Annotated in this window: 109 protein-coding genes (1 of these 109 only partly in view); 54 read left to right on the plus strand and 55 right to left on the minus strand. The window is 48.1% G+C overall.

Annotated features, from left to right (window positions below; genetic code table 11):
- The 5 genes from H5715_RS15910 to bacA form a co-directional block, all read right to left on the minus strand.
- On the minus strand, positions 1-182 hold the 5' portion of the coding sequence (locus H5715_RS15910) for a hypothetical protein (RefSeq protein ID WP_075184788.1). The gene continues 34 nt to the left of window position 1, outside the view; only the first 182 of its 216 coding nucleotides appear in the window; it begins with the start codon at positions 180-182; the stop codon falls past the left edge of the window.
- A 79-nt stretch (positions 183-261) separates the two neighbouring features.
- Positions 262-2,190 (minus strand): flotillin family protein, encoded by a 1,929-nt coding sequence (locus tag H5715_RS15915; protein WP_075184787.1) that lies wholly within the window; start codon positions 2,188-2,190, stop codon positions 262-264.
- A gap of 27 nt (positions 2,191-2,217) precedes the next feature.
- Positions 2,218-2,895, minus strand: coding sequence for an OB-fold-containig protein (locus tag H5715_RS15920; RefSeq protein ID WP_083607943.1), 678 nt, complete (start codon positions 2,893-2,895; stop codon positions 2,218-2,220).
- Between the two features lie 382 nt (positions 2,896-3,277).
- Entirely contained in the window at positions 3,278-3,970 is a 693-nt protein-coding gene (locus H5715_RS15925) for a PspA/IM30 family protein (protein ID WP_075184786.1), read from the minus strand.
- A 12-nt stretch (positions 3,971-3,982) separates the two neighbouring features.
- The gene (gene bacA, locus H5715_RS15930) at positions 3,983-4,618 is read right to left on the minus strand and encodes a biofilm formation regulator BacA (RefSeq protein WP_075184785.1); all 636 of its coding nucleotides are present in this window, start codon (positions 4,616-4,618) and stop codon (positions 3,983-3,985) included.
- A gap of 534 nt (positions 4,619-5,152) precedes the next feature.
- On the opposite strand from bacA, the gene H5715_RS15935 reads away from it, so the two are divergent.
- Complete coding sequence (locus tag H5715_RS15935) at positions 5,153-6,085, plus strand: type 2 periplasmic-binding domain-containing protein (protein ID WP_075184784.1); 933 nt, start codon at positions 5,153-5,155, stop codon at positions 6,083-6,085.
- 136 nt (positions 6,086-6,221) lie between these two features.
- Here H5715_RS15935 and glmU read toward each other — a convergent pair whose 3' ends face one another.
- A complete protein-coding gene (gene glmU, locus H5715_RS15940; RefSeq protein WP_075184783.1) occupies positions 6,222-7,580 on the minus strand; it encodes a bifunctional UDP-N-acetylglucosamine diphosphorylase/glucosamine-1-phosphate N-acetyltransferase GlmU in 1,359 nt (452 codons plus the stop codon).
- Between the two features lie 206 nt (positions 7,581-7,786).
- Between glmU and H5715_RS15945 the strand changes: the two genes are divergently transcribed.
- The gene (locus H5715_RS15945; protein ID WP_075184782.1) at positions 7,787-9,127 is read left to right on the plus strand and encodes a TIR domain-containing protein; all 1,341 of its coding nucleotides are present in this window, start codon (positions 7,787-7,789) and stop codon (positions 9,125-9,127) included.
- On the plus strand, positions 9,127-9,957 hold the full coding sequence (locus tag H5715_RS15950; RefSeq protein WP_075184781.1) for a DUF4231 domain-containing protein: 831 nt from the start codon (positions 9,127-9,129) through the stop codon (positions 9,955-9,957). Before H5715_RS15945 ends, H5715_RS15950 begins: the two co-directional genes overlap by 1 nt.
- Before the next feature lie 48 nt (positions 9,958-10,005).
- On the opposite strand, the gene H5715_RS15955 is transcribed toward H5715_RS15950, so the two are convergent.
- From H5715_RS15955 to rpmH, 27 genes are all read right to left on the minus strand, one after another.
- On the minus strand, positions 10,006-12,438 hold the full coding sequence (locus tag H5715_RS15955) for a glycoside hydrolase family 9 protein (protein WP_075184780.1): 2,433 nt from the start codon (positions 12,436-12,438) through the stop codon (positions 10,006-10,008).
- An 81-nt stretch (positions 12,439-12,519) separates the two neighbouring features.
- Entirely contained in the window at positions 12,520-13,350 is an 831-nt protein-coding gene (locus H5715_RS15960) for an alpha/beta hydrolase (protein WP_075184779.1), read from the minus strand.
- Positions 13,351-13,703: 353 nt separating this feature from the next.
- Positions 13,704-14,126 carry a F0F1 ATP synthase subunit epsilon gene (locus H5715_RS15965; RefSeq protein WP_075184778.1) on the minus strand — a complete coding sequence of 141 codons (423 nt, stop codon included), beginning with the start codon at positions 14,124-14,126 and terminating at the stop codon, positions 13,704-13,706.
- 50 nt (positions 14,127-14,176) lie between these two features.
- Positions 14,177-15,589, minus strand: a complete 1,413-nt coding sequence (gene atpD, locus H5715_RS15970) for a F0F1 ATP synthase subunit beta (protein WP_075184777.1) — start codon at positions 15,587-15,589, stop codon at positions 14,177-14,179.
- Between the two features lie 87 nt (positions 15,590-15,676).
- Positions 15,677-16,537 (minus strand): F0F1 ATP synthase subunit gamma, encoded by an 861-nt coding sequence (gene atpG, locus H5715_RS15975; RefSeq protein ID WP_075184776.1) that lies wholly within the window; start codon positions 16,535-16,537, stop codon positions 15,677-15,679.
- A gap of 24 nt (positions 16,538-16,561) precedes the next feature.
- On the minus strand, positions 16,562-18,103 hold the full coding sequence (gene atpA / locus H5715_RS15980) for a F0F1 ATP synthase subunit alpha (RefSeq protein WP_075184775.1): 1,542 nt from the start codon (positions 18,101-18,103) through the stop codon (positions 16,562-16,564).
- A 37-nt stretch (positions 18,104-18,140) separates the two neighbouring features.
- The gene (locus tag H5715_RS15985) at positions 18,141-18,677 is read right to left on the minus strand and encodes a F0F1 ATP synthase subunit delta (protein WP_075184774.1); all 537 of its coding nucleotides are present in this window, start codon (positions 18,675-18,677) and stop codon (positions 18,141-18,143) included.
- Between the two features lie 12 nt (positions 18,678-18,689).
- Complete coding sequence (locus H5715_RS15990; RefSeq protein ID WP_075184773.1) at positions 18,690-19,160, minus strand: F0F1 ATP synthase subunit B; 471 nt, start codon at positions 19,158-19,160, stop codon at positions 18,690-18,692.
- Between the two features lie 43 nt (positions 19,161-19,203).
- On the minus strand, positions 19,204-19,452 hold the full coding sequence (gene atpE, locus H5715_RS15995) for a F0F1 ATP synthase subunit C (RefSeq protein ID WP_075184772.1): 249 nt from the start codon (positions 19,450-19,452) through the stop codon (positions 19,204-19,206).
- Positions 19,453-19,519: 67 nt separating this feature from the next.
- Entirely contained in the window at positions 19,520-20,476 is a 957-nt protein-coding gene (gene atpB / locus H5715_RS16000; protein WP_075184771.1) for a F0F1 ATP synthase subunit A, read from the minus strand.
- 77 nt (positions 20,477-20,553) lie between these two features.
- The gene (locus H5715_RS16005) at positions 20,554-20,934 is read right to left on the minus strand and encodes an ATP synthase subunit I (RefSeq protein WP_075184770.1); all 381 of its coding nucleotides are present in this window, start codon (positions 20,932-20,934) and stop codon (positions 20,554-20,556) included.
- A 489-nt stretch (positions 20,935-21,423) separates the two neighbouring features.
- Positions 21,424-22,023: a glutathione S-transferase family protein gene (locus H5715_RS16010; RefSeq protein ID WP_075184769.1), complete on the minus strand. Its 600-nt coding sequence runs from the start codon at positions 22,021-22,023 to the stop codon at positions 21,424-21,426.
- A 347-nt stretch (positions 22,024-22,370) separates the two neighbouring features.
- Entirely contained in the window at positions 22,371-22,874 is a 504-nt protein-coding gene (locus H5715_RS16015; protein ID WP_075184768.1) for a TlpA disulfide reductase family protein, read from the minus strand.
- Between the two features lie 14 nt (positions 22,875-22,888).
- The gene (locus H5715_RS16020; protein ID WP_075184767.1) at positions 22,889-23,815 is read right to left on the minus strand and encodes a ParB/RepB/Spo0J family partition protein; all 927 of its coding nucleotides are present in this window, start codon (positions 23,813-23,815) and stop codon (positions 22,889-22,891) included.
- A 104-nt stretch (positions 23,816-23,919) separates the two neighbouring features.
- A complete protein-coding gene (locus H5715_RS16025; RefSeq protein WP_075184766.1) occupies positions 23,920-24,714 on the minus strand; it encodes a ParA family protein in 795 nt (264 codons plus the stop codon).
- 24 nt (positions 24,715-24,738) lie between these two features.
- Positions 24,739-25,371 (minus strand): 16S rRNA (guanine(527)-N(7))-methyltransferase RsmG, encoded by a 633-nt coding sequence (rsmG, locus tag H5715_RS16030; protein ID WP_075184765.1) that lies wholly within the window; start codon positions 25,369-25,371, stop codon positions 24,739-24,741.
- A gap of 80 nt (positions 25,372-25,451) precedes the next feature.
- Complete coding sequence (locus H5715_RS16035; RefSeq protein WP_075184764.1) at positions 25,452-26,198, minus strand: LytR/AlgR family response regulator transcription factor; 747 nt, start codon at positions 26,196-26,198, stop codon at positions 25,452-25,454.
- A 155-nt stretch (positions 26,199-26,353) separates the two neighbouring features.
- Positions 26,354-27,415 (minus strand): sensor histidine kinase, encoded by a 1,062-nt coding sequence (locus tag H5715_RS16040; protein ID WP_075184763.1) that lies wholly within the window; start codon positions 27,413-27,415, stop codon positions 26,354-26,356.
- A gap of 12 nt (positions 27,416-27,427) precedes the next feature.
- Positions 27,428-28,186, minus strand: a complete 759-nt coding sequence (locus tag H5715_RS16045; protein ID WP_075184762.1) for a LiaF transmembrane domain-containing protein — start codon at positions 28,184-28,186, stop codon at positions 27,428-27,430.
- 183 nt (positions 28,187-28,369) lie between these two features.
- Positions 28,370-28,729: a DUF4389 domain-containing protein gene (locus tag H5715_RS16050; RefSeq protein ID WP_075184761.1), complete on the minus strand. Its 360-nt coding sequence runs from the start codon at positions 28,727-28,729 to the stop codon at positions 28,370-28,372.
- Positions 28,730-28,841: 112 nt separating this feature from the next.
- Entirely contained in the window at positions 28,842-30,356 is a 1,515-nt protein-coding gene (gene pap / locus H5715_RS16055) for a polyphosphate:AMP phosphotransferase (RefSeq protein ID WP_075184760.1), read from the minus strand.
- Positions 30,357-30,453: 97 nt separating this feature from the next.
- Complete coding sequence (mnmG, locus tag H5715_RS16060; RefSeq protein WP_075184759.1) at positions 30,454-32,349, minus strand: tRNA uridine-5-carboxymethylaminomethyl(34) synthesis enzyme MnmG; 1,896 nt, start codon at positions 32,347-32,349, stop codon at positions 30,454-30,456.
- Positions 32,350-33,014: 665 nt separating this feature from the next.
- A complete protein-coding gene (mnmE, locus tag H5715_RS16065; protein WP_075184758.1) occupies positions 33,015-34,373 on the minus strand; it encodes a tRNA uridine-5-carboxymethylaminomethyl(34) synthesis GTPase MnmE in 1,359 nt (452 codons plus the stop codon).
- 7 nt (positions 34,374-34,380) lie between these two features.
- Positions 34,381-36,084 (minus strand): membrane protein insertase YidC, encoded by a 1,704-nt coding sequence (gene yidC, locus H5715_RS16070; RefSeq protein ID WP_075184757.1) that lies wholly within the window; start codon positions 36,082-36,084, stop codon positions 34,381-34,383.
- Positions 36,085-36,102: 18 nt separating this feature from the next.
- Positions 36,103-36,402, minus strand: coding sequence for a membrane protein insertion efficiency factor YidD (gene yidD / locus H5715_RS16075; protein WP_075184756.1), 300 nt, complete (start codon positions 36,400-36,402; stop codon positions 36,103-36,105).
- Positions 36,348-36,746 (minus strand): ribonuclease P protein component, encoded by a 399-nt coding sequence (rnpA, locus tag H5715_RS16080; protein WP_246434582.1) that lies wholly within the window; start codon positions 36,744-36,746, stop codon positions 36,348-36,350. The genes yidD and rnpA overlap by 55 nt, the downstream gene beginning before the upstream one ends.
- Positions 36,747-36,770: 24 nt before the next feature.
- Positions 36,771-36,905 (minus strand): 50S ribosomal protein L34, encoded by a 135-nt coding sequence (gene rpmH, locus H5715_RS16085; protein WP_075184755.1) that lies wholly within the window; start codon positions 36,903-36,905, stop codon positions 36,771-36,773.
- Between the two features lie 676 nt (positions 36,906-37,581).
- Here rpmH and dnaA point away from each other — a divergent pair.
- The 6 genes from dnaA (at position 37,582) to H5715_RS16115 (ending at position 45,306) form a co-directional block, all read left to right on the plus strand.
- The gene (gene dnaA / locus H5715_RS16090; protein ID WP_075184803.1) at positions 37,582-39,108 is read left to right on the plus strand and encodes a chromosomal replication initiator protein DnaA; all 1,527 of its coding nucleotides are present in this window, start codon (positions 37,582-37,584) and stop codon (positions 39,106-39,108) included.
- 81 nt (positions 39,109-39,189) lie between these two features.
- Positions 39,190-40,293 carry a DNA polymerase III subunit beta gene (gene dnaN / locus H5715_RS16095; RefSeq protein WP_075184754.1) on the plus strand — a complete coding sequence of 368 codons (1,104 nt, stop codon included), beginning with the start codon at positions 39,190-39,192 and terminating at the stop codon, positions 40,291-40,293.
- Positions 40,294-40,332: 39 nt separating this feature from the next.
- The gene (gene recF, locus H5715_RS16100; protein WP_075184753.1) at positions 40,333-41,448 is read left to right on the plus strand and encodes a DNA replication/repair protein RecF; all 1,116 of its coding nucleotides are present in this window, start codon (positions 40,333-40,335) and stop codon (positions 41,446-41,448) included.
- Between the two features lie 27 nt (positions 41,449-41,475).
- A complete protein-coding gene (gyrB, locus tag H5715_RS16105) occupies positions 41,476-43,896 on the plus strand; it encodes a DNA topoisomerase (ATP-hydrolyzing) subunit B (protein ID WP_075184752.1) in 2,421 nt (806 codons plus the stop codon).
- A 242-nt stretch (positions 43,897-44,138) separates the two neighbouring features.
- Positions 44,139-44,945: a HupE/UreJ family protein gene (locus H5715_RS16110; protein ID WP_075184751.1), complete on the plus strand. Its 807-nt coding sequence runs from the start codon at positions 44,139-44,141 to the stop codon at positions 44,943-44,945.
- On the plus strand, positions 44,938-45,306 hold the full coding sequence (locus H5715_RS16115) for a DUF6488 family protein (RefSeq protein WP_075184750.1): 369 nt from the start codon (positions 44,938-44,940) through the stop codon (positions 45,304-45,306). The genes H5715_RS16110 and H5715_RS16115 overlap by 8 nt, the downstream gene beginning before the upstream one ends.
- Before the next feature lie 41 nt (positions 45,307-45,347).
- Here H5715_RS16115 and H5715_RS16120 read toward each other — a convergent pair whose 3' ends face one another.
- Entirely contained in the window at positions 45,348-46,409 is a 1,062-nt protein-coding gene (locus tag H5715_RS16120; RefSeq protein ID WP_075184749.1) for a GDSL-type esterase/lipase family protein, read from the minus strand.
- A complete protein-coding gene (locus H5715_RS16125) occupies positions 46,393-46,956 on the minus strand; it encodes a PhnA domain-containing protein (protein ID WP_075184802.1) in 564 nt (187 codons plus the stop codon). The genes H5715_RS16120 and H5715_RS16125 overlap by 17 nt, the downstream gene beginning before the upstream one ends.
- A gap of 99 nt (positions 46,957-47,055) precedes the next feature.
- On the opposite strand from H5715_RS16125, the gene rrtA reads away from it, so the two are divergent.
- From rrtA to H5715_RS16145, 4 genes are all read left to right on the plus strand, one after another.
- On the plus strand, positions 47,056-47,682 hold the full coding sequence (gene rrtA / locus H5715_RS16130; protein ID WP_075184748.1) for a rhombosortase: 627 nt from the start codon (positions 47,056-47,058) through the stop codon (positions 47,680-47,682).
- A 113-nt stretch (positions 47,683-47,795) separates the two neighbouring features.
- On the plus strand, positions 47,796-49,736 hold the full coding sequence (locus H5715_RS16135; protein ID WP_075184747.1) for an acetoacetate--CoA ligase: 1,941 nt from the start codon (positions 47,796-47,798) through the stop codon (positions 49,734-49,736).
- Between the two features lie 34 nt (positions 49,737-49,770).
- A complete protein-coding gene (locus tag H5715_RS16140; protein ID WP_075184746.1) occupies positions 49,771-50,175 on the plus strand; it encodes a hypothetical protein in 405 nt (134 codons plus the stop codon).
- Between the two features lie 10 nt (positions 50,176-50,185).
- Positions 50,186-50,818 (plus strand): MarC family protein, encoded by a 633-nt coding sequence (locus H5715_RS16145; protein WP_075184745.1) that lies wholly within the window; start codon positions 50,186-50,188, stop codon positions 50,816-50,818.
- 10 nt (positions 50,819-50,828) lie between these two features.
- Here the strand turns inward: H5715_RS16145 and H5715_RS16150 are convergent, their stop codons facing one another.
- From H5715_RS16150 to glyQ, 5 genes are all read right to left on the minus strand, one after another.
- Positions 50,829-51,182 (minus strand): hypothetical protein, encoded by a 354-nt coding sequence (locus tag H5715_RS16150; protein WP_075184744.1) that lies wholly within the window; start codon positions 51,180-51,182, stop codon positions 50,829-50,831.
- Complete coding sequence (locus tag H5715_RS16155) at positions 51,182-51,601, minus strand: DUF6524 family protein (RefSeq protein ID WP_075184743.1); 420 nt, start codon at positions 51,599-51,601, stop codon at positions 51,182-51,184. Before H5715_RS16155 ends, H5715_RS16150 begins: the two co-directional genes overlap by 1 nt.
- A gap of 12 nt (positions 51,602-51,613) precedes the next feature.
- Entirely contained in the window at positions 51,614-52,324 is a 711-nt protein-coding gene (locus H5715_RS16160) for a lysophospholipid acyltransferase family protein (RefSeq protein WP_246434584.1), read from the minus strand.
- A 233-nt stretch (positions 52,325-52,557) separates the two neighbouring features.
- Positions 52,558-54,627, minus strand: a complete 2,070-nt coding sequence (gene glyS, locus H5715_RS16165) for a glycine--tRNA ligase subunit beta (RefSeq protein WP_075184742.1) — start codon at positions 54,625-54,627, stop codon at positions 52,558-52,560.
- Positions 54,628-54,629: 2 nt separating this feature from the next.
- Positions 54,630-55,580, minus strand: coding sequence for a glycine--tRNA ligase subunit alpha (glyQ, locus tag H5715_RS16170; protein ID WP_075184741.1), 951 nt, complete (start codon positions 55,578-55,580; stop codon positions 54,630-54,632).
- A 145-nt stretch (positions 55,581-55,725) separates the two neighbouring features.
- On the opposite strand from glyQ, the gene H5715_RS16175 reads away from it, so the two are divergent.
- Together H5715_RS16175 and H5715_RS16180 are read left to right on the plus strand one after the other, a co-directional pair.
- Positions 55,726-56,619 carry a lysophospholipid acyltransferase family protein gene (locus tag H5715_RS16175; RefSeq protein WP_075184740.1) on the plus strand — a complete coding sequence of 298 codons (894 nt, stop codon included), beginning with the start codon at positions 55,726-55,728 and terminating at the stop codon, positions 56,617-56,619.
- Between the two features lie 564 nt (positions 56,620-57,183).
- Positions 57,184-57,996: an HAD-IIA family hydrolase gene (locus H5715_RS16180; protein WP_075184739.1), complete on the plus strand. Its 813-nt coding sequence runs from the start codon at positions 57,184-57,186 to the stop codon at positions 57,994-57,996.
- Positions 57,997-58,218: 222 nt separating this feature from the next.
- Here the strand turns inward: H5715_RS16180 and H5715_RS16185 are convergent, their stop codons facing one another.
- The 5 genes from H5715_RS16185 to def are packed head-to-tail and all read right to left on the minus strand — an operon-like array spanning position 58,219 to position 63,953.
- Positions 58,219-59,667 (minus strand): TrkH family potassium uptake protein, encoded by a 1,449-nt coding sequence (locus tag H5715_RS16185; RefSeq protein WP_075184738.1) that lies wholly within the window; start codon positions 59,665-59,667, stop codon positions 58,219-58,221.
- Entirely contained in the window at positions 59,667-61,130 is a 1,464-nt protein-coding gene (gene trkA, locus H5715_RS16190) for a Trk system potassium transporter TrkA (RefSeq protein ID WP_075184737.1), read from the minus strand. The genes H5715_RS16185 and trkA overlap by 1 nt, the downstream gene beginning before the upstream one ends.
- 39 nt (positions 61,131-61,169) lie before the next feature.
- Positions 61,170-62,516 (minus strand): 16S rRNA (cytosine(967)-C(5))-methyltransferase RsmB, encoded by a 1,347-nt coding sequence (gene rsmB / locus H5715_RS16195; protein ID WP_425506999.1) that lies wholly within the window; start codon positions 62,514-62,516, stop codon positions 61,170-61,172.
- Entirely contained in the window at positions 62,480-63,424 is a 945-nt protein-coding gene (fmt, locus tag H5715_RS16200; RefSeq protein WP_083607940.1) for a methionyl-tRNA formyltransferase, read from the minus strand. Before fmt ends, rsmB begins: the two co-directional genes overlap by 37 nt.
- A gap of 22 nt (positions 63,425-63,446) precedes the next feature.
- Complete coding sequence (gene def / locus H5715_RS16205) at positions 63,447-63,953, minus strand: peptide deformylase (protein ID WP_075184735.1); 507 nt, start codon at positions 63,951-63,953, stop codon at positions 63,447-63,449.
- A gap of 234 nt (positions 63,954-64,187) precedes the next feature.
- On the opposite strand from def, the gene H5715_RS16210 reads away from it, so the two are divergent.
- From H5715_RS16210 to H5715_RS16250, 9 genes are all read left to right on the plus strand, one after another.
- Positions 64,188-65,219 carry a LysM peptidoglycan-binding domain-containing protein gene (locus H5715_RS16210; protein WP_075184734.1) on the plus strand — a complete coding sequence of 344 codons (1,032 nt, stop codon included), beginning with the start codon at positions 64,188-64,190 and terminating at the stop codon, positions 65,217-65,219.
- A 197-nt stretch (positions 65,220-65,416) separates the two neighbouring features.
- Complete coding sequence (gene dprA / locus H5715_RS16215; RefSeq protein WP_075184733.1) at positions 65,417-66,598, plus strand: DNA-processing protein DprA; 1,182 nt, start codon at positions 65,417-65,419, stop codon at positions 66,596-66,598.
- 126 nt (positions 66,599-66,724) lie between these two features.
- A complete protein-coding gene (gene purE, locus H5715_RS16220) occupies positions 66,725-67,231 on the plus strand; it encodes a 5-(carboxyamino)imidazole ribonucleotide mutase (RefSeq protein ID WP_075184732.1) in 507 nt (168 codons plus the stop codon).
- 4 nt (positions 67,232-67,235) lie between these two features.
- Entirely contained in the window at positions 67,236-67,799 is a 564-nt protein-coding gene (gene tsaC, locus H5715_RS16225) for an L-threonylcarbamoyladenylate synthase type 1 TsaC (protein WP_075184731.1), read from the plus strand.
- An 18-nt stretch (positions 67,800-67,817) separates the two neighbouring features.
- Positions 67,818-68,729, plus strand: a complete 912-nt coding sequence (gene hemF / locus H5715_RS16230) for an oxygen-dependent coproporphyrinogen oxidase (RefSeq protein ID WP_075184730.1) — start codon at positions 67,818-67,820, stop codon at positions 68,727-68,729.
- Positions 68,726-69,565, plus strand: a complete 840-nt coding sequence (gene aroE / locus H5715_RS16235; protein WP_075184729.1) for a shikimate dehydrogenase — start codon at positions 68,726-68,728, stop codon at positions 69,563-69,565. The genes hemF and aroE overlap by 4 nt, the downstream gene beginning before the upstream one ends.
- Positions 69,566-69,574: 9 nt before the next feature.
- A complete protein-coding gene (locus tag H5715_RS16240) occupies positions 69,575-70,837 on the plus strand; it encodes a retropepsin-like aspartic protease family protein (protein WP_075184728.1) in 1,263 nt (420 codons plus the stop codon).
- 244 nt (positions 70,838-71,081) lie between these two features.
- On the plus strand, positions 71,082-71,444 hold the full coding sequence (locus tag H5715_RS16245; RefSeq protein ID WP_175574240.1) for a DUF4405 domain-containing protein: 363 nt from the start codon (positions 71,082-71,084) through the stop codon (positions 71,442-71,444).
- A 79-nt stretch (positions 71,445-71,523) separates the two neighbouring features.
- A complete protein-coding gene (locus H5715_RS16250) occupies positions 71,524-73,986 on the plus strand; it encodes a KAP family P-loop NTPase fold protein (RefSeq protein ID WP_075184726.1) in 2,463 nt (820 codons plus the stop codon).
- Positions 73,987-73,991: 5 nt separating this feature from the next.
- Here H5715_RS16250 and H5715_RS16255 read toward each other — a convergent pair whose 3' ends face one another.
- The 3 genes from H5715_RS16255 to H5715_RS16265 are packed head-to-tail and all read right to left on the minus strand — an operon-like array spanning position 73,992 to position 75,962.
- Positions 73,992-74,789, minus strand: coding sequence for an iron chelate uptake ABC transporter family permease subunit (locus H5715_RS16255; protein ID WP_075184725.1), 798 nt, complete (start codon positions 74,787-74,789; stop codon positions 73,992-73,994).
- On the minus strand, positions 74,782-75,534 hold the full coding sequence (gene znuC / locus H5715_RS16260) for a zinc ABC transporter ATP-binding protein ZnuC (RefSeq protein WP_075184724.1): 753 nt from the start codon (positions 75,532-75,534) through the stop codon (positions 74,782-74,784). The genes H5715_RS16255 and znuC overlap by 8 nt, the downstream gene beginning before the upstream one ends.
- Positions 75,531-75,962, minus strand: a complete 432-nt coding sequence (locus tag H5715_RS16265; RefSeq protein WP_075184723.1) for a Fur family transcriptional regulator — start codon at positions 75,960-75,962, stop codon at positions 75,531-75,533. The genes znuC and H5715_RS16265 overlap by 4 nt, the downstream gene beginning before the upstream one ends.
- Before the next feature lie 135 nt (positions 75,963-76,097).
- On the opposite strand from H5715_RS16265, the gene H5715_RS16270 reads away from it, so the two are divergent.
- Positions 76,098-77,039 carry a metal ABC transporter substrate-binding protein gene (locus H5715_RS16270; protein WP_139309729.1) on the plus strand — a complete coding sequence of 314 codons (942 nt, stop codon included), beginning with the start codon at positions 76,098-76,100 and terminating at the stop codon, positions 77,037-77,039.
- A 167-nt stretch (positions 77,040-77,206) separates the two neighbouring features.
- Here the strand turns inward: H5715_RS16270 and H5715_RS16275 are convergent, their stop codons facing one another.
- Positions 77,207-77,500, minus strand: a complete 294-nt coding sequence (locus H5715_RS16275; protein ID WP_185906558.1) for a histidine kinase — start codon at positions 77,498-77,500, stop codon at positions 77,207-77,209.
- Between the two features lie 649 nt (positions 77,501-78,149).
- Between H5715_RS16275 and H5715_RS16280 the strand changes: the two genes are divergently transcribed.
- A complete protein-coding gene (locus tag H5715_RS16280) occupies positions 78,150-78,353 on the plus strand; it encodes a hypothetical protein (RefSeq protein ID WP_075185001.1) in 204 nt (67 codons plus the stop codon).
- 161 nt (positions 78,354-78,514) lie between these two features.
- Here the strand turns inward: H5715_RS16280 and H5715_RS16285 are convergent, their stop codons facing one another.
- A complete protein-coding gene (locus H5715_RS16285) occupies positions 78,515-78,808 on the minus strand; it encodes a histidine kinase (RefSeq protein WP_185906559.1) in 294 nt (97 codons plus the stop codon).
- Positions 78,809-79,469: 661 nt separating this feature from the next.
- Here H5715_RS16285 and H5715_RS16290 point away from each other — a divergent pair.
- From H5715_RS16290 to H5715_RS16345, 12 genes are all read left to right on the plus strand, one after another.
- Complete coding sequence (locus H5715_RS16290) at positions 79,470-80,585, plus strand: OmpA family protein (protein WP_075186402.1); 1,116 nt, start codon at positions 79,470-79,472, stop codon at positions 80,583-80,585.
- A 103-nt stretch (positions 80,586-80,688) separates the two neighbouring features.
- Positions 80,689-83,418, plus strand: coding sequence for a DNA polymerase I (gene polA, locus H5715_RS16295; protein WP_075186401.1), 2,730 nt, complete (start codon positions 80,689-80,691; stop codon positions 83,416-83,418).
- A gap of 392 nt (positions 83,419-83,810) precedes the next feature.
- On the plus strand, positions 83,811-85,673 hold the full coding sequence (locus H5715_RS16300; RefSeq protein WP_075186400.1) for a DUF4382 domain-containing protein: 1,863 nt from the start codon (positions 83,811-83,813) through the stop codon (positions 85,671-85,673).
- An 8-nt stretch (positions 85,674-85,681) separates the two neighbouring features.
- Positions 85,682-86,002 (plus strand): hypothetical protein, encoded by a 321-nt coding sequence (locus H5715_RS16305; RefSeq protein WP_075186399.1) that lies wholly within the window; start codon positions 85,682-85,684, stop codon positions 86,000-86,002.
- On the plus strand, positions 85,995-86,462 hold the full coding sequence (locus tag H5715_RS16310) for a DUF3106 domain-containing protein (RefSeq protein ID WP_075186398.1): 468 nt from the start codon (positions 85,995-85,997) through the stop codon (positions 86,460-86,462). Before H5715_RS16305 ends, H5715_RS16310 begins: the two co-directional genes overlap by 8 nt.
- Positions 86,459-87,406, plus strand: a complete 948-nt coding sequence (locus H5715_RS16315; protein WP_075186397.1) for a hypothetical protein — start codon at positions 86,459-86,461, stop codon at positions 87,404-87,406. The genes H5715_RS16310 and H5715_RS16315 overlap by 4 nt, the downstream gene beginning before the upstream one ends.
- A gap of 1 nt (position 87,407) precedes the next feature.
- On the plus strand, positions 87,408-87,944 hold the full coding sequence (locus tag H5715_RS16320) for an RNA polymerase sigma factor (protein ID WP_075186396.1): 537 nt from the start codon (positions 87,408-87,410) through the stop codon (positions 87,942-87,944).
- Entirely contained in the window at positions 87,941-88,288 is a 348-nt protein-coding gene (locus H5715_RS16325) for a hypothetical protein (protein ID WP_075186395.1), read from the plus strand. The genes H5715_RS16320 and H5715_RS16325 overlap by 4 nt, the downstream gene beginning before the upstream one ends.
- Before the next feature lie 214 nt (positions 88,289-88,502).
- Positions 88,503-88,712 (plus strand): cold-shock protein, encoded by a 210-nt coding sequence (locus H5715_RS16330; RefSeq protein ID WP_045856465.1) that lies wholly within the window; start codon positions 88,503-88,505, stop codon positions 88,710-88,712.
- A gap of 169 nt (positions 88,713-88,881) precedes the next feature.
- Positions 88,882-89,304, plus strand: a complete 423-nt coding sequence (locus H5715_RS16335; protein ID WP_075186394.1) for a GFA family protein — start codon at positions 88,882-88,884, stop codon at positions 89,302-89,304.
- Complete coding sequence (locus H5715_RS16340) at positions 89,301-89,960, plus strand: glutathione S-transferase family protein (protein WP_075186393.1); 660 nt, start codon at positions 89,301-89,303, stop codon at positions 89,958-89,960. Before H5715_RS16335 ends, H5715_RS16340 begins: the two co-directional genes overlap by 4 nt.
- Positions 89,961-90,081: 121 nt before the next feature.
- Positions 90,082-92,118 (plus strand): beta-propeller domain-containing protein, encoded by a 2,037-nt coding sequence (locus tag H5715_RS16345; protein WP_075186392.1) that lies wholly within the window; start codon positions 90,082-90,084, stop codon positions 92,116-92,118.
- A 21-nt stretch (positions 92,119-92,139) separates the two neighbouring features.
- On the opposite strand, the gene H5715_RS16350 is transcribed toward H5715_RS16345, so the two are convergent.
- Positions 92,140-92,817: a hypothetical protein gene (locus tag H5715_RS16350; protein WP_075186391.1), complete on the minus strand. Its 678-nt coding sequence runs from the start codon at positions 92,815-92,817 to the stop codon at positions 92,140-92,142.
- A 144-nt stretch (positions 92,818-92,961) separates the two neighbouring features.
- Positions 92,962-94,242 (minus strand): MATE family efflux transporter, encoded by a 1,281-nt coding sequence (locus tag H5715_RS16355; protein WP_246434587.1) that lies wholly within the window; start codon positions 94,240-94,242, stop codon positions 92,962-92,964.
- 293 nt (positions 94,243-94,535) lie between these two features.
- Here H5715_RS16355 and coxB point away from each other — a divergent pair, with 293 nt between their 5' ends.
- The 4 genes from coxB to H5715_RS16375 are packed head-to-tail and all read left to right on the plus strand — an operon-like array spanning position 94,536 to position 98,862.
- Positions 94,536-95,669 (plus strand): cytochrome c oxidase subunit II, encoded by a 1,134-nt coding sequence (gene coxB / locus H5715_RS16360; RefSeq protein ID WP_075186389.1) that lies wholly within the window; start codon positions 94,536-94,538, stop codon positions 95,667-95,669.
- Between the two features lie 12 nt (positions 95,670-95,681).
- A complete protein-coding gene (gene ctaD / locus H5715_RS16365; protein ID WP_075186388.1) occupies positions 95,682-97,232 on the plus strand; it encodes a cytochrome c oxidase subunit I in 1,551 nt (516 codons plus the stop codon).
- 51 nt (positions 97,233-97,283) lie between these two features.
- Positions 97,284-97,913, plus strand: a complete 630-nt coding sequence (locus H5715_RS16370) for a cytochrome c oxidase assembly protein (RefSeq protein WP_075186419.1) — start codon at positions 97,284-97,286, stop codon at positions 97,911-97,913.
- Between the two features lie 16 nt (positions 97,914-97,929).
- Positions 97,930-98,862, plus strand: a complete 933-nt coding sequence (locus tag H5715_RS16375; protein WP_075186387.1) for a cytochrome c oxidase subunit 3 — start codon at positions 97,930-97,932, stop codon at positions 98,860-98,862.
- A 49-nt stretch (positions 98,863-98,911) separates the two neighbouring features.
- Here the strand turns inward: H5715_RS16375 and H5715_RS16380 are convergent, their stop codons facing one another.
- A complete protein-coding gene (locus tag H5715_RS16380) occupies positions 98,912-99,163 on the minus strand; it encodes a DUF2909 domain-containing protein (RefSeq protein ID WP_075186386.1) in 252 nt (83 codons plus the stop codon).
- Positions 99,164-99,191: 28 nt separating this feature from the next.
- Between H5715_RS16380 and H5715_RS16385 the strand changes: the two genes are divergently transcribed.
- The 10 genes from H5715_RS16385 (at position 99,192) to H5715_RS16430 (ending at position 110,367) form a co-directional block, all read left to right on the plus strand.
- Complete coding sequence (locus tag H5715_RS16385; RefSeq protein WP_075186385.1) at positions 99,192-99,923, plus strand: SURF1 family protein; 732 nt, start codon at positions 99,192-99,194, stop codon at positions 99,921-99,923.
- 19 nt (positions 99,924-99,942) lie between these two features.
- Positions 99,943-100,566: a hypothetical protein gene (locus tag H5715_RS16390; protein WP_075186384.1), complete on the plus strand. Its 624-nt coding sequence runs from the start codon at positions 99,943-99,945 to the stop codon at positions 100,564-100,566.
- A gap of 2 nt (positions 100,567-100,568) precedes the next feature.
- Positions 100,569-101,741, plus strand: a complete 1,173-nt coding sequence (locus H5715_RS16395; protein WP_075186383.1) for a COX15/CtaA family protein — start codon at positions 100,569-100,571, stop codon at positions 101,739-101,741.
- Between the two features lie 13 nt (positions 101,742-101,754).
- On the plus strand, positions 101,755-102,675 hold the full coding sequence (gene cyoE, locus H5715_RS16400; protein ID WP_075186382.1) for a heme o synthase: 921 nt from the start codon (positions 101,755-101,757) through the stop codon (positions 102,673-102,675).
- A complete protein-coding gene (locus tag H5715_RS16405) occupies positions 102,672-103,334 on the plus strand; it encodes an SCO family protein (RefSeq protein ID WP_075186381.1) in 663 nt (220 codons plus the stop codon). The genes cyoE and H5715_RS16405 overlap by 4 nt, the downstream gene beginning before the upstream one ends.
- Positions 103,335-103,872: 538 nt before the next feature.
- Complete coding sequence (locus H5715_RS16410; RefSeq protein WP_221892310.1) at positions 103,873-104,469, plus strand: pentapeptide repeat-containing protein; 597 nt, start codon at positions 103,873-103,875, stop codon at positions 104,467-104,469.
- 522 nt (positions 104,470-104,991) lie between these two features.
- The gene (locus H5715_RS16415) at positions 104,992-105,741 is read left to right on the plus strand and encodes a hypothetical protein (protein ID WP_075186379.1); all 750 of its coding nucleotides are present in this window, start codon (positions 104,992-104,994) and stop codon (positions 105,739-105,741) included.
- A gap of 1,086 nt (positions 105,742-106,827) precedes the next feature.
- Positions 106,828-107,715: a tetratricopeptide repeat protein gene (locus H5715_RS16420; RefSeq protein ID WP_075186377.1), complete on the plus strand. Its 888-nt coding sequence runs from the start codon at positions 106,828-106,830 to the stop codon at positions 107,713-107,715.
- Positions 107,716-108,380: 665 nt separating this feature from the next.
- Positions 108,381-108,764: a DUF2750 domain-containing protein gene (locus H5715_RS16425; protein WP_246434797.1), complete on the plus strand. Its 384-nt coding sequence runs from the start codon at positions 108,381-108,383 to the stop codon at positions 108,762-108,764.
- A gap of 730 nt (positions 108,765-109,494) precedes the next feature.
- Positions 109,495-110,367 carry a hypothetical protein gene (locus H5715_RS16430; protein ID WP_075186375.1) on the plus strand — a complete coding sequence of 291 codons (873 nt, stop codon included), beginning with the start codon at positions 109,495-109,497 and terminating at the stop codon, positions 110,365-110,367.
- Between the two features lie 275 nt (positions 110,368-110,642).
- Here H5715_RS16430 and H5715_RS16435 read toward each other — a convergent pair whose 3' ends face one another.
- Both H5715_RS16435 and H5715_RS16440 read right to left on the minus strand, forming a co-directional pair.
- Positions 110,643-111,809, minus strand: a complete 1,167-nt coding sequence (locus H5715_RS16435; RefSeq protein WP_075186374.1) for an outer membrane protein assembly factor BamB family protein — start codon at positions 111,807-111,809, stop codon at positions 110,643-110,645.
- 315 nt (positions 111,810-112,124) lie between these two features.
- Positions 112,125-113,195 carry a CNNM domain-containing protein gene (locus tag H5715_RS16440; protein ID WP_075186373.1) on the minus strand — a complete coding sequence of 357 codons (1,071 nt, stop codon included), beginning with the start codon at positions 113,193-113,195 and terminating at the stop codon, positions 112,125-112,127.
- A gap of 447 nt (positions 113,196-113,642) precedes the next feature.
- On the opposite strand from H5715_RS16440, the gene H5715_RS16445 reads away from it, so the two are divergent.
- On the plus strand, positions 113,643-114,245 hold the full coding sequence (locus H5715_RS16445) for a hypothetical protein (protein WP_139309815.1): 603 nt from the start codon (positions 113,643-113,645) through the stop codon (positions 114,243-114,245).
- 100 nt (positions 114,246-114,345) lie between these two features.
- A complete protein-coding gene (locus H5715_RS16450) occupies positions 114,346-115,068 on the plus strand; it encodes a hypothetical protein (protein ID WP_075186371.1) in 723 nt (240 codons plus the stop codon).
- Positions 115,069-115,343 lie beyond the last annotated feature (275 nt).

Genomic DNA, 115,343 nt, shown 5'->3' on the forward strand with positions numbered 1-115,343 from the left:
TCGGTTTCTTTTGTCGTGTTTAAGCTTTTGCCCAATAAGCCAACCAACGCACCAATACCGGCGCCTAGCAAAACGCTTCCTACGACATTATTATTTTTGCTTCCGTGCAGAGCACCAAGCCCTGCACCTATGGCGGAAGCAACGCCAACATCTTTATTTAAAAAGTGCTTGTGTTTGTCCACCCAGTTAGCCCTCTTCTTATTTTTATCGGAATTATCCGTAAACGAGCAACTTTGTCGCTCATTTACGGGCAGCGGTTATCTACTGCGGCGTTACATCGCGACTACCCGCCGCCTGTGCTCCAGCAGACATCGCCATGACTTTTTCTAGTAGAGTAGCAATGGTGGCGCTTTTACCTGCGAGTCCATCTACGGCTTTACCAATAGACAGAGATTTCGCAAAGTTATCAAAGAAGTGCTCTTCACCACCAACAATGTCGATATGCGCTTTACCCAGTGCAGTTGCCAGTACTTCTGCATTTTCCTTCGCAATTTCTTTACCGGCTTCAATAGCTGCCACAGCCTCGTTGAAGGCGGTTTCTAGCGTCATTCGGAACTCTTCGTGATCGCGCGCCTTATCGCTCATACTGCCCATCGCTTCGAATTTGTCCACCAAACCATCGGCCTCGGCCTTAAATTGCTGGCGGGTAACATCTGCTTTGGCAATCCCGGTTTCACGTACCGCTTTCGCTTTAGATTCACCAGTAAGGGCAATTACCAACGCTTCTGCCTCACCTTTAGAGCCAATAACTCGCGCCTCTGCTAAGCCTTCTTTTTCCAGAGCATCGGCCTTGGCCTCCTGAACTTTGGCTTCAGCAAGCCCAGAAGCCGCTTGCTCTGCCTGAGCACCTTCGGCCAATTTTTTCTTTGCATCCGCTGTTTTAGCTGCCGCTTCCAAATCAGCTTGGGCGAGTGTGGTAATTTCCATAGCTTTATGCTTAGCCGCTAATTCTTCCGCTTCCGCTTCTTTGACAATTTTAACCTTTTCTTCTTCGGCTGTAGCTTCAGCGGCTAGTACCTGTACCTGCTTAACCCTGTCAGCTTCTGAAACTTCTCGAACTTCCTTAATTTTCTCTTCTTCGATTGCCACCGTTTTGTCTACTGAAATTCGCTCGCGAATAACATTAGCAATTTCCTTTTTCTCAACCTCTATTGCCTTTTCTGCTTCAATTCGCTGTAGCTCTACTTCTCGCTCCCGAGATACGACCTCTAGATCCCTTGCACGGGTTACTTTCTCAACTTCAATCACCACCGCACGCTGACGGTTTTGTTCAGCCACTTCAATTTCACGCTGCTGATTTTCGGACTGAACTTTCAAATCCTGATCAACAAGAAGTGTCGCCATTTCAGCTTTCTTACGCTCTTCTTCCTGAACGCGTTTTGTTTCAGCGGTTTCTCGCGCTTGAATTGTCAAAATTTCACGTTGCTGACGAGCTTCTGCATCTTTTTGCTGTCGCTCAAGTTCCAGCATAGCTTCCACGGTGCTCACGTTTTTCTTTTTAATGGCCAACTCTTCATCGCGCTCAAAGATATTGGTTTTAATATTTTGAGTCGCGGTTAGCTCGGTAATTTTACGAATACCTTCAGCGTCCAGAATATTGGCAGGATCAAGCGCTAACTTTGGCGTTTGCTCTAAATAGTCAATCGCTACGTCTTCTAACGCATAGCCATTGAGATCATTACCTATCACCTCAATTATTTTGTCGCGAAACTGCTGTCGATCTTCAAATAATTTTACGAATTCTATTTGTTTACCTACTGTTTTTAGTGCTTCAGAGAACTTCGCATTAAACAACTCATGAACAGCATTTTTGTCAGACGCTCGGTCGGCACCAAGTGATTTTGCTACCTTTAGCACATCCTCAGGTGTCTCATTTACTCGCAAGTAGAACGCAACGGTAATATCTGCTCGCATATTGTCGGCACAGATCAAACCTTCTTTTCCTCGTCTGTCTACTTCCAGAGTGATCAGAGAAATTCTCATCAACTCTTTTTTATGGATAACAGGTAATATCCAAGATCCCGTAAAAAACACCTTTGGCTTTTCACTAAGATCATTTTTTATCAGCGCAACGCCTTGCTCTACCTTTATGTAGAAGGCTTTGAACAGGGCCATAATACCCAGTACTAAGATAAAAAATATACCTACACCAATAACAATCATGGTGAACAGTGGTAAATGGTCTGGCATGGTAAATCTCCTTATTGCTCTATTGTTTTATTCGCCTATAAAGTCATTTTCGGAAATGACTTTATAGATATTTTCTGTAGCAAGATATTCTAGTAGTACAACATGGTCACCACGGCTGAACGTTTCATCTTTATAAGATCGAATCTTAACAATTAGGCCCGCGCCACCATCTTCTACGGTTGCCTCACCAAAGCTTTGGTCTACGCGACCGGTACGTACAATGGCAATTTGTCCAACAATGGATTTTTCCACCTGCTGGTTGGCCGACTTAAAAATTGGGCGAAGTGGTTTAATCATCGCGGCAGTTAACATTGCCGCCAGATAGGTGCTACCTACGAGTACCGGAATACCCACAAGGAACTCGAGTATTACACCAGGGACCCATGGATATAAGAAATAGACCACGAAAAAGCTGATCATCCATCCCAATAACGCAATCATTGTCATTACGATGGTAAACGGCACACCATTGAGGCCCAATTTCAGTAACAATCCCGACATTACGTTGAGATTATTTAGCTCATCACCTAGATCGATATCATCGGATATATCAAAGTCCAAAAAATCTATATCGACTAGGCCCAAAACGGCGAGAACCCAGTAAAGCACGCAAAAGATCAGAAGAACTGTAAAAATCACTGTTGGAAAGGAAGAACAGATTGCATAGAAAGGATCCATCGCTTCAGTAAAAAATATTGCAAACATTACTTTCTCCGGATGTATAGATGACTAACCGTTATTATTATCAATAGTGGCTGCTCGCGGGACCAAGCTGATTAAAGACTATAGTCGCGCTAAGATATAGATACACCTACTACCAAACTTTAGCCAACAGAACATAAAATGCGGTACCCAATCCAACTTCCCATGGTGCTACGAAAATAGATCGCTGCTCTAGGCCACAGGGTACGACGCTCAATAAATTTCGCGTCCTCGCCATATATGTGGGGAAGTTTAAAGGCAACTTATTTCATTATATTGATCCTTGTGCTGTCTAATCGAATAAATGGTATTCTTGACAAACGTTTGCCGTCCCTGGTTAAAATAACAGCTATTTATTTTGAGATGCCTTGCTACCGGAGCATCTTTACCTTCTACTTTTTTTCTTCAACCTCTCCAGCACATCGGCTGCGCGGCTAACTGAAGGCGCAATCCCAGCTTTTTCCAGCTTTTTCTGCAGAGTATCTTCCTGTATTTCATCTGCTAGTTCCGATGCAGCTTCCATCTGGGCGGACTTTAGCGCCTGCTTCTCTTTTATACGCGCCAGCGAATCCATTGCTGTTCGCAGTTTTGAATTAGAACCGTTATCTCGCTCGGCAACAGCGGCCTGCGCACGCTGAACACTCTCCGTCGCTTTAACTGTATCGATCTGTTGTTTCAAGCGTTTTATATCCTGCTCTGCCTGTTTAATGGCTCTTTTTAAATCGTTTGCACTTTTGGTAAAGTCTGTTGCCACTTCATTTTCTGATAGATACTCGTTTTCATATCCGACTATTTTTTCGGCGATCTCAATCGCCAAAGCCTCATCGCTCTTCTCTAGCGCTTTTACAGCGTAGCCTTCGTACTCTTTAATACTGTGTTGCAACTGCCCAATTCTTTCCTCGGCCAGCTTTTGTCTGGCCATAATCGCAGTCAACCCTTCTCGTGATTGATTTATCTCGTCAGTTGCATCTCGTACTTCCTGATCGAGAATGCGCAATGCCTGGTTGTCGACAACCGCTTCACCCGCTTCGTAAATCCCACCGCGTAAGGCTGTAATCATTTTTGCCCAGATGTTCATTGTGCTTCTCCTTTACCCTTTGACTTCCAAAGGGGTCGCTAAATAGTTGCTATAGGCTTCTGTTGCGTTAATCACGTTTGAAGCCAAAGTTTCAATTTCGAAAATAACGTTCGGCATAATCGAGGTCGCGCTCAAAGCACCGAACATTTGATAGTAGTCTTTGCCGTCACTTAGTGTATCGAGGCTAATGGTCGAGAGTGGAAAGTATTTATGGGTACGCAATATAGTGTCATTAAAGCTAGATAAGCCAGACACATCCTCTGTTGACCACAGTACGGCCTCAATAATTATTTGCTCACCGGCAACGGTTAGAAACAGCGGTAGATCTCCATACTCGTGCATAACCAAGTGTAAGGCGGGCTCTACGCCACCAATCAACTCCAAACTCGCCGCACCACTGGCAAATAAATCCTCCTTCTCCAATGCTTCATTTAGAGCTTCGGTTGACCAGATTTTAAGGCGGGTTGTCATAACATCGTCTCCTGTTTCCATAATCGGCTTTCTATTTTTCTGCCGAAGTAGCTTCTCAGCCGCAGCTAGCTGCTTCGCGTTCTCCGGGAGTATCCAAACCTCCTTTTTGACCAACCCCATACCCCTAAGGCGTTGACGATACTCTCGTTGATAATAGGCGGAAGATTTTGCTTTCATATGACCCACTATATTTCGTTACATGTGAGAAGTAAATATATTACATGTAACGCAAGAAAATATTACATGTAATAAAATAAGTGCCGGTTATTTTGGCTCTATGTGACTGATATTAAAAAGATTATTTTTGGCCTCTCGCACCTAAATTAAGTTTAAATGTCTAGTAATGTAGCGTATAAGGCGCTTGTTCGCTCCAGCATTTATGCAGAGTAGGGCGTGTATTCGTTATAACAAAAAAAAAATTTAACTGGCAAGCTGATGCCATTTATCGCGTCTTTTTGGACCACAAGCCCCCCGGTGGAGCTAATCAGCTACATTTGATCCCAATAAAATTACCCTATGGCGCGAAAATCCTGTAAAAATACAAACCTTTAGGCGCTTTGTTTCGATCTGCCACCAATAACCACTAAAATGAAATGGCTATTAGCTCTTTACTGGGAAGCGACCGGAAGAAAGACCAGTGACCAATAGCTAAAACAATAAATTTACCGCGAATAGGAATAAAACCATTCACTATTAACCACGGAAACCCCTTTGCAAGACCTCTATCTACGCTTAGCCAAGCAATATACAACGCGAAACTGTCTGGCGGTTCTACTGATTCTCATTTGGCCAGTCACTCTGCATTCCGTTGCGGAGGATGACCAAACAACCCCCATGACATACCGCTATTGGGACTGGGGCCAAACGCCGGAACGCGATGATTATCAATTTGAGCTGCTAAACCTAGCGCTGGACAAAACGCTCGATACTTACGGCCCTTATCACGCTCATCGAATCAAACGTCACCTCAGTGCCGCGCGAGCAATGCGAGAGGTTAACACCGGAACGTTAATTAACGTCCGAGTCGCGCCTTGGGTAGATGAAAACGCGACGTTTTTCACTGATGCCGACCTTAACGAGGCCGTACGCTTTCCACTTCTTCAAAATTTATTAGGCTACCGCCAATTGATTATCCGCCAAAATGAAAGTGCGTTTTTTGATCAGCTTTACACGGTAGATGCGCTTAAAATGCGAGTCGCGGGGCAGGGTAGTATGTGGGTGGATACTCATATCTACCGCCATAACGGCTTTGCCATTAACGATTCAGGCACCACGCCCTTTTTGCTGGCGATGCTTGCAAACAAGCGTATTGATTATGTACCGATGAGTGTTATTGAAATCGATTCGCTGTTGAAACCTGAATCCGTAGCCAGATACAAGGTCACCGCAGCGAAAGACATCTTGATATTCTACCCTTTCCCCATTGTGTTTATGACCAATCGCAACCAACCAGAGTTGGCTGCAAGGCTCGAAGAGGGTTTGGCGAAGGCCAAACTGGATGGTTCTTTTGAGGCTCTTTTTGATCGCTACTACGCAGACCTGGCAGCCCGACTACCACAGCAACAAAACCGAATTTTTACGTTGGAAAACCCTTTTATCGCTCCGGAATCGGCACCTAAGACTGCGCAGGTAAAGCCCGACTAGCAGGCTGCAGGACCATTATCAGCGTTACCACCACGTTGAAAAATGGGATCAAAATGCTCATCTATTTGCTATAAATTTCGCTTTTCGCCCTATTTTTCTCGCGCTGACGGCTTCGCCCACGCTCTTCATCAAGCTGCTAGGATTTTTTTGTGGGCCGCTTCCATCCGGGTAGGTTTTGCTGGCGGCTGCGCGCGACAACCAGCTCATTCTCTTTGCTATTGCGCGTTACAATCGAACCGGCGGCGATAGTTGTGCCTTTTGCCATCGATACCGGCGCAACCAGAGCAGTGTTGGAGCCCACAAAGACACCGTCGCCGATGGATGTTTTGTGTTTATTTACACCATCGTAATTACAGGTGATGGTGCCAGCACCAACGTTAACCCCTTCACCCAGCTCGGCATCGCCCACGTAGCTTAAGTGGTTAACCTTGCTACCTTTACCAATCACTGCTTTTTTGGTTTCGACGAAGTTTCCTATCTTGGCACCTTCGGCCAATTTCGAACCAGGCCGCAAGCGAGCGTAGGGGCCTATATTACAGCTAGCTTCCAGTTCGGAATCTTCCAGTACGCTATTGGCATGAATTTGAGTGTTATCACCAACCGTGGTGTCTTTGAGCATACAGTTGGGACCGATATGAACGTTGTTGCCAAGCGTGACCTTACCCTCAAATACGCAGTTCACGTCGACAACACAATCACTCCCCACCGTTAAGCTACCGCGACAATCAAAGCGGGCAGGGTCGAGCAACGTGACACCTTCAACCATTAACTGCTCGGCAATCTCTCGCTGGTAGATACGTTCCAGCTCGGCCTGTTGCATACGGTTGTTGACCCCCATCACCTCGCCCTCGCTTTCGGGCTGCGTAGTTTGGACGCTAATTCCGCTGTTGCGCGCCATAGCGATAATATCGGTAAGGTAGTACTCACCCTGGGCATTGTCGTTGCTAAGTGCGGGCAGCCATTCCAACAAATGCTGGCCTTTCACGGCCATAACACCGGTATTAATTTCAGCAATGTTCAATTGCTCATCCGTGGCATCCTTTTGCTCCACAATCGCAACCACCTCACCGTTTTCTCGTACGATTCGGCCATAGCCCATGGGGTCCTCCAGCTCGATAGTGAGCAGACCCATACTGCTATCGCTAACCTTCGCGACAAGCTCTTCCAGCGTTTTGGTTTTGATCAGAGGTACATCACCATAGAGAATTAAAATGGTGGCCTGCGCATGTAACAGCGGTAAAACCTGTTGTACGGCGTGTCCGGTGCCCAACTGCTCAGTTTGCTCGACAAACTCTATACCGGGCGCCGCCAACTGCTGCTCGACCTGTTCCGCGCCGTGTCCAATCACAACCTTGATAGCATCGGCTTTCATCTCATGCGAACGGTCGATAACGTGGGATACAAACGGCTTGCCAGCCAGTGTGTGTAGCACTTTAGGCTTGGAAGAGCGCATACGGGTGCCTTTGCCGGCGGCGAGAATCACGATATCGAGCATGGGAAATCCTTAATCTAACGAAAATGTTATGACCGCTATTTTGCCACTGATTTATGTCCTTTTCGAATCACATGTTAAATGCGTTAAAACCCCAAGGCCCATGCTCGGTTGAAACAGGCGCCGGAAGCTCTCGCCAGCACATTATTGTCTAGACAGGGTCAACCATCGCTATTAACCTCGATCGACAAAATCATAAGGAGGTGAGTATGTCTGATGTATTTATAAGCTATTCCCGTCGCGACGAAGACGCGGTACAACGTATAAAGAAATCTCTCACCCGTCGCGGTATTGATGTCTGGATAGACAAGGATGATATTGGCACCGGCTCCCGCTGGGATATGCAGATCCAGGAAGGTATTCAAAAAAGCGATAAAATCCTGATTATGCTTTCCAAAGCTTCCATCGTTTCCCAAAACGTTAGTGATGAATGGGGTTACGCTCTGGAAAAGGGTAAGCATATTATTCCAGTGCTGCTCGAAGACTGCGATGTTCCCATGCGTATTGCCAGCCTGCAGCGTATAGAGTTCGTTGAAGATTACGATAAAGCCATGGAGAAGCTGGTTACAGAAATCCGCGCCGTATCGGTCTCCAGCAAAAGCGGTCGCAGAGCAAAAAAAGCGCGCAAATTCCAAGCCCCGACACCAGTTCTCAATATTTTGAAATTCGCGCTACCCGCGCTGCTGCTAGTTGGTGGCTTTTTTTTCGGCTACCAGCATTTCCTTTCGTCCGTCTCCGTTCCCGATGTTCATGGATTATCGTCTGAAGCCGCTGCGTCCAGGCTAAGCTCTGGTTTCCTAAACGTCGGCAATATTTACCAGGAATATAGTGAGGCTAATAGCGCTATTCCTGGAACGGTGTTACGCACAGATCCTTCAATCGATACGCCCGCTGAACGTTTTTTCGGAAAAATCGATCTCTACCTTGTAAAAGCGAAAATTCAGGTTCCCGATCTTGTTGGGCTCAGCCATTCGCAAGCGACGGAAAAGCTTGTTTTCGACGGTTTAACCGTTGGCAAACACATTATTGAGTACGCCGATGGAGAAGAAACTACCGTTTTTAAAACACTGCCTGCTTTTGATACCTATGTAAAGGATTCAGATCCGATCGATATTTATATCGTAAAGGACAAAATTGAAATTCCCAACGTTATTGGCTTGGATGGTGACGCCGCTAGACAACGACTGGAAGAGCTAAATTTAAATGTATCTGTCGTTCACTCTGTCAGAAGTTGGAATGAGAATTACGGGAAAATATTTGAGATGGTACCGTCAGCCGGTACGAAAGTTAATCCAAATACCGTAATTCAGCTCACACTTGCCGATAAAGGTGGTTGGGTTTATTTGAAACAGGGGAAAAAGGGCGATATCGTTGCGGCTCCCAAAAGCTTTAACTTGCGCAACGATACCGATGCCTCCACGAGTAAAACTATTGTCGGTAAATTACAAAAAGGCGCTTTAATTAAAATTCTTCGCGCCAAATCTAATGGCTGGCGACTTGTGCGCCTGTATAAAACTCAAGACGTAGAAGAATCTGTCGGACAACTTTGATGAGCAAACGTACCCAGTATAAAAAGCGCCCCAACTTTCATGTGACCGCTGTACAAATCGATTTGGATTGCAGCGGCTTCGCTTACAAGAAATGGGATGGTGATCAACATTGCAATGCTGGTGACTGGCTGGTCAACAATAGTGGCGATACCTATACCGTAGAAAAAAACTATTTTCGGGAATGCTATCAAGAGATAAGCCCCGGCCAGTATGAAAAAACCGCAGCCGTTTGGGCAGAAGAAGCCGTAGGTGATGGCGAAATATCAACCATTGAAGGTTCCACCGTTTATGCGGCAGGCGACTATCTCGTTTTTGACCGCCCCGCAGGCGGCGAATCCTATGCCATTAAACGGCAAAACTTTAACCGTATGTACGAGGCGGTGGAAGATCCTGAAGAATTGTCACGTGCACAGCACGACTATATTACCAATCGCCTGCAATTTCATATTACCTGGTACGATAAAAAGGCCGGCAATAATCGCATTCAGTATCACTGCTGGCAAACGCTGACAATTGTAACCGCCGCGCTGGTACCGGTCGTTAGCGCAATCGATTACGATACGGGCCCACTTATTGCCATACTCGGTGGAGCGTCTGCTGTTTCTGGAGGGATATTGAGTTTATTTAAAATGCAGGAAAATTGGGTGAAATTTCGCGCCGCCTGTGAAGATCTAAAATCCCACTTAGCGCAATACAAAATTTGTGCGGGTATTTACGAGCACCACGACAACGCCTTTAATACACTAGCAGAAAATTGCGAGTCCATTATAAGTGCTGAACGAGGCCAGTGGGTGCAACAAAACAGCCCCAAGGCTAAAAAGGACAACTAATTCACAACGCAAAAGCAAAAGCTTATTACGCAGTGAAGCAGGCTCGATTTACTTCTGGAAAATCTGGTCTGCCGCTAACACCAAAAACATATAATTAGTCGCGCCACCACCCATCACATATTCTGTCTGCTGCCAAAAAAACGGCCAGGTTTTAAGCTCTGGTAGATCGGGCCGTATCAGCGCCGTACCCGAAATAACACCACCGGGGATATAGGACCAATCTGCACGGTTAACACCATACGCCACGGTCGCAGAGTTTGCGCCCACACCGGAGGCAAAAGAAATTGTGTTTTCACCGGGATGTACGCCCAATATAAAATTCAGCGCGTTAAGAAAGTCTTCACTTCCGGTGTACTGCGGCCATGATTTGTTGAAAAAATATTGTTTTACAGCAAAGCTCTGAATACCCCAACCGGCACCCCAAATATGGGGCTTATACGGTACGCCATAGGGTGTTTCTTTGGCTTGTAGCTGAACGCTTTGCTGGTAGGTTTTTACCGCAAGACTAATATCCTCTACAAAGGTTTTATCTGAAAACTTCGGCAGTACCTTACCAAGCATCCAACCCGTTTCTTTAACATCGTCAATTATGGGTTGTTTGAGTGCGAGCAGGGCTTGAATATAACTTGCCTTACCGGTGGTTAGAGTTAACTCCGTTAATGCGAAAACTTTATTCTTTGTTTCAACATCTTTATCTGCCGCAGCGCTATAAATTGCCTCTGCAGCCTGGAGTGCTTTTTCGGCAAGCTCTGGGTTGTAATTTTTTATCGCTCGGGATGCAGCCGCAAGACCTGCTGCCGCAGCCAATTCCCGGTTTGGGTTTTCTTCCGTAAAAACCCAGCGGTCATCTGCGGGCAGTCCACTTTCTTTTGTTGCTGTTTTGTTATCGGTCTGAGTAGCCGCATCCCCCAAGTGAACATATTGACGAACAGTCGGTACGATTATCCCACGATATAGGCGGCCTAAAGATTCATAAGCACCCAAAACGCTTAGCAAGCCGTGCTCTATTTGTTGTTGGGCGTCATTTTTCCCGTCGGGCTGATGAATTTCTACAACTTTGCTTGCTTGATCAATACTGGTTGCGTCGTAATTCAGGTTAAATTCTTCGACCATCATCGACAGCAACCATACGGTTGTCATTTGCGATTCCACGCGGAGATCGTAATCTCCCGCGTCGTGCCATCCGCCCTTATTTAAACCGGGAACCGGTTCCATGGGGTGATAATGTGTAAGCGTGGAGGCACCGGATTTGTATCCGTCGAAATGCTGTGTGTTGACCGGTGACATTAGCGCATCATCTTCATGGCAGAGGCCATGCCAAACACGGTATTTTTCGGCTACGCGCATATGACACATTTGCACGGGCAAATAGTATTCCAGCGTTGGCTGCCAGGCATGTCGGGAATAAACATCGTTCCCAATCTTAAATGAATGGCTCTGCTGACCGCGATATTCCACCACATACATTCCCGGCGTTTGAATTTGGGTAAAATCAAAGCTGAAATAGTTGTAGCGTAAAAATTGCCCCCAATAATTTACTTTTTCGCGGCTAATTTTTTCTTTGCCGTTTTCCGTCAGTTTATAGAGTGTAATATTGCTCGCTTTGGTATCTCTCTTGTCCTGCTCAATAATAATTTTTTTGGATTGCTTTTCAGCGTAACCTAGCTGGGAAACCTGAATCACCGGCTTATATTTCCAGCCCTTCACCGTGTTCGGAGTAATCACCCACTCGACAGCATTCTTCGTTGCGCCTGCAGCAACGAGAGTGCGTACAATATACCAGCCATTATTATGGTTACTACGTCCATCCAAGAGTTCCAGATCGCCCCGAATGGCTTCGATAACAATGCGCTGTTTATCCTCTGCTGGCGCAACCGTCAACTTTTTACCGACAGCCAGGGACGTATTGATAAATTCGCCTTTGTGACGGTGAATTGGGCCGTTCGGCTGCTGAGGAAACAAACCCGCTTTGGCATCCATAATCCAGCTTTTACCAAACAGATGCTGCGGGAACAATTCAAAATTAAAGCCAATCTTGCCAACCCATTCATTGGGAATGGGTTTATCAAAATCTACACTTACCTTAAAACTATTACCGTTCAGCGCACTAACATTCACGTTATAGCGAATATTTAAATCCGGGTATTCAATAGGGTTAAAGCCTTTACGGTTTTTACTTTCGTCTGGGTAAGACAGGGTTTGGCTGATCGTTTGGGCTTTTCTATCAATTTTAAGGTCGCCACCTTTTGGCACCGGTGACCATTGCCCAGGGGAGGCTTCCAATCGAATATCGCCATTCGCAGCCACTCGCAGGCCATGCTGAATGATAGATACGCCAGTTTGGTGGCCATCGGGGTAGATATCGCTAAAAACCGTTACGTTTAAACCCGGATTTTCGAAGTAGCCAGATGAATTGATCGCCAAGTTTTCGGCATAACAGGGCAGGGCTAACACTAGGCAGATAAATAGAGCGGCTTTCATAGGAATCTCGGGTCGATTTCAAACGCCCGAGGATAGCTGATGTTGGGACAGTACACCGTAAAAATGCGCGCGCGAGAATACCTATTCAGAAAACAACCGTTCAACAGCATAGCGAAACGAGGGATCTGCAATTTCTTCGTGCACCACATCGTAACCCATACGATCAATGGTCAGGCCGGTGTAATCTCGGCTTTCAAGCAGGGTTTGAAACTGCTGAACAGATGCTCTATTACCGTAAATATCTGCGGTGGTTAGTAGCAATCGGGCGTTCATTTCCTGACTGGCATTGTACCTCTGCTGTTCCAGGTTTTGCGTGGAAACCCAATGAGAGAAAAACGAACCATCAAAGGAAAGGTAGTTTTTAAAGGTCGGGCTGACAACATCATCCATCAGCAATGCTAGCCCCACAAAGAGCCCACCGTAGGAGGTTCCCGAGAGTGTGCGTTGTGCTCCATCGACACGGTACGTCGATTCAATAGTCGGAATTAATTCACTGAAGATAAACTGTAAATAGTCTTCCGCACCGGGAAGACGATAATCCGTTGCCCTGCGATCATTCGGCCCCTGTTCGATGGCCACCAGTATGGTATTTACCGAGTAGGAATCGAGAATAGCCGCAAAACCATCAAACACCCATTGCCCGTCCGTCGCGTAAATAACGGGGTATTGTTGGTTCGCTTCTGCAGGTAATTCATAGTTTACGGGCAGTTGGATATGGACCGGGTATTCAATTCCCGTAATAGCGGAGGTAATGCTCGTATGAATTTTTCTGGGGTTATCGATTGGTGTTGACGTAGGCTCAGCCGTCGGCACCGTAACGGACGGCACGGGCGATGAACGTTTTTCCCCCGAGCAATTAACAAGAGAGAAAACAACCGCAAGCAACAATAGTAGGTAAGTTGGTCTTTTCATAGCATTCGCTCTGCCAGCCCTCAAATTCAGATACGGTGAGAGATTCTGCTCAGTACCCTCCGAGGGCAACTAAGCAAACAATGCTGTTGATCGGTAGTTCGGCGTTAATACGCTGTAGGACGACACAGCCAACACGCGTGGCCTAGATTTTTATCAATGGTAGTAAGAGCCGACAACTGTCCTTCCTTGTATTTAAGCCTATAGGATCCATTAGGCCATATCCATCTGTTTTCCGACACTACCCGATTCGTACGCTCGCTGCTCGAAAAATAAAAGTCGAACGGAGGACGGAGTAAGGCACAAAAAAAGGCAGCCTAAAGCTGCCTTTTTTAATATTAAAACCTTGTTGGTTGCTAACCCGCGCGTTTGCGAATTGCCTTCAAGGTGCGTAACTGCGCAGCGGCTTCTGCTAGTTGAGCGGTAGCTTTGGAGTAGTCCATGCCTTCACCCTGGTGTTGCAGCGCGGCTTCTGCCGCCTTTTTGGACTCTAGAGAAGCAGCTTCGTCCATGTCGCTGGCTCGCAGTACTGTATCCGCAAGAACGGTTACGGCATCTGGCTGAACTTCGAGGAAGCCGCCGGAAACATAGTAAACTTCTTCTTCTCCGTTTTGCTTTTTCATACGAACCGGGCCAGCCGTTAGGCGTGTAAGTAGCGGCGCGTGGCCGTAACCAACACCCACATCACCTTCACTGCCCGAGGCCACCAACAGCTCAACAAGACCGGAAAATATTTCTTCTTCGGCGCTTACAATGTCGCAATGTATGGTTAATGCCATTATCTTTGCCTTTTCTTAGGTCCCCGCTTGCGCGGGGATGACCGTATTGCTTATGCAGCTTTTTCGGCGATTTTCGCCGCTTTTTCTACCGCTTCATCGATGCTGCCGACCATGTAGAAGGCCTGTTCTGGCAGGCTGTCGTAGTCGCCAGCAAGCAGCCCTTTAAAGCCCGCAATGGTGTCTTTCAAGCTTACGTACTTACCCGGTGAGCCGGTAAACACTTCCGCAACGTGGAATGGCTGGGACAAAAAGCGTTCGATCTTACGAGCGCGGGAAACTGTCTGTTTGTCGTCTTCAGATAGTTCGTCCATACCCAGAATGGCAATAATGTCTTTCAGCTCTTTATAACGCTGCAGTACTGTTTGCACGCCGCGAGCGGTTTCGTAATGCTCCTGGCCAATAACCAACGGGTCCAGCTGACGGGAGGTGGAGTCCAGTGGATCGATCGCAGGGTAGATACCTTTCGCCGCAATATCCCGGCTTAGTACTACGGTAGAATCCAAGTGCGCAAAGGTGGTCGCAGGGGAGGGGTCCGTCAAGTCATCCGCTGGTACATATACCGCTTGTACGGAGGTGATAGAACCCGTTTTTGTCGATGTAATACGCTCTTGGAGAACGCCCATCTCTTCAGCCAGAGTAGGCTGGTAACCCACTGCAGAAGGCATACGACCCAGCAGTGCCGATACTTCGGTACCCGCAAGGGTGTAACGGTAGATGTTGTCGATAAACAAGAGTACGTCGCGGCCTTCGTCACGGAATTTTTCCGCCATGGTCAGACCGGTTAGTGCAACACGCAGACGGTTGCCGGGTGGCTCGTTCATCTGGCCGTAAACCATGGCCACTTTAGATTCTGCAGGGTTTTCGATGTTTACAACACCGGATTCCTGCATTTCGTGGTAGAAATCGTTACCTTCACGAGTTCGCTCACCCACACCGGCAAATACGGACAAACCGGCGTGCTCCAGTGCGATGTTGTTGATCAGTTCCATCATGTTCACGGTTTTGCCCACACCGGCACCACCGAACAGACCGACTTTACCACCCTTGGCGAACGGACAAACCAGGTCGATTACCTTAACGCCGGTTTCCAGCAGCTCGCTGGCAGCAGATAGTTCATCGTAAGCGGGTGCTTTACGGTGAATTGGCATACGCTCTTTTTCACCGATATCACCGCGCTCGTCGATGGGCTTGCCCAACACATCCATAATGCGACCCAGAGTTTCGGAACCCACAGGAACGGAAACCGGCGCACCAGTATTGGAGACTTCCAGACCGCGGCTAATGCCCTCGGATCCACCCATGGCGATGCAGCGAACAACGCCATCACCTAGTTGCTGTTGCACTTCCAAGGTGAGGCCCTTGCCTTCAACCAAAAGTGCGTCGTAAACCCCTGGTACGGAATCGCGTGGGAATTCCACATCAATAACCGCTCCGATGATTTGTACGATACGTCCGCTACTCATTTTCGCTTCCTCGTATATTCAATTTTCAAGTTCGTTTGCCTTTCGACAGCGCTCCCATGCACCGCACGGGAACGAGGCAGTTATTCATTAAACGGCTGCAGCACCGCTGACAATTTCCGACAGTTCCTGAGTAATCGCCGCCTGCCGTGCCTTGTTATAGACCAACTGCAGGTCACTGATTAACTCGCCAGCGTTATCGGTTGCACTCTTCATGGCCACCATACGCGCCGCCTGCTCACAGGCACCGTTTTCAACAACGGCCTGATAAACCTGGGACTCCATATAGCGGACCATCAAACCATCGAGCAGTACATGCGCTTCTGGCTCATAAATATAATCCCAGGAATGCTTTCTGCCACCCGTGTCTTCCGGCTTCAATGGCAACAAACGCTGCACATTGGGGCTCTGAGTCATGGTGTTTACGAATTCGTTTCCGACCAGATACAGGCGATCGATTTTGCCTTCTGCAAAGGCGTCGAGCATTACCTTTACGCTACCAATCAGATTGGTAACGGAGGGCTTTTCACCGATATCACGCACACTGGCTAAAATATTGGCGCCAACACTGTTAAAGAAGGACGCGCCTTTGGCACCGATGAGGCACAGATCTACACCCACGCCTTTATCTGCCCACTCTTTGCTGTGTTTTACTACCGCCTTGAACAAGTTGATGTTCAAACCACCACAAAGGCCACGGTCAGTTGACACTACGATATAACCCACACGCTGTACTTCACGTTCGCTCAGGTACAGATGCTTGTACTCGGGATTACCGTTGGCAATATGGCCCACAACATTACGAATACGCATGGCGTAGGGTTTGCCGGTTTCCATGCGCTCTTGCGCGCGACGCATTTTGGACGCCGCAACCATTTCCATTGCGCTGGTAATCTTCTGGGTGTTTTTGATACTACCAATTTTGGTGCGTATCTCTTTTCCGCTCGCCATGTTCTATCTCACTTAACCTGAGGTTTACCAGGTTTGGGTGGCTTTAAAGTCGTCCAGAGCTGCTTTCAGTTTGTCAGCGATCTCGTCACTGTACGCACCAGTGTTCATCTCATCCATTAAAGCGGAGTGAGTGCCGTTCATATAGGACAACAGGGAAGATTCGAAGGAACCAATCTTGGCCACTTCTACGTCTTTCAGGAAACCTTCGTTCGCGGCGTAAACCACAACACCCATATCAGCCACACTTAGTGGCGAGTACTGCTTCTGCTTCATCAGTTCGGTTACGCGCTCACCATGATCCAGCTGGGCTTTGGTAGCTTCGTCCAGATCGGAAGCAAACTGGGAAAAAGCCGCCAATTCACGATACTGCGCCAGTGCGGTACGAATACCACCGGACAATTTTTTGATCACTTTGGTCTGCGCTGAACCACCCACGCGGGATACCGAGATACCAGCGTTCATCGCCGGACGAATACCGGCGTTAAACAGGTCGGTTTCAAGGAATATCTGACCATCGGTGATGGAGATAACGTTGGTCGGTACGAAGGCCGAAACGTCACCAGCCTGGGTTTCAATAATAGGCAGGGCGGTCAAAGAGCCGGTTTTACCTTTCACTTCACCGTTGGTGATCTTCTCAACATAGTCGGCGTTAACGCGGGAAGCGCGTTCCAGCAAACGTGAGTGCAAATAGAAAACATCACCAGGATAGGCTTCACGGCCCGGCGGACGACGCAACAACAGGGAGATCTGGCGGTAGGCCCAGGCCTGCTTGGTCAAATCATCATAAATAATCAGGCAGTCTTCACCGCGATCACGGTAGTACTCACCCATGGAACAACCGGCGAAGGGAGCCAAAAACTGCATGGAGGCTGGATCGGATGCCGTCGCTGCAACCACGATGGTGTGGTCCATTGCGCCGTGCTCTTCCAGTTTGCGAACCACGGTTGCTACCGAAGACGCCTTCTGTCCGATTGCCACATAGATACACTTAATGCCTGTACCTTTCTGGTTGATGATTGCATCAACAGCAACAGCGGTTTTACCGGTCTGACGGTCGCCAATAATCAATTCTCGCTGGCCGCGTCCAATAGGTACCATTGTATCGACCGCTTTTAAGCCGATCTGAACAGGCTGAGATACGGATTGACGGGCAATTACACCCGGTGCAATTTTTTCAATGGCATCGGTTCGCTTGGCGTTGATAGGGCCTTTACCGTCAATGGGGTTACCCAGTGCGTCGACCACGCGCCCCTGGAGCTCCGGACCAACCGGCACTTCCAGAATACGACCGGTACATTTACAGGTCTGGCCTTCGGCCACGCCCTGGTAATCGCCCAAAACCACGGCGCCGACAGAGTCTCGCTCGAGGTTCAGCGCCATACCAAAAACGCTACCTTCAAATTCGATCATCTCACCGTACATAACGTCGGCAAGCCCGTGGATACGAATAATACCGTCGGTTACGGAAACTACGGTGCCTTCGTTTTGCGCTTCTGTCGCAACCGACAGATTGTCGATTCGCGCTTTAATAATTTCACTGATTTCAGAAGGATTCAGCTGTTGCATACTGTTCTTCCCTTTAAGGGTTAAATTCGGTTTTACTTTAGCCGTGCATGGCCTCGGCCAGTTTGACCAATTTTCCGCGTACAGAGCCGTCGATAACCGTGTCGCCAGCGCGAATGACAGCGCCGCCCAACAAGCTTTCGTCAACAGACGTCTGCAGGCTTACCTTACGGTCCAGTTTTTCGGTGAGAGCCTTGGCAAGTTTGCTCTCCATATCGCCATCTATCTTGTAGGCAGACTGGATAGTCACATCTACCGACTTTTCTTGATTGGCTTTATAGAGTTCAAATAACTGCTGCACCTGCGGGAGCAGGGGCAGACGACCATTTTCAGCCAGGATGCTGATAAAGTTCTGCTGCTTGTCGTTAAAGGTATCGCCACAGGTTTCTACCAGTGCACGAGTCTTTTCCTCTGACGTTAGACCAGGAGATGACAACAGGGTCGCGACCTTATCTTGCGCGGTCACGGTTGCCGCCAACGTCAGCGCTTCCGACCAGCCTTGCAGATCCTTGTTATCGCGAGCACAGCCAAAGGCCGCCTTAGCGTAGGGTCGAGCAAGTGTTATTAATTCAGCCATAATGCGCTCCGCTTACAGCTCTGCTGCCAGTTTGTCGAGCATGGCGTTGTGCTTGCCTGCATCGATAGAATCGCCCAGTACTTTTTCAGCACCCACCAACGCCAAAGCAGCAACCTTGCCACGTAACTCTTCACGAGCCTGGCTGACTTCGCGCTCAATTTCAGCTTGGGCGGCAGCTTTAATATTCTCGCCTTCAGCTCGCGCCTGTTCTTTGGATTCTTCAATAATCTGGCTGGCACGCTTGTTAGCCGAATCGATAATACCGGCGGCTTGCTCTTTGGCTTCATGGAGCTGTTTAGTGGCTTTTTTCTGAGCCAATTCCAGATCCTTGTCCGCACGGGTAGCAGCTTCTAGTCCATCGGCGATGCGCTTCTCACGCTCGGCCATAATGCCGAGCAGCGCTGGCCACACGTACTTCATGCAAAACAAAACGAATGCAATAAAAGTAAGCGATTGACCTATGAGAGTCAGGTTGATATTCACACCTACACCTCTATTAGTTGCGGGTTAAATGGGAGGAGGCTTTTTAGCCAACCATGCCTGGAGCAACGGCAAAAATCAGGTACATGCCGATACCCACACCGATCATTGGAACCGCATCCAAGAGGCCTGCCATCAGGAACATTTTGCCCTGCAGAGCTGGACCCTGTTCTGGCTGACGCGCAGATCCTTCCAGTAACTTACCCCCAAGGGTACCAAAACCAATTGCCGTACCGAGTGCACCCAGACCGATTAAAAGGGCTGCTGCGATATAAACCAATGCTTGTGCTTCCATTGTTATCTCCTGTTATAAAAGATGTCTTAAGTAAAAATAAATTGATGAATTTTTGTATTGAAGAGCTTTAGTGCTCTTCATCAACATCGTGGGCCATAGCCATGTACACAGTGGTCAGGACCATAAAAATAAAGGCTTGCAGCGTGATGACCAGAATGTGGAATACCGCCCAGGCCCACTGTAATACGCCACCGATCAACCCCAGAACCAGGCCAGTGCTGAACAACAACGCAATAAGGATAAAGATCATTTCACCTGCGTACATGTTGCCGAATAGTCGCAGGCCCAGGGAAATGGGTTTAGCGATTAGTGCAACGGTTTCCAGCAGGAAGTTAATGGGTACCAGAATAATGTTCAGGTACCAGAGTTTTCGCGGCGCAAAGAAGGGGTGGCAAGTGAGTTCTTTAATAAAACCCCAAACGCCTTTTTCACGGATGCTGAAGCCGATCATCAGGATAAAGACCGTAATGGACATACCCAGAGTCACGTTGGGATCGGTGGTAGGTACAACCTTAAAGAATAGATGACTATCGCCACTGATAGTCTGGGCAATGAAGGGTAGCCAGTCAACCGGCACCAGATCCATGAGGTTCATCATAAAGACCCAGGTAAAAATGGTCAGCGCCATTGGGGCGACCATGCGGTTTTTATGATGGAAGATGTCAGAAACGGTGTAGTTAATAAAATCAACAATCATCTCTACAAAACTCTGTAGACCGCGAGGGGTGTCTGTTGTAGCTGATGTGGCAACCTTGCGGAAAACAAAACCCAACAATAACGCCAGCGCAATACCCCAACCAAGGGAGTCCAGGTGAACCGCGTTAAAGCCCATATCCTTGGCTTCCTGACCGCTGTGCGCCATGGTCCAGGTATCAGCTTCCAGAACAGTGTGTGAACCATCGGCGCTGTGCCGCTCATAACCCGCAGGCAATTTGCCGTAAGCCATGTTTTGCAGGTGGTGTTGAATATAATCTGTCGCGGTCACTGTTTCAGCCGCTTCATGTGTAGCTTCGCTTTTAGCCATGAGATGCTATTCCACCTTTACATACAAAAATTTTCTGTTTCACGGAATGTGCTTATGACAGCACATTCCAGTACGGTTTATGGTTGTATTTGGTCAAGCCAACGCTGTTGCAGATAGTTTGCTATCCACCACTGCAATACAACCATCCCACAAAAACCCGCGAACAGTAGCTGCACATTTAATGTATCCACAAAACGGAACACCAGTGCAAAACCAACCGCTACTAAAGCGAATTTTCCAGATTCTCCCCAATTGAAGGATTTGGCGATCCACTGCGAGGAGCGGGCGCCACGATAACGAAAGGCATACAGGGTAAAGTAGGTATTGGGCACTATAAATATCAAAGCACCTAAACCCAGTGAGTAAGCTTGTTCGTAGCTCCACCAAAACAGAGTTAAGCAACAGAGCAATGAAACGCCTAGCTGTACAACAAGGCCTGACAGAACCGGAGATTTCATGTTGCTACCTTCGTTTTGGAGCCGATATCCGTTTAGCCGCAGTTCTTTTGACCACTTGGGCAACGGTACTCTGAAATCCCATCCGGTAAATACACTTAAAGCGCCGCAATACACAACCTTGGTAGGTTCTGTTCCGGTCCGGTTTGAATGAGGAATCTATCTAAACAGTAATATCCAGAGATGACGGCAAATTGGGCACCCGAAAGGGGATACTCCACACTTTACACCAGTTACGCCCCGTTTCGCGCAATTTGGACGAAATGGATTATAGGGAGTATAAAACGCTTGATCAACCTCAAGAACCACTAAAACAAGCGATTTTTTAACGAATCACCATTTCTTTCTGTGATCCGGCCACTCCTCAGAACTTCGTTTAGCTTACCAACGTTAACGTATGCATAAAAACACACCGTCAGTTTAGACCACATTTAAGAAACTGCCAAAAGAAGGCACAGAGGAAAGCGCTATGGCCGAAGACGCATTTTTCACTTACGTGCCCATCGGTTTAAAATTAGGTTGGCCCTTGATGCGCTTTAGCCAGGCCTCAATCGAAGGGTAATCAGCAAGATCAAAACCACCTTCATTCGCAACATGGGTATAAGCAAATAAGGCGATATCAGCCACAGATATTTTTTCTCCCACGAGAAACGCTGTTTTTTGAAGCTGTTGATCCATTATCCATAGCGCTTTTTCGCCACCCGCTTTTTTCGCTTCGTATTCCACTAGGCGATTCTCAGGTAAGCCTTGGTAGATTTGTATAAATCGTCTTACCGCAATATAGGGCTCATGGCTGTATTGCTCAAAAAACTGCCACTGCTGAGCCTTGGCCAGCTGAAAAGCGTTTTCTGGTAGCAAATGAGAACCCACTGAGAGGTAATTGATTATGGCGTTGGATTCAGCCAAAGTCTCACCAGAATCTAATTCCAGTAAAGGAATTTTCCCGTTGGGACTTTTACGTAAAAAAGTGGGGGTTTGTGTTTCACCAGCAAGAACATCAATTGGTATCCAATCGTAATCGATACCAAGAAGAGAGCATGTTAACTGTATTTTGTAGCAGTTTCCTGAGACTGGATCTCCATATATCTTCATTCGCCTTACTCCCTATGCTTTTATATAAATTCCGTTGTGATATCGATTTACAGACCGGAAAAAATACAAAACGTTTTATTGCAGCTATGAGTGCTAACGATAATAACTATAGCCGCTTCAGTTGCCACTATAGACACCTCCATCTTTTGTTTCGGTCTCCAAAGTAAAGCTCTTATCGCTGAAAAATATTAGCCTACCGCTAACTTAACTTGTCTCTCAACCAACGCGGTATAAGTAACTCTTGTTACCCTTTCAATTCAATAGAAAGTAACGAGTAAAAAAGAGCGGTTTACTCACTGTTGCCGCTGACGCTTTCGTGTTAAAAATGATTTCTAGAAAATTAATGCCTATTCGCGCAATAAGTTATTAACTTCTGCAATAATTTTAGGCAGCATACCCTCACCATAGCCAATATGTACATTCTTGATATAGCCCTTTCGATCAATCATGACCATATGCGGAATCCCGTCTACTCCCCACTGCTTGGCAACCTTGCTACCCGAATCATGGGCTAGCAATAATTCTATTCCGTCTTCTTTGAAAGCTTTGCTAATTTTTTTAACAAGCCGTTTTTTTTCGCCCTTATTAACGGCGATTACCTGCAAATTTTCTTTACCGACTTGTTTTTGTATACCTTCAAGTATTGGCATTTCTTTTAAACAGTAAGTGCACCAGGTTGCCCAAAAACTAACGATGACGACCTTGCCGGCGTAATCTGAAACATGCAACTTGTTACCCTGTAGATCTTTACCAATATAGTTGACAGGCTTTTCACCTTCACTGGGGGCAGCAATCACTAAGCAGGAAAATACATAAAACGGAAGTAAACAATAATGTGTGAGCTTTTTCATTTTTTTTCTAATTATTAATGTTCGTATCCAAGGTGCGCCAGAATACCATCTAGTTCATCCAGGCTGTTGTACTTTAATACCAGCTTGCCTTTACCTTTGGCTGAATGTTGCACCATAACCGGTACACCAACTTTTTCACCAAGGCGTTCTTCTAGCTTTTTAATATCGTGGTCAGTATTTTCTTTTTTCTCTTCTGGTTGGCTTTCTTCTTGGAGCGTTTTGCGAGCCAAAGCTTCGGCTTGGCGAACAGTCATGCCTTTAGCGACTATCTGACGGGCAACACGCTTTTGAGTTCCACTTTCCAGGGTCAGCAAGCAGCGGGCATGCCCCATTTCGAGATCCCCATGCTCCAGCAAGGTCCTCACTTCGTCACTCAGGTTGAGCAAACGCATAAGATTGGTGATAGCGGAGCGGGATTTACCCACGGCATCGGCCACTTCCTGCTGGGTAAGCTCAAATTCATCCTGAAAACGCTTGAGGGCCATAGCTTCTTCTACCGGGTTGAGATCTTCCCGTTGAATGTTTTCGATCAAAGCCAGTGCAATAGCGGTTTCGTCAGGCACTTCACGTATTACACACGGAATAGTGTGGAGTCCGGCCTGCTGTGTGGCTCGCCAGCGACGTTCACCGGCAATAATTTCGAATCTCCCCTCGCCGATTGGACGAACAACGATAGGTTGCATTACACCTTGGGCTTTTATGGATTCGGCCAATTCTTCCAAAGCTTCCGGGTGCATATCACGGCGAGGCTGGTATTTACCTCGCTGCAGGAGTTCGACCGGTATCTCTTTCAACGTTCCATCTTTGATGGTACTCGGTGAGGTGATCTCCGCCGCTACCTCGGTGGCAGCTTTAATTGCATCTGCAGGGCTAGCACCAGTGCTGGATGAGCCAGACAGCAAGGCGTCCAGGCCGCGGCCCAGTCCTTTACGTTTTACCATTTTCGTGTGTACCTCGGGTATCGGGGTGTCTTGTCTTTGTTGCCTGCCATTATATCGGCTACGGCAAAAGAAAGGCCAAGAGAACTTATGGGATAGAGAGCGTGCTAGTTAACCGTTGCCGTTTCTGCTGCTTCTGACTCAGCGCGGCGAAGAATCTCACCGGCAAGGGCAATATAAGCCATGGCCCCTTTTGACTGTCTATCGTAAGCAATTACCGGCATCCCAAAACTTGGGGCCTCGGCAAGGCGAACATTACGGGGAACACAGGTGCGATAGACCTTATCACCAAAATGGTGGTGTAGCTGCTGGGATACGTCGCCAGTAAGGCTGTTGCGAGGGTCGTACATAGTGCGCAGAATACCTTCGATTTTCAAGTTCGGGTTGAGGCGCGCCTGAATCATATTGATGGTATTTACCAATGCTGATAAGCCCTCCAGTGCGTAGTACTCACATTGCATGGGTATCAATACGCCATCGCAGGAGGTAAGCCCGTTGACGGTAAGCATGTTCAGTGAAGGAGGGCAGTCGATCAACACATAATCGTACTGACTTTTCACTTCAGCAAGGGCGTTTTTCAGCCGATACTCCCGGTTATCCAAGCTCAACATCTCGACCTCCGCAGCGGTGAGATCACCATTGGCCGGCAGAACCGAAAACTTTCCCTCTACTGAAGTGTGTAGAGCGCTCTCCAACTGAGTTAAGCCCATCAGAACATCGTAAATAGAAAATTCCACGCTATTTTTATCCACACCACTGCCCATGGTGGCATTGCCCTGTGGATCTAAATCAACCAAAAGCACTTTCTTCTTTGTTGCCGCCAGAGATGCGGCCAGATTGACGCACGTTGTGGTTTTGCCAACACCGCCTTTCTGGTTGGCTATCGCGTAGATTTTTCCCACTTAAAGACCTTTAACATTTTGATTTTACTGGTTATTTTCTTTATGCAGCACTACCAGGCAACGCTGCTCTTCCAACCCCGGTACCTGCAGTGGGTAGGAGGCAAAGACCTTATAGTGTTTTTCCATTTCGCTCAACTCATGATCAGGAAAAACACCTTTCATCGCCCAGAATTTTCCGTCCTCATGAATCAGGTGTTGGCAGTAGTCGGTCATATCCCGAAGCGACGCAAAGGCGCGGCTAATAACCCCGTCATAGAGTTTTTCCGGTTGATAGCTTTCCACACGACAATTCTCGACCTGTACGTTATCCAGTTTCAACGTTTGTTTTACCTGAAACAGGAATCGCGTTTTCTTACCCGCAGAATCCAGCAGGGTAAAATGTCGATGGGGGAAACAGATGGCCAACGGGATGCCGGGCAAACCACCACCAGTGCCCACATCAATAAATCGCTCACCGTCTATCAGGTGGGCAACACTCAAGCTATCTAGAAGATGTTTTACAACCATTTCGTTGGGATCACGAATGGCCGACAAGTTATAGGCATTATTCCACTTAATGAACAATTCCAGATAGACATTTAGAGCATCCAACTGCCCCCGACTGGGCTTGAATGTGAGTTGTTGACACGCGGTAGTGAGTAAGGTTTGATAATCCACAGGTTTTGACGCACTTGGTTACTAGGGCTGGGTATTTTAATCGCTTGGGCTAAATGAAGCGAACCAAAATAGAAAAAAGGCTATAACACCTGTATCAACCGACTGTAACCGTTGCGACTAATCGCAAACTGGCTGCCATTTTTTAGCAGAACAAAGCGGGAATCTTTACCCTCACTTTCAATCCCACTCAGATAATCCAAATTAATGATAGTTGACCTATGTATTCGGCAAAACTGTCTCGCATCCAACAAACTCTCCATATTTCCCAACCGTTCCTGCTTAATGTGATTTTGTTTCTCGGTGTGAATCACTACATAATCATCGGCAGCTTCTATCGCAACAACATCTGCTGTAGCGATAACATACACGTCTCCCTTATCGCGAACCAATATACGATTAACCGGCGCTTGCTTTTGTAGGTGTGCATGCAACAGGTTATCTGCCAGCATGGGCGAGTCGATCCCATTCTGAAGGCGTTGCTCCAGCCGCTCAACCGTTAACGCAAGACGTTCTCGACTGATAGGTTTAAGTAAATAATCCAGCGCATTATTTTCAAAGGCTTGAATCGCGTACTCATCATGAGCGGTGACAAATACGGTTAGCGGCGCGGAATCCCCCAGTAGATCAAGCACATCAAAGCCATCCAACTTTGGCATTTGAATATCCAGAAACATCACTTGGGGCTTAACTTCGTGAACGGACTTAACCGCAGCCAATCCATTTTCGCACTCTGCAAGAATATCGATTTCTGAATGAGCTTGCAGAAGGTGTCTAAGGGCCTGACGTGCGTGCGATTCGTCATCTACGATAATCGCTTTAATATCCATTGTTGTTCCCCAAAGTCGTTCGAATATGTTACTTTAATGTTGCCACCAGCCAAAGATTCTGACGCATCGATTTTATTGCTGTCATAATCTAATACCGTTGAAATATGGGCTTCGCCATTTTTCGGTGAGAAGCAACTTAAATACAATTTAAGATATTAAACAGGTAACACAAGGCTAACCGTAAAACGTCTATCCTTCCTATCTGTTCGCAATACTGCTTTATCACCATAATGTGCCCATAGCCTTTTTTCGAGCGCAGACAGACCTAAACCAGTACCGGATCTTTTTAAACCTTCCGGGTCATATGAGTTGGTAATGGTTATCCAAAGGTTCTTATTATTCACTACTATTTTTATTTCAATAAAACCAGGCTCTACACTCGAATCAAGTCCATGTTTTATACTATTCTCGATTAGGGGAAATAGCAGTAGAGGAATTGTCGATATTTTTTCACTCTCTGGCGATATTTCAAATCGGATATCTAAACGAGTTCCAAATCGCTCTTTTTCAATACTCAAGTAATTCTGAATATGCCTTACTTCATCTTTAACCGTAATTTTTTCTTTTTTTGAATAGTTAATGCTGTAGCGAAGAAAATCCGATATTTGAACACATAAATCGTGAATTTTATTTGGTGCAACAAGTGATAAATTCGCCAGCATATTTAAACTGTTATACATAAAATGAGGATGAACAGTTTCCTTAACCGCTCTTAGTTCAATTTCACTAATCAGTAATTTCTGCCTGAGTATATCGCTACGTTCATTTTCGTTTCCCGAGGCCATTAAATAGACATAGTGCACCAGTATCCATATCGCATATAGTATTGCACCTAACAAACTGTTCGTTTCCAGTGAATGTAAATAGATATTGCTTACTTCTCTCATTCCAAAGTGAGAAAGTTCCCTAGACCACCAGTACCCAAGTAACATCCAGAAACCAACTGTCACTACTGTCGCAGCCACCTGTGAACCAATCAGAATATGGACGGACGTTTTTTCAATTGGTAGACGTAAACATAAATGGATATTGGAAAAACAAAGAAATAGATATGAAAAATACCATGGCACAACCAATGCCATGCTCTCGATAAGTGCTTGCTCATGAAAGCGAGCTTGCATAAGCTCTGCAATAAGAAAGACAACTAAAAGTGTAATCAACATCCAAAATAGAAGTACCGCTCGAAAGCTGAGACTAGAACTAAATATTGGATGCATTATTTTGCTCTTTTAGTTAGTAATTTCGATACCACCCATCAAGGCAATTCCGGAAATAACCAAATGTTTTTTTGGTAGGCCCAGTTTTTCGGCCAGGCATGTAGTTTTATTAGATATACCACCTAATAATGGTATCGCTTTAACGGTTACTTGCCAGTGGGGAGGAACCTTGAACCTTGCCCCCCCTATAATGGCAACAACCTCAATTTCAATAAGAGCGTTTTTACTGTCTGCTTCGCTAATATCTATATCAGCCCCACCCAAAATACAAACGGCACTACCAGTGGCAATATTCTGTGAACGCGTACTATAATTTCCACCTGCTAGAATAGTGGCTATTTCAATTTTTGTTTCCTCTCCAGGCAATAACCTTTCATTGTTATGGCTTCCAGAGCTATCGGTGATATTCAAGAATCTTTGATAATCACCATTGTTATTTGTTGGCCGTAAGATATAGAAGCCTACAATCAATAATATGATAGGCGCTATTAACGCACCAATACTAAAACTGAAAAAATTGTATTTACTCAGTGTAAATACAATTCCAATACCCATAAGAAAATAGGGCAGTGCTATGGTTTTAGGTTGTTTTACATTACGGGAACCATAGAGCAGTATTGCGCCAACAAAGATTAACACAATGGTCCAGTAATTTAGCAGCAGGGCAAGAAACTTAAAACCCATATTATTGAAGAGTAATAAAACAGCAAAAACTATTAAGCCCATTCCAACTAGTGAACGCGGTTTAAAGCTGCCCATATTTTTTTTCATTTCTAAACCCTAATTAAGTAATTTTTGTGTAACCAAAATAACGAATAGATTTTTCCTCGAAATTAAAAATATTGGCGCATTAAAGTTAATAGTTGATACTTGATACTTGATACTGTGTAAAATCTACTAATCACTTAATTCGTCTACGATTTTCTATCGCCATTATTTTGGTTTAAAATATTATTAATCGTCCTTATCGCTTACAGTTGCCTCCACAATTACAGCTTCGGTTATTTCTTCTTTAGCTGTTTCTGGTGCAGGCCAACTATTAAAGGGGAAGGGCTTTTCTTCAGTGTTGTAGCTAACAAAATTTAACCCCTGATGTATAAAAGCTGAAAGAGAGCTACCCAAAGAACGTAGGTTACTGTTATCGCGGCCCGTACCCAATACAAATAGAAACTGCAGTGCGCAGATTATCCACATTATCGCCCCAGCCACATGTAGTAACATGGCAAATAACAGCATAAATATTAGTCTGAGCCAGTGACTGTGGTTTTTAACATTGTGACGGAATTGGTCGTGATCGATGGTTTGCGTAGTCATTGAAAATCTCCCTGGTTGAGTTGCAACCAGAATACACTCCACTACGCACTATTTTTTTGTAAATTCGGTGAACGACGTTTAGTTATCGGTAAACGGTGGATTAAAAAATAACTTACTCTGTGCTATTCGATAGACCATCACTTTTTGTCGTTTTTTCCAGCTGTTTAAGTTTTTTCTTAAACGCATTAACAACTATTCCAAGAACTTCTAACCGCGCTTTATCTTTAAAATCGGTGCTAATTACCGACCAAGGTGCATGTTCAGTACTGGTACGCTCGATCATATCTTCCACTGCCACCACATAATCATCCCAACGTTCTCGATTACGGTAGTCTTCTTCAGTAATCTTGAACTTCTTGTAATCTGTTTGTTCGCGATCTTCAAAGCGACTCAACTGTTCTTCCTTGCTGATATTAATCCAGAATTTTAGAACGATAGTGTTGTGGATCGTGAGTTGTTCCTCAAAATCGTTGATTTCCTTGTAGGCCCGTTGCCACTCATTATCTTTGGCAAAGCCTTCTACCCTCTCAACTAGAACACGGCCGTACCAGCTTCGATCATAAATGGTCATCTGCCCGTTTCGAGGAATATCACGCCAGAAGCGCCACATATAGTTGTGGGCATATTCATCTTCGGTGGGCTTAGCGATTGGTTTTATCCTATAGAAACCCGCATCAAGAGAAGATACCAAACGACGAATGGCGCCCCCTTTACCCGCTGCATCCCAACCTTCAAAGGCCATAACCACTGGAATTTCATGTTTACGTATTTCAAACATCAGTTTGCGTAGCTTGGTTTGCAGTTTTTTGAGTTTGACCTTGCTCTCACCGCGATCGGGCCGCGCATCTTCTGGCTCTGGGGGGACATCAATCACTACCCGTTCACCACGGTAACCGTTTTGAACGTCCGGCTCGGCTGCCTTTTGCTCGGTCTGATCCAACCAGTTCTGTAATTTTCGCTTAATAATTTCACCAACTTCCAGGTTGCGCAACTGCGCATCGGAACCGTCGATCACATACCAGTGATTGGTGGGCGTACTGGTGGCGTCCAGGGTTTTTTGAATTGCCTCCATGGCTTCCGGGTAGTTTTTAAGCGCCAATTCATCTTTTACGTCGAAGTAGGGGGTATCGCGAATTTCTGCCACGCGCTTACGTAGAACGGGCTCGGTAATATGCAGCCAGCACTTAATCATTAAAGCGCCATCGTCAGTGTGTTTTTTCTCGAAGTTCTGAATATACGTTTCGCGTTTGCGCAGCTTTTTTTCGCTTATTTCGCCGTTAAGGTATTGAACAATCGAGGTACTGGTCCAATCCCGCAGGTAAACGGCTACTTCACCGGCGCCAGGCAGGTCTCGCCAAAAGCGCCAAAAAAAAGGACGAATATCCTCATCATACTGAGTGGGGCCATAGGCGTTAACGCTGAGAAAACGCGGGTCCATCCACTTGGATAGCGCATTGATGGTTTCATGTCGACCAGAACGATCATCCCCCGCAATTACAATAATCACAGGTTTATCTCGCTCTCGAATTCGGTGCTGCAGTTGCAACAATTCAGCGCGCAACAAGCGCACACGCTCTTTGTAGTCTTCCTTAGAAATAACTGGGGCGGGCTGGCTTAACTCAGTCATAGCTTTTACTTTGCTTGGAGGTTTAATTTGAGCATAGCAAAGCCGCTGTGATGACTAAAGACTAATTAAGCGGAAAATAATTCGCTCTTACTTTACATCAGCTTGTCACCGCGGCCTGTTTTTTGAGTAAACCACGCTTTTTCAGGTATATCAGCAATAGCGATACGGCCGCGGGCGTAACCCCCGGGATACGAGAAGCTCTGGCGATCGTATCCGGTTTTGCCTCGCTAAGCTTTTGTTTCAACTCGTTGGATAGACCTTCAACGGTGGTGTAATCGAAATCAACCGGAACCGGAGTATTTTCGTGTTGGCGTAAACGGGTAATTTCATCCTGTTGTCTATCGATATAGCCAGCATATTTGGCACTTATTTCTACCTGCTCAGCCACTGCAGTGACCGAAACACCTTCGCCCTTTAGATTACCGAGATCCTGATAACTTAATTCTGGGCGCTTAAGTAAATCCATCAGCGAATATTCACGGTTAAGTGGAGCGGTTAACTTATCCGCTAATCGATTCGCTTCGTCGCTACCCGCCTGAATCCAGGTGCTTTTAAAGCGCTGGGTTTCCAGTTCTACGGCTTCGCGCTTTTCACAAAACGCCTGCCAACGTTGATCATCAACCAAACCAAGCTCGCGGCCTTTTTCGGTAAGACGACTATCAGCATTATCTTCACGTAGCAACAGGCGATATTCCGCTCGGCTGGTAAACATCCGGTAGGGTTCGCGCGTCCCCATGGTAATAAGATCGTCGGCCAAAACACCGATATAGGCCTGATCCCGCTCTGGGCACCAGGGCTCTCGGCCCAGAACCTTGAGTGCGGCATTCGCACCAGCTAGCAATCCCTGGGCGCCAGCTTCCTCGTAGCCTGTTGTACCGTTAATCTGACCAGCGAAGAATAAACCGGCTATCGCTTTGGTCTCGAAGCTGTACTGTAAATCTTGCGGATTGAAAAAATCATACTCAATGGCATAGCCGGGACGGCAGATATGGGCGTTTTCAAAACCCTTAATCGAGCGCACCAGAGCCAACTGAATATCAAAGGGTAAACTGGTGGAAATGCCGTTGGGGTAGAGTTCGTGGGTCGTTAGCCCTTCCGGCTCTATAAAAATCTGATGGCTGTCTTTGTCGGCAAAGCGATTAACCTTGTCTTCAATGGATGGACAGTAGCGTGGGCCAACCCCTTCAATTACACCGGTAAACATAGGGGAACGATCGAACCCACCGCGAATGATCTCGTGCGTCTGCAGATTAGTATGGGTAATCCAACAACAGGTCTGCTGAGGATGGTCGTCTGACGAGCCCAAGTAGGACATAGCCGTAACGGGGCTGTCTCCCCACTGTTCTTCCAAGCCATCAAAATTAACCGAACGAGCATCAATACGCGGCGGTGTGCCGGTCTTTAGTCGTTCAACCCGCAAAGGAAGCTCACGCAGCCGACCTGCGAGAGAAATAGACGGAGGATCCCCCGCGCGACCACCCGAGTGGTTTTCCATGCCTATATGGATGCGACCACCGAGAAACGTTCCCGCTGTAAGCACAACAGCAGGTGCTCTGAATTTTAAACCCATCTGCGTAATAACCCCCGTAACCCTTTCTCCTTCAACGATAAGGTCATCCACCGCTTGTTGGAAAATAGAGAGGTTCGGCTGATTTTCGAGGGTTTCACGAATGGCGGCTTTGTACAGAATACGGTCGGCCTGCGCACGTGTAGCTCTAACAGCTGGGCCCTTGCGGTTATTTAGCACGCGAAACTGAATCCCTCCCTTATCCGTCGCTTTCGCCATTACTCCGCCAAGGGCATCAATTTCTTTTACCAAGTGACTCTTACCAATACCGCCTATAGCCGGGTTACAGCTCATCTGGCCCAGTGTTTCAATATTGTGAGTTAACAGTAGGGTCTTACATCCCATGCGGGCAGCGGCTAGACAGGCTTCAGTTCCTGCATGTCCTCCACCAATCACAATAACGTCAAAATCCGTTGGATAAATCATATTTCAGCCTGAGCTCATTTTAAGAGGCAAAAAGGGCGAGCATTATAAGGATTGCTGTTCAAAAAAAGAACTTTGTTTTTTCGGAAAAGAGTCGTTATTACTTATATATAAGTTAATAGAAAAATAGATTAGTTATTTAGATAGATTAGTTATAGTTATTAATATTAGCCAAGCTAATTTCTGTGAATAACCAATTATTTTCTAATTAAATCAAATAGATACGGGAATGATAATGCACTTATAAAAGTGGTATTAGCTGCGTAACTGCTGGTAGCAAACTGTAGTGAAAAAGGGCACTTATTCATGCGGTTATTTTTTGTACTAAATTTGTGTGGATAAATTCCAATGTTTTTCCCAGCTTGTTACAGTGGTTACTCATAAGTTATTCACAACTGGTTGATTGGTATACGGTTTTAAGTTTTTTGTTGTGATTTTTTTGTGGATAAACTCTGGTTAAGTTTTGATAGTGATTGTTTACTGTTCTTTCTCTGTTAATAAAGTGTTAGTTAGTGTGAATAAGTTTTACGCGAAGATATGTCTTTGTTGCTTGCCGGAGCTAAGTCGGCAATAAATAGCCACAACTCAGAGCGCATCAGACACGAATATTTGAACTAGTGAACGGAGGAGTGAAACCTTGGGGGAGAGGAATAGTCTTGAGTGTTTGCTTACTTACCGATACAAAAGCTGGAAAAAATCTTTCCCAGTAAGTCGTCCGGTGTGAATTTACCGGTAATTTCACTCAAGTGCTCTTGAGCGAGGCGTAGATCGTCTGCCAGAAGTTCGCCGGCAGCGTGATGCCGCAGTTGGTATTGGCCGGTCAGTAGGTATTCCTGGGCCTTGTTTATGGCTTCGATATGGCGTCGCCGAGCGCTGAAGCCGCCTTCTGCGACGGAGTGGAAGCCCATGATCTGCTTTAGGTGCTCCCGAATATTATCTAGGCCAGAACCGGTTTTTGCTGAAATGGCAATTTCGTGGATATTCGATTTCTGTTCTTGAATTTGGTAACCGCTTTCGTCGATCTTATTGGTGATGATAGTAAGCTTTGAAAATGCTTCAGGGTGCTTACCCAGCTGCTCCCAGTAGTCTTCTTGTTCAAGGTTAACGGGGGGGTTTGTACTATCGACCATCAATAGAATGCGGTCGGCCTGCTCAATTTCCTTCCAGGCCCTTTCTATACCGATCTGCTCTACTTTGTCTGAACTTTTACGTAAACCGGCGGTGTCGATTACATGGAGCGGCATTCCATCGATATGAATATGTTCACGCAGCACATCACGGGTGGTGCCTTCAATGTCGGTTACGATCGCCACTTCGCGCTGTGCGAGGGCATTTAGAAGACTCGATTTTCCCGCGTTGGGGCGTCCTGCAATAACCACTTTCATTCCTTCCCGCATGAGTACGCCCTGCTGGGCGCTATCCAAGATTGAGGCGGTTTCTTCTATTAGGGTTTGCAGGTCACCTTGTACTTTACCGTCACTCAAAAAGTCAATTTCCTCTTCCGGGAAATCAATCGCGGATTCGACATACATTCGTAAATGTATTAATCCGTCGACTAATGAATTGATCTTCTTTGAAAAATCTCCCTTTAAGGAGTTTAACGCTTGTTTGGCTGCTTGTTGAGAGCTGGCGTCGATCAGGTCGGCAATAGCTTCAGCTTGGGCAAGGTCGAGTTTATCGTTGAGAAATGCTCTTTCAGAAAACTCACCGGGGAGGGCCATGCGTGCGCCCGATTTGAGAATGGCAGAGAGCAGCATATCCAAAATAACCGGACCGCCGTGTCCCTGAAATTCCAGTACATCTTCGCCGGTAAAGGAGTTTGGGTTTGGAAAGAAAAGGGCTAAACCCTGGTCGAGAGCTTTGTGCTCGTCGTCAAGGAATGTGGTGTAGGTTGCTTCTCGGGGTTTGGGCGTAAAACCCAGAATGGATTTTGCAATTTTTTTGCTGTTCGGGCCGGAAACCCTAACGATGCCGACACCACCGCGTCCGGGTGCGGTGGCAATTGCTGCGATGGTGTCGGTTGTCATTGGAGTATTAGCTATTTTCTATCTGTTTGGTGATCACGTATTGCTGGGTAATCGACAGGGTGTTGTTCACTACCCAGTAGAGTACCAAGCCTGCGGGAAACATCATAAACAGTGCGGTAAAGAAGATAGGCATCATTTGCATAATCTTCGCCTGCATTGGATCTGGAGGGGTCGGATTCAGTTTTTGTTGGATCCACATGGTGGCGCCCATAATTAGCGGCAGCACAAAAAACGGGTCGCGAACACTTAAATCGTGAATCCATAGAAAGAAAGGAGAGTGTCGTAACTCAACACTTTCCATCAGCGTCCAGTAGAGTGCTAGGAAAACTGGCATTTGCAGCAGTACCGGTAAACAGCCGCCCAATGGATTTACTTTTTCTTTCTTATATAGCTTCATCAACTCGCCAGACATTTTCTGGCGGTCATCCCCAAAGCGCTCCTTTAACTCAGCCATTAACGGCTGAACTTTGCGCATTTTCGCCATAGAACGGTAGCTCATGGCGGAGGGGTAGAAGAATAATAACTTGATCGCGCAAGTCAGAAGAATAATTGCGATACCCCAGTTGCCTACCCAGCCCTGGATATACGTTAGAGAGAAATATAGGGGTTTGGCAATCATCCACAACCAACCAAAGTCGATGGTGAGGTCGAGATAGGGCGAAATCTTTTCTAGGTTGCCGATATTTTTCGGGCCGGAGTAGAAAGATGCTTTTAAGCTACCAGTGGAGTTAGGCGCAATTGTCGTACGTTCGCTGGTAAATCCAAGCAGATATATATCTGTTGAGCGACTTTTACGCAAGTTGTAGTGATTGGTCTTTTCGGCATCAGGAATCCAGGCACTGATAAAGTAGTGCTGGATCATAGCAACCCAGCCACCCGCGTTTTCGGATTTTACCGGGTTATCATCCAACTCACTAAACTTGATTTTTTTGTAGTTGGTATCGGGTGTGGTGATGGCTGCTCCCAGGTACGGCTTCATACTCATGCCTGAGCTCGTATCCGGGTTGTAGCTATCGCGTTTGATTTGCCCAAACAGGTTAGCCTGCCAATCTGTTGTGCTGTTGTTCGTTACCAGATATTCAATTGCGATCAGATGGCTAGCACGAGTAAAGGTAAATCGCTTAATGATATCGGCATCAGCTTGCTTTAAGGTCAGATCGATAGACAGCGTGTCTTGATCTTCGCCTAATTTATATTCGTTCGCTTCAACGGAATATATTGGGCGGCCTTTATTACCGTCAGTACCATTTGGGCCAATCAATCCCGACTGAGCAACATAAGTGTGGGATTCTGTTCTGTTTAACAGAACAAAGGGATTGTCATTTTCGTTAAGTTTTGCGTTGTAGTCGAGCAGCGCAACTTTAACGATGTCGCCACCCTGGGTATCGATTAGTATCTCGGCGTTATCAGTAGTAACCGTGATCAACTGTGAATAGCTGTCAGCGGGTTGCGATATATCGTTGCTTTCAGCAGAACCGTTTTTGACGGTCGGTGCATCGGGAATATCACCGATGGCATTTTCCCGAGCGCTTTCAGGTAAAGAAGGCGTGGGCACCTCTTGGCGAGGGGCGGGAGATGCGACTAGTGTTGTTTGGTCGTTGGACGCTACTGAATTTTCCAGTTGCTCTTCCTTGAACTCATTCCAGCGAATAAACAACAGGAACAAAACAATCAGAATGCCCCCAATGAGCGAGTTTCGAAGCCAATTCATGGTGGATAACTACCGTTTTTAGTGATGATGGTGTGAATGTGAAGACTGGCCTGGCACAGGATCGTAACCGCCGGGATGCCAGGGATGGCATTTGCCGAGTCGTTTTAGGGAGAGCCAGGATCCTCGGGAAATACCGTGTAGTTGGATTGCGTCTATTGCATAACTAGAGCAGGTTGGCTCAAAGCGGCACCTGGGGCCTAATAAAGGGCTGATCAGGTAACGGTATAAATAAACAGGTAGGAGAACGAGGCGTTTTGTCAGCGTTAATTGACTGCGGTGTTTCCCGTTTTTTTCACCCGTTTGGCAAGACGTTTCCATAGATTTTCTAGGATTTCGAGTAATTCTTGGTTGGCAATTTGGTCGCCACCCCGTCGGGCCAGAACTATAGCATCTATTGCTGGCAGATTGTGCTGTTTCAGGCGGAATGTCTCGCGAATTAAGCGCTTCACGCGGTTTCGGTTTACGGCTAAACGAATATTTTTTTTAGCGATAATTAAACCGAGTCGGGGATAACCCAGATTATTAGCTTTGGCGAGTATAAGGAAGTTTGAATGGGGGGCTTTGAATTGGGCGTTATCAAAGACAGCAGTGAAATCGCCGGAGTTTAGTAACCTATCAGTTTTTCGGAAAGAGAGATCTTTCAACCGATCAGAGTCATCCACCCCGGCGACCTGCAAAATGTAAAATTAAGCTGCTAACAGCTGTCGGCCTTTGGCACGACGACGAGCGAGTACTTTGCGGCCATTCTTAGTAGACATACGAGCACGAAAACCGTGTGTACGCTTGCGCTTCAAATTGCTTGGTTGAAACGTTCTTTTCATTCCAGTTCACCTGTAAATTCTGAGGAGAAAAGAACTCCCCGTAATACGTTTATTCAGAATCTGACACCAGACCCCAGAAGGACGCGCGATTTTATAGAAGGGGCCGGGAAAAATCAATCGATTTAGTGATTGCTGGGTATTAATAGCGAGTCTCGATTTATTTAGGTGTTGTTGATAGTGGTCGTTTTTCAAGGAATAGCGCACCAATTGACAGCTTATCCAAAACATATAAACAGACATATCCACAGGTATCGTCTTTTTGATTATATTTTAAAAAGATATAAACAGATTGAATAACTGGACATATCCTATTTTTAACTGATTGAATACAAACAGAAAAATGGCGTATCAGCTGTTTTTTGGGTGAACGCGCTGTGGATAAAACACCATGACTGGAGTAAACTGACCGCCGCTTGTTGATAAATACTTAAGTGATATGGCGCTTAAAGTAACAACTGGTCGAACTTCGTAGAATAGTGTGTTCAAGCGCTATTTAGCGCTAGCGAACAACTCGAATTTTTTCTCTGGCTGTAAAGCCAGCCCGTTATTGTTGTGGGGTTGGCTAGGCGTTGTTTTTCTGAGTGAATTGCAACTCATTTTCTTTTTATATAGTCGATACAACAATCCGGTTTTGGCATTGTTCGGATCGTTATTTACGCGGTTATGGAGTACTGAATTGTCCGAAACAAGTTGGGAGCAGTGTGTTTCCTTTTTGCAGACTGAGCTACCCGCTCAACAGTTTAATACTTGGATAAGACCACTAAGGGTGGCAGATTGTTCGGGTAACCGATTGAGCTTGCTCGCACCTAACCGTTTTGTACTCGATTGGGTAAACGATAAATTTAAAAATCGTATTGAAGAAATACTGGCGGAGCAATCTGATCAATTTCGAACGATTGAAATTGCCGTTGCCCCACGTAGTAATACAGGATTTGAGGTACAAATTAAGCGCGAACCTGTTGTTGTGCCCGAGCCCGCTGCGGTTACTGAAGATCCACATATCGACCTAGGGCTAAGACCAGTATTACCTCAGTCCCCACGGGAGCCCGTTATTTCAGATGAGTTTAGAGGGGCTGCAACACTTCTTAGCGATACCGGGCATTCTCAGAGGATAGTCGAAAATTTTGGAGAGTTCTCTGCAGATCGGGTAAAAAGGAAGGACGTAGAGGGCGGTATTCAGCACAAGCATAACCTTAACACCAATTTTATTTTTGAGAATTTCGTTGTAGGTAAATCCAATCAATTGGGCTTGGCTGCAGCTAGCCAGGTTGCCGAAAACCCCGGTGGTTCTTACAACCCTCTCTTTATATACGGTGGCGTTGGGTTGGGGAAAACGCACTTGATGCATGCTGTGGGTAATGCCTTGATGGAGCGAAAGCCTGGCGCTAGAGTCGTATACTTGCATTCTGAGCGCTTTGTTGCTGATATGGTTAAGGCCCTGCAGTTAAACGCTATTAACGAATTCAAGCGTTACTATCGGTCTGTCGATGCTCTACTTATTGACGATATTCAGTTCTTTGCTGGGAAAGAGCGCTCCCAGGAAGAGTTCTTCCATACATTCAACGCATTGTTGGAAGGTGGGCAGCAAATTATTCTGACTTGCGATAAATATCCGAAAGAAATTAATGGCCTAGAGGAGCGTTTAAAATCCCGTTTCGGTTGGGGTTTAACCGTCGCTATTGAACCGCCGGAACTGGAAACGCGCGTTGCTATTTTAAAGCGCAAGGCCGAGTCGGTTTCAGTCCCCTTACCCAATGATGCGGCGTTCTTTATTGCTCAGCGAATTCGCTCAAACGTACGTGAGCTTGAAGGTGCTTTGAAGAGAGTGATTGCGAATTCACATTTTACGGGGCGTGAAATATCTGTAGATTTGGTCCGAGAGTCGTTAAAAGATCTATTGGCACTTCAGGATCGACTGGTTAGTATCGATAATATACAGCGTGTAGTCGCAGAGTATTATAAAATCAAGGTTTCCGACTTACTTTCTAAGCGTCGCAGCCGTTCAGTTGCTCGGCCGCGGCAGGTAGCGATGTATTTGGCAAAAGATTTGACTCATCACAGTCTGCCGGAAATTGGTGACGCCTTTGGGGGGCGAGATCACACGACTGTTTTACATGCGTGTCGAAAAATAAGAGAGCTGCAGGAATCTGATAGCGATATTCGTGAAGATGTTAAAAACCTGCTGCGAACCCTCACCAGTTAGGGAGCAGTAAGCGAAAGTTTTTTGCCTGAATAGTACAATCTGCCATCGTTGCTAAAATTCAAACTTATAAAGAGAAGCAGTATGAAATTTGCCGTTTCGCGTGAAGCTTTAATTAAACCTTTGCAGCTGGTTGCCGGTGTTGTTGAACGCCGCCAGACGCTGCCTGTACTGGCAAATGTTTTGTTGGTTATCGAAGACAGTCAGTTGTCGTTAACGGGTACAGATTTGGAAGTTGAGATCGTTGGTCGCGTGCAGTTGGATTCAGCTCCAGGTGACGGGGAGATTACCGTTCCAGCGAAGAAGTTTTTGGATATCTGTCGGGCACTTCCCGAAGGTTCAATAATAGAATTTTCTCTTAAAGATCAAAAGGTTACGGTTAAAAGTGGGAGAACGCGCTTTACCTTGTCCACGCTGCCGGCCAATGAGTTTCCTGCGGTAGAGCAGGGTGCAAACGATATACAGTTTGTTTGTGAGCAAAAAGAGATAAAGCGTTTGATTGATCGTACCAGTTTTGCAATGGCACAGCAGGATGTTCGTTACTACTTAAATGGCATGTTGTGGGAAGTTCGTCCTAACGAGTTGCGCGTTGTCGCAACCGATGGCCATCGCCTCGCGATGTGTACGCGCCCGGTTAATATTAACTCTGAAAATAGCAAGCAGGCGATTTTGCCGCGCAAAGGTGTGATCGAGCTTTCGCGCTTGCTAAACGATAGTGGAGAATCCGTCGAAATTTCGCTGGGCTCCAGTCATATTAGAGCCGCGACAACCGACTACACCTTCACATCTAAACTGGTCGACGGAAAATTCCCCGATTACGAGCGTGTATTGCCAAAAGGTGGTGATAAGGTGGTATTGGGTAATAGAGCAGACCTTAAACAGGCATTTGCGCGCACATCAATTCTATCTAACGAAAAGTATCGTGGGGTACGTCTTGAGTTGGAGTCGGGATTATTGACCATTATTGCCAACAACCCCGAGCAAGAAGAAGCTCAGGATCAGGTCGCTGTAGACTATAATGGCGACGCTCTGGAAGTAGGTTTTAACGTGAGTTATTTACAGGACGTAACCAACGTATTGGACTCCGAAAATATAAAACTAACACTGGCCGACTCTAACAGCTCTGCATTACTCGAAGAACCAGAGAATTCAGATTCCGCCTATGTTGTGATGCCGATGCGGCTATAACACAACATAATGTGTTTCCTGCTCGACTAGTAGCAGTATATGCCCTCACTTAAAAAGTTATCTATAGAATCCTTTCGCAATCTTCGCACGGCTCTAATCGAGCCGGGCGAGGCTATTAACCTTATTGTAGGCGTGAACGGTTCCGGTAAAACCTCTCTTCTTGAATCCATTAGCGTCTTGGCCCACGGTCGTTCTTTTCGAACGCACAAATACCGACGGTTGATCAATCACGATGGATCTCAGTTTACGATCTTTGGTTTGGTTCAGGATGAGGACGAGCAGCCGTTCGAGCACAGAATGGGAGTGGTTAGGTCGTCCAACGGAAAGTTTGCTATTAAAATAGATGGCCTGCCGGTTCATACCTCAGCAGAGCTTGCACAACGCCTACCTTTACTGGTTTTGAATGCGAACTCCTTCCAGTTGCTAGAAGGCGCCTCCCGTTATAGGCGGCAATTTTTTGATTGGTTAGTGTTTCACGTGAAACATGACTACAAGAATTGTTGGAAGGCATACTCGAAGTGCATCAAACATCGGAATAGTTTGCTGCGTTCTGGTAAAATTGCGTCCAGTGAAATTGCTCCATGGAATAGAGAGATCGCTCAAGTAGCCGAAGGCCTAGAGCAGATGCGGTCGGAGGTCTTCACGCCGTTTAAACAGGCGTTTCATAGCGCATTAGCAGACTTTGTGTTTTCTGATGGTGGCCAGTCTGTAGATATACAGTACGTGTCCGGGTGGAAGGAAGGTGCGAATTATTTGGAACAGTTGGAGCAGTCAGAAGAGAAAGACTTGCGACTGGGTTATACCAGTATTGGATCTCATCGCTCCGATCTAAAAATTAACGCGGGTAAGTCACCCGCTGTAGAGTTACTCTCTCGGGGGCAACAGAAATCAGTAATAGTCTCCATGTTTTTAGCAGAAGCTTCAGTCTTTCACCAATTGACCGAGAAAAGGCCGGTTTTCCTGTTGGATGATTTACCTTCTGAGCTTGATCTGAGCAACTTAAAAGTGATCGGTAACGCGATTCAGGCATTGGAATCCCAGGTGTTTGTAACGGCTATCGACTCGCGCGCTATCACAGAGTGCTGGAATGGCCCTGTTTTGGATGATTTAAAAATGTTTCACGTGAAACATGGCGAAATTCATGATTTCACATAAAAGACTACTAAGAGACCGATTCGAATTATGAGCGAACAAAACAATTACGACTCGTCGAGCATTAAAGTATTGAAAGGCTTGGATGCTGTACGCAAGCGTCCTGGAATGTATATCGGCGATACAGATGACGGTACTGGCTTGCATCATATGGTGTTCGAATTGGTCGATAATTCAATAGATGAGGCATTAGCTGGGCACTGCAGCGAAATTAAGGTGGTCATTCACCCAGATGAGACTGTATCTGTATCGGATAATGGCCGTGGTATACCAACTGAAATGCACGAAGAAGGGGTGTCGGCAGCTGAAGTTATTATGACGGTACTGCACGCGGGCGGTAAATTTGACGATAATAGTTATAAAGTTTCTGGTGGTTTGCACGGCGTGGGTGTTTCGGTTGTAAATGCGCTTTCTGAAAAGCTTAAACTAACCATTCGTCGTGGAGGGCAGGTGTTTGAGCAAGTCTACAAACATGGTGTTCCCCAGGCACCCCTGGCCGTAATTGGTGAAACAGATGCTAGTGGTACAGAGGTTCATTTCTTCCCCTCAGGAGAAACTTTTACCAGCATCAAGTTTCATTTTGAGCAACTGGCGAAGCGTTTGCGGGAGTTATCCTTCCTGAATTCCGGCGTTCGAATCGTTCTACAGGACGAACGTTCCGGAAAAGAAGAGGTTTATGAATATGAAGGCGGCCTACATGCCTTTGTTGCTTACCTTAATCAAAACAAAACGGCTGTTAACAAAGTCATCCACTTCTCCACCCAGCGAGAAGACGGCGTGGGCGTAGAAGTGGCGCTGCAGTGGAACGATAGTTTCCAGGAAAATATCTTTTGCTATACCAACAATATCCCCCAAAGGGATGGCGGTACACACCTAGCCGGTTTTCGTGCGGCCTTAACTCGTGGACTGAACAGCTATATTGAACGTGAAGGGCTAGGCAAAAAAGAAAAGGTAAATACTACCGGAGATGATGCCCGGGAGGGATTGACCGCTATTGTGTCTGTGAAAGTGCCGGACCCTAAATTTTCTTCGCAAACGAAAGACAAACTGGTTTCTTCTGAAGTGAAGACGGCGGTAGAGCAGGAAATGGGCATTTCCTTTAACGAGTATTTATTGGAAAACCCACAGGAAGCCAAAGCCATAGTGGGTAAAATGATAGAGGCGGCTAGAGCCCGCGAAGCAGCCAGAAAGGCTCGAGAGATGACGCGCAGAAAAGGGGTACTGGATATTGCTGGTTTGCCGGGTAAGTTGGCAGACTGCCAGGAGAAAGACCCAGCGCTATCTGAAATTTACCTGGTGGAGGGTGATTCGGCTGGTGGTTCTGCAAAACAGGGGCGTGATCGTCGTACCCAGGCGATTTTGCCGTTAAAAGGTAAAATCCTTAATGTTGAGAAAGCCCGTTTTGACAAAATGCTATCTAGTGTCGAAGTGGGAACACTAATTACCGCATTTGGTTGCGGCATTGGTGCGCAAGAGTTTAATGCGGACAAATTGCGTTATCACAGTATTATTATCATGACGGATGCCGATGTGGATGGTTCACACATTCGCACCTTGTTATTGACGTTCTTCTTTCGTCAAATGCGTGAACTCATTGAACGCGGGCATATTTATATTGCCCAGCCACCGCTGTACAAGATCAGCAAAGGTAAGCAAGAGCAGTACATTAAAGATGATGAGGCTCTAACCGACACCCTCACCAGCGCGGCCTTGGATAGCTCTCAACTTCACGTTTCTGCCGATGCGCCTGCGTTGGCCGGCGCTAGGCTAGAGGCTCTGGTTCGCGATTACCGCTTCACCATGGCCATTATCAGTAAGCTTTCGCGCCTTTACCCGGAAGAAGTACTGCAAGAGCTTGTTCATATGCCAACACTAGCGGCGGAGACCATGTCATCGCTGGAAACGGTAGAGGCATGGATTACAGAATTACAACTGCGTATGGATGTACTTAATAGTAACTCCAAAACCCATGCTTTTAGCGTTACGGCGATTGAAAATAAGGAGCGTGGCGAATACCTTCCACTGATAACCGTTACAGCACACGGCGTAGCCCACGAGGTACGATTGAATACCGAGCTATTTGCCTCGGGTGATTACGCACATATTCGTTCGTTAGGCGAGCAACTGGACGGATTAATTGAAGAGGGCGCCTACGTCGCCAAAGGTGACCGCAAGCGCGAGGTATCCAGCTTTGCAGAAGCACTCGATTGGATTATGAATGAATCGAAGAAGGGATATAACATCCAGCGCTATAAAGGGTTGGGTGAAATGAACCCCGAGCAGTTGTGGGAAACTACAATGGATCCCGAAACGCGCCGAATGCTACAGGTAACCGTAGAAGACGCTATAGCCGCCGACCAGATATTTACCTGCTTGATGGGCGATCAGGTTGAACCGCGTAGAGAGTTTATCGAAACCAATGCCTTGGCCGTTGCGAACTTGGATGTGTAAAACAGAATAGTACCCATTTACTTTTGTAATTGAGAATCTATACAATCTAAAAACGAGTTTAATAGCTCGTTTTTTTGTATTTATTAAGCGTTCGTTGTGTGAGTATTTCTACTTCTAACGAAATTTTTTGTGATCTTAATGAAAAGGTTTGGATGCGAGCAAGTGTAGAGCGGATTATTCAGATTAAAAATCTGACATAACATATAACTGCAACTAGACCTTTCAATGGATGTTTGTGATAAATGAAAAAAATAATAACGATGATAGGTATCAGTTTAATCAGTGGTTTGTGTTGGAGCCATGGTGTTTCTGTTGAAGATCAATTGCGCATGCAGCAGGCGGGATTTTTTGATTACATCCTGTTGGGTGGTGAGCATATGCTTACCGGCTATGATCACCTGCTTTTTCTTTTTGGCGTTATCTTTTTTCTGGATAATGTTAAAGACATTTTAAAGTTTATTACCGCGTTTACTTTCGGACATTCGATTACCTTAATTGGTGCTACGCTGGCTGGCTGGCAAGCGAATTATTTTTTAATTGATGCGGTCATTGCGCTAACGGTCTGCTATAAAGCATTTGAAAACCTGGATGGATTTAAGCGCTATTTTCGATCAGCATCGCCAAACTTATTAATGATGGTCTTTGGCTTTGGACTAATTCACGGTTTTGGTTTATCTACCCGTCTGCAGCAACTACCGCTGGGGCAAGAAAATATTATCGTGAAGGCAATTGCATTTAATATCGGCGTTGAATTGGGGCAAATTGTTGCCCTTGTTATTATGATGCTGATATTGGCCGGTTGGAGAAAAAGGCAGAGCTTTGATGTGTTCAGTCGAGTAACTAATACTGTCTTATTGTTTGCCGGCGGCGCCTTGTTTTTAATGCAGTTGCACAGCTATCAGCACAGTAGCTTTCCCGATGAGTTTCCTCTAAATACAGATGATCACCATCATGCCCACGAAGAAACGGCTAAAGCGAGCGTTTTACAATCGTACCCAAAACGTATATTTCTAAATGAAAAATCAAAAGGCGAGCAAAATAATGAATAAAATAATAATGATTTTTGGTTTTTTGATTGGCACTTTTTGCTCTCAAGTATTTGCACATCAGAATCATGTTCACGATCCGATTGATGAAATAAAAGCCAGGGAAATTGCACTGGTGGTTGTGGTTGAATTTTCGACAAGAGATGTTGGCCTGGAGTTTGGGCAATTGGCTCCCAGTTGGAAGTTACTGCAAATGTCTGCTGCGAGTATTCAGGAAAATCGTCCTCAATACTATATTGTTGCCGTGGAAAATAACGCAGAAAAACGCAGCCTGTTCGTTTTAATGAGTGCAAGTGGTGAAGTCTATGACGCAAACTTTACGGGAAAATTTCCATTATTGGAAAAGTTGAGTGGAGGCCATTAGGCGCAATTAAAAAAGGCCTGATATACATCAGGCCTCGTATTTTAGAACCAATTTTTCTGTTTTAGCCAAACAACTAATTCATCGGCCATGATCTTATGGTTTTTGACTCGTGGGTGTAGGTTGTGCCAGTGCTTGAACACATAGTGGTAAATGTTCTCGTCCGTTGCTTCCAGGGCGGTAACTACTTTTTCCCAGGGTTTAATTAGCCTTTCGCTTTTTGCACCACCGTACATCCCTCCACGCAAAATAACGATTTTGCTGTTGGGGTAGGTAGTACGCAGGCGTTTTACTTGTTCGATATAGCGGCTGGCGTAATCCGCGGGAAACTCCATATTGTTATTTTTGGAGAATGAGTCGTCGTTCTCTCCGTAATTAACGAAAACGACATCGGGTTTAAAGTAGCTGGGTTTTGCGATTTCTGATGTCGGATCGGGGTAGTAACGGTTCCAAACTTTGTCAACGGTGTAGGGCTGGTAGCCGACAGAAATGCCGATGCCACTAATTGCTATATTACGGAAATCTGCGTCGAATGCATTGGCAACCAGAGTCGCGTAGCTTTTTGCATTGTTGTGTGTGGAATAATCACTCCACTGGTCTGCTGTGGGCTCATCTTCGTTACAGGCGCCGACGGTAATGGAATCGCCATAGAATATAAAGCGGGTTGTATAATCTTTGGTCTGTGGCCGCTTTGTTTTTTCTCGGTTATCTATTTTAATACCTTTAAAAGCGATATGGCCGGTGCTTGCTTCGTTTCGCTTAAATAAGGTGATGCTGTGCCAGCCGTCATCCAGCTTAACCGGACTTTCAATCCAGCCATTCTGCCCTTTCAGCAGGTACGTTACGCCATCTATCTCTGCATCAAAATACGCCTGTCCTTCAAGCCCACTAAAACCCAGCTGCAGCTTCGGCCCACTGAATTCTATGGCGACAATTGATGCCTGCCATACGACAACTGGCGCAGATGAATTGCTGAAATCAATACGTCCCTGATAATGGAACGTCGTATCGTTTGCGGGAATGACACGTGCAAGAACGGAAACACTAAGCAGTAAAGCAAAGGCCAAGAAACCTAAGCTTAGAAACGTTTTATGATTTTTTAACATAGCAAGTTAAAAGCACGATACGGGTACCGTTGACTTTCCCTTCGATGTGTTCAGGATTACTGGTAAGAGAAATATTTCTTACCGCTGTGCCGCGCTTGGCGGTGAAGTTAGCGCCTTTTACATCCAGATCTTTGATTATCGTGATGTTATCACCAGCTTTTAATTTTGCGCCATTGCAGTCCTTTGTGGTAATTATCTCCTCAAAAAAAGCGGGATCGCTTTGCGCCCAGGCAAGCGTGTCTTCATCAATATAGAACAGTTCAAGTAAGTCGGCTGCCCAGCTGGATGAATTAAACTTTTTCATTACGCGCCAAGCCATTACCTGAACGCCTGGTAAAGGGCTCCACATGGAATCCTTGATGCAGTGCCAGTGGCTCTCAACCATTGAGGAGGGGTTGGAAACCTGTTCGAGACAGGTATTGCACAACAACAGGTCTTTATCGCTAATGTTGTCGCCGGGGATTTCAAAGGGGGAGAGATTGGTGTCGGACGCGCAAAGCTCACACTGTGATGAGCTGCGCTCCTTTAATTCGTTAATAGATGCCATGAAAACAACCTGTAGTAAAAAGGAAAGCGCGGTCAAAACTGGCATTCAGGTAAACCAGTCGGGATAATGGAAAAGAATTGTTCAAAACTGAAACTGTATATGTCCTATCCATCGCCCACGCATACTATCAATCCGATACTGGTTTTCCAAATATTGCCCGCATTAACGGTACTGTTTTTTTTAGGTGCACTAGGTGAGTGGCTTAATCCTTGGTTGCTGTATGAGCGCACTGGTCTGGAGAGTGGAGAAGTTTGGCGCCTATTTAGCGCTCACATCGTGCACCTGGGGATGACGCACTGTATTTTAAATGCTGTGGGCTTGTGCCTCATCCTACAACTATTCAAAGGCTTGTTTCGCAGCGGGTTTTGGTGGTTCGCTGTTACGAGCCTGAGTATGGGGATCAGCGCGCTGTTTTACTGGCTCAATCCGGGTTTAGCTTACTACGCGGGCCTATCCGGGGTTTTGCACGGCTTGTTGGCACTCGCTCTGGTGACAGCGATTTTTGACGATAAGCTATTTCGCCGACCGATGGTGGTATTGGCCGTCGTAGCCCTTATAGGCAAGCTGATCTATGAGCAAACGTCGGCTTACAGTGCGGGTTATATAGAAGATGCCATGGGAGCGCCAGTGGTGGTGGATTCCCATCTCTATGGCGCAATACTGGGTGCCATTCTGGCGCTTGTAAAACGCGGTATAGCGGTTCTGCGAAAGAATGATCAAATTTAAGTCAATAGATATGCTGTAACGCAGCATATAATCGGCTATCATTACTGCATTATCCGCCTCACCAGCACAGCTGATGTCCGGTTCTGTGAAGTTCTGCTAACAGGAGCTTTACCATGCTTTGGCAAGCCAGCGAAACTCGCTCAAACAACTCGCAAATGCAGCGCTTTATCGACTATATCCACAGCCGATATAGGTTGTCGCATGCGGATTACGCTTCCCTTTATCAATTCTCCATTGACCAGCCAGGCAACTTCTGGCGTGAGTTAGTCGACTATTTCCAGGTGTCATTCGAGGGCGATCTGTACCCAGAAGTGACGGATATTTCGTTTGAGCGTTACGGCTGGTTTCCGAATGTTCAGCTCAACTTTGCCGAAAATTTGTTAGAGCGGGGCGGTGAGAATACGTTGGCGCTTAAATCACTATTGGAAAACGGTAGTAAGCGCGAGTATACCTATGGGCTTTTAAAACGATTGGTGGCGGGTTTTCAGGCTCAAATTGCGGGCTGTTTACGGCAGGATGATGTGCTGGCCTGCTACATGCCGAATATAGCTGAAACGGTTATTGCTATGCTGGCTACAACCGCTAGTGGTGGCGTGTTTACGTCAACTAGCGCAGATTTTGGAATAGATGGTGTTGTCGATCGCTTTGGGCAATCGTTGCCCAAAGTCTTGGTGGCGTGCGCTGGCTACGAGTATAACGGCAGGTATTTTGATTGCTTGGAAAAAGTCCAACAGATCGTTAAGAAAATTGATTCCATTGAAAAAGTGGTGATTATCGACCGCTACGATAAGCAGCCGGATATTAGCAAGGTGCCGCTCGCCGAAATGTGGCAAGCAGAAACCTTCGGGGAAACGAATACCGAAATCCAATACCAGCCTCGCGCTTTTTCAGCGCCGCTCTACATTATGTATTCTTCCGGGACCACAGGGAAACCCAAGTGTATTGTTCACGCCACAGGCGGCGTATTGTTACAGCATATTAAAGAGTTGGGGTTACACAGCGATCACCAAAAGGGGAAAAACATTTTTTTCTTTACCACCTGTGGCTGGATGATGTGGAACTGGCTGGTAAGTTCGCTATTTTTTGGCGGGACAACTACTCTCTACGAGGGCAGCCCGGCCTATCCTAGCTACGAAGGTTTTATTAGTTTGATTGGCCAGGAAAATATTAATATTTTTGGTACGTCACCTAAATATTTAAAGGCATTGGAAAACAGTAAAACGGACCTTAAGGTACTTGATTTTACGCCGTTGGAAACGATTTTATGTACCGGCGCACCGCTGCTGCCGGAGCAATATGATTTTGTTTACAACCGCTTAAAACGTGATGTTTTGTTGGCAAGTATTTCCGGTGGTACTGACATAATCGGTTGTTTCTTCCTGGGCAATCCGGTGCTACCTGTATACAGGGGAGAGCTTCAATGTGCGGGGCTTGGAATGGATGTGGCCTGCCTGGGGGAAGGCGGAAAAACAGTTATTGAGGTTCAGGGTGAGCTGGTGTGTCGGAAAAGTTTTCCCTCCAGGCCTATTCATTTTCTAAATGATCCAGATAATCAAAAATTGAAGGAAGCGTATTTCAATACTTACCCGGGTATCTGGTATCACGGAGATTTTATTAAGATTACCGGCAGGGGTGGCGCTATATTTTTTGGGCGGAGTGACGCGACTTTAAATCCTGGTGGTGTTCGCATTGGCACTAGCGAGGTCTATCGGCAGACGGAAACGCTGGACTATATTGAAGATACGGTTTGTGTTGGCAAACAGGTGGATGGTGATATCGATGTGGTTCTGTTTGTGAAAATGAAAGCGGGCGAAACGCTTAGCGAAGCAAGGATTGCAGAGATTAAACAGCGTATAAAAGTTAATACAACACCTAGGCATATTCCGAGACAGGTATTTTCGGTAAAGGATATTCCTTATACCCGTTCTGGGAAAAAGATAGAATTGGTAGTTACACGAGTTATTAACGGACAGCTGGTTACCAATAAAGAAGCGATCGCAAATCCAGAATGTTTGAATGAATATGAGCGCTTCTTTCATACGGAAGAGGCGTAATGATCTTGTTGGTGAGTACAAGGAGGGTAGTAGCATGTATCCGTGGTTATTTTGGTTTTGGGCGCCGCAGTTTCATTATCCTTTAAGTGGTGATGTTGCTCAGCGAATAGCACCCAGTTGGTTTTTTCAGGGCATTAGTGAAAAATCTGGTAATAAAACGATTGAGGAAAAAGCTTTTAACAAAGCCAGCTATGGAACTCAGTTAGGTTTGATTACAGAGGTGTTGTTGGAGGCAGTGAAGGAAAGTGATCTTGTATCGGAAAAATCCAGGCTATCACTAAAAAAGCTGAACGATCTTCGGAATGTAATTGAGAAGCTTAAAGTTGAAGAATATGAAGTTATGGCCAACACTATGGCTGAGACTTTGCGTAAAGCAAAGGAAAGCGGTAGCGAAAACCATGGCAGAATGAAAAGTATTCTAATGCCGCAACTAGAGTAAAAAGGCAGATATGTTTGAAACGGCCATAGTCAGTATTACCACCTTTTTTGCCACCATTGGGCCTATTGATGTTGCGGCAATGTTCGCGGCTTTGACGCCTGTCGCCACCTCTCGAGAGCGCCGTACGCTAGCGATACGCGCCAGCTTAATTGCTGCGGGGATTCTGCTGACCTTTGCGTTGATTGGTGAGTTCTTGCTGAAAAGCCTGGGCATTTCACTTGCTGCATTAAGAACCAGCGGCGGGGTTTTACTGTTACTAATGGCGGTGGATATGGTTTTTGCCCGCTCATCTGGAGGCACCTCTACAACAGAAGAAGAGGTTGCGGAAGCGACAACCAAACGGGATATTGCGGTTTTCCCCCTGGCGACGCCGCTAATCGCCGGGCCGGGCGCAATGGGTGCGGTAATTCTGTTAATGGCTAACGCGGAAGGGAATGTTGCGATTCAGGCGACTGTTATTTTTTCACTTATTGTGATGTTGGTTTTTACCTTAATGTGTTTATTACTGGCAGGACAAATACACAAAATGCTGGGTGTAACGGGCATGCATGTCGTTACCCGTGTTATCGGTGTTTTACTTGCCGCGCTTGCTGTTCAATTTGTCTTTGATGGCATTGGACAGAGTGGTATTTTTAAGGGCTGATGAGAAGAGCTTAATCGCTGGGGTCACACCAGCAGCCTTTTTCTGTTGTACACACCTTTGTTGAACCCTCTTCTTGGCAATCCAAAGCTTCGGCACCTCTATGTTTTAGATCGACGGGATGTTCGCTGCTTTCCTCGACTTTGCTGTCTACCTTACTGAGAACTTCTTTAATAAATTTAATATCGGCGGCAATGGCCTCGAGGATGTCGGGGTTTGTGCCATCGTGTACTACGCGCGGGTTCTCCCCCTGCTCTTCGCGTTGTTGCTTACGTGTTTTTCCGTCATGAACGAGCATTGACGTGGCACAGGATGAACAAAAAGCCACGAGCACACCGGCAAAAAGTAGGTCTGCCTTAAATTTCATTAGTTATCTACGTCGTCCATATCCACTTGACCGGTAATACGGCGACGAATGTGAGACCAGGAAATGCCCAAAGACAGCATTACCGCTAACACCAGAATAACAACCCAGCTAAATACAGATACGTTATCGAGGCTTAGCCAGCCTAGATCGACAAAAAGCCAGATAACGCAACCAAAAAATAACGCGGCGAGCGTTAGGCCAATTACACCCAGGGATCGGAAAGTTGAGCGCAGGTAAATGGCCCAGCCAATAAGCAATGCAACGCCCGAAACAGCAAGTACGGGAGTAATAGACGGAAAGGTTTGCACTAGCCAGTGGCTGAAAGAATAGCCAGTTGGATTGTAGCTACACAGTACAAGAATCAACGCGAACAGTAGGCGCAGGCCAAACTGGGCTAAGGTGAATTGGGGGTTGCTCATGGTTATAAATCCTTATAATGATGTCATGGTAGATTCGATCCAGCTTTCTACTTCTTCTATTAATGCCTTACTGGTTTTGCCCTGGGGTGAAATCGGTGGGCCGATAACCACTGAAATACAGCCCGGCTGTTTAACCAATTTTTTTGTTGGCCAAAAGAGCCCTGAGTTAACGGCGACTGGGACGATATCAATACCTGTTGCTACCGCGATATCCGCTCCACTGCGTGCGTACCTGCCTCTTTCGCCCGGCGGAATTCGCGTACCTTCTGGAAACAAAAGAATATTGTAGCCGCTATTAATTCGTCTTAAGCTTTTTTCTTTTACCTGCTTTAGGGCTAAACGTGGATTACTTCGGTCGATAGCGATAGGTCGCAATGCCGCCAGGCCCCAGCCGAAAAAGGGAATACGTAAAAGCTCTCGCTTCAAGACGGTAGACGCGGGCCAGAATAAGCCCTGTAGAAACAGAGTTTCCCAAGTGCTCTGGTGTTTTGATAGCACAATAACGGGCTTATCCTTCGTAGGCAGATATTCTGTACCAATAACCTGATAGCGAATACCGCAAATGACACGAACGAGAAATACCACCAGATGGGTCCAACTGACAATAATTTTATGCCGCGTTTTTAACGGAAGAGGCAGTAGCAGTACCGATACTATCCCGTATAGCGCACCGGAAAGATTGTATAGAACGGAGAAAAGAAACGAGCGGAGTTTAATAAACAAGTGTTTTTACCCTTTAGTTATAACGCTTAACAGTTTCCACTGGCTGGATTTAATTTACTAAGACTGTTCTTTTGTGACGGCCGGTACAGGGGAAATACCTTAGAGTTATCGCCAATGTTACAGGACAAAGCAGACCGGTTGTCGTGTCTGTCGGCGTTGAAACCCGGCACGGCGTGGTCCGCGTTGTTTTGCCCAGTATTCTACAATCGGGGGCCTTTGGAGCCCCCGATCATTTACTTAACTGCGAGCAAAGAAATATCCGCTACCTCTAAAAACAGTTGCCGAAGCTTTTGTAATAGCGCCAAACGATTTTCCCGTACTTTGTCGTCATCGGTCATAACCATAACGTCATCAAAAAAAGTATCGACGGGCTGGCGCAACGCCGCCAGCAGTTTTAGTGCATCGGTATAGTTGGCAAGATCGAGGAGGGGCTTAACTTTCGCTTCTAGTTGCGCCAACTTTTCTGCCAGTGCTTTTTCTGCCGTTTCGCTTAGCAGTGAATGGTCTACAGTTTCAGCGGGCTTGTGATCCATTTTTGCCAGGATGTTAGACACGCGTTTGTTGGCGGCGGCCAGTGCTTGGGCTTCTGCTAGTTTGCTGAATTCCGCAACGGCATAAACGCGGTTGTTAATATCCAGCGGTGTAGACAGACCTTTGGCGCTTACCGCCTGAAAAACCTCGGCAGAGATATTGGCTTCCTCATACCAAGCTCGGAAACGTTCGATCATATAGGTGATAACATCGTCCACAACATTGGTATTACTGAGCTCGTTAAAGTTCTCCGCAGCGGCAGAAATGAGTTCACGCAAATCCAGGTCGTATTCTTTTTCGACCAAAATACGAAGCGCACCTAGCGATGAACGGCGTAGGGCAAAGGGGTCCTTTGAGCCGGTAGGTTTTTGGCCAATACCGAATATACCCGTAATCGTATCCAGCCTGTCGGCAAGCGCGATAATTGAACCTGTTGCCGTAGCGGGTAACTCATCACCGGCAAACTTGGGCATATATTGTTCGTTAATAGCCTGTGCGACTTCGGCATCTTCACCATCGTTCTGGGCGTAATGGTAACCGGCAATACCCTGCATATCCGGGAATTCATAAACCATATTACTGACCAAATCGGATTTGCACAGCTCGGCTGCGCGCGAGGCAAGGGTGCCGCTTTCGCCAATTTTTTCAGCGATCAATTTGGAGAGCCTGGATATACGCTCGGTTTTATCAAAAATGGTGCCCAGCTTGGCTTGGAACACCACGGTTTTTAAGCGCTCGCGTTGAGCCACCAATGTGGTTTTCTTGTCGGTATCAAAAAAGAAAGCGGCATCGGCAAGGCGGGGGCGAATAACGCGCTCATTACCGTCGATAACCTGTGCGGGATCTTCACTGACGATATTGGACAGCGTAATAAAGTTGGGCAGCAACTGTCCGTCGTTATCGACGAGGTGGAAATACTTCTGGTGTTCTTTCATAGAAGATACCAGTGCCTCGGAGGGAATCGACAAGAAGCTCTCTTCAAACTTTCCGGCCAGTGCCACGGGGAATTCAACCAGTGCGGTAACTTCGTCGAGAAGATCGGCATCGATAACGGCGGTGCCGCCCAGTGTCTGAGCGGCTGCGTTAACCTGCTTGACGATCTCTGCCTGGCGGATACTGAAATCGGCAACGACCTTTCCGGTATTCGCCAGAGTTGCAGCGTAATCGGCGGCGTTTAAAAGTTCGATTTCCTGGTTGTAGTGAAAGCGGTGGCCCCGGGTTTTGTTGCCTGCTTTCAGACCGAGGATTTCGCCCTCCATCGCCCGGTTATCCAGCATCATTACCAACCAGTGAACCGGACGTACAAATTCGGTACGGCTGGCACCCCAGCGCATGCGCTTGTTGATGGGCAGGTTAGCTAATGAGGTGGCGACAATATCGGCAAGTAAATCTTCGGCAGCTTCACCACCGGCGGTTTTACTAAAAACCAGTTTGTCGATCTTGCCGTCGTTTTCGCTCTTTAGCTCGGAAAGGGCAATAGCGTTTTTATTGGCAAAGGCTTCTGCGGCTTTGGTGGGGTTTCCATCGGCATCGAAAGCGATTTTGGCGGGCGGCCCCCAGACTTTGATCGTTTCGGTTGGAGTGCTTTCTGCCAGACCTTCCACCAACATGGCCAAACGGCGAGGTGTGGCGTAGGGCTTAACGGAATCGAAAGATAATTTTTTGGCCTTCAAGCCCGCTTCAACGCCCTGAACAAACGCCTTGGACAAATGTTTTAACGCTGTTGGTGGCAGCTCTTCTGTACCCAGTTCAACTAAAAATTGGTGTGCCATGCTTATTCTCCCGCCTCGGCTTTAACACGATTCATCACTTCTTCCCGAAGTCCTTCGGGTGCCAGAGGGAAGCCCAGTTTCACGCGGGCATCGAAATAGGCCTGGGCCACATTTCGGGCCAGGGAGCGGACACGCAGAATAAAGCGTTGGCGCTCGGTCACCGAAATGGCTTGGCGTGCGTCCAATAGGTTGAAGGCGTGGGAGGCTTTCATAACCATTTCATAAGCGGGTAGCGGTAGGCCCGCTTCAATCAACTTGGTGGATTCCGCTTCGCACACATCGAAAGTGTGGAATAGGAATTCCACATTGGCGTGCTGAAAGTTGTAGTGGGACATTTCCACTTCGTTTTGATGGAACACATCGCCGTAAGTTACCTCGGTACCATCGGGGCTGATGGTCCAGACTAGATCGTAGATGGAGTTCTTGTTTTGCAGGTACATGGCGATACGTTCAATACCGTAGGTGATTTCGCCGGTCACGGGGTAGCATTCGAGCCCGCCGACCTGCTGGAAGTAAGTAAACTGCGTGACTTCCATGCCGTTTAGCCACACTTCCCAGCCCAGGCCCCAGGCGCCGAGGGTAGGCGATTCCCAGTTATCTTCCACAAAACGGATATCATGTACTTTCGTGTCTATTCCCAGCTTTTCCAGCGAACCCAGGTACAGTTCCTGAATATTGTCCGGTGAAGGTTTAAGCACTACCTGAAATTGGTAGTAGTGCTGTAAACGGTTGGGGTTTTCGCCGTAGCGGCCATCGGTGGGGCGGCGACAGGGCTGTACATAGGCGCTGTTCCAGGTTTCCGGGCCGATCGCACGCAAAAAGGTTGCGGGGTGAAAAGTACCGGCGCCCACTTCCATATCGAGTGGTTGCAAGACTACACAGCCCTGTTCAGCCCAGTATTGTTGCAGCGCCAGGATAAGGCCCTGAAAAGTTGAAACATCGGGATTAGACACGTTGAATGCTCTTGATGGATTTTAAAGGTCGGCAATTATACCGGTATGGGGGATAATCAGCCATCGCGGGTTTAAAAATGTGAGTGAGCACTTACATATTCCGCTTAACCCGTTCATTATATAACATGCAATTTTGACAGTAGAGGTGAGCCGTATCAAAGCCCGAATTATTCTTGGACTACTGACTCTGTTGGGGTGGATGTCGCTATCGGTTGCACATTTTCTGGGTGCTGGAATTGGCCGTTTAGCTTGGCGCCTGAACCCGCGAGAGGTCAAGGTAACGCACCGTAATATCGAATTGTGTTTTCCAGAATTGAGTGAATACGAGCAGCGACAAATGGTGCGAGCCAGCGTGCTGGAATCGGCCAAACTGTCGATAGAAATTTTACTGGTCTGGCAAAAGCCCCGTGAGTGGTTGATGAAGCGGGTGGTCGCTGTAAAGGGCGCCGAGTTGTTTGTGGGTGAAGAGGGCGACCAGCGTGGCGTCATTTTACTCGCCCCCCATATTGGCAATTGGGAAGTGTTGGGGCTTTATGCCTCTACGTTACGGGATATGGTTAGCCTCTACCAACCTCCCAAACAGGCCTTTCTTGAGCCCTTGATGACAAAAGGTCGTGAAAAGTATGGTGCCAAATTATTACCTACCGATGTTAAAGGCGTGGCGGGGGTTTTAAAGTTTTTAAAGCGTGGTGCCGCGAGCGGCATACTTCCCGACCAAGTACCTGCGGATGCAGGAGGGCGGTTTGCCAATTTTTTCGGCCAGCCCGCATTTACCATGACCTTGATCTGCCGCCTAATTGAAAAGACCGGTTGCCGTGTTGTAGCCGGAGCCGCGCTTCGCAGACCGGGTGGCTTTGAAGTGGTTTTTCAGGATGTTCCCCAGGAAATATTTAGCAAAGATGAAGAAACAGCCGTTACAGCGATGAATAAAGCGGTGGAAGAGGTGGTGGCGCTGTGCCCAGAACAGTATCAGTGGGAGTACAAACGGTTTAGAAAAGCATTGCCGGGTGAAGAGAGTGTCTATCGGGACCTCCTATAACGCTGGAAATAAATGGTGCGGTTTCCTGAATATATTGCCTCCGAGAAAATCGATCCCGACTCAGTAACGCAGAACAAATAGCGTGCTAAAGGCACTAGCATCACTATATATCTATAGCCCCAATCGTCTAAGAACATCTGAAGATAGCTAACGATCAAAAATACGCGATATTTTTAACTCTTCGGCTTTTACGTTTTGATACAGGCCGGTGAGCCGTTGTCCCATCTTGGCTTTTGGTTAGGCTTTCCCACCGTTGACAAAGCCGAACGCTCCTTGCGCACTGCTGCAGCACTATTTATGTTTTATATTGCCCACTTTTGGTGCGCACTTTCTTTTTGTCTGCCAAGTGCTGACCAAGCACAATCACAACTTAGGCGCGTCAACCGTCCTAAATTGCGCACGCATCCCAAAACGCCGACAAAACCGAATGAAAAATCCGACATGGTGTAAATGTTGCTGAACACCTACCGTAGAGTACGGCGGTTACCACGCGCTGTTATTGATCTGCTCTGAACGCCCGGTCGTTAACCCGTGCTTCGCTGTGAATAGATAAAGGAGTTTATTATGTCTTACCCTTACGGTTTCTTATTGGATATGGACGGTGTTGTTTATCGCGGTTCGACACCCATACCCGGTGCAGTTGAGGTTATCAACCGCATGATCACAAATCATATACCCGTGCTTTTCCTTACCAACAACAGCCAGAAAACCCGTCGCGATATAGCCTACAAACTGAATAAAATGGGAATCAAAGCAACGGAAAAACATATTTTTACCTGCGCCATGTCAACTGCTCGTTTCCTGGCCACGCAAAAGCCCAATGGAACCGCATTTGTTATTGGCGAAGGGGGTTTAAGTTTGGCCCTGCATGCCAGCGGGTTTTCGATTGTCGATGAGAACCCCGATTATGTCGTGGTGGGCGAAGGACGATTACTCAACTTTGAAACCTTGGAAAAAGCCACCCGCTTTGTGGCGAACGGCGCGAGACTGGTTGCCACCAATTTGGATGCAAGCTGCCCCACCGAAGACGGCATTCGACCCGGTTGCGGTGCGATTACCGCCATGATCGAAAAAGCTACGGGAAGACAGGCCTTCTACCTGGGAAAACCCAGCGGAATTATGATGCGGCTTGCACGGAAGGAGCTGGGCTTACGCACCGAAGATGTGGTGATGGTGGGTGATACCATGTATACCGATATTATCGGCGGCGTGGAAATGGGCTATCAAACCGTACTGGTTCTTTCTGGTGGCACGAAAGAAAGCGAAGTGGATCTGTACTCTTACAAACCCACGCACATCATTCCTAGCATTGCCGAATTGCCGGAACTTTTACCCGAAGCCTTTCGCCCGGTGGAATTGAAGGCAAAGGCGAGTTAAACGCTTGTTGCGCCCCGCCCTTGGTATCACTACTGGCAAGCAACGGCCGGTTGCGCCAAGGGCACAAAACGCGACGATTGAAATATGTTCAAAAAGCCCGGTCAGAAATGGCCGAGCTTTTTTTATATCAGTTTTTAGCGAATTGTTGCAGCTGGCCACTACGCTCTGCAAATTCATGTGAGGGTGGAGGCGCAGCAATTTTGAGGCGTTCCAGTCTCTCTGCTACCGTCGCCAGAACATTGGGGTAAACAAAACCAATAACGTAAACACCTCCAATCGCCCCAGCAGCATAGCAAAACACAGAATCCATTTTGCCGAAGAGTTGATATCGCCATAATGTGCAGCGACTTCGCCTAGCCCAGGGCCAAGATTGTTGAGACAGGCACCTACGGCAGTGAAGGCGGTGGTGAAATCCAGGCCGGTGCCCAGCAGCATGATAAACATCACCAGATAGGCGATAACGTAAACCGCAAAGAACCCCCAAACAGCCTCTACCACACGGTCGGACACGGTCGTTTTACCCACCTTGATGGGGATAATTGCGTTGGGGTGAATCAGGCGGTAAATTTCGCGAACGCCCTGACGAATAATCAGCAGCACACGAATCATTTTGATACCACCACCAGTTGAGCCCGCGCAGCCACCCATAAAGGCAAACAGAAAAATCAGGTAGGGAAGAAAAGTTGGCCAGATGGAGAAGTCGGCGACAGCGAAACCTGTAGTGGTCAGAATGGATACCAGTTCGAACAGGCCGTAGAGAAGGCTGGTTTGAACGTCGTAGGTATGGCTGGAAATCAGATAGCCTGTCGTTATCGCAATACCGAGCATCAACATGGCGGCATAAAAGCGAAATTCCGGGTCGCGTAAATAGTGCAGTAAGCCTTTACTTTGCCAGGCAAAAAAGTGTAACGCAAAGTTGACGCCCGAGAGAATCATAAAGAACGTACACACCAGCATTACCGGCCCGCTGTCGTAATAGCCAATGCTTTGGTCGTGGGTGGAAAAGCCGCCGATGGCGACGGTGGAAAAGGAGTGGCTGATAGCCTCAAACGGCGGCATGCCAGCAGCCCAGTAGGCGGCAGCACAGGCAACGGTTAGGCTTAAGTAGATCAGAAACAAAGCCTTGGCCGTTTCGGTTATGCGAGGTGTTAGCTTACTGTCCTTTACCGGGCCGGGGGTTTCGGCGCGGTAAAGCTGCATGCCGCCGATGCCGAGCATTGGCAGAATAGCCACGGCGATAACAATAATACCGATACCGCCGAGCCATTGGAGTTGCTGGCGGTAGTACAGGATCGAGCGCGGTAGCTGATCCAGCCCGGTTAACACCGTGGCCCCGGTGGTGGTGAGGCCGGAAAGGGATTCGAAGACCGCATCGACAACACTCATTTGAGTTGCATCGGCGAGCATTAATGGCAGCGAGCCGAACAGTGCGAGCACCGTCCAGAAGAGGGAGGTGATTAAAAAGCCATCGCGGGTGCTGAGATCCTGGCGAATATTATAGACCGGCAACCAGGCGACAAGGCCGGTACAAAAGGTGATAGCAAAGGCGAGAATAAAGCTGTCGTAGGCGCCGTCCCCATACCAGAGGGAGATAAAGACCGGCGGCATCAGGGTTAGGCTGAACAGCATCAGCAGTATGCCCAAAACTTTGGCGATGATAGCGTAATGCATTAGAAAAAAGTAAATCCGACTTGGAAGAGACGTTCAATATCGCGGGTGTAGCGTTTGTCAGTAAGGAATACGATCACATGGTCGCCGGATTCAATCACCACATCATCGTGGGCAATCAAGACTTCCTGCACGATTTGCCGGCTACTGCCACCACCACCCATGCTTAGCGCCATTTCGGCCCCGCGGATACTTCCGGCCGCGCTCTGCCCGGTATCAGATTCGCGTACAACGGCACCAATGGTCGCACCTTCGGGTAGATCGATATCTTCGATGGCGTGGCCGACAACCCTTGATGTTTTTGAATCCCCGTGGGCGATAACCTCGATAGCCTCTGCTGCGCCGCGCCTTAATGAGTGAACATTGACAATGTCACCGCGACGAACGTGCGTCAAAAGGGTGCCAATGGTCGCTAACTGTGGCGAAATGGTGATATCGATTTCGCTGTTCTGGACTAAATCGGCGTAGGCCGGATTACTGATAAGTGTCAGTACTTTTCGTGCGCCCATGCGCTTGGCGAGTAGGGACGACATAATGTTGGCTTCGTCTGAGTTGGTGACCGCTAGGAATACATCGGTGTCTTCAATATTTTCTTCCTGCAGCAATTCCTGGTTAGAGGAGTTGCCGGTGAGCACAATGCTGTTGGTGAGGCTCTCAGTCAGTTCCAGACTTCGTTCTCTATTGGCTTCGATTACTTTTACCGAATAGTTATTTTCAAGCTTTTCCGCCAGGCGCTGTCCGATATTGCCTCCGCCCGCAATAATGATGCGTTTATAGGGGCGGTCCAAACGGCGCAATTCACTCATCACGGCGCGAATATCTGCCCTCGCGGCGATAAAAAACACCTCGTCATCCGCTTCAATCACGGTATTTCCGGTGGGGGGAATGGGGCGGTTGCGCCGGTAAATGGCGGCAACGCGGGTATCAACATTGGGCATATGCTTGCGTAAAAAGCGCAGCTCTTGCCCCACTAGTGGGCCACCATAGTAGGCCTTTACTGCCACCAGTTGGACGGCGCCGTCGGCAAAATCCAGCACCTGCAAGGCGCCAGGTTGTTCGATCAGGCGATAGAGATAGTCGGAAACAATTTGCTCGGGGCTGATAATGACATCGACGGGAATGGCGTCGCTGCGGAAAAGACCCTCGTGGTTGGAGTATGCCTGTGAGCGAATGCGGGCAATCTTGGTGGGGGTTCGAAACAGGCTGTGGGCAATCTGGCAAGCAACCATATTGATCTCATCCACGCCCGTAACGGCGATAAGCATATCGGCGTCTTCAATACCGGCCCGCAGCAGCACCTCGGGGTGGGAGGCCTGGCCGTGCACCACGCCAATATCGATGCGGTCGCGCAGCTCGCGCAGATAACCCTCGTTGGCATCAACAACAGTAATATCGTTGTCTTCATTAGCCAGGTTGGCGGCTAGTGTTCCACCGACACGTCCTGCGCCGAGAATAATAATTTTCATAATGGTCCGTTAACCAGTGTGTTACTGATCGACATAAACTTATAGAGCTTTATAGAGCCGAGCATAGTAAAAACCATCGTGACCGCCGGCCTGAGGGAACAGTTGTCGACCGAACGGACGTCCCAGCCCCCAGGTGGCATTAATGGTTTGATGCTGGGCATCTGGCTGCTGCTTTAGAAACTGTTGGATGATGCTTTCATTTTCATCGGGCAAAACCGAACAGGTTGCATATACCAGTTCGCCGCCAGGTAACAGTGTTTGCCACAGTGTTTTTAATAATTCGAGTTGCAGCGCGCCAAGCTTAGCAAGATCGCTTTCGCGGCGCAGTAGTTTTATATCCGGGTGACGACGAATTACGCCGGTGGCAGAGCAGGGGGCATCAAGCAAAATACGATCAAAAGGGACGCCATCCCACCAGATTTTCAGCTTGCCTACATCTGCGACTTTTAAGCTAGCAGATAACTGCAAACGCTGCAGGTTTTGCTTAACACGTTCCATGCGAGTGGCTTCGAGGTCGACACATAGCAGTTCTTTTAGGGCGGGTTCACGTTCGAGAATATGGCAGCTTTTCCCCCCGGGCGCAGCACAGGCATCCAGTACCCGTTGCTGTGGTTGCAAGTTTAATAGCTCGGCAGCCAGTTGTGCGGCTTCATCTTGAACCGAAAAATGGCCTTGGGTGAACCCCGGCAGGCTGCGAATATCCGCACTTTCCAGCAGGCGTATACCGGTGCTATTTGTCGCGAGCGGCTCGGCAGCTATAGGTAATTCGCGAAGTTGCTGTAGGTACTGCTCGCGGTCTGTCTGTTGTTGGTTTACACGTAAACAAACCGGCGGCTGCTGATTGTTGGATTGCAGTATGGCTTGATAATGCTCTGGCCAGCTTTTGACAAGCTTATCGATAAACCACTGTGGGTGGCTAAAGGTGTATTCCGGGTTTTTCGCCAGCTGTGATTCGATATCGCTGCGATTGCGTAAAAAATTGCGCAGCAGGCCGTTAATCAATTTGCTGGCCCAGGGCTTTTTCAGTTTGCGGCTGGCGTTTACCGTTTCTGAAATAGCCGCGTGATCCGGAGTGCGCAGGTGCAGTATTTGAAACAGACCGAGCAGAATCAGAACCGATACATCGCAGTCTTTACTGCGCAAGGGTTTATCGAGCAATTGATTGGCAATGGCTTGCAGTTGGTAATACTGGCGCAGAGTTCCAAAGCAGAGTTGCTGAAACAGGCCGCGGTCTTTGGCGTCTACTTTTTCCAGCGCCGGTTCGAAAAGGGCGGAGAGGGATTGCCCTTTAGCGATAACGGGCGCGAGGGTGCGGGCGGCGAGTGCACGAATATTGGGGCTGGCCACGCTTAGGTTTGCTCGCCCAGCAGCGTACCGGTCGGACACAGATGGCTATGGCCGTTGGCAAACTCATCCAGAGACATGGCCTTTTTCCCTGGCAGTTGCAGGCGGCTGATCATCAGTACGCCTTCACCGCAGGCCACATGAAAGTGCTTGCGGTCGGCGGCTAGCACGGTGCCGGGCGCCGCATCGGTGCCGATGGGGCTGGTTTCAGCGGTGTGAATTTTCAGTCGCTCGCCATTAAGAGTGGTAAAGCACACAGGGAAAGGGTTGAAGGCGCGAACTTTACGGGCAATAAGCTCGGCGGGCTCCCGCCAGTTAATTTTGGCCTCGGCCTTGTCGATTTTGTGTGCGTAATTTGCCAGGGCGTCATTCTGTTTCTCTGCTTGAGTGTCGCCCTTATCGAGTAGCGAGAGTGTTTCCAGCAGTGCGGAAGGCCCCTGTGCAGCCAGTTTGTCATGAAGGCTGGCGGCATTATCTTCGCTGGTGATTACGCTGCGAGCTTTTAGCAGCATATCGCCGGTATCGAGGCCGATATCCATTTGCATAATGGTTACGCCGGATTCAGTGTCGCCAGCTTCAATTGCTCTCTGAATCGGAGCCGCACCGCGCCAGCGAGGCAGCAGGGATGCGTGAACATTCAGGCAGCCGAGCTTCGGAGCATCCAGCACCTGTTGTGGCAACAGCAGTCCATAGGCGACGACTATCATTACATCGGGCTGAAATGCGGCCAGTTCCTGCTGGGCCTCAGCGGACTTGAGGCTAGCGGGTTGGCGTACCGGAATTCCGGCAGAAAGAGCCAATTGCTTTACCGGGCTGGGAGTCAGTTTTTTGCCGCGGCCAGCGGGTCTATCTGGTTGAGTGTATACGGCAACCAACTCATGCTCGCTGTCGAGCAAGGCTTGCAGGTGACGGGCGGCAAACTCGGGAGTTCCGGCAAATAGAATGTTCAATGGGTGTCCTATTAAAGGGAGGTCACGCGTCGGCGCGATGCTGTTTTTCCAGCTTTTTGCGAATGCGTTGGCGTTTGATGTTGGACACGTAGTCCACAAACAATTTGCCTTTCAAGTGGTCGACTTCGTGTTGAATACACACGGCCAGTAGGCCTTCCGGCTCAAGGGTAAAGCTGTTGCCTTCCCGATTCAGTGCGGTTACGCGCACATGCTGCGGGCGTGTGACTTCTTCATAAAAGCCGGGAACAGACAGGCAACCCTCTTCGTAATCGAACAGGGTTTCATCCAGTATTTCGATCTTAGGATTAATAAAAACCAAAGGTTCGTCTTTATCCTCGCTGGTATCGATCACAATAATCTGTTCATGCACATTCACCTGGGTAGCGGCCAGACCAATACCGGGTGCTTCATACATGGTTTCAAACATATCGTCGACGATTTGACGAATACGGTCATCCACCTGCTCGACGGGCTTAGCGACATTTCGCAGACGGGGATCGGGAAATTCCAAAATAGGTAACAAGGCCATTACGTGACAGACTTCTAGTAACTAGCTAACTTTCGCTGCTAACATTATGATCAAACAGGAGTTATACTGTTTTTTTGTAGCCAGCCGCAAGGCGTTTAGTATACCTCAATGCGACTGGACGGGGTTCATTAGCTATTATAACGGTTAGTCGGTTTTTTTGCTCCAGCAAAACTGAAATGTACTATTTCCATGTCGAAAGTGGGCTTCAGCGCCGAATTGAACAGGATTCTTGAGATGAAAAAGCATTTTTCTGGCGTGCTCGCCGCTCTGGCCCTTTTTGCCGCAATCCCTGCGGGTTTCGCCGAAGAGCCTGAATTACACGATACAGTCCCTGCTACGCACACCGTTGTTAAGGGCGACACCCTTTGGGATATTTCCGCTGCCTTTTTGAAAAATCCCTGGATGTGGCCCGAAATCTGGCATGTGAATACCCAAATTTCGAACCCACACCTTATCTACCCTGGCGATGTTATCCGTCTTATTTATATGGATGGCAAGCCACGTCTTACATTGGACACCTCCGGTCGAATCTTTAAACTCAGCCCCAAGGCGCGGGTGTTGTCCGAGGGCGAAGCGATACAAACCATACCGTTGGACGAAATTAACGCATTTCTGTCGCGCAGCCGTATATCGTCTAATGATGAACTGGATGCAGCCCCTTATGTTCTGTCCGGCATGGACGAGCACCTGATTGTGGGGGCTGGCGACCGCCTTTATGCGCGTGGCACATTCGAAGAAGGCTCACGTGTTTACGGGGTATATCGCAAGGGTGATGAATTTGTTGATCCGGAAACCCGGGAAAAGCTGGGTGTCTTGGCGGAAGATATCGGTACGGCAGAACTGATGTCGACGGATCAGGAAGTCAGCACACTGAAAGTCTCCCGCACCACAGAAGAAATACGTGCAGGTGATCGTTTTCTACGCCAGGAAGAGCGCGCAATCGACTCAACTTTTTATCCTTCACCACCCATGGAGGGTTTTGAGGGCGAGATTCTTTCGGTTGAAAAGGGTCTGCATCAGGTTGGCACCATGGATGTCGTCGTGATCAATCGCGGTGAGCGAGAAGGTGTTATTCCCGGCAACGTTATGGCCATTTACAAACGTGGCGGAAAAATTCGTGATCGCGTTACCGGTGAACGTGTGCAGTTGCCCGATGAGCGCGCTGGTGTTCTGATGGTCTTTCGCGTATTTGATAAAGTCAGCTTAGGTATTGTGTTAGAAGCGTACCGAGGTATTTCAGTAACGGATTACGTTAGAAAGCCTTAATGCTTTACCCATTGTGATTTTTACCGGTAGACGGGGCGAGAAAGCCCCTTCTACAATTGATTACAGCAAACACGGTGTATTATTTGTTATTCTTGTGCCGCTAGGGGTTGAGGCCTTTGTTGTAATAGGTTTAGCTGACACGAGTTATTGCCAAAACCCCCTTATACCCTTCACAGTATTTCAGGGATGGAAGTCGTGTGTTATTGAACTCCGTAGAACAAAAATTACTATTTCAACACCTCCCAGGTATTGGTGCGGCTAGCTATTGGAAGCTCATGGAGCGTTCTCCCAGCCTCGCCTCCGTACTGGAATCCCCTCCCGAAACCCACAGCGATATATTTTCCGACGAAGCTCAGCAAATGTTGCGCGAGCTGCAGCACACCGGGGAAAATTGTGAGCTGGTGCGGTTGGTAAGAGCCGATTTGGAGTGGGCCGATCGCCACGGTATTCAAGTATTGGATACCGACCACGAGCACTACCCAGATTTATTGCGTCAAATAAAACGCCAACCGCCCGTTCTCTACGTGGCCGGTGATGTTACCCAGCTTTCTTTCCCTCAAATCGCCGTTGTCGGCAGCCGCAGTCCAACCCCCTCTGGCAGAGGCTCAGCGTTCGATTTTAGTAAGGCGTTGGCTGCCAGCGGTTTTACCATTACCAGTGGCCTGGCGTTGGGTGTCGATGCGGCTGCGCATCAGGGTGCGTTGGCCTGTCAGGGCAAAACCATCGCAGTGCTGGGGACGGGAATCGATCAGGTTTACCCTCGGCGCAACAAGCAAATCGCCGATCAGATCGTTAACAATGGCGGCGCTTTGGTGAGCGAATTCCCACTGGGCACGGTCGCTCATCCAGGCAACTTCCCCCAGCGTAATCGTATTATCAGCGGAATGAGCTGCGGTACCCTCGTGGTGGAAGCCGCCGTTCGCAGTGGTTCTTTGATAACCGCTCGCTATGCACTGCAACAGAACCGCGAGCTGTTTGCCATTCCCGGTTCCATTCACAACCCGCTGGCGCGAGGCTGCCACAGCCTGATTAAAGAAGGCGCCAAGCTGGTGGAAAGCGCCGACGATATTGTTTCTGAGTTGAACGGTTTTCTGCAGTTGAAGTGGGGCCAGCTAAACCTGGATAAAACCGCCGATACCCGCATAATCGAATCGGAAATTGTTGCCAATGACCAAGAAGATGTTGTGCTCCAACAGCTGGGCTACGAGCCCACGCCCATCGATGTGATCACCGAGCGCACCGAGTTGCCGGTCGGCGATGTCATGGCTTGCCTGCTTACACTTGAACTGAAGGGCTTAGTGGCCAACCTTGGTACCGGCTATATGCGTATCCGCCACAGCGAAGCGGGACGCGCGGGCTTGTCCTTTAAGTCCAATTAGAGTACCTTTGCCGCCCTTAAATTGATCAGCCATTGATCGGTTGATCTTCATCCCCCTTTATTTGTCACCGGCTGTGTTACCCAAAGGTAACCTGTCGATAGTGTATTTTTGTTGGAGTAGCTTGCTATGAGCAAACCTTTTGTCGCAATTTTGATGGGCTCAGATTCGGATTTACCCATTATGGAAGCCTCGTTTGAAGTGCTCACCAAACTGGGCATCACTTTTGAAGCCAAGGTAACCTCGGCCCACCGTACCCCACAAGCCACCCATGATTACGTGACCGATGCTGATAAGCGCGGTTGTGCAGCGTTTATTTGTGCTGCGGGCATGGCGGCTCACCTAGCCGGTGCTGTTTCGGCCACCACACTTAAGCCGGTTATCGGCGTGCCTATTAATGGTTCTCTGGACGGATTGGATGCCTTGCTGTCTACCGTACAAATGCCTGGTGGTATTCCCGTTGCGACGGTAGCAATTGGTAAAGCTGGCGCCAAAAATGCCGCTTATCTTGCAGCGCAAATTATCGGTGTTGCCGATGCCGATATGCATCAGAAGCTGATTGCCGAGCGCGCAGAAAATGCCAAGGCTGTTATGGCTAAAGATGCGGCGCTGCAGGAAAAGCTGAAGAATCGCTAAACCTTTGGACTATCGATTCCACCCCGCCACCCGTCGTTGTGTCACTGAGCTAAATGCGGGTGGCGTTATTGCCTATCCTACCGAGGCCGTTTGGGGACTCGGTTGCGACCCCTACAATCGACATGGGGTCGAGCGCATTTTAAGCCTTAAAAATCGCAGCGCCGACAAAGGCCTCATTTTGGTTGCGGCCAATCTACAGCAGATAGCCTGGCTGCTGGAAGGGCTGACAACCGAACAGCTTAAAACCCTCGAAGCCAGTTGGCCGGGCCACGTGACTTGGCTGCTACCCCACCACAATAGCCTGCCGGCCAATGTGTACGGCACTCATCCAACGATCGCTGTGAGAGTAAGTGCTCACTCTGTCGTAAGAGCGCTTTGTGAAAGCTTCGGTGGACCGATCATCTCCACCTCGGCCAACCCGCAAACGCTGCCGCCTGCACGCAACGCCACCGATGTGCGCCGCTATTTCGGTTGCTCGGGTGTATCATTTGCGGCGGGCGTGGTGGGTAAGAATGCTGCTCCCTCCGTGATCAAGGATTTAGCGACGGGTAAAACCCTGCGCGTCTAAACAGAACAAGGAACCCCTATGGCACCGCCAGACAAGGCCGCAGTTAAAGCCTACCTGCAGGATTTACAAAATCGAATCTGTGTCGATCTGGCTTCTGTCGATGGCGAGGGTGAATTTAAGGAAGATACCTGGGAGCGTGCCGAAGGTGGCGGTGGAAAGTCGCGCGTACTGGTTGATGGTGGCGTTATCGAGAAAGGCGGGGTAAATTTTTCCCACGTAATGGGAGAGCAGTTACCCGCATCGGCAAGCGCCCATCGCCCCGAGCTAGCGGGCAGGCGCTTCGAAGCGATGGGTGTCTCCCTGGTGATTCACCCACACAATCCCTACGTTCCCACTAGCCATGCGAATGTGCGCTTTTTTATCGCCGAAAAAGAAGGCGCCGATCCGGTCTGGTGGTTTGGTGGCGGCTACGATCTCACCCCGTATTACGGTAACAAAGAAGACTGTATCCACTGGCATCAAACCGCAAAAAACGCCTGCGAACCATTTGGGCAGGATGTCTATCCGCGCTATAAAAAATGGTGTGACGACTACTTCTATCTCAAGCATCGCGACGAGCCAAGAGGTGTCGGAGGCCTGTTTTTTGATGATTTAAACGAACCGGGCTTTGAACAGAGTTTCGCGTTTATGCGGGCCATTGGCGACAGCTATGCCGCTGCGTACCTACCTATCATCAAGCGCCGCAAAGACACGAGCTTCGGCGACCGTGAGAGACAGTTTCAACTTTATCGGCGCGGTCGTTATGTCGAGTTTAATTTAGTCTTCGATCGCGGTACTCTGTTTGGCCTGCAGACGGGTGGGCGTACGGAATCCATATTAATGTCCCTCCCGCCACTGGTGCGCTGGGAATACAACTGGCAGCCCGAACCGGGCAGTGCCGAAGCAGAACTTTACCAACAATATTTGCAACCCAGGGAGTGGCTGACTTGAATACAACAACACCCGTCGTAGATCACTATTGTGTCTTCGGCAACCCGATAGAACATTCCAAATCTCCGCAAATCCACAGTGCTTTTGCTGCGCAAACCGGGCAAAACCTTGAATACTCGCGCGAATTAGTAGAACTCGATGCTTTTGCCAAAGCCGCAGCAGACTTTTTTGAGCAAGGTGGGAACGGCGCCAATGTGACTGTACCCTTTAAACAGGATGCATTTGAATTCGCAGATCTACTTACCGACCGTGCTCGTATTGCGGGTGCCGTGAATACCCTGGCGCGTTTGGAGGATGGCCAGATTATTGGCGATAACACCGACGGCGTGGGTATGGTTCACGATATTACCCAACGCCTGGGCTGGGAGATCAAAGGCAAACGCGTGCTGATTCTCGGCGCCGGTGGTGCAGTGCGCGGGGTGCTGCTGCCCCTGCTGCAGGAAGAGCCTGCTTTGGTGGCCATCGCCAACCGCACCAAATCCAAATCGGAAGAGCTGGCTCGGCTGTTTAAAGAATTCGGCAAATTGCAGGGCTTCAGCTACAACACCCTGCCCAACGAGCCCTTCGACCTGATTATCAACGGCACCTCCGCAGGCTTTAGTGGCGATGTACCGCCAGTACACTTTGGTTGTTTCACCGAAAATACCATGGTATACGATATGATGTACGGCGATGAGCCCACCGAGTTTCTGCGTTTTGCCGAAGATATGGGCGTCACAAAACTGAGTGATGGCGTTGGTATGCTGGTAGGCCAGGCGGCGGAATCTTTTCGCTTATGGCGAGGCGTAGAGCCGCAAACACAAGCCGTTATCGAGATGCTTAGCAAGCGGAGCTAATATTACGTGATGAAGAAAGCCCAATATCTACTGGCGATACTGGTGTCTTTCTCGTTGGGCTGGTTAGGCCACTCACTGCATACCAGCCCGGCTCAACAGCCGCAGTCCTCGCCCGTTATCTCCCGCAGTGAAGCATCGCCCGCAACAGCCGTTGAACCCCGAAACCCGGTTGTTCCGGTTCGGCGCCTGCCAAGAGGCGAACCCTCCCCCGCGCAAATGGGCCCACAGCAAACGCCGCCCTCCGGCGAAATAAAAACAGCACTGGAGATCTTTACCGATCTACTGCATCAATACCGCTTCGAGCAGGCGGCCAACTTATACGCCGAGCACCAGCCGGGCCTCAACCTGGGGCAGCAGCAGAAGTGGCGCAGCGTACTGCTGGATTTTCTCTTTGAGCGCCTTAACAATGGCGAAACTGAACGCTTTGCCGAGCTGACAGAAACCTGGCTGCACTACCAATACAACGATATTGATGTGCTATTGCTACAAGCCAAATATCAGCGTGTTATGGGCTACTACAGCGACGCGCTGCAAACCTATATGGCGGCTAAATCTTACGCGGACTACGCGAATCAGCAGAACAAGGTTCATACCGAATTACAGAGTTTTATCTATAACCGCGATTCAAGTTGGGCAGGTCAGGACAAGTGGTATGAGCTACTAACGTTCTACGGCCAACTGGAACAGCTGGGTATTCTCAACCGGGCGCAAAAATACCGCTACGCAGAGCTTCTGCTTATGCATAGCGATGAAAAGGGCGCCGATATAATCTTGGATGAGCTGGCGCAATTGGGCGGCTGGAAGGCGCGCGTGCGGCAACTCAGGGCAAATTATCGCAAAGAGGGCGGGTATCACGCGGGGGCGTCGAGCGCACCGGGTTTCGATTCGGCGATAGCGCTTGCGGCCCAGGGCAGCCATCATTTGCTTAACGTTAAAATCAATAATAATTACCAGCCGACCCTGCTCTTGGACACCGGCGCCTCCATTACCATGCTCACCGCAGACGCCTTCGAAAAAGCCGCCGGTTCCGGTGGCTGGCAGGATCTTGGCCTGAAACAATTCAATACCGCCAACGGGCTCGCCGTCGGCCGCCTAATGTTAGCCGAGCGGCTAGAAATGGGCGAGTACACCCTCACTAATGTACAGATCGCTGTTCATGAAGTAGAAATGGGTGACAAGGTTGAAGGCCTGCTGGGCATGAATGTACTGAGCCAGTTTCATTTTCAGATCGATCAGGATAATCAGCGACTATTACTCACGCCCAGGGAGTAATATGGGGCTATGGCCCGTTACCCCATTTTTTAACCGCATCGCTTTTCGATACCGGCTTTTTACCCATAAGCGCAGAATTGACAGGCCATGGGCATTAGCCACATTGGCAAAAGCGGCGGGTAAGGTTTCGGGGTATGCCGTAAAACTGAGGGTGGTGTGCAGCGTAAAAGTTCTAACAAGCGCTGGCTCTTATTTCTTTATACCAATGTTAAGGCTTATTAAATTTTATGCTCGGGTGGCAGAAATGAAGAAAGTCAAAATCAACTTCTTTACCGATATTATCGCCTTCGTGTGCTTTGTTTTTTTGCTCTCCACCGGCGTTATTATGCAATACCTACTGCCGCCCGGCAGTGGTCGCTGGGTTGAACTGTGGAAGATGAACCGCCACGAGTGGGGCGAAATTCACTTTTGGCTGGCGATAGTTTTTCTTGCGGTAGTGGCCTTTCATTTACTTATGCATCGGAAGTGGATTGTGGCGTTGGTTCTAGGTAAAACCGCCTCTGGCCGCTTGGGGGAGAAAAACCGCCAGCGTATATGCTACGGCCTGGTTGCGTTACTGGTTTTAGTGCTGATCGCTGTGGCGCCAATAATTACCTTTTACGTATAAGGCGCACCTAGCGGGAAGTTAAAAACCGTTATTATGTTAACTTTATGCACGGAATGCAGAAAAAGGCGGTGAAAAACCGATGGCAGAAAATGAACAAGCGCAAAAAACCTCGGATCGAAGCGAAAGGCCGCGTGATGTTAGAGAGTTAACAAAACGGTACAAAAGCCTAGAGAAAAAAAGCCGAAATTATCCCTCGCTGATTGCGAGCCGGCAGGCCTTGCGCTTACTGCCTTTGTTAGCTAAAAACGGAAATTTTAATTACTGGCTGCATAAGGAGCAAAAGGCACCACTGGATAATCGTGCCAAAGCGCTGCTGGCGATTTATAGCTACGATCAGTTGGTGGTGAAACATGCCTATGGGGAAGCGGTCGGTGGCAGAGAGATTCGGGGCTCTGCCTACATTGCCTTCGACGCCGCCAACTACTCTTCAGTCTTCGGGGTCTACCCTGATGTTGGCGGCGCTGTCTCCTTTGCCTTCAGTTCCCAGCTATCTCACGCATATTTGATAAAGGAAAATCTGGAGCAGGATATACAACTCGCGGAAACATTATCGGATATAACCGAGCTAGCCGCCTTCCCCCTTTGGCAGAATGGAACGCCTGAAGAGATTCTTCAACTGTACCGGGAGCAGTTTACCCCGGCAGTTAAGGCTTTAATTGAAGAGACCGAAAACAGTTTAACGCGCGCCGCACTGGCTAAAATGCTGGCGGACTATTCGGCATTGCTGGTTGACGCCGGCCCAGAAAAAACGGTTGTCGCGAGCAATGAAAGTACGCCAGAAACCGCGAATATTTTGCACGATCGTCTTAACCGAAAAAAATTGGTTAGCGGCCTGGCCGATATACTGGCCTACGAAAAAAACACCGGCCATCAAACCATTGGTTTGCTGGGCCACTGGGGCTCTGGCAAAAGTGCGGTTTTGAATCTGTTAAAACAAAATTTAAAACACCAGCATGCAGAGGCGCATTTTCTATTTGGTGAATTTAATGCCTGGGCCTATGAGTACGCCAAAAATATTCAAGCGGCCATGGCCCACGAGGTGATAAAAAGCCTTACCAGCTTTCAAGGTTTTACCGAGCTTAGGGAACAGCCCGGCGGGAAGCGCTGGTTGTTGGCCGCCGGTAACGGTATAAAAAATCTGTGTTGGGTGCTGTTTGTTCGCTCGCGCTTAACCTTGGGTTTTGCCATACGTAAACATCCGTTGCGTGTATTGGGCTTGGCAGGCTGGTTAACGCTATTGTTTCTATTGGGCCTCTTTACCCTGGACAACCTGCCGAAACTTCCGAATTTGGTGGCCAGCGTAAGTTATGAATTTCTGGCGGCACTGGTGGGCATGCTGGTCGCTATATCGCGTATTCCGAAAGACATTCGCACCCTTATTGCCCAGCCCTACACCAAAGAGCTCTTAACCTATGTAAAGCTGCCCCGCTACGCCGAGCATATTGGCGAAGTGTCAGAAATGCGTAACGATATTCGCCTAATGTGCGATCTGCGCCTGCGTTCCGGCAGTGCCGATCAACACTATTGGCTGGGTTCGGCCCTTAAGAAAAAGCGTTTGCTTTTTGTGGTGGATGATTTAGACCGCTGTGGCCCGGAAGGAATTGTGAAAACGTTTGAAGCGGTGCGTTTAATTCTGGATATCCCACAGGTCAGTGTTGTGATTGCCATCGACCAGCGCATTGCGTTGGCTGCCCTGGCTCTGCACTACAAAGAGCTACAGGACTACCACGCCCTGCGCGATGCCAAATCCATTGCCCGCGATTATCTCGGCAAAATGATTCACTACCCCGTGGTGTTAAGAGATCCCGATTACCAAACCTCGCAGGGTTTTATGAGCAGTGTCTGGGACGATGGTGATACGGAAACATTTAACCAGTGGCATAAGTTGCTCGAAGCCGAGCAAACAACAGAGAAGCCGGTTGTAGAGCAAAAGGATAAAAACGCGCCGGAGGTTAAAAAACCGCAAGACAGTGATGAGAATATCACCGAAGCGGAATTGGCTGAGGTGGTTATTCAGCTGCCGTCGCCGGAAGCCACTATCGAAGAAATTATTGGCCTTAGCGCCGAGCAGAAAGCCTCGTTTGTGTTCTGGTGCAATAAATTTGGTATAAAGAATCCGCGCCAGTTAAAACGCTTACATAACAGTTACAACCTGTTGCGCAAGGTGCGTCACTCGCCAGACCCGCAAATCGATAACGACCGGCCTCCAGCCTTTGGCTGGTTAACCTGTTTACTGCTATTGGAGTTTATCAACAACGAAGAAAGTGAGCAGAACCGCAACGCCTACCGTAACTATCTGCGCGAGCATATCTCTCTGCAGCAATGTTCCAAGAAAGCGGTGCTGGATGAAGCCCTCGCTATTATCGATAAAGCCGCTGCGCTGGAGTCGAATATAGAGGGGCTGACGCGGTTGGAAGCGCGTAAAAAACTTTTAAGCTTTATCGACCTGTTTGTACTGCCCGCCATTGATGGCAGCGGAGCCGAAGCCGTTATTGCCTGTTCAACCGACAACCCCCCGCCCGTTGAGCCCGTTGCGGAGTAGCCGTTCTAGCGCTGCTTAACCCCCAAGCAGCCTAAAAATACGAAGGTGGCGCTTAGTACGATGGCTGGGCCCGCAGGTAAATCCAATACGACCGAAGCGAGCATGCCGCCAATCACCGAGAATACGCCAATCACCGCAGCACCAATCGCCATCGCTTCCGGCGAGCGGGTTAACCTTCGGCTGGCGGCGGCGGGGATAATCAGCAGGGCTGTAATTAACAGTACACCCACCAGCTTCATGGACAGGGCAACCACCGTGGCCATTAACAGCATCAGCAGTAAGCGCAGCTTTTCTATGGCATAGCCTTCCACCCGCGCTAAATCTTCGTCCACGGCAGACATTACCAGTGGGCGCCAGAACGCGAAGAGAATTCCCAGGCATGCCGCGCCGGCAAGATAAATCACCAGAAGGTCTTTTATGCCAACCGTTAACAGATCGCCAAACAGATAGCCAAACAGGTTAATACGATTGCTGGAAAGCAGGCTGACACAGATTAGCCCCAGGGCCAACGAGCTGTGGGAAAGAATCCCCAGCAATGTATCGGAGGCAAGGCTGGCACGGCTTTGCAGTTTCCAGAGGGCGAGGCTGATAACGGCCCCGGCGAATAGCATCGCGAGCGTGAGATTCACGTCGGCCATAACGCCAAGCGCCACCCCCAGCAGGGCGGAATGCGCGAGCGTATCGCCAAAGTAGGCCATACGCCGCCACACCACAAAAGCACCCAGGGGGCCGGCGATAAGCGCAATACCTATTCCGCCCAGTAGGGGCAGGGCGAGTAGTGAGAGCAAGTCGAAATCAATCATGGTGGTGTTTACAGCTATGGACGACATCACCGTGAAGGTTATGTTGATGGTCGTGGTGGTGGGTGTAAACGGCGAGATCGTCGGCGACGGCGCCGCCAAACAAGCGCAAATATTCCGGGTGTTGGCTGACACTTTCCGGCTTGCCGTGGCAGCAGATATGCTGGTTGAGGCATACAACCGAATCGGTTTGCGCCATTACCAGGTGCAGATCGTGAGAGACCATTAGGATGGCGCAACCCAGCTCATCCCGCAGTGAGGCAATCAGGCGGTAGAGGTTGGCCTGGCCGCTAACATCGACGCCCTGCAAGGGTTCATCCAGCACCAATAAGCGGGGCTTTCGCAAGATCGCGCGCGCCAACAATACCCGCTGTAACTCGCCGCCGCTTAAGCCGTGAATCTGGTTGTTGTTAAGGTGGGTAATATTTAGGCGCTCAAGCACTTGTTGGCGATGGCTGCGCGAACGGTCGGCAAAGCTGAGGAAGCGGCTCACCTTAAGCGGCATGCTGGCATCAAGCCGAAGTTTTTGGGGTACATAGCCAATGGTTAAACCCGGCTGGCGAACAACACTGCCAGTTTCGGGGCTGAGCAGGCCAGTCATCAGCTTTACCAGTGTGCTTTTTCCGGCGCCGTTTGGGCCGATAAGCGTACAGATTTCTTTTTCGGCAATGGCAAAATCAATATTTTGCAGAGCGGGCTTTCCGGCAAAAGAAATGGAGACACTCTGCATTGCTAACAAGGCGGTCATTCCATTGCCCCTTTGCACTTACTGCAATAACCCGTAATTTCCAGAACCTTTTGCTTAACGCTAAACCGCTGTTGAGAGGCACTGAGGTTAATTGCCTGCTGAATAGAGCGGCTGGAAACCTCTTCCGTAAAGCCGCAATGCAGGCAAATAAAGAGTGTATCGCTGTGGTTTTGCGTGGGGTGGGTGCAGCCAATATAGGCATTAAGGGAGTGCACCTTGTGGATCAACTGCTGCTCGAGTAGAAAATCCAAAGCGCGGTAAACGGTGGGTGGTGCTACCCGCTTACGTTCGGAGGTTTGCTCCAGCATTTCCATCAACGCGTAAGCGCCAAGCGGAGAATGCGACTGCCAGATAAGCTCCAATACTTGTCTGCGTAGCGCCGTTAGCCGGACCCCGGCTTTTTGGCAAATCTGCTCGGCCTGTTGCATAGCGGAGTGTATGCAGGCGCTATGATCGTGGGAGCTATTGTGTGTTTCGTTGCTACTTCTCACCAAGAAAGTCCGATATGGGGGAATAATTTAGTTATGTTATCATATAACATAACGATTTAAGTGGGGTGGCACGTGAAAAATAAGTGGTGTAAACGACATTTTCTGACATTAATGGCGAGTGGGGCGTTGTTGTTGCAGCCTCTTTTTGTTAGTGCCGACAACCAACAGCCCGAAGAGCATATCTTCGTAACGGTGCTTACCAGTGTGCGTCCCTTAACCTTAATTGTACGAGATTTGGTGCGTTTGGCCGAGTTGGAAGCCCATATTCAGGTTTCACCTCTATTGCCAGCCGGAGCGTCACCACATCATCTCGCTCTAAAAGCAAAAGACGTTGCCCGTATTAAAGCGGCCGATCTGCTGGTGTGGGTAGGCCCGCAACTGGAAACATTTTTACCCAAGGCGATTGATGAATACCGAAAGGGTAGGACTGATCTGGCTTTGTCGGGGCTGAGTGATTTAAATGAGAGTTTTGGGGAGCATAGTGATCGCGAACATCAGCATGGAGGCACTGATCCACATGTGTGGTTGGATCCGGCCAACGCGGCAGTTATTGCTCGATCCGTTAAGGAGTTGCTGGTAAAAGAAATGCCTTCTCGGAGTGAAGTGCTGCAGTTGGCATATTTACGCTATTTACAGGAGCTTTCTGCCAAAACGAATGAGATTAGCGTAAAGCTGCAGTCGGTTAATCAGGGGCGCAGGTCCGTCGCGGTTTATCACGATAGCCTCGGCCACTATCTAAAGCGTTTTCATATTTCCCAGCAGGCTGCGTTAACAATGGTGCCGGAGCAACAGATTGGATTGAAGTCTTTGCTGCAATATAAAAAACAAACCGAGCCTGCCTGTTTACTGGCGGATATTGGCGAGCTAAGTCTTGCTCGTGGTTTTGGGGAAAAACTGGGTTGGAGACTGGTGGGTTTTGACTTGCTGGCGCAAAACATGGAAGTAAATACGTACTTACAGTATTTGACTGGGGTTACCGGTGCGGTGGAAGACTGTTTGCAAGTATCGCTCTAAAGTAAGAGGCAAAAAAACCCCTGCATCGTTAACCGATACAGGGGGAAAAGTATAGCGATACGAGGCTATAAGAGAGTTTCAGGATAAATCAGGTCTAACAAAACAAAGCTTTGAAGGGTAAGGCTACTCGGGGCTCAAACAGCTGGCCCCGACAGCAGTAGCCTTAGTTACGGCAAAGCAATTTCTAACTTCTTCTCTACGAGCTTGTCTAGCTCGGTATTCATAGTTGCGTTAATCGTGTCAAGATGAGCGTTCATACGCTTCATTTGTCGAGAACTAGCACTCTCAACCGGGGCAACGTTATCAGAACGTGTCTCCCAGCGATCGCTGGCGCCTATCTCCACAAGAGCTACGTCGTAAGACGCGGCTTTGGATATTTCAGGATCAAGGGCACCAACCTCACCAGCAATAACACTGTTCGATATCAGCGCAAACAACATTACTTTTGCGAAAATTTTCATCGAAAGTTTCTCCATATATACACTAGGGGTGGTTGATACCGAATGTCAGGTTTAGTGTTCCTGGCTTCGTACAAGGCGTTTCGTTACCTTGTGCTACCTATAGTAACCAAAGGTAACACATTGTGCAAATATTATTTTAACCCCAGATAAAGTGGTAGTTAATGAGATTCCTTCCCAGTCGCGTCACTTATACAGTATCTTGTGCCAAATCGTTTTAGTTGGCACTATATGTGGGTTTTTTAGGCTATTTTGTAGAGGAAATAGTTATTTTGATGTTTTGTTTTTATTCGTATTTGTGCTTAAAATGGCGTTGATATAGCTGCACTGGATCAGCAAAGGTTACAGGTAGCTTCTATTGGTAACAGTAATTAAATAAAAAACAGCGTCTGTAGCGCAATTTATGACTTAGTGGACTAAATATCGAATTACGGTGAAACTTTTTTCCGTAAATGAGAGCTATTTAGACCTACATAAATATTTTGGCACCTTAATATCGCTAACATTACGTGCCTAGGCAGTAGAATGGCCGCTACAGAATGTCGTAATAAACTAGCCCCGGAGGGCAGGTTGATCCCCCCATATATTTTTCTTTTTAGCGGTGTAGTTCCGTTATGTGCGTCTGTTCTATTCCACAAAAAAAGAGTTAATCATGATAAAAAACAAACCGGGCCTGCCTGTTTTCTGGTGGATGTTGGCGAGCTTAGCCTTGCTCGTGGTTTGGGGGAAAACTGGGTTGGAGACTGGTGGGCTTTGGCTTGCTGACGAAAAATCTGGAAGTAAATACGTACTTACAGTATTTGACTGGGGTTACCGGTGCGGTGGAAGACTGTTTGCAAGCATCGCTCTAAAGTAAGAGCCAAAAAAACCCCTGCATCGTTAACCGATACAGGGGGAAAATATAGCGATACGAGGCTATAAGAGAGTTTCAGGATAAATCAGGTCTAACAAAATAAAGCTTTGAAGGGTAAGGCTACTCGGGGCTCAAACAGCTGGCCCCGACAGCAGTAGCCTTAGTTACGGCAACGTAATTTCTAACTTCTTCTCTACGAGCTTGTCTAGCTCGATATTCATAGTTGCGTTAATCGTGTCAAGATGAGCGTTCATACGCTTCATTTGTCGAGAACTAGCACTCTCAACCGGGGCAACGTTATCAGAACGTGTCTCCCAGCGATCGCTGGCGCCTATCTCCACAAGAGCTACGTCGTAAGACGCGGCTTTGGATATTTCAGGATCAAGGGCACCAACCTCACCAGCAATAACACTGTTCGATATCAGCGCAAACAACATTACTTTTGCGAAAATTTTCATCGAAAGTTTCTCCATATATACACTAGGGGTGGTTGATACCGAATGTCAGGTTTAGTGTTCCTGGCTTCGTACAAGGCGTTTCGTTACCTTGCGCTACCTATAGTAACCAAAGGTAACACATCGCGCAAACATTATTTTAACGCGAATAAATTGGCGGTTAATGAGACGTGTTCCCAGTTGCGCCACAATTACAGTATGTTGTGCTATATTCTTTACGTTAGCACTACATATGGGTTTTTTGTACTATTTGGTAGAAAAAATAGTTCTTTTAATGTTTTGTTTTTATTCGTATTTGTGCTTAAAATGGCGTTGATATAGCTGCACTGGATCAGCAAAGGTTACAGGTAGCTTCTATTGGTAACAGTAATTAAATAAAAAACAGCGTCTGTAGCGCAATTTATGACTTAGTGGACTAAATATCGAATTACGGTGAAACTTTTTTCCGTAAATGAGAGCTATTTAGACCTACATAAATATTTTGGCACCTTAATATCGCTAACATTACGTGCCTAGGCAGTAGAATGGCCGCTACAGAATGTCGTAATAAACTAGCCCAGGAAGGCAGGTTGTTCCTCCCTCATTTCTTTCTAATATTTTTTCGCTACGTTGTGCCGCTATGCGGACCTGGGCTTGTTAAATTTCACCAAAAAAGGAGTTAATCATGTTGAAGAAAACAACAATCGCTATGGCCGTGGCCGTCGCAACAACACTTACATTGTCTGCCTCCGCTGCAGAGCAGCAAAAATATGAGATTGGTGGTGGCCTAAGTCATTTCCTGTTTGACGACGATATGGATTTAAACGATGACACGGGTCTGCGCGGTTTGCTCGGGTACCGTTTCTCGGATCGCTGGGGAATGGAATTGGTTCTGGACAAATTGTCGACAGAAACCGATATGTCAGGTTTGGATGCGGACGTTACTCAGTACTTCCTGAGTGGTCTTTACCACTTTAACGTTGATTCCAACGTTCAGCCTTACCTGTCTCTGGGCTGGGGCCAGGGAGAAACCGAAGTGGGCTCTTTCAGTAATGAGTCGACTGCAACTAATGTGGGTGCAGGTATTAAATGGTTCCTGAACGAAAACTTTGCTGTACGTCCTTCTGTTAATCACTTCTTTAATACCGAGTACGATGAAGACCACACGACTGTGGGGCTAACACTATCCTATCTTTGGGGTGGTGCTTCTGCGCCAAAACCAACACCGGCTCCCAAACCTACCGATAGGGATGGTGACGGCGTTGCCGATGCCAGTGACCGTTGTGGCAGTACTCCGTCGGGCGTAAGTGTTAATGCAATGGGTTGTCCGTTGGATACCGATGGCGATGGTGTTTATGACTATCAGGATAAGTGTGCAAGCACTGCAGCTAAATTGAAAGTGGATGCAAAGGGCTGCCCCGTTAAGCTGACCGATACCGTTTCAATTGATCTGAACGTGAACTTTGATTCCAACAGCGATGTTGTGAAGGCTCAGTACTTTAGTGAAATTCGTCGGGTTGCTAAGTTCCTGTCTCAATACCAGGGTACTAAAGCGGTGATTGAAGGCCATACCGATACCAGTGGTTCTGCCGCTTACAACAAATCTTTGTCCCAGCGCCGAGCTGATTCCGTCGCCAGGGTTTTGGTACAGGAAATGGGTGTTGCCCAGAGCCGCGTTAGCGCCATGGGCTACGGTGAAGAGCGTCCCATTGCCGACGAGTCTACCCGCGAAGGCCGCGAAGCTAACCGTCGTGTAGTGGCGAAGGTCTCTGCTACCGTTGAGAGTATGGAAGCGAAGTAGGTTTCTCCGCTTAACCTCCGGGGTTCGCTCTGCGAACCCCAACATTCCCCGCCCAATTCCGCTAGAATCCCCCACCTCGCAACAAATAACCGGATTCTCCCCTATGACTACCAAGCCCCTGCTTCTGGTTGATGGCTCTTCGTACCTCTATCGCGCTTTTCACGCGATGTATAAAGCCGATTTACGCAATGCTCAAGGATTCCCCACAGGCGCAATCCGGGGCGTGGTTTCGATGTTAAAACGCCTGGAGAAGGACTACCCAGAAAGCCCGGTAGCGGTGGTATTCGATGCGAAGGGAAAAACCTTTCGCGACGATATGTACAGCGACTACAAAGCCAATCGCCCGCCCATGCCCGACGACCTGCGTCTACAGATAGAACCCCTGCACAAGATTATTCGCGCAATGGGTTTGCCCATGCTGGTAATAGAAGGTGTAGAAGCGGACGACGTGATCGGCACGCTTGCACGCGAAGCAACGGAAAAGGGGCTGCCGGTGGTGGTATCTACGGGCGATAAAGATATGGCGCAGCTGGTCAATGAGCAGGTCACGCTGGTGAACACGATGACGGAAACGGCAATGGATATTGCCGGAGTGAAGGAAAAGTTTGGCATTCCCCCCGAGTTGATCATTGACTACCTAGCGCTGATGGGTGACAAGGTGGATAACATTCCCGGCGTTCCCGGTGTCGGTGAAAAAACCGCATTAGCCCTGCTGCAAAATATCGGAAGCTTGGATGAAATCTACAGTCGCCTCGACGACATTGCCGGGGTCAACTTTCGCGGTAGCAAAACCATGGCCGCTAAGCTGGAAGCCAACAAAGATAATGCCTATCTTTCCTATCAATTAGCGACGATTAAAACCGATGTAGAGTTGGAAGCTCCCATTGAAGAATTAAAGCATCAACCCATCGATAAAGATGAGCTGATAAAGTGGTTTACGGAGCTGGAATTTAGAGCTTGGATTCCGGAGCTAGACGAAAACGCTGTGGAGGGTGCACGAGCCGTCGCGAGCGAGCCCGCTATCGAGACCGAATACGAAACAGTGCTTGATCAGGCGACCTTTAGCGAGTGGCTGAGCAGATTGGAAAGTGCCGAGCTATTCGCTTTCGATACCGAAACGACCAGCTTGAATTATATGGAAGCGGAAATTGTGGGGGTGAGTTTTGCCGTTGAAGCCGGCAAGGCTGCCTATGTGCCGGTCGCCCACGACTATTTGGGTGCGCCAGACCAGTTAACGCGTGAATTTGTACTAGCGGCGCTGAAGCCGCTGCTGGAAAACCCCGAGCGGAAAAAAGTCGGTCAGAATTTAAAATACGATGCCAGTGTGCTGGCCAATTACGATATTGCGCTAAAAGGTATTGCCTTCGATACCATGCTGGAATCGTATGTCCTTAACAGCACCTCCAACCGTCACGATATGGACACCCTGGCGGAGGTCTATCTTGGTCACAACACCATTCACTTTGAGGATATCGCAGGCAAGGGCGCCAAGCAGCTAACCTTTAATCAAATTGATTTGGAAGAAGCCGGTCCCTATGCTGCGGAAGATGCGGATATTACCTTGCGCTTGCACCAGAAAATCTGGCCGCAATTGGAAGCGGAGAGCGGGTTAAACAGTATCTTCAACAATATCGAACTGCCATTGGTGCCGGTGTTGTCGAAAGTCGAGCGCAACGGCGCGTTAATTGATGTAAACGCACTGGCTCAGCAAAGCCATGAACATGGTGAAACCATGGAGCGGCTTCAGCGTGAAGCCTATGATCTTGCGGGGGAAGAATTTAATCTCAGCTCGCCGAAACAACTCGGCGCCATTCTGTTTGAAAAATTAAATATTCCAGTGCTTAAAAAAACCCCCAAGGGTGCGCCCTCAACCGCAGAAGAAGTTTTGCAGGAACTGGCGTTGGACTACCCCCTGCCAAAAATACTGATGGAATATCGAGGCCTATCGAAATTAAAGAGCACCTACACCGATAAGCTGCCGAAGATGGTGAATCCGCGCACCGGGCGAGTACACACGTCTTATCATCAAGCGGTTACGGCGACGGGACGACTATCCTCAAGCGATCCCAATTTACAGAATATCCCCATTCGTACCGAAGCGGGTCGCCGCATTCGCCAGGCCTTTATCGCTCCTGAGGGCTACAAAATTCTTGCTGCCGACTATTCGCAAATTGAACTGCGTATTATGGCTCACCTCTCCGGCGACGAAGGCCTGCAGAATGCCTTTGCCAAGGGGCTCGATGTACACAAAGCGACGGCAGCGGAAGTGTTTGGCATGGAACTGGACAGTGTTACCACTGAGCAACGCCGTAGCGCTAAGGCTATCAACTTCGGTTTAATTTACGGCATGAGTGCCTTTGGTTTGGCCAAGCAACTGCATATTGGTCGCAACGATGCACAAAGCTACATTGATACTTATTTTGATCGCTATCCCGGCGTAGCCGAATATATGGATCGTATTCGCAGCAGTGCCGCCGAAATGGGTTATGTGGAAACCTTGCTGGGGCGCCGTTTATACCTGCCGCAAATCAATGCGAAAAACGGCCAGCTGCGTCAGGCCGCCGAACGAACCGCTATTAATGCGCCCATGCAGGGAACCGCGGCGGATATTATCAAGCGCGCAATGATCGATGTAGATAACTGGCTGCAAGCCGAAAGCATCGATGCGCAAATGATCATGCAGGTTCACGATGAACTGGTGTTGGAAGTGGTCGAAAGCCAGGCCCAGCAGGTGGCCGACAGTTTGTGTGAGCGTATGTCAAAAGCCGTCGAGTTAAATGTGCCGCTGTTGGTTGAGGCGGGCATTGGTGACAATTGGGATGAAGCGCACTAAAAGAGCTTGGTGATGAGGAAGTGCTGAGCTAGCGTAAAAACGTGCGCTTGGTGCTTCATCGTCCAGCTCTTTTAGGGCTGCGTGTTTGCTTCGCCAGTGTAATTTGGCCTTGGGTTTGAGTGGCCAGCTCAAGCTTTAAAGATAACGCTATAACGCCCAATTTCGGTATGTTCGGTGTACGGCGCCCGGATCGCCATCACGCTATACGGCTTCCCTAAAATCATCCTTGTTAACCCCTATTGCCCTTTTCAGCGGTAATGCACTCAAAAAAGTTTCCAGCCCTGTCAACAAAGCCACGCTCACAAGCGTTAAAGAGGTGTAGATGCATCAAAACCTGTACACCCGTCTGCAGCCGGGTGTACTTAACCTGTGACTATGTGGAGCAAAATCTAATGTGTGGCTATAAAGTGATGAAATATACCAGCGGTCGAGGGCTGCTGACGAGCATTATGGTGCTGCTGTTGGCGACCATCCTGTCTGCCTGCGGCGGCGGTTCTTCTTCCAATCCAACCAACTTAACAGGCAATGGTGGCATCACTGAAACGGGAGATTTACTGGTAAGCCTGACCGATGCGGAGGGTGATTTCCTGACCTACGCGGTTGATATTAGCAACCTAACCCTGACCCATCGTGACGGCACGGTGGTAAGTGTGCTGCCAGAAACGACGCGCGTGGATTTTGCCCAGTATGTGGATGTGAGCGAGTTGCTTAGTATTACATCGGCCCCTTTGGGCGCCTATCTTTCGGCGTCGATAACACTGGACTTCAGCAGTGCCGATATTACGGTACAGGATGAGTTAGGCAACGCAATTAGCGCAAGCGTGGTCGGTGAGGACGGCGCAATATTGAGCGAAACAACCCTGGAGCTGAATTTTAACGGGGATGAATATTTTGTTCTGAGCGCGGGTGTCTATGCCCATATTACGCTAGATTTTGACCTCGATGCCTCGAATGATATTGAGATCAGTGAAAGCGGAGCGGTGGTAACGGTTAATCCCGTGATGCTTGCCGATGCGCTGCATAGCGATCCGAAGGCATTGCGCCTGCGGGGCCGTCTGGGTGAAGTTAATGCAGAGCAAAATCAGTTTACCCTGCAGTTGCATCCCTTCGTGAGACGACAGGGCCAGTATGGCCAGGCGCAAGTCCATGTAGGAAGTGATACCCAGTATGAAGTTAACGGCGAGATGTTAGCGAATGCAGAAGGTTTACAGGCGATGAATCGGCTCGCGGGTAATGAGCCGCTGGTGATTTCAGCACAGTGGAATCAAGCAGAAGGCGCATTTTACGCGGCCGAGGTTTATGCTGGAACCAGTGTTCCCTGGGGTACAGCCGACACCTTGCGCGGTACCGTTGTGGCGCGCTCCGGAAATATAGTGAGTGTGCGCGGTGCGATGGTGGAAAAGGCTAACGGCCACATTGTTTTCAGTGATGACTTAACCTTGAGCATTGCCGATACCACCATTGTTCACAAGCATGGTGAGGTGGTTGGGCTTGCCGATATTTCTGTTGGCAGTGCGGTAAATGCTACGGGTGACCTGATCAGCGACAACGAAGTAGATGCCGCCAATGGAATCGTGCGTATTTCTCGCAGCAAAATCTCTGGCACCGTTGCCAATGAGGCCGAGCTGGCAGTCGACCTGCACTTTGTAAATGGTCGCCGTATCAGCTTGTTTGATTTTGCCGGTACAGGAACAAGTGAAGCCGAAGATGCAGACCCGGGCTACTATGAAGTGGATACAGGGCTGTTGGATATTTCTAGCCTGATGTTGGATACTCCCGTTCGCATTCGCGGATTTGTAAACGATTTTGGCGCAGCTCCCAGTGACTTTGTTGCCACCAGCATTGCCGATGCCTCCGACGTAAGCAGCACCCTGAAAGTGATGTACCACCGCACCGGATCCGATACTGCAGTAGTCTCCAACACCGAGGCGGGATTAATGCTAAATGTGAACGATGCTTACCGAAGACACCATGTTATGAGTGTCGGTATGGCGATCGATCTGAAGCAGCTGGAGGCCGTACCGCTGGTACATCCTGCAGCTGAAAATGGCGTCTACTGCATTGCTGTTCCAGGCCGAATGGAAATGTTTCAGCACTATGCCGACTTTGTCGTAGCACTGGATGAAGCCCTTAACAATGGCATGAGCGTGCAGCGCTTTGATGCCCACGGTAACTACGATAGCCAGAGCAATCAATTTAGCGGACAACGCCTGCAAATAGCCCTGCGGAATAACGGCAGTGGTAACGGACAATAAAACTGACAATGAAATTGTGGTGCAAGGATCAACAAGGAGTCGCGGAGCGGGTCACACCGCTCCGCAGATTGGGTTTAGTTACCGCAGCGGCGGTGCTGAGCTTTTCGGCTGCCGAAGGTTACACCGCCGAGCCCAGCGAGGAGGCCGAAAGCCCGCCGCTACTACCCAGTGAGGAACTGCTCCTGTTTATCGCAGAATTTAACGAAGTAGATGATGAAACGTTTAATCTATTAATGGAGCGCGGGAAGCAGGACGCACGGCAGCAGAAAGCGGCGTCCGCTAAAGAGCAACCAGAGGTTGAGGCAACAAAAGGTACTGAGCATGACTAGGCTATTAACATCGGTTTTGCTGACCGTACTGCTGACAGGAATATCCAGTGAGGTGCTGGCTGTGGAATGGCAAACGCTGAGTGCTCAACAACAGGCCGTACTCAACCCGTTTCAGGATCGCTGGAGTCAGCTGAACGAAGTGAAGCAACAGCGTTTGCTCGGCGCGGCCGAGCGCTGGCAGGGAATGTCTCCCGAGCAACAGCAAAAAGCGGCCGCACGTTTGCAGCGTTGGAGTTCGCTGGATAACGAGCAACAACAGGCGGTGCGTCAGCGTTTGGGTGAGTTTCGCAACCTTCCAGACGAAGATAAAGCGCGAATACGTCGCCAGTACCAGCGCTTTCAGTCCCTTCCTGAGCGGCGTCAGCAGCAGCTGCGGGAACGCTGGAAAAGCATGACGCCCGAGCAGCGCGCCCGAGCAGCGGAAAATATAAAAAGGCGCAGGGAGAGCCCACGACAGTGAAACGAACTCTGACAGTCATAGTTTTACTCGCCTGCTCGCAGGCTTTCGCTGATTCGGACGATTGGTTCGATATCGGCAAGCGCGGCTACGATCTGTATTTCAGCGCTGGCTACTATGAGGCGGGCGCCAGCCTTACCGGTATTTCGGCACGGGCACCTCTGCCGTTCGCCGCCGAAATTAGTGGCCGCTATACACGAATCCGTGGCGACGATAATGATCAAAACAGCAGCGGCCTTTTTATTCAGAGCGATCCTCTGGCGACATTTTCATTCGGGCTTGGCTACGAAACATCGGAGTTGGGTGACGGCCGCGAGTTGGATGACTGGCAGCTACTGGCAGGCTGGAATATTCACCGCTGGTATCTTGAAGGCCAATATATTACCGGGCAGACTCGGGAGCGGCCGCAGGAACTCAGTGAGGAGTTGGTGAATAATCTAAATGAATCTGATCTGTTGACGGCTGATCGACGTGGATTTGGAGCCACACTTGCTTACCATGGCAATGGTTGGGGCAGTCAAATCATTGTTAGCCGTTACGATTTGGATCAGCCGAGTATGGATGCGGCAGCGATGGTTTCACTGCTGCAAACGGCCAGCGAAGAAGAGCGAAGGGCTTTATTGAACGGCGCCTTTGCCTCGGGTGAGCGAGTGCGCTACGGCAGTTCCCGAAGGAGTACAAGCCGTTCCAGCGCCCAGCCTTACCAGCAGGTAAATCCAATAGCGGAAACGGAAATTGGCGCCGATATATTCTTCAATAGGGATCGTTACCGTTTTGCTTTTGGCACTTATTGGTATGACGATCTCTATATAAATGAACAGGTTTCCAGTTTCTTTGGGCGAATCGACTACAACCTGAATGATACGGTCGCGCTCGGTATGTTGATAGGCGCATCCGACGAGCCGGAATCGATGTATACGGAATTTGGTGTGGGATTCAGCTGGTGATATGACCAACGCCACGCAGCAAACCCAGCTGTACCTGAACGACTTCTTTGTTCAGGTACAGGCCAAGGCGTTTCGTCAGGCGGAAATTGCTACCGGCAGTCGCGACGAGGCGTTGGATATTGTGCAGGACGCCATGATCAAACTGGCGAGCAAATATTCCCACAAACGGGAAGCCTGGCCACAGTTGTTTCAACGCATTCTGCAAAATGCGATTCGCGACTGGTTTCGGCGCAGGAAAGTTCGCCGGTGGTTTAGCTGGTCGCAGGATGATGAGAGTGAACCGGATGAACTACAGGTGCTTGCTAGCAGCGATTACTCGCCGGAGGCCTTGACGCACAATGCTCAACAGTTAGAGCAAGTGGAAACGGCGCTGCGTCAGTTACCGCAAAGGCAACAACAGGCGTTTATCCTGCGCGCTTGGTGGGGTGCGAATATAGAGGAAACGGCGTTCGCCATGGCATGCAGTACCGGTAGCGTAAAAACGCACTATTCGCGTGCCCAGGCAAAGCTAAAAATTCTATTGGAGGACGTAACGTGACACAAAAAATATCGAATACAAAACTGCTTCGGCCATTGGATCAGTCGTTGCGTGAACTGACGCCGGATACTTTGGACGCTTTGGCCAACGCGCGTCAGAAAGCGTTAGCGCAAGTGCCGCAGTCTAACCGAAGCGCCACAAACTATTGGTTGTCTGGCGCGGTTTGCGCGGCCTTGCTTGCCGGAGTCTTGGTCTTCACCTATCCGCCTAAAGAGAAGGCGCTGGATTCAACGCCGCAACTGGCTGATCTAGAGTGGCTGATGGAAAAAGATGAGCTGGAATTAATGCAGGCGGATTTACAGTTTTACCAATGGGTAGACTTTGAATTGGGGCATGCGGGCTAAAACCAGCGGAAAAAGGATGTATAGGCGCTATAACGTATTGACTTTCGCATCAAGCCCTATAGACTGCCTTCTCAGCAAGAAAGCAAGTGTTCTATTTATTTTTTCAAACCCGAAATTTTTTAATCTCGTCCTGAATGTAAGTACCGGCCTTATTTCCTGCTTCCCCCGGCCATATAGTATGGTCAATTTTTTATTCTTTATTTAGGAAGTTATTATGTCTGATGTCGTTACTGGAACCGTTAAATGGTTCAACGAATCCAAAGGTTTTGGTTTTATCGAGCAGGAATCTGGTCCTGACGTATTTGCCCATTTCAGTGCAATCTCTGGTTCAGGTTTCAAAACTCTGGCTGAAGGCCAGAAAGTACAGTTTACTGTTACTAGCGGCCAGAAAGGCCCACAAGCTGAAAACATTGTTGTTGTATAACAACTGTTTACACCGAGTTTAAGGAAAAAGGCAGGCCATTTGGTCTGCCTTTTTTTTGCTGAGAACTTTACCCGCCTTTAATACATTTTTCTGCACCGAAACGAACGACGCATATCTCATTTACTGGTAACGTAGTGTTTTAAATGTAATTACCAGAAAGGAGCTTGCTATGAGTACTCCCTCCACCGGTACCTGCCTTTGCGGCAAGGTTACCATCACTCCAAAACACCTTGATCACAACCTTGGCGCTTGTCATTGTACCTCCTGTCGTAAATGGTCGGGTGGCCCGCTACTAGCGGTGGACTGTGGTACGGATTGTGACATTGAGGGTGAAGAGTATGTCAGTGTATTCAATTCCTCTGAGTGGGCAGAGCGCGGCTTTTGTAAAAATTGCGGTTCCAACTTGTTCTATCGTTTAAAACAATCGGGCCAATACATTTTGCCCGTGGGGCTGTTTGACGACGATGAAGCGTTTGAATTTGACCACCAGATTTTTATTGATAGTAAGCCTGAATATTACAGTTTTGCGAACAAAACAAAAAACATGACGGGCGAAGAAGTCTTTGCTCAATATGCCGAGCCTGAATCATGAAGCTGGTGATCGGTAATCAAAATTATTCCAGTTGGTCGTTAAGGCCCTGGCTGTTGCTCCGGCATTTCGATATCGATTTTGACGAAATAAAAATTTCGCTGGCGCCGGCCAACCTTCGAGAAATACTGGGAGAATTTTCACCCTCCTGTAAAGTTCCCGTGTTAATCGACGGCGATATTCATGTGTGGGATACGTTGGCTATTTGTGAGTATGTGAACGATCGTTACTTAAACGGGAAGGCCTGGCCGGAGGGGGTTGAAGAGCGAGCGTTGGCGAGATCGGTGGTGTGTGAAATGCATTCTGGCTTCAGTGCTTTACGCAGTGAACTGCCGATGAATTGTCGTGCGTTTCGAAAAGTGATCTTAAGCGACGAGGCGGTGCGTGATATTGCGCGCGTGGATCAACTTTGGTCGCAAGCGGATTCAGTCGATGCTAAAAACCGTGGTTCCTGGTTGTTTGGGCGCTTTGGTGTTGCCGACTGTTTTTATGCGCCGGTCGCCTTCCGGTTTAAAGTCTACGGGATTGAGCTATCTGAAAACGCCCGTGCATATTCAGAGCTATTGCTAAACCACCCGGCCATGCAGGATTGGTTAACAGCTGCGCGAGCGGAAACGGAAATCCTTCAGGAAGAAGAAGTGGGCGAAGAGCTTATTTAACCATTGGAACAGGGATGTTCGCGCATCAACAATTTTTTACAAAGCAAAACATTTTGTTCACAGAAGTGTTTCAACGGTACGGCTATTCTGCCAGCGAAAATACAAACAAAGGAGTGCCGTTATGAAACCGATGTATTTCCTGGTGTTGGCCACCTGCCTGAGTGGATGTGGTGGTGGAAGCAGCGATTCCAAAGAAAACCCCGGGCCTGTCTCTTACGATAATCTGCAGGCCCCAAAGCCCAGTACGCAAGTTCTGGAGTATGCGACCAGTACCGAGTTAACAACGCTACTTAAAAATGGCGTGCGGCGCGATTTTTACGGTGTGCGCGGTGGTGAAATATTCGCATTGGAAAACAATGCAACTGATGACGCCCTGGCGGCTGAAGCGTCGCCTGCGCCAAACGCAAATGACTTTTCCGGCACCAATGTACAAGTAGCCGGTGTGGATGAAGCCGACTACGTGAAATACGACGGCCAATATATGTACCTCCATGTATGGCCAGACTGGCAGGAAGACGAAACAAACCACGGCGTAAGAATTTTACGCACCGATGTGGAATCGGCTGCGGCGGAACAGGTTAGTGAAATTGAATTTACCAGCGATGGATTCTACGGTGATTTACAGCTTTACCTGTTGGACGGAGCCGAGCGTGCGGACGCACTGGTGTCTTTAACCAGTGGTGGTTATGTCGGCTTTTGCGGAACCGGTGATATCTTTAATTTTGGTTACTATAATTCTTCCCCCGCGATGAAAGTGTCCCTCCATGATCTTGAAGACCCGGCAAATCCGTCGCTGGATTGGGAATTGGAATTGGATGGCATTCTTCACAACAGCCGCAAAATTGGTGACATGCTGTATCTGGTTACCAGTTACCTGCCACAGCTAGCCATAACCCCGGAAGTACTTCGTGCAGACAGCAGTGAAGAATCCTCCGAGCAAGCGGTGGCTGATTTGGATCTCGATGATCTGCTACCGGGCTACAGTGTTAATGGTGGTGAGCGCCAACAGCTGCATACCAGTGAAGAGTGTCTGGTGGGCGCTGACACAAATGAACATTATGGTTATCGCAGCCTACACCACATCGTTGCGGTGGATTTGCGCAACAAAGCGATTACCCGATCTGTTTGTCTGGGTACCCCGGTTGAGGGCTTGTACAGTTCAACCGAAGCGATTTACCTGGGTGCCACGCAGTGGGGCAACAATTGGGAAGACAGCTACACCGTACTGCATAAATTCAGCCTAGCGAATAACGATATTACCTACGTCGCTACGGGTTCTGTACCGGGCACACTGGGCTGGAGTAGTCCCTCGTTTCGTATGGACGAGTACCAGGACAATATGCGTGTGCTGACCACCGCCCGGAGTGAAGCGGGTGATTTGGACCACCGCTTGTGGGTATTGGAGGAAAATGCTGACACGAATACCTTGGATTTGATCAGCACACTACCCGCCGAGAATGCAGAAAACAGCGATATCGGAAAGCCTGGCGAAGATGTTTATGCGGTTCGCTTTTTTGGTGACCGGGCCTATGTGGTGACTTTTGAGCGCACAGACCCGCTCTATGTTCTCGACCTGTCCGATCCGGCGCAACCGTTATTGGCGGGCGAACTTGAATTACCGGGTTTTTCCACCTATTTGCACCCACTGGAAGAAGGCTATTTGTTTGGTTTTGGTCAGGATGCGAATAGCGAGGGCCGGGCAACAGGATTAAAGGCCGCGTTGTTTGATGTGCGCGATAGTGCCAACCCAAAAACCGTCAGTGAGATTAGCATGGGAGGGCGGTGGTCGTGGAGCGATGCGCTTTACGATCATAAAGCGTTTAACTTCCTTCCCGCTGGCGAGAGCGGTTTGCGTATTACCTTTCCCGTTACACTCGCCAATGGCTTGCTGTTAGAAAACGGTGTTGAACAGTTAACCGTTGCCGATGAGTATTCGCGCATGCTGGTATTGCTGGAGGCGAACGGTCTGGACGGTGACGAAGCGAGCATGACCTTACAGGGTACCCTGCAGCCCGAAGTGGATGGCAGCCGTGAATGGTATGATTACAGCGCGCTAAGTCGTGGTATTTTGCACGGTAATTCGGTTTTCTACGTAGATGAGCCGGAGGTGTGGGGTGCTTTCTGGACCAACCCGGATGACGTGTTTGGGCCATATTGAGTTAAGGTTACAGCTCAGTTCTTAGTGAACAACCTTGCCTTGCGGTATGCGATCCAGCTTAAGCTGGATCGCTGAATCACCGGCAAGGCAGGGCCACTCTTCAATGGCGTTCAGCCAAGCATCGTTGTGATGGCTGCGCAAGTAGTCGTCGAAATGGGCATTGCGGAAAAAACCGTCGCTCTCGAACAGCGATTCAATCGAGTAGTGCACCGCTAAATCTAGCTGATTGGCAAAATCATCGCCCAAAATATCGTGCACGATAATATTGGACAGCGTCATATCCATCGGCGCCAGTGGGAAGCCGCAGGCCATCATCACACGGTCATTGACCTCTTCCATTAGCCTGTGAGCGAGATAGGCTTCATTTATCAGGGCCAATAAACCATCGTGGCCCTGAATCAGTTCCGGTGGTTCGAAAAAATAATCTTCTGCTATAGAGAGAAAAGCCTTAGCGTATTGGTAGACGCCGGCCGACTTGGTTAAGGTTGTAAGTGCTTCGATAAAGTCGGGAACATGCTCGATATAATGCGTAACGAACTGCTGCAGCGCATCAAGGCCATTGCCATTCGGAAAGCTTATCGCGTGATGAAGCTCGGGCAGTTTGGCTTGCAGAAAATCCCTTAACTGATGATTTTTAGCTTCAATCCTTTGCGCTTTAGCTATGGATTCGCGAATGTACAAAATTCTAGGCTCAGTCATATAAAAAAATACTGACACGAACGATTATATTAGTGAATGTCCCACTATAGCAGTGGCCGCCAAAGCAAACTGTTAAATTAGTACGCCATTTAGACATGGGGGCTGTCACCGGAAGTATTTCTCCGGCGATGCTCGGCTACCACTTCAAAACCATTTATGCCTCACAGAATGAGTATAGAAGGCCGAACCCAGTGTTGCCCCCCTAATGGCGTTAAAAATTACAAAACTGAACCATAAACCGTGATTAAGTGATCCTTGTGTTAACCACCACAGTGGAAAAAACCCTAAGAAAACAGCGGCTAGCATGGTTTTGAGCATAACGCGGGTTTTACCGGCGCCAATGAAAATGCCATCGAGGATATAGGTCCACACGCTGACTAACGGGAAAACCACCAGCCAGTGAAAATGCTGAGAAACAATTTCGGCTACTGGCGTTATATCGGTGAACAGTGCGATCAGCAAATGTTTGCTGACAAGAAAAATCAGCGCCAAGCCGGTCGCCAGAGTCGCGGCGGCTACGCTACTGGCCGCACAGGCACGTAGGAACGCGCGCTGATTTTTTGCGCCCAACGCTTCGGCTCCCATGGCTTCAACCGCATGGGCATAGCCGTCCAAACCAAAAGATTGCAATAGCACCAGTTGCATAAGAATGGCATTGGCCGCCAGTACCGTTGGCCCAAGCTGGCCGCTTTGGGCGGTAAAAAAGTTAAAGATAAACAGTAGCAGCGCGGTGCGAAAAAACAGATCGCCATTGAGCTTCAGCAAGGCGGCCCAGTCTGGCAAATGCAGCAGCTTGCTCCAGCCGGGCCAGCTGAGCAGGGAGCCCAGATGCTTTCTTAGTGCATGGCGAACAACCCAGATCGCCAACAGACCACCGACAACTTCAGCGATAAGCGTTGCGTAGGCTGCGCCGTCGCTGCTCCAGCCGAATCTCACGATAAATAGATAATCCAGCAGAATATTCAGTGCGTTGGCCAAGACCGTGATAACCAGAGGTAAGCGGGAATTTTGCAGGCCGATAAGCAGACCGATGGCCACAAAGGTGACAAAGGCGAAGGGCGCGGCGGTAATGCGAATATGACAGTAACGGGCGGCAAGCTCGGCAATTACGGGGTCGGGCGCCATTAAAGCGATGGCGAAAGGTACCAGCAGCCATTGAAGGCCAATAAGCAGCAGGCCGCAGGCAAGTGCCAGCAGCATACTCTGCCCAAACTGCTGTTGCAGTAGGGCGGAGTCGTTGGCACCTAATGCTCTGCCCACAAAGCTGGTGGTACCCATACGCAGAAACGCGAACATCCAAAGCAGGAAGGCCATAATGTTGGCGCCTATAGCAACAGCCCCCAGATATTGCGGGTTTTCGAGATGGCCGAGCATGGCTGTGTCTGCAATTCCCATCAAAGGGGCGGAAATATTACTGAGTATCATTGGCCACGCCAGACTAAAGGCGCGTCTATGGGGTAACCCTTTGAAATTCATGGCTTTTATATGCATAAAGAATAATATATCTGGCGTGTAAATAATCGAAAATAGGGCTTTTTAAACGCAAAGCGAATAAAAAAACACTAATTTGAGCATCTTTCCTACTTACTTTCTTCTATCCGCTGCCGTTATAATCGGGCGCTGCGGCAAAATGCCACACAAATTGTCTGCGCATTTCCATGATATGGCGCAAATAAAAACAATAAAGACGAAATAAATAATCCAACGGAGATAGGGCGATGTTAAGTCATTCCTCGCGGTCGCTTGCTCTGCTACTTACGGTGCTCGCTTTCCCCCTAGAGGCTAGCGCGCGTGATTGGCGGCTCAATATGACCGAAGGCGTAACCTCAATAAGTCAGTCTGTGTACAGTCTGCACATGATTATTCTGGGAATATGCGCCCTTATTGGTGTGCTAGTTTTCGGCGTCATGTTTTACTCCATGATTGTCCACCGCAAATCTCGCGGTGTTAAGGCATCCAATTTTCATGAGAGTACCTTCCTGGAAATTATCTGGACAGTTATCCCTTTCCTGATTCTTGTCGGAATGGCCTTTCCCGCTACCTCTACGCTAAAGAAAATGTACGACACCGATAACGCCGAGCTGGATATTCTAGTCACCGGCTATCAATGGAAGTGGAAGTATGAGTATTTGGGTCAGGATGTCAGCTTCTTTTCGAATCTGAGTCAAAAATCCAAAGAGCAAATCTACAACAAAGCCGTTAAGTCTGATGACTACCTTTTGGATGTAGATGAGCCAGTCATTATTCCTATCAAGAAAAAGGTTCGCTTTCTGGTAACCGCCGCTGATGTTATTCACAGCTGGTGGGTTCCGGCGCTGGCGGTCAAGCGCGATGCCATTCCCGGTTATGTGAATGAAAGCTGGACCTATGTCGATGAACCTGGAACCTATGTGGGCCAGTGTGCCGAACTCTGCGGTAAAGATCACGGCTTTATGCCCATTGTGGTGAAAGCGGTTCCGCAGGCGGAATACGAAGCCTGGGCGGCCAAGAAGCGCGAAGCAGCGCTGGCCATAGCCGAAGCGGCCAAGCAGGTGATGACATTCGAGCAGCTCTACGCACAGGGCGAGGAAGTCTACAACGCCCGATGCGCCGCCTGCCATCAGGGTAATGGCCAGGGTATACCTGGCTCATTCCCCGCGATTGCCGGCAGTGCAATTGCAACCGGCGACCTCGGTGGGCACCTCGACGTGGTGCTCAACGGTGTTAATGGCACGGCGATGCAGGCGTTTGCCGAGCAGCTGAGCCCGGTGGAAGGCGCCGCCGTTATCACTTTTCAGCGTAATGCGTTTGGCAACAATATGGGCGACAGCGTCCAGCCAATCGACATTGTGAATTTCAAGCAAGGCCAATAAGGAGGTCACGCTATGGCACATGGTCCTGCTAAAGGGTTATCCCGGTGGTTGTTTACAACCAACCATAAAGACATAGGTAGTATGTACCTGTGGTTTTCGTTCGCTATGTTTTTTCTGGGTGGAATCTTTGCGCTGGTGGTTCGCGCAGAATTATTCCAGCCGGGCTTGCAGATTGTTGAGCCCAACTTCTTCAACCAGATGACCACCATGCATGGTCTGGTGATGGTGTTTGGTGCGGTAATGCCCGCGTTCGTGGGCCTGGCTAACTGGATGATACCGATGATGATCGGCGCTCCAGATATGGCCCTGCCGCGCATGAACAACTGGAGCTTCTGGATACTGCCCTTCGCCTTCTCGATGATGGTTTCCACCCTGTTTATGGAGGGCGGTGCGCCCAACTTCGGTTGGACTTTCTATGCACCGCTATCCACAACCTACGCGCCGCCTTCGGTAACCTTCTTTATCTTTGCCGTCCATATTATGGGTGCCAGTTCGATAATGGGGGCAATCAACATTATCGCCACCATTATCAATATGCGCGCGCCGGGCATGAGCTATATGAAGATGCCGCTGTTCGTATGGACATGGCTGATTACCGCCTACCTGTTGATCGCGGTCATGCCGGTACTGGCGGGCGTGGTGACCATGATGTTGATGGATATCCACTTCGGCACCAGCTTCTTCGATGCGGCCGGTGGTGGTGACCCGGTTCTGTTCCAGCATGTGTTCTGGTTCTTTGGCCATCCCGAAGTTTACATCATGATCCTGCCCGCCTTTGGCGTGGTCTCGGCGATCATTCCCACCTTTGCGCGCAAGCCGCTGTTTGGCTACTCCTCCATGGTGTACGCCACGGCCTCGATTGCATTCCTCAGTTTTATCGTTTGGGCACACCACATGTTTACCGTGGGCATGCCGCTGTTCGGTGAGCTGGTGTTTATGTACGCGACCATGCTGATTGCGATTCCGACGGGGGTGAAAGTCTTCAACTGGGTCACCACAATGTTCAGGGGCTCCATGACCTTTGAAACGCCCATGCTGTTTTCTATTGCCTTTGTGATCCTGTTTACCATTGGTGGCTTCTCCGGTCTGATGCTGGCGATCGCACCCGCCGACTTCCAGTACCACGATACCTATTTTGTTGTGGCGCACTTCCACTACGTACTGGTACCGGGCGCCATTTTCTCCATTACGGCTGCCGTATATTACTGGTTGCCAAAATGGAGCGGCAATATGTATGACGAAGTCCTCGGTAAAACGCACTTCTGGATAGCCTTTATTGGTTTGAACGTCACATTCTTCCCGATGCACTTCTCCGGTTTGGCGGGCATGCCGCGCCGCATTCCGGACTACAACCCGCTTTGGGCAGACTGGAATATGATCTCATCGATAGGAGCCTTCCTGTTTGGCGCTGCACAGGTGCTGTTCCTGTACATCGTTGTTCGTACCATTATCAGTGGCCGCAAGGCGAGCCAGGAAGTGTGGGAAGGTTCTCACGGTTTGGAGTGGACAGTGCCATCGCCCGCGCCCTACCACACCTTTAGCACGCCGCCGGACATTAAATAAAACTGCCGGGTGCGCTCTGGCGCGCCCCGGCAAACAACGCAGTTTGAAATTATGAGCGTAAACAAAGAACAAAAAGCGATTCGCAACACCATCGTAAAGTCGATGGCGTTAGTGGTCGCTATGTTCGTGTTCGCTGTCTGGGTACTACCCCCCATTTACACGTTATTTTGCGATGTAACGGGCATTAACGGTAAAACCAAAGGTCAGTACACCGCGGTGAGTTCCGAGGTTGATACGAGCCGAACGGTAACGGTGCAATTTGTGGGAACCAAAAACGAAAATATGCCCTGGGGTTTCAAACCCAAGGATTTTTCCTTACAGGTTCATCCCGGTCAGGCCGTCGTCACCGACTTTATCGCTCACAACCCTACCGACAATATTATGGTGGGGCAGGCGGTACCGAGTTTGGTGCCGCATAACGCCACGGATTACTTTCACAAAACCGAGTGCTTTTGCTTTAACCAGCAAACGCTGGCGCCGGGTGAGACAGCAGAATTGGGTTTGCAATTTATTGTCGATCAGGAAATGCCGAAGGGCGTGAGCACCATCATTCTGTCGTACACGTTGTTCGACGTTACTGAATCGTCACCCGATGAGGTTGCGCAAAAACAACGAGAACTGCAAAAAGCAAAAATTCATAATCAAGAACCTGTGGGTTCAGCAACATTAACCGCACGTTAAAAGCGGAGTCATAAGAATGGAACAACAACACGAAACCTATTACGTCCCAGAGCAGAGCAAGCTGCCAATTTTGGCGTCGATTGGGCTGTTTATATCCGTGTTTGGTTTGGCAAACTGGCTTAATGAAATGTCTGCCGGAAAGGACGGAAGCGGAGCAACCATTTTTTTGGTTGGGTTTGTTATTCTGGCCGCTGTTTTATTCACTTGGTTTTCCACTGCCGTCAGTGAAAACCTCAAGGGTCTGAACAGCGGACAGCTAAAACAATCCTACGTGCTGGGCATGGGCTGGTTTATCTTTTCTGAGGTAATGTTTTTTGCGGCCTTTTTTGGCGCGCTATTTTATCTCCGAAATATTTCCCTTCCGCTTCTTAGTTCCGGGCCTACCAGCGATCTGTTATGGAATGGTTTTAATGCCGAATGGCCGCTGATGACGACGCCGGATATGGCTGCCAATGGTGAAGCTGCCAACGTCAAGGGCCCGCACGAAAACATGAGTAACCCGGGCATTGGTAACTGGACTGGCTGGCTGCCCTTTTGGAATACCGCTGTTCTGCTAACCTCGAGTTTTACCGTACATTTTGCTCATACCGCGCTCAAGAAAGACAAAAAACACGGGCTGTTTGGTTTTAATTTCTGGCTCGGTATTAGCGTACTGTTGGGAATCATCTTCCTAATTTTACAGGCAGAAGAATATATTGAAGCCTACAAGCATATGGGCCTAACCCTGGAAACGGGTGTTTACGGCACCACCTTCTTTATGTTGACCGGGTTCCATGGTCTGCATGTAACTCTGGGAACCTTTATGCTGGGGGTGCAGTGGTTGCGCTCTATTACCAAGGGCCACTTTACGCACGACGACTGCTTTGGTTTTGAAGCGTCCAGCTGGTATTGGCACTTTGTCGATGTGGTGTGGGTGGGCCTGTTTCTTTTTGTATATATCCTGGGCTAAGCCATTATTTGTCACTCCCGTCGCTACGGGAGTGACAACATTCAACGTATTATTCCTGGGTAGCTTGGTTACGGTGATCTCCCCAGGGAGCAGTATTCGCAAGTTTACCGCTGTAAATACCGTAGCCGATCGTCATCAGCAGTGCGGCTGCAAGGGTAATCCTCACACCCAGAGCGTAAAGAGTTCGCTTGGATTCCGATGCGCCCAAATCCTTGAAAAGAAATACCAAGCCACTGCTCAAGCTGGCGATAACGGCGATAAACAGAATAACGATGGCTATTTTCAGGGTTGCTGGGCTCATAGAGTACTCTCCGTTAGAGCGGTTAAAAATGGCAGGTGACGGTAAATTTACATTTCAACTCAATGGCAAGCTGACGCTTTTTTCACTGCTGTTGCTGCCGATATTATTAAGCTTAGGTTTTTGGCAGTTAAGTCGTGCGCAAGAAAAACTGACCTTACAGGAAAGCTGGCAAACTCAGCAAGCGCTACCGCCAAAGGCCTATAGCCCTGACGATAGGCAAATAGATAGTCGCCGAGTGTATGTTGAAGGCCGCTTTAATACACAACACTACTGGCTGTTAGAGCATAGAATGTTGGATGGACGGCTGGGCTACGAAGTTGTGATGGCTTTTTCGCTTACACACGAAGGCGATACGCTTCTGGTCAATCGCGGTTGGGTGCCTGCCGGGCAATATCGGGAAGACAATCCCACGCTAACGACACCCAAGGGCACTATACGAATTGCGGGGACACTCAAAATTCCCAGTGATTCAGCCTTTATTGAACAGGCGAAGAGTTTGCAGCAGAGTTGGCCGCAGCGGCTGCTTGAAGTTGATGTTGAACTTATGGCGCAGCAGGTACAGCATTCACTAGCGAAAAATATTCTGTTGCTGGATGCCGATAGCCCAGGAGCCCTGTTAACCAACTGGCAGCCCATCAATATGTCTGCCGAAAAACACTGGGGCTATGCGGTGCAGTGGTTTGCAATGGCATTGGCGCTGTGCATTTTATGGGTGTTTAGCAACAGCAATGTATGGACGCTAATAAAGTCTAAAAAATAATAGTGATGACAAGACCAAAATGATGAACGAAATAGCCACAAACAGCACAGCCCGGAAAGGCCGATGGACGCTGATAGCCCTTTTTGCCGTTGCAGCTTTACCCATTGCCGCGGCCTACATTATGTTTTTTACCGGGATGGGAGTGCCAGACCACACCGTCAATAAGGGCACAATGTTACCGCAAGCGGTAAAACTGGAGCACCTGCTAGCGGGTGAAAATAACGCCTTTCTGGAAAAAATAGCGGCCGAAAAAAAATGGCGCATTCTCATTCCTATTACTGGTGACTGTGGCAAGGCCTGTGTGCAGAATCTCTATACCACGCGGCAGGTACATATACGCCTATCTGAAAAAAGCGTTCGCCTGCAACGAGTAGCGGTCAATATCGGCGCCGCAAAAGGAGAAGAACAATTTCAGCAGCTTAAGCTCGAACATCCGCTTTTGGAAAAAATTACCGTTGACGAGGTGCGATGGCGAGAGTGGCTGGCTGCGTCCGGGGCAACACTGGATGAAACGGCCACGCCCTACTATTTGCTAATGGATCAGGAAGGCTTTGCGATGATGGTGTATACAGCGGAACAGCACGGCAACGAATTACTGAAAGATATTAAGCGCGCATTAAAATATTCGATTGATTACCAATAATAATGAAACGTAAAAGCACGCTGTACAAATTATCGTTGCTGGCATTTTTTATGGCCAGCTTGGTGGTTGTGTTGGGCGCATTTACCCGGCTGGTGGATGCCGGCCTGGGCTGTCCCGATTGGCCAACCTGCTATGGGCACATATGGGTACCAAACGAGAGCCATGAGATCCAGGCCGCAAATGAACTGTTTGATGAAACGCCGGTGGAAACCGATAAAACCTGGCCGGAACAAATTCATCGAATCTTCGCTTCTTCGCTAGGCCTGGTCATCTTGGCCATCTTCGCTATTGCCTGGCGGGGAAGGGAAAAAGACACTAAGCACAAGAGCGTATTGCTACTGCTGGGGGTGTTGGTCGGAGGCGTTATCGCGCGAGTTATTGTCGGCGACACCTTAGACCCCTTTATGTGGGTGTTGGTCGGCCTCTACTTTTTGAACCTGCTGCGTGTAGGCAAATCTTCAGCGCCAAAGGCCGAGCCCTTCCTCCTACCGGCGGGCCTGGCGGGCTTAGTCATTTTACAGGGCTTTTTTGGCATGTGGACGGTTACCCTAAAGCTCTGGCCGCAGGTTGTAACCGCGCATCTGCTGGGGGGCTTTGCAACCATAAGCCTACTTTGGTTATTGGTGCAGCGCAGTGGGGAATGCCAATGGAGCTTACCGGCTGGCAGCGTTGTGGCACTGTACCAGGCGCAAAAAATTGCGCTGGCGGCGTTAATTTTGGTGGTCGTGCAAATTGCATTGGGTGGCTGGACATCGTCAAATTATGCAGCGCTCGCCTGCCCGGACTTTCCGCTTTGCCAGAATAGCGTGATACCCGTCGCTGACTATATTCAGGGCTTTAACTTTTTTCAAAAGCTGGGGCCGAACTATCTCGGTGGCCTGCTGGATAATGAAGCCCGTACGGCGATTCATTTTATGCATCGCATCGGCGCGGTTTTGGTCACCCTGTTTATTGTCTGGCTGGCGAAACGTTTGTGGGCGTCGGCGGAAGAAAAAGCTAAGCGTTTTGCCTGGCTGTTGATAGCTATGCTTGTTCTCCAGCTTAGCCTGGGCATGAGCAATATTCTGTTTGCGCTACCCCTGTCGGTGGCCGTTTTACACAATGCGGGTGGAGCTATACTGCTGTTAATACTCGTAACGATTAATCATCGGCTTCGCACGATGAAAACCCTCTAATAGGTAAATAGTGATGAGCACTGTTCAAGAGCAATCCTTTGATCAGGTAATGCAGCACCACTGGCGTGATTACTACGAACTCACCAAGCCAATGGTCGTGTTGCTGATGTTGTTAACCTCGCTGATCGGCATGTTACTGGCAACCCCGGGCATGGTCCCGCTCGACATTATTATTTTTGGGAACCTGGGAATCGCGCTGTGTGCAGGCTCGGCGGCAACGGTAAACCACTTGGTTGACCGGCATATCGATACCAAAATGGCGCGCACCTTCAATCGCCCCGTCGCCAAAGGCCGGATTGCACCGGCAAATGCCATCGCCTTTTCCGCTGCCTTGGGCCTGGTGGGTATGGCCATTCTCTACTTTCTGGTCAATGCGGTTACCGCCTGGCTAACCTTGGCCTCGCTGGTGGGTTACGCCTTTATCTATACCTTCTTTTTAAAGCGCGCAACCCCGCAGAATATTGTGATAGGTGGTATAGCCGGAGCTGCGCCTCCACTGCTGGGCTGGACGGCAGTAACCGGCGAAATACACGGTCATGGCATGCTATTAGTTTTGATTATTTTTGCCTGGACACCACCACACTTCTGGGCGCTGGCGGTACATAAAAAACAGGAATACGCCAATGCCAAAATCCCCATGCTCCCCGTTACCCACGGAGAAAGTTATACCAAACTGCATATTTTACTCTATACCATCATTCTATTTGCGGTAACGCTGCTGCCCTTTGCAACGCAAATGCTGAACAAGCTCTACCTGCTGGGAGCGGTGGTACTGGGAATTGGCTTTCTCTACTACGCGGTAGAGATGATCAGAGGAAAAAATAAAAACGCTGGAATGGAAACGTTCAAATATTCCATTGTTTATTTGATGGCGTTATTTGTCATTATGCTGTTGGATCACTATCTTCTGCCTGTTCAGACTATGGCCATATAACTATGCAAGCTTCAGAGAAAACGCCTCGACAAAAACGGGGTATCGCCAAAACGGTCGCATTTGTTGTAATTTTAATGACGGTATTTGTGGCGGGTTTCTTTTACAAAATACTGCAGCCGCGTGTCATGAATGCAGTTGAACTGCGGGCGAACGGCGCAATTGTATTTGATAACCCGCGAATTATTGAAGCGTTTGAGCTAAGCGATCACCGGGGCGAGGCCTTCACACTGGAAAATTTTAAAGGAAAGTGGAGCTTAGTCTTTTTTGGCTTTACCCACTGCCCGGATATCTGCCCCATTACACTGGCAAAGCTTGCCCAGGTTTACCCAAAGCTGGAGAGTGACATTGCCAAACAGACCCAGGTGATAATGGTAAGTGTGGACCCGGCCCGGGATACCCAGGAAAAACTCGCGGCCTATGTACCGTATTTTCATCAGGATTTTATCGGTGTCAGTGGCGACTTTTTACAGACAATGCAACTGACGCAAAATTTAAATGTGGCCTTTCGTAAAGTGGTACAGGGCGACGACTATACCGTGGACCATTCAGGCAATATTGTAGTGATCAATCCCAATGGCCACTACCATGCGTTTATTAAACCGCCGTTTGAACTGGCGAGACTGCTAACGGTCTATCAATCAATGGTTCAGTCATTTTAAACACAAAGCAATAGTCCGGTTACACCATCAGTGGCTCACTATTGGCCAACAAAAAGCCCGATACCTCCACTCACAAGCCCCAAGCGGAACCGCGTTTATCCGTGAGTACCAGCCGCATCAAAGAAGCCGAAAGCTAAAAAAACTGCCGAGCCCACATCCGTGGGCCTATCGCTACTTAAAAAAACCGTCGACAAAGAACGAGCCTGCGGAAAAACTACTTTTAGCACAACGCTGGAAAATCTGGACTCGAGAAATACTTGATACTTTCCTGTAGGGGGGTATTCATTTTCCCTTGATAAAGTTTAATCTATAAAAAGCAAAAATTTGCGAGTGATCAAGAATTGCAAGCATATTGGGCGTCTAAAAATATTATTGGTAGGCGTATACAGCGAAAGTCAGTTACCGTCTCACCGCAACGGGAGTGCACAACTCCAAATGAAACGAAAGTTAACAAGTAGCTGAATCGGAAAAAATATTTTTTAGGCTCGAATTTTCCGGTGAGCTAGGCGTTATGCACCTCAAGAAACGGAGGGTTTTGGTGGCGTTTAAAGAAAAAACCGAATACTGGTCGGAGAGCTTTAAAAGCTTAGATTTTTCTAGTTCAGAAATTTCTTCGAAAGAATTCGATGGCTGTATATTTGAAAAATGTAATTTTAGTGAAGCGACTTTTAATAGATGCAATTTCGTTGATTGTGAGTTTTTTGATTGTAACTTAAGCGCTGTGAAAATGGGGCACAGTAAATTTTCTGATGTTTGCTTTCGAGATTCAAAGTTAGTTGGTATTGATTGGACTAAAGTTGCATGGCCTCGAGTAATGTTTAGTTCGCCAGTTAAATTTTTTAAGTCAATACTAAATGACAGTTCGTTTTATGGGCTTTCTTTACAAGAGTTGGTGCTTGAAGAGTGTAAAGCACATAATGTTGACTTCCGAGAAGGTGATTTTAGCAATTCAAATTTTACATACAGTGATCTGTCCGGGTGTGTTTTCGCCAATACAAATTTATCGGGTGCAGATTTTTCTGAAGCAACCGACTACGATATAGATATTTACCGAAACATCATTAAAAAAGCTAAATTTAGTAGTTTTGAAGCCATTAGACTTCTATTTTGCCTTGAAATAGAGTTGGTCGATTAAATTAAGGAAAAGGCAATTGATGCTGGTCTTGGTGAACGCTGGGGAAGGGAGAGTACGCTGTATTCTCCTTAGGTATTATTCTATTTCTAGCGCCATACGTTCTTACTTTACGCAGTAAGTCAGGGGGAACGTTCCCCTTATGCGCAATCGCTTCCGAGTGATACTTTATCGAAATTGGGCGTTTTCACCGGTAAGGCCTATGTCGTGCGAATGTTCAGTCATAAACAGGGTGAATGTCTACCGGGTTTTGTGTGTAATCTTATGTTTGAAGCAAAGGGCTGCGCGGTACCACGTTGTTGGTGGTCGAAAACATTAATGCATTTCAAATAAATGACAGTTTGATGGAACTCCTTGCGTGCTATTCCACATTTGGCTTGCGCAGCCAGCGCTGGGTTTTAATATGCGCCTGTCCTCTGCGGAACCGCCGAGAAATGTTGCGAGGTTGGTTAGCGAAGTGACCATTAGGTGCGGGCAGGGTTTGGACGCCCGCTGATTTTTTTGACGATAAAAAAGGAATAGTACATGTCTGATCAAAATGATTTCGACAATCATCTCGCGGCCGTTCAGGCCATTCCCTCCGAAGCCCTTAAGACCTGCCCAATGCCCATTGGCATTTATGCCCAGGAGGCGGAAAACCTTTTCCATTGGGCCACGCACGATAGCGAAACCTTAATAGGCTCGGGCCTTAATAGAAGCGACATTGATGCGCTTGCCGTTCGTGTGGGTGTACTGCGTGAAGCCGAAGCGCGCTGGCAGACGGAATACCGCTCGCAAAAAGATGCCGAAGTGATGTGGGCCAACGAAAGCCCGAAAGCCTTCGATTTGCGCGATGATCTGCTGCGCAGCTTTCGCTACGCTTTTCGCAAGGATGACAATCTGTTGAAGCGGGTGAGTAAAATCGAAGAGGGTAAATCCAACGCCGATATGGTTCAGGATTTATCTACGCTCGCGGTGTTGGGCCGCGAGAACACGACGCTGTTGGACGTAATTCAGTTCGATCGAAGCAAGTTGGACGCTGCCGCAAACACCGCCGATACCATCGCTCAGCTGTTGGCCAAAGTTAACGGCGACAGGCTAAGCGGTAACGACGGCCGCGGCCTGCGAGATAAGGCCTATGTCTATTTAAAAGAGACTGTTGATGAAGTGAGGGCCTGCGGCAAATATGTTTTCCACGATAACGATGTCCGGCTTAGCGGCTATTCCAGCGCTTACATCCACCGTAAAAATCGTACCTCTAGCAAAAAGAACAAGGCTGTAGAAGCCGAAAGCTAGCAAGCCTTTCCCAAGCCCACGTGTGTGGGCTTTTTTATCTGCGAGCGAAACCCAAGGTGCATGCTTACTCCTAAAACTCTCGGTATGCCTATCGCGGCGCGCGTGAGTTTATGGCGTACCCCATCTGTGCTTTTGATCATTGTGGGTTAGTGGCGACGGTCTATATGCAAGCTAGGTAGCGCCCTATCCGGGAGGGTCGGAAGTCTATCCGGATGGGTCAGATGTCTATCCGGAGGGGTCGGAAGTCTATCCGGATGGGTCGGAAGTCTATCCGGATGGGTCGGAAGTCTATCCGGATGGGTCAGATGTCTATCCGGGTTGGGTCAGAAGCCTATCCGGGTTGGGTCAGAAGGTTATCCGGATGGGTCAGAAGTCTATCCGGGTTGGGCCAGTAGCCTATCCGGATGGGTCAGAAGTCTATCCGGGTTGGGCGAGAATCTTATCCGGGAGGGTTAGAACTCTATCTGGGGCATCGACACCCATTGCGGGTTTGCGCCACAAACCCGCCGTAAACCCATCCGTGGGGGCTTCACGCCCGCGTCCTTGCGGGCGAGAGTTTGTGGAGCAAGCTCCCAATCGCTGTTTTGGATAATTGTGGGTTGCGGGTGATTTTTTTGTATCGAGGTTCAGGCGCTGTGCCGACATCCATTGCGTGCTTACCCCACAAACCCGCCGTAAACCCATCGGTCGAGTAGGATAATGGGCGAATAACGAAAAAATCCTATAACTGATTGATTCAAAAATAACCGCCTGTGCAATGGCATTGTGCTTCCAGAAGGTACTGTGGTTTATCTTCGCGGGTGCAAACCAAATACAGATGTAAGGCTGGAGTTTTGCATCGATAACTGGAATTATCAGTACACGGAAAAACTAATCAAAGATCCTTTTCCGGCTTATTATCTTGATATAGAGGGCATTGGTAGTGAATAAACTTTACAAGCGGCTCAAACCGACCTCCACTGCTTTGCTCGTTTTGTGCTTTAACGCTAAGCTAGCACGAAAAAATCAACTCCGTTCCGGCGGCTTAGCCGGGCGTTAGCATTGAGTAGAAGGATTATGAGATATCTTTATTGCTTAGTAGTATTCATGGTAACCGCAGACGTATATGCCGGCTGCAAGCTTCAAATGCTCGCGGGAAACTATGATGCTGCTCTTCAATCCGTAAAGGAAAAAGTCGCTTCGGGAAGAGCAAGCGCCTCGGACGTTGACTGTATGGGGCAGGCATATTTTGAGTTGGGTAAGTTTTCTTTGGCTGCAGAACAATTCATAAACGAAGCGGCTATGGTTACATCTGATTCCGATCTTTCGGCTGCCTATCAAGGCGTCGGAATGTCCATGCTATATACCGGAGATTATGAAAAAGGAATTGAATATTTAGAAAAGAAACTGGCTATTGATAAGAGGGTTGGGGATAGAAATGAAATCGGCGTATCTCTAGCGACTATATCAGCCATTTTAGGCAATATGGGGAGGCATCAAGCTGCAATAGATAAATCAAAAGAAGCTCTTAACTATCTGAAATATAATACAGACATATCATCAACATATAATAATATCGCAACTGAATATTCAGGAATGAACGATATTGATAACGCCATTAAATATATGAACCAGGCTATCGAGATTGACCGAAAATTATTCGGAGATAAAAAAGACCTTGCGATTCATTTGATAAATATTAGCGATTTTTACTTATCACAAAAAGAAGATCGGAAAGCAATCAAAAATTTAAATGAAGGAATAGAAATAATAGGTAAAGATGGGGATTTATACTGGTTAATGACTGGGCTTTCTTATCGTGCAAAAGCATATTTCTATGTCGGCGAGACAATTAAATCGAAGGCGGATATAGACAAAACATTAAAAATAGCTATGGATATTAAGCCAAGAGAAATTGATGCAATAAGGGCTTTGCATGCGTCTCTGAATGAGGCTATAGAAAATTCTAGCAAAAAAAATCAGCAGGCACAGTAAATAGCGCAGCCCTAGAGGCCGGGTTTTTCAGGGCGTATTCAGCCGTATTCCATATGGTGTTTTAGGCCCTAATAATATTGTTAGCGACCAAAGATGTTGTAAAAGTCGGTATTGCTACGGGAGCGGTTTGACCGTATCGGTACGCCAGGGTTTCTTTTGATTGGCGGGGCTAGCGCAATAGTATGGTTTATTTACCGGGTATTTTCATTGTTTTATCGTGCGTCTTCGAAAATGATTGTATTCGATAAAGGTTCTTACTATATGCCTGGCGTAGGTGTTGGGCTCCTGTCGCTTGGGTACATGATTATTCGGGAATTTTGGTTGGGAAGGCCTTTAACTAATAAGAAAGCTTCTTTTTTTCAGGTTTAGCTATATCTGGGGTGGTTTTATTGTTTGTAGTGCCTCATATTGCGCGTTTTACGGCGGATAAATACCTGAGGGAAAAGGGTTGCTCAGTTTTCGACTAAGCTTCTCATCAGTGGTTGTTTGTCCGCAACATTGCATACATTCAAGGTCACGTGGAATGTAGTGAAAGTTTAAAATAGAAATAGCAAGTCACTTAAACATCCGGGCAAAAAACCTGCCTCCCTGGGCAGCAGGTTTCGCCATTTAGAAAAGCGTTATTTTTTCAAGATTAAATTAGGTAGGTAAAAATTGTGAGCGATATGAATATCGATGAAATAGAAAAGTTGGATTGTGAAGAGCGCTATGAAATATTTATTAGCATTGTTGCAGAGGAGAGAGAGATCTGGGTGCTGGTCAATGAGAAAAACGAGTTTTTAAAGATTCATTCCGAAGACCATGATTTCGTCTATTTACCGGTGTGGCCGAAAGCAGAATTTACACAGTATCATGCCAATAGTTCACCCCAAAAGCTGGTTCCAAAGTCTATATCTGCCCCGGAATTCTTTGCTAAGTGGGTGCCCGGCCTTGAAAGAGATGGGCTTAAAGTGGGTGTGTTTCCTAGTAGAGGAACAGATATTTTTATTATGGAGCCGTCGGAGATCAAAAGTGATCTTCAAGATGAGTTCTCTAATTTTGGCTTATAAATATAACAAAGTCATCTTGCTCCGGCAGTTTCTGGCAGCGTTAGACTTGATCAGGGTTTCCCTAAGTAAGGCCCAAGTACATTGAAGACCGGCCACTCGTTATGCCGAATCGTTTCGAGTTGGAGGGTATCGGCTGACGCTGAGGGATGATTCCATCACTTATAACCTTTCAGTTGAGTAAGAGGTCGAGTTGCTATCGGATCAATAAGCGTTAGCAAAATTGAGTCTAAATGTAGAAAGGTTATATTTCGAAAATTATGGCAAGCACGAATACATAGAGGGTAATATTGGTGTATACCTGTTCTAGTGCAAGGCTTGCCAAGCCAAGCCAAGCCAAGCCAAGCCAAGCCAAGCCAAGCCAAGCCAAGCGATTTAGGCGTTGGCCTCCACTAAGGCCGTTGCTAAAGGTGTTGTACAAATCAAATCACCTCTAGTGCTTCAAAGGTGAACCTGAGTTTGATGCTAATGTAGCGTCACTGGAACATAAATATAAAAGTGGTGTTGGTTCAAATATAAATTCCGATAGGGAAATATTTCCTAGTGTGCGCGACTTAAGCTCGCCTTAATGGTGAGGGCTTTGGTCGAAGATCCCTCGGGTTTAACGTAGCTGTATAACATGCCCGCCTGAGAACTTTACGTTATATTTTTTGGTTGGGAACATTTACAAATCATCTATTAGATCGTTTAACAACATTATTGCTGAGGTTCTTTTTCTATGGAAGTCGGATGAATGAAAAAATTACTTATATTTCTTATTGGTTTGGTGGCCGTGTCGGGAACTAGTAATCTTTATGCTGAAGTCGTTAAAGTTTCAGCAAATAAAGTAATTTATGATTCGTACAATGCATGGACAGACAAAAAAAATTGCTCGGGTATTGATAACTTTCGCAGAACAAATATTCATCGCGGCGTAGTTGAATTGCTGTTGATATGCAAAGCCCTAAATATAGGAGGTTTGCACGCAGATCTACAGGTTAAAGAAGTACCCAACTACAGCCGCGCTCTAGTCGAGGCAAAAAAGGGTAATGTCACTATGCCAGCTGAAACAGTCTGGAAAGTTGAAATAGATGAGTCGGCTTTTTATGTCAGCGATCCCATATTTGAAGAAGGATCAATCGAATTGGGCGTGTACGCTCTACCCACAAACCTCGGCATAATGAAAGTCGATTCACTTAATGATCTGAAAAAATACAAAAGTATTTCTTCTGATCGTTGGGTAGTTGATTGGGAAACGTTGAACGCTATGGGCGTTGAGAAAAATAGTGTGCCAAAACTGGATGTTATGTTCAAATTTATCGGCGCAGGGCGTGCTGATTTTGTTCTCAGTGAATTTTCTTCAGAAGAAGACTTCAGTATGGAAATGGCAGGCGTAAGGTTGGTTCCGGTTCCGAATATTAAAGTGGGTTTAAAGGGAACTCGTCATTTTGTTGTGTCCAAAAAATCGCCGAATGCTGAAAAAGTTTTTCGGGCGTTGCAAAAAGGCCTAAAAAAACTGCATTCAGAAGACGTTATTTCAAGGGCTTTTGTTGAATCAGGTATTGTTAACCCAAGGGTAAAAAATTGGAAACGGATTTACCCAGAGGACTTAATCGCGCAGCCATGATAGAGCGCAAGAGCAGCGAAACGTAAGAAACGTTTATGCTTAGCGATGAGCTGAGCTTCGGTGAAGATTCTGTCTTTGATGTGCCTAATTTAATACATTCAGTAACGAGTAATTACGTTGGTTTCAGCTTAAGAACGATGGCAACCAATGTGGTTAGCTCAATCAAACCCATTACAGTAAGGTTAGCCTAATAGAGTGTCAGTACAGCTACGGCTCTCGATGGCGATTAGTCTTTTCGTCATCGAGAGTGCTTTCCGGGTACGGCGAGTATCGGATTAGAACGCCTTTAGTGAATAAACCTTGCCTTCATCGGTGGCGACTATCAAGTGTCCATCATAGTCAACAATCGACGAGTGGCTGCTGGGCCGGTCATCGACGTATTCTCCAAAGTGACGGGTCTCATAAAACGGCTCGAGATCCACCTGAGCCAGTAACTTGCCATTGTTAATATCAAATTTTTGCAGTGAACTATTGGCAATATAGATAGCGCCGCTGTGAATCATCGGCTTTCCCCAGGTGCGACCATTGGTGGGGCTTGCCCAAACCTTCTCGCCGGTTTTTGCATTAAACGCTAACAATAGATCTTGATCGGAGGTGCCAAGGTAAATGGTGTTGTTGTGTAGCGTGGGTGTACCGATCAGCCATTGGTCGGTAGGGCTTTTATACTCCCATAGGGGCGCGCCTGTGGTGGCATTTACGCAGTGCAGGCGACAGGACCGTCCGGCGAAGCAAACCGTATTGCCGTTTAGCAAGCCGCTGCTCTGTATCGCGTTTTTCCAGCCGAACGTAGCGTCTTTGCGCGTGTCGTAGCGCCACACAATTTTCTCGGCTTTACTCTCACACGCATAGAAAACACCTTCCCAATCACCAAAATAAACGGTTGAATTATCGACGATAGGCGTACCGCGTATGGGTTGATTAGCGCCGGTATTACAGTGGGATTGCAGTTTGCCGGAGGCCAAATCGAAGGCCATCACAGCACCATCGGGGCTACCGATAAAAACCGCGTTATCGCTGAGCGTCGGTGAGGAGTGGCGCACGTCCCAGGGGTCTATCGCGTCTTTATCTTCGTCCTCACTCAGTTCCGCCTGCCAACGCATGCTGCCATCGCTATTGAGAGCATACAGACGCTTACCGGCAGCGATGACAACACCGTCCGAGTGCGCGGCAGCGCGACTGCGAATGGCGCTGTTGAGCGGTATTGACCACAGCTGTTCGCCGGTATTGGCGTTTATCGCGTAAAAATGGCCGGCGGTATCGCCGATGTAGATACGATCTTTGAAAACGGTTGGCGACGTGCTCAGCGGTGCATGGCTGGTGAAAGCCCAGTGTGTGATGGACGCCAAGGCGTTAGCGGGCGGTTTCCCGTCGTCAGCATAGGTGGCAGTGACAAGCAGTAGAGGCAGTATTGTAATGGTGAATAAAGAGCAGAAACGTTTCATTGATCAACCCCGGCAGCGTTAGGACGTAAGTGGGGCATTTAAAAGTGAGCATGGGGGCCTGCACTTGATGGAACTCAAATTTCGCGCCATAGAGGGCGCTATAGGGGAATTTTGGCGGAAGAAACCTTAAAGTACCCCGGTATATTCCGTGTACAGCGGAACCAGGAGCGTCGAGATTACGCCGGTCCTCGGATTAGCTCTCGGGCGGCTCGGCCAGGCCTCTAGCCAACGCAAATCAAGCCGCACAATAACAATTGGGAAATCTCATCCCGGGTTTTGGCCTCGCGTTTTTTACCAGCGTTTCGACTAACGTCGTTACTCTGTTTGTTTCTGGCTTGTTTTAATACCCAATTCCTCGGCCTGTCTTTCCCACTGCTGGCGTGCCAGCAGCCGCATATTTTCAACGCTATCCATTTCATCCATTATTTGCACACCCAACAGTGTTTCAAGAACATCCTCGAGTGTGACCAAACCCTGCGGGCTGCCGTATTCGTCCACGATCAAGGCGATATGCAGGCGCTTTTCAACAAAAATATCGAGCAAGGCCGGCAGGCGAACGGTATCGAGCACCACGGGGATATCGCGTTTGATATCAGCGAGAGTGTTTGCGGTATCGGTGGTAGCGGAAAGAACCTCGTTTTTTAGCGCGAAACCAATAATATTGTCGACGTTATCCCGGTAAAGCGGACAACGAGAAAAGGCGATTTTCGACCATTGTTCCTGCGCCTGGGCAAGGGGTAGCGATTCTGGCAGGGCGGTGATAACGGTGCGCGGCGTCATAATATCGGTTGCCTTGAGCGAGCGAAAACGGAACAGCGCCTTAATAATAGTGCTCTCGTGCTCCTCCAGCTTTCCCTCCTCTTCACCCAGGTCGGCTAAGGCTACGAATTCATCGCGCTTGAATCCATGCAGGGTTTTATTGCCGATAATAAATTGGGTTAACCATTCAGAGATCCGCACCAGCGGGTAGAGGCCGATAATCAAACAGCGAATAAACGACGAGGTAAAGCCGACCAGCTTCGGCCAATACACCGCACCGAGGGTCTTGGGAATAATTTCCGACAGGTAGAGAATCGCGAGGGTCACCACCGCGGAAAATAGCCCCACCCAATTGCTGCCGAAAACCACGGCCGCCTGGGAGCCAGCCTCTATCGCACCAACGGTATGAGCGATGGTGTTCATGGTTAGAATAGAGGCGAGTGAGCGATCGACGTTTTCAAGCCGAATACTCTTCAAGCGCTCGGCTGCGCGAGCATCGCGCTTTCGGAGGCTCTCGATATAGGCGGGCGTAATACTCATTAGTACCGTCTCTGCAACAGAGCAAAGGAACGAAACGCCAAGCGCTAGTAAAATAAAAACTATCAGTAGAGTAATCGCGGTATCCATAGGGATCTATGTGAAGCTTGTAATGTAGTGGGGAAGGAAACAGTACGCTCAAAACGCCAAGGCAACGAATTCAATGAGCCGTAGCTTAAATATAGCATGTCACCTTTGCCGCAGTGGGACATTAGTGGGCTGAGTGTTTCGCCCCTGCGCCGCGCGTGCCGATGGCAAGAAAAAAATAGCTTACGGGTTTAGCTCGTAAACACGCCGTAAACCGACAATCCATGTTTCATATAGTTGTGGGCCAGCCGTGGCTAGAGCCTGTCACCCTCCAACGGCAACGAGACTGCATAACCTGCAAAAATACCTATAGCGCTTGGATATAGGCCTAGAGGCTGGGATTTGCGGGGCGTTGGGAGTATTCTTAAAAAAATTTGCGGATGAACGGCGGCGTTTTACCGCGTTTGATACGGCATTTTACATTCTAATAATATTGTTATGCATAAAATTATGAATAAATACTATTCTATTGGAATTCTATTAATCTTAGTCGGATGTAGTGACAGCAAGGGCTTGAATGATATGTCTAAGCTAGAGTTTGAATCCACTCATGGATGGGTTTTAGTAAAAAATGGTAGCGTATCTGAAATACAAGAAGCAATTCTTGGTTACGATTCTATTGCAAAGGAACAAACTCCAAAATTATTTAGTGTTGAGTTACATCCGCAAGAAAATAGTACTACCGCAGTACTTTTCCCTGATGGGCTGCCAAGTTACGATATGGCAAATATTACAATTTGGTTAGATGCGCCTCCTGAACAGAAAAGTGTTTACGGTGCTCGCTCATGGTTAACGACTCCTGAGGCTAAAATAAAGTATTATTTAAAACCCGAAGTCGAAAATGAATGGGGTGATACTCTAGTTGGAGTATCTGAAAAAGGTATAGCTATTCGAGTCCATGCGCCAGAAACAGGTATAGAGAAAATCGAAAAATCCGTAGTGTATAAGTCCGAACCAAAAATAGAGTTAAACTCTAATCCAGTAAGGTTTTCAATAACACTAGATACTGATATTTCATGGGCCAACCCTATGTTTATAGTGAATATGCCCTAGCGACAAAAATGCATAACAAGTGTATAAACACGGATTTATTTTTCCGTGCTTCGCACTACAAAATAAACAGGTTATACAAACGTTAGGTTCCGAGGATTCAATGATTGAGGCTAAAGTAGAGAAGCTATTTCAGGAGTCTATTTCAAAAAAAAGAACTTCTGAATTTATAAAGAGAGCCATTTTTATTGTGGTTGAAAGGGTTCTATTTAAGCATTATCCAGAAACGTATTCTACGAGATGTCTCCAATCTTCAATCGCTATAAGCTCTCTTTTAAGCCACTATGGAATTATTTCCAAGCCCTTTATTGGAGCATTGTGTGTTTCGCAGGTATTTAAAGGAAGTACCCCGCCAGGTTGGAATGGGTTTTGGGGAGAAGATCATCATATTTGGGTGTGTAACAATTTTGGTGAGTTTATCGATTTAACGGTAAAGTATCTCCATGTTCATCCCGCTTCCAAGACGTACGATCAAGTGCCAATGCCCTCGATTTGGTGGGAGGAGACGATGCACTGGCCGAGAACAATCAAGTATTTGCATCAGGGTGTCGTTGCGCCAAAACTTTCAGCATCAGAAACTATCGATTTGGAGCAGTTCAAAGCAGATGTTATGGATGAATGGTTTCATTTGTTAAAACATTCAAAGGAAGACGAAATCATATTTCCACCCATTTTAAGTAACGCTATCACTCTAAATGCACTCCATAACCAAGGTGATCCTTGGTTGGTTGGCAGTATGTACCTCGAAGAAAATAATGTTCCGCATCCCGCGTGGATTGTAAATCGAGAAAAAGAGCTTATGAAACCTTACACACAAAAAACCTAACAAAGGGCTCCACACAGACGCCCAAACCTACGCTGCTTTTGTGGGTTCCGCTGCGCTACACTTTACCACAAAAGCCTCTCCGGTTTGGGCGCTGGTGAGCCGGGCGTTAAGTGTTACTGGAGATCCGTTTTTACACAAATAGGAGTTATGCTATTTCAAAGCATGGTGAATATCTTTTCTAATATTGCCCAAGTACGGGCATCCTATTAAGTTAACTGTCTGGGCAACACCCATATAAATTTTATTTTTTAGATGAAATGCCAACGATAAAGGAA

The sequence above is a fragment of the Teredinibacter haidensis genome (assembly GCF_014211975.1).
GTDB classification, from domain to species: Bacteria; Pseudomonadota; Gammaproteobacteria; order Pseudomonadales; family Cellvibrionaceae; genus Teredinibacter; species Teredinibacter haidensis.

Excerpts from the sequence above, each read along its gene's own strand:
- hemF (WP_075184730.1), top strand. The coding sequence starts at position 67,818 with ATGGCACCGCCAGACAAGGCCGCAGTTAAAGCCTACCTGCAGGATTTA.
- H5715_RS16385 (WP_075186385.1), top strand. The coding sequence starts at position 99,192 with ATGGCAGGTGACGGTAAATTTACATTTCAACTCAATGGCAAGCTGACG.
- def (WP_075184735.1), bottom strand. The coding sequence starts at position 63,953 with ATGGCCTTGTTACCTATTTTGGAATTTCCCGATCCCCGTCTGCGAAAT.
- H5715_RS16420 (WP_075186377.1), top strand. The coding sequence starts at position 106,828 with ATGGTAACCGCAGACGTATATGCCGGCTGCAAGCTTCAAATGCTCGCG.
- H5715_RS16145 (WP_075184745.1), top strand. The coding sequence starts at position 50,186 with ATGTTTGAAACGGCCATAGTCAGTATTACCACCTTTTTTGCCACCATT.
- znuC (WP_075184724.1), bottom strand. The coding sequence starts at position 75,534 with ATGACCGCCTTGTTAGCAATGCAGAGTGTCTCCATTTCTTTTGCCGGA.
- gyrB (WP_075184752.1), top strand. The coding sequence starts at position 41,476 with ATGAGCGAACAAAACAATTACGACTCGTCGAGCATTAAAGTATTGAAA.
- mnmG (WP_075184759.1), bottom strand. The coding sequence starts at position 32,349 with ATGATTTATCCAACGGATTTTGACGTTATTGTGATTGGTGGAGGACAT.
- H5715_RS16445 (WP_139309815.1), top strand. The coding sequence starts at position 113,643 with ATGAATAAATACTATTCTATTGGAATTCTATTAATCTTAGTCGGATGT.
- polA (WP_075186401.1), top strand. The coding sequence starts at position 80,689 with ATGACTACCAAGCCCCTGCTTCTGGTTGATGGCTCTTCGTACCTCTAT.
- dnaN (WP_075184754.1), top strand. The coding sequence starts at position 39,190 with ATGAAATTTGCCGTTTCGCGTGAAGCTTTAATTAAACCTTTGCAGCTG.
- H5715_RS16345 (WP_075186392.1), top strand. The coding sequence starts at position 90,082 with ATGAAACCGATGTATTTCCTGGTGTTGGCCACCTGCCTGAGTGGATGT.
- H5715_RS16155 (WP_075184743.1), bottom strand. The coding sequence starts at position 51,601 with ATGAGCAACCCCCAATTCACCTTAGCCCAGTTTGGCCTGCGCCTACTG.
- H5715_RS16140 (WP_075184746.1), top strand. The coding sequence starts at position 49,771 with ATGTATCCGTGGTTATTTTGGTTTTGGGCGCCGCAGTTTCATTATCCT.
- H5715_RS15955 (WP_075184780.1), bottom strand. The coding sequence starts at position 12,438 with ATGAAAGCCGCTCTATTTATCTGCCTAGTGTTAGCCCTGCCCTGTTAT.
- H5715_RS16120 (WP_075184749.1), bottom strand. The coding sequence starts at position 46,409 with ATGTTAAAAAATCATAAAACGTTTCTAAGCTTAGGTTTCTTGGCCTTT.
- H5715_RS16330 (WP_045856465.1), top strand. The coding sequence starts at position 88,503 with ATGTCTGATGTCGTTACTGGAACCGTTAAATGGTTCAACGAATCCAAA.
- H5715_RS16245 (WP_175574240.1), top strand. The coding sequence starts at position 71,082 with ATGAAGAAAGTCAAAATCAACTTCTTTACCGATATTATCGCCTTCGTG.
- H5715_RS16380 (WP_075186386.1), bottom strand. The coding sequence starts at position 99,163 with ATGAGCCCAGCAACCCTGAAAATAGCCATCGTTATTCTGTTTATCGCC.
- atpD (WP_075184777.1), bottom strand. The coding sequence starts at position 15,589 with ATGAGTAGCGGACGTATCGTACAAATCATCGGAGCGGTTATTGATGTG.
- purE (WP_075184732.1), top strand. The coding sequence starts at position 66,725 with ATGAGCAAACCTTTTGTCGCAATTTTGATGGGCTCAGATTCGGATTTA.
- H5715_RS16050 (WP_075184761.1), bottom strand. The coding sequence starts at position 28,729 with ATGACTACGCAAACCATCGATCACGACCAATTCCGTCACAATGTTAAA.
- H5715_RS16415 (WP_075186379.1), top strand. The coding sequence starts at position 104,992 with ATGTCTGATCAAAATGATTTCGACAATCATCTCGCGGCCGTTCAGGCC.
- H5715_RS16135 (WP_075184747.1), top strand. The coding sequence starts at position 47,796 with ATGCTTTGGCAAGCCAGCGAAACTCGCTCAAACAACTCGCAAATGCAG.
- H5715_RS16210 (WP_075184734.1), top strand. The coding sequence starts at position 64,188 with ATGAAAAAGCATTTTTCTGGCGTGCTCGCCGCTCTGGCCCTTTTTGCC.
- H5715_RS16125 (WP_075184802.1), bottom strand. The coding sequence starts at position 46,956 with ATGGCATCTATTAACGAATTAAAGGAGCGCAGCTCATCACAGTGTGAG.
- H5715_RS16320 (WP_075186396.1), top strand. The coding sequence starts at position 87,408 with ATGACCAACGCCACGCAGCAAACCCAGCTGTACCTGAACGACTTCTTT.
- H5715_RS16185 (WP_075184738.1), bottom strand. The coding sequence starts at position 59,667 with ATGCATTACGCTATCATCGCCAAAGTTTTGGGCATACTGCTGATGCTG.
- atpA (WP_075184775.1), bottom strand. The coding sequence starts at position 18,103 with ATGCAACAGCTGAATCCTTCTGAAATCAGTGAAATTATTAAAGCGCGA.
- H5715_RS16275 (WP_185906558.1), bottom strand. The coding sequence starts at position 77,500 with ATGAAAATTTTCGCAAAAGTAATGTTGTTTGCGCTGATATCGAACAGT.
- H5715_RS16045 (WP_075184762.1), bottom strand. The coding sequence starts at position 28,186 with ATGAAAAAAAATATGGGCAGCTTTAAACCGCGTTCACTAGTTGGAATG.
- H5715_RS16390 (WP_075186384.1), top strand. The coding sequence starts at position 99,943 with ATGATGAACGAAATAGCCACAAACAGCACAGCCCGGAAAGGCCGATGG.
- H5715_RS16255 (WP_075184725.1), bottom strand. The coding sequence starts at position 74,789 with ATGATTGATTTCGACTTGCTCTCACTACTCGCCCTGCCCCTACTGGGC.
- H5715_RS16150 (WP_075184744.1), bottom strand. The coding sequence starts at position 51,182 with ATGAAATTTAAGGCAGACCTACTTTTTGCCGGTGTGCTCGTGGCTTTT.
- H5715_RS16265 (WP_075184723.1), bottom strand. The coding sequence starts at position 75,962 with ATGCAACAGGCCGAGCAGATTTGCCAAAAAGCCGGGGTCCGGCTAACG.
- ctaD (WP_075186388.1), top strand. The coding sequence starts at position 95,682 with ATGGCACATGGTCCTGCTAAAGGGTTATCCCGGTGGTTGTTTACAACC.
- H5715_RS16280 (WP_075185001.1), top strand. The coding sequence starts at position 78,150 with ATGATAAAAAACAAACCGGGCCTGCCTGTTTTCTGGTGGATGTTGGCG.
- H5715_RS16395 (WP_075186383.1), top strand. The coding sequence starts at position 100,569 with ATGAAACGTAAAAGCACGCTGTACAAATTATCGTTGCTGGCATTTTTT.
- bacA (WP_075184785.1), bottom strand. The coding sequence starts at position 4,618 with ATGAAAGCAAAATCTTCCGCCTATTATCAACGAGAGTATCGTCAACGC.
- atpG (WP_075184776.1), bottom strand. The coding sequence starts at position 16,537 with ATGGCGAGCGGAAAAGAGATACGCACCAAAATTGGTAGTATCAAAAAC.
- H5715_RS16430 (WP_075186375.1), top strand. The coding sequence starts at position 109,495 with ATGAAAAAATTACTTATATTTCTTATTGGTTTGGTGGCCGTGTCGGGA.
- H5715_RS16305 (WP_075186399.1), top strand. The coding sequence starts at position 85,682 with ATGAAATTGTGGTGCAAGGATCAACAAGGAGTCGCGGAGCGGGTCACA.
- H5715_RS16240 (WP_075184728.1), top strand. The coding sequence starts at position 69,575 with ATGAAGAAAGCCCAATATCTACTGGCGATACTGGTGTCTTTCTCGTTG.
- H5715_RS15965 (WP_075184778.1), bottom strand. The coding sequence starts at position 14,126 with ATGGCATTAACCATACATTGCGACATTGTAAGCGCCGAAGAAGAAATA.
- H5715_RS16110 (WP_075184751.1), top strand. The coding sequence starts at position 44,139 with ATGAAAAAAATAATAACGATGATAGGTATCAGTTTAATCAGTGGTTTG.
- mnmE (WP_075184758.1), bottom strand. The coding sequence starts at position 34,373 with ATGACAACCGACACCATCGCAGCAATTGCCACCGCACCCGGACGCGGT.
- H5715_RS15985 (WP_075184774.1), bottom strand. The coding sequence starts at position 18,677 with ATGGCTGAATTAATAACACTTGCTCGACCCTACGCTAAGGCGGCCTTT.
- H5715_RS16285 (WP_185906559.1), bottom strand. The coding sequence starts at position 78,808 with ATGAAAATTTTCGCAAAAGTAATGTTGTTTGCGCTGATATCGAACAGT.
- H5715_RS15945 (WP_075184782.1), top strand. The coding sequence starts at position 7,787 with ATGTCTGATGTATTTATAAGCTATTCCCGTCGCGACGAAGACGCGGTA.
- rpmH (WP_075184755.1), bottom strand. The coding sequence starts at position 36,905 with ATGAAAAGAACGTTTCAACCAAGCAATTTGAAGCGCAAGCGTACACAC.
- H5715_RS16290 (WP_075186402.1), top strand. The coding sequence starts at position 79,470 with ATGTTGAAGAAAACAACAATCGCTATGGCCGTGGCCGTCGCAACAACA.
- rrtA (WP_075184748.1), top strand. The coding sequence starts at position 47,056 with ATGTCCTATCCATCGCCCACGCATACTATCAATCCGATACTGGTTTTC.
- H5715_RS16310 (WP_075186398.1), top strand. The coding sequence starts at position 85,995 with ATGACTAGGCTATTAACATCGGTTTTGCTGACCGTACTGCTGACAGGA.
- H5715_RS16450 (WP_075186371.1), top strand. The coding sequence starts at position 114,346 with ATGATTGAGGCTAAAGTAGAGAAGCTATTTCAGGAGTCTATTTCAAAA.
- glyS (WP_075184742.1), bottom strand. The coding sequence starts at position 54,627 with ATGGCACACCAATTTTTAGTTGAACTGGGTACAGAAGAGCTGCCACCA.
- yidC (WP_075184757.1), bottom strand. The coding sequence starts at position 36,084 with ATGAATTGGCTTCGAAACTCGCTCATTGGGGGCATTCTGATTGTTTTG.
- H5715_RS16250 (WP_075184726.1), top strand. The coding sequence starts at position 71,524 with ATGGCAGAAAATGAACAAGCGCAAAAAACCTCGGATCGAAGCGAAAGG.
- coxB (WP_075186389.1), top strand. The coding sequence starts at position 94,536 with ATGTTAAGTCATTCCTCGCGGTCGCTTGCTCTGCTACTTACGGTGCTC.
- yidD (WP_075184756.1), bottom strand. The coding sequence starts at position 36,402 with ATGGAAACGTCTTGCCAAACGGGTGAAAAAAACGGGAAACACCGCAGT.
- pap (WP_075184760.1), bottom strand. The coding sequence starts at position 30,356 with ATGACTGAGTTAAGCCAGCCCGCCCCAGTTATTTCTAAGGAAGACTAC.
- H5715_RS16350 (WP_075186391.1), bottom strand. The coding sequence starts at position 92,817 with ATGACTGAGCCTAGAATTTTGTACATTCGCGAATCCATAGCTAAAGCG.
- H5715_RS15915 (WP_075184787.1), bottom strand. The coding sequence starts at position 2,190 with ATGCCAGACCATTTACCACTGTTCACCATGATTGTTATTGGTGTAGGT.
- H5715_RS16440 (WP_075186373.1), bottom strand. The coding sequence starts at position 113,195 with ATGGATACCGCGATTACTCTACTGATAGTTTTTATTTTACTAGCGCTT.
- H5715_RS16040 (WP_075184763.1), bottom strand. The coding sequence starts at position 27,415 with ATGCATCCAATATTTAGTTCTAGTCTCAGCTTTCGAGCGGTACTTCTA.
- atpE (WP_075184772.1), bottom strand. The coding sequence starts at position 19,452 with ATGGAAGCACAAGCATTGGTTTATATCGCAGCAGCCCTTTTAATCGGT.
- recF (WP_075184753.1), top strand. The coding sequence starts at position 40,333 with ATGCCCTCACTTAAAAAGTTATCTATAGAATCCTTTCGCAATCTTCGC.
- trkA (WP_075184737.1), bottom strand. The coding sequence starts at position 61,130 with ATGAAAATTATTATTCTCGGCGCAGGACGTGTCGGTGGAACACTAGCC.
- H5715_RS16180 (WP_075184739.1), top strand. The coding sequence starts at position 57,184 with ATGTCTTACCCTTACGGTTTCTTATTGGATATGGACGGTGTTGTTTAT.
- atpB (WP_075184771.1), bottom strand. The coding sequence starts at position 20,476 with ATGGCTAAAAGCGAAGCTACACATGAAGCGGCTGAAACAGTGACCGCG.
- H5715_RS16335 (WP_075186394.1), top strand. The coding sequence starts at position 88,882 with ATGAGTACTCCCTCCACCGGTACCTGCCTTTGCGGCAAGGTTACCATC.
- H5715_RS16015 (WP_075184768.1), bottom strand. The coding sequence starts at position 22,874 with ATGAAAAAGCTCACACATTATTGTTTACTTCCGTTTTATGTATTTTCC.
- H5715_RS16375 (WP_075186387.1), top strand. The coding sequence starts at position 97,930 with ATGGAACAACAACACGAAACCTATTACGTCCCAGAGCAGAGCAAGCTG.
- H5715_RS16300 (WP_075186400.1), top strand. The coding sequence starts at position 83,811 with ATGTGTGGCTATAAAGTGATGAAATATACCAGCGGTCGAGGGCTGCTG.
- H5715_RS16010 (WP_075184769.1), bottom strand. The coding sequence starts at position 22,023 with ATGAAGATATATGGAGATCCAGTCTCAGGAAACTGCTACAAAATACAG.
- H5715_RS15925 (WP_075184786.1), bottom strand. The coding sequence starts at position 3,970 with ATGAACATCTGGGCAAAAATGATTACAGCCTTACGCGGTGGGATTTAC.
- H5715_RS16370 (WP_075186419.1), top strand. The coding sequence starts at position 97,284 with ATGAGCGTAAACAAAGAACAAAAAGCGATTCGCAACACCATCGTAAAG.
- H5715_RS16435 (WP_075186374.1), bottom strand. The coding sequence starts at position 111,809 with ATGAAACGTTTCTGCTCTTTATTCACCATTACAATACTGCCTCTACTG.
- H5715_RS16425 (WP_246434797.1), top strand. The coding sequence starts at position 108,381 with ATGAATATCGATGAAATAGAAAAGTTGGATTGTGAAGAGCGCTATGAA.
- H5715_RS15950 (WP_075184781.1), top strand. The coding sequence starts at position 9,127 with ATGAGCAAACGTACCCAGTATAAAAAGCGCCCCAACTTTCATGTGACC.
- H5715_RS16355 (WP_246434587.1), bottom strand. The coding sequence starts at position 94,242 with ATGATACTCAGTAATATTTCCGCCCCTTTGATGGGAATTGCAGACACA.
- H5715_RS16005 (WP_075184770.1), bottom strand. The coding sequence starts at position 20,934 with ATGAAATCTCCGGTTCTGTCAGGCCTTGTTGTACAGCTAGGCGTTTCA.
- H5715_RS16115 (WP_075184750.1), top strand. The coding sequence starts at position 44,938 with ATGAATAAAATAATAATGATTTTTGGTTTTTTGATTGGCACTTTTTGC.
- H5715_RS16020 (WP_075184767.1), bottom strand. The coding sequence starts at position 23,815 with ATGGTAAAACGTAAAGGACTGGGCCGCGGCCTGGACGCCTTGCTGTCT.
- H5715_RS16340 (WP_075186393.1), top strand. The coding sequence starts at position 89,301 with ATGAAGCTGGTGATCGGTAATCAAAATTATTCCAGTTGGTCGTTAAGG.
- H5715_RS15920 (WP_083607943.1), bottom strand. The coding sequence starts at position 2,895 with ATGTTTGCAATATTTTTTACTGAAGCGATGGATCCTTTCTATGCAATC.
- glmU (WP_075184783.1), bottom strand. The coding sequence starts at position 7,580 with ATGCTCGATATCGTGATTCTCGCCGCCGGCAAAGGCACCCGTATGCGC.
- H5715_RS16035 (WP_075184764.1), bottom strand. The coding sequence starts at position 26,198 with ATGGATATTAAAGCGATTATCGTAGATGACGAATCGCACGCACGTCAG.
- H5715_RS15960 (WP_075184779.1), bottom strand. The coding sequence starts at position 13,350 with ATGAAAAGACCAACTTACCTACTATTGTTGCTTGCGGTTGTTTTCTCT.
- cyoE (WP_075186382.1), top strand. The coding sequence starts at position 101,755 with ATGAGCACTGTTCAAGAGCAATCCTTTGATCAGGTAATGCAGCACCAC.